The organism is Sphingobium sp. RSMS (assembly GCF_005406185.4).
Classification (GTDB): Bacteria; Pseudomonadota; Alphaproteobacteria; order Sphingomonadales; family Sphingomonadaceae; genus Sphingobium; species Sphingobium fuliginis.
Genome location: NZ_CM191258.1, coordinates 252,141 through 367,483 on the forward strand (window position 1 = coordinate 252,141; position 115,343 = coordinate 367,483).

A 115,343-nucleotide genomic window follows, 5' to 3' on the forward strand; every position below is an offset into this window, starting at 1 on the left:
GGATGCGGATGCCGATCAGGTGCTGGAGCAACTTTCCGCCTTGAGCGCGGAGCTGGCCGGGATCGTGGCGCGCACCCGCTACCGCATGAGCGCAACGCAGGCCTATGCGGAAATCTGCCGCGACCGCCTCCGCCGTCTCGCCGTCGTGCCGGTGCGGGGTTACCGCTCGCTCGACGATTTCACCGAGCGGCGCCTGCTGCCGGCCATGCGCACCTGCGATGCCTTCACCCGCCGGCTGGAGGATCTGGCGCAGCGGACCGCCTGGACCAGCGCCTTGCTGCGCACGCGGGTCGACACCGCCCTTGCCCGCCGCAACCGCGACCTGCTGGCGTCCATGGACCGCCGGACCGCGCTGCAATTGCGGCTCCAGCATACGGTGGAAGGGCTGTCGGTGGTGGCCATCAGCTATTATGCCCTTGGCCTTTGGCACCATCTGAAGGAAGCGCTGGAGCTTCAGGGATGGCATTTGCCCGCCTGGATCGATGTCGCGCTGTTCCCGGTGACGATCATCACGGTCTTCCTGGGGATCGGCCAGATCAGAAAGGTGAAGCGTCCATCCGGCGACGCGCATTAGGACCGATCGACATTCAGGTTCATGGCGGCCTGCAATGGTTGAATCGAGTCACCTGCCCAGCTTCCATTCCGTGCTTCCGGTGCTCGCTTACTTTGAATATGCTGCGCTCCGGGTCACGGAAAACTGCCATTTTCGGCCCACCCTGAACTGAATCGGCCCCAGGAATTTCCGGTTCGGTGGAACCCTGTTTGTGCCATGCCTCCCCTCAGTTCCGGGCATAGAGATAGGCGGCAATGTCGCGTGCCTGACGCTCCGACAGGCCCTGTTCGGGCATGCCGCTTCCGGGCCGCAGCGCCTGCGGATGCATCAGCCATCGCACCATTGTCTCCGGATCGTTGGGGAGCGAACCGGCCAGGCTTGCGCGTTGGCCGACATGGGTCAGGTCCGGCCCCACCATGCCGTTCGCGCCGTCGATGCCGGGAATGACATGGCAGGCGCCGCAGCCATGGCGATAAAGGGCGGCCCGGCCCCTTTCCGAATGTCCGCCGGTCATGGCGTCGGCGCGGGTTTCATCGGCGGACCTGGTTTCCAGATGGATCGCGCCGCCCGCCACAAGCGTGACGCAGACCGCGAGCAGAAGGATCGCTGCCAGCCAGACGAGGCTTGAGGGGACGGGACGGCTAGCCATATGCAGGCCTCGGCACTTTGCGGGTGACGCGCATCGCTGCGTCGGCATGGACGAGACAGCCCGGCGGCGGCGCTGGAAGGATCACGCCTATCCGAGGCATGGCGGCACGATCAGCAATGCGAGGGTCTGGAAGGCGCTCGCCAGCGCGAATATGCCCGCGACGGCGAGGGCGAGCCTGGCCAGCCAGGGATGGGAAAGGGGGCCATGCGACCCTGTCAGGGGCCAGGCGATGCGCGCCGCCAAGGCGCAAAGGGCGATGCTGACCACCCCCCAAGCAAGGCCGATCCGCCATCGCCCGCAATCGGCATGGAGCAGTGCGGAAAGGCCCTGTTCGAACAGGAACCAGGTCATCGGCGGCAGCAGCAGGCCGATCCAGGCCCGCGCCCGGATGCTGAGGCGGCTGGGCGTCATAGCGCCCTCGGCGCCCAGTAGATGAGGGCATAGACGGGCAGCCAGCATAGGATCACGAAGGTCCAATAATTGGAATTGTCCTCCACATCCGCGAACTGATCGTCTCCGACCTCATGGGTGAAAAGCCAGACGCCCAGCACTACCGTGTCGAACCAGTCGGTGACGACATGGGTGGTGTGGAGGATGAGGAGCGTCCAGACGATCGATCCATAGGCGTCCTGATGCCAGGATATGCCGAGATGCGCGAACTCGAACGCGCGGGGTATGAAGAGCAAGGCTGCGATGACCGCCATCGCCAGCGTACCCCAGCGAACGCCGCCCAGATGCTTCTTCCTGGCGCAGCGCAACACCCAGACATTGGGCACCGCGCTCAGCAGCAGGCCGATGGTGAAGATCGCGCTCCACAAAAGTCCGGGCAAGGCGTCGCCCTTGGGCGGCCAGGCAGGAGCCTGGGTCATAAGGTAGAGATAGGCCGCGGCGGCGAGTGCGAAGCCGGTCCCCTCTATGACCATGAAGCCGATATTGCCCCACCAGACCAGATGGCGCGGGCCCGATGCGCTTTCCGGCAGGGGGGAAAGATCGCCGACGATCCGGATGGAGCGGGAAGGACTCATGCATTCACCCCCAATGGTCCCGATCGGGAGCGGGGCCGGCTGGGCCAGAACCATCCCGTCAGGGTGGCGGCGACCGGCGCCGCGCCGACGACAATGGCCCAAGGCGTGAAGATGCTGCCGATGAACATGGCGGAAACGGCGAGCGCCGCCAGCAGCGGCCAGATCGACGGCGCGGCGCTCTTCTGCCTGTAGAGGGGAATGGCGTCGGTCACGGACGTCACCAGCACTTCGCGCCGGTCCGGGCGAAGGCCGTCCATGACGTCGAGCCGCCCGGCATCGTCCCACATCGGGGTCAGGCCGTGCACCACGGGCACATGCGCCATGTTGTACGGCGGCGGTGGGGAGGGGGACGCCCATTCCAGCGTCGATCCGCCCCATGGGTCGTCGCCCGCCGGCTTGCCGCGCCAATAGGCCCATAGCGCATTGCCCACAAAGACGAGCCCGCCCGCCACGGCGATGGCGCTGCCAGCGGTCGCGACCTGGTTCAGCGTTTCCCAGCCCATGCCGGGCGGATAGGTATAGACGCGACGGGGCATTCCCATCAGGCCCAGGAAATGCATCGGCATGAAGCCCAGGTTGAAGCCGCCGACGATCAGGACGAAGGCGACCTTTCCCCAGCGTTCCGACATCAGCCGCCCGGTCGCCTTGGGGTACCAATAGGCAAAGGCCCCCAAAAGCGGGAAGATCGCCCCGCCGATCAGCACATAATGAAGATGCGCCACCACGAAATAGGTGTCGGTGAGTTGCAGGTCGAGAGCGGCCGACGCGGTCATCACGCCTGAAAGGCCGCCGATGATGAAGGTCGCGACGAAGCCCAGAATCCACAGCATCGGCGTCGCAAGACGGATTCTGCCGAGCCAGATCGTCGCGATCCAGCAGAAGATCTGCAATCCGGCGGGCAGCGCGATCGCCATGCTGGCGGCGGTGTAGAAATCATTGCCCAGGCGGGGCAGGCCGACGGCGAACATATGGTGCACCCACAGGCCGAAGGCCAGCGCGCCGATGGAGATCATGGAGAGGACGAGGGCGGCATGGCCGAACAGCGTCCGCCGCGAAAAGGTCTCGACGATGGAGGATATGAACCCGGTGGCGGGCACGAAGATGATATAGACTTCCGGATGCCCGAAGAACCAGAAGAGATGCTGGAACAGAAGCGTGTCGCCGCCCCCGGCGGGCGAGAAGAAATGGGTCGAGACGAGCCGGTCGGCGATCAGCATGGAGGTGACGAGCATGACCGCCGGCATGGACAGGATCGTCATGATCGATGCGATCAGCATGGCCCAGAGGAATACCGGCATGCGGGTCAGCGTCATGCCCGGGGGCCGCATCTTGAGGATGGTCGCCGCGACATTGACCGAGGCGGCAAGCGCGGCAACCTCCGTGAAGGTGATCATCTGCGCCCAGATGTCGGCGCGATGCCCCGGGCTGTAGGATGGACCTGAGAGCGGGGGATATTCGAACCAGCCAAGGTCGGGCGTGATGTCGATCGCATGGGCGATCCACAGGGTCAGGACGCCGCCGAAATAGAGCCAGAAGCTGAAGGCGCCAAGGCGCGGGAAAGCCATGTTGCGCGTGCCAAGCATCAGCGGCACCAGCCAGAAGGCCATGGCCTCCATCAATGGCACGGACACCAGGAACAACATGGTCGAACCGTGCAGCGAAAAGCTTTCATTGTAGAGCTGCGGGCTCATGCGGGTGTTTTCGGCGACCGACAGCTGCCATCGCATGTCGAGCGCGAGCATGCCGGCCAGGAACATGAGGAACAGCGCCGTGACGATGTAGCGCGCGGCGATGCGCTTGTGATCGACCGTGGTCAGGAAACCCCACAGGCCCGGCGGGTCGCGCCACCTTTCGTCCAGCCGTTCGATCAGGGTCGCGTCGGCGGTCATCTGAGCCTCGCCAGATAGGTGGCGAGCGCATCGGCATCCGCAGGCGGCAGCGGCACGGCCGGCATCGACGTACCGGGCTTCAACGCCTGGGGCTGCGCGATCCAGCCTTGCAGCGCGCCCCGCGTCATGGGCAGCGTGCCGGCGGCGATGGACCTTCGCGCGGCGACATGGGTGAGATCGGGTCCCGCCCGGCCTGTTGCCGATGTGCCCCTGATCCTGTGGCAGGCCGCGCATTTCGTCGCGAAGAGCTGGGCTCCGCGCCCTGTGGCGGGCGCGCCGGATGCCGCCGGGGCTGCCTGGGTCTTCAGCCAGAGGTCGAAGTCGGCAGGCGCTTCCACCTTCACATCGAAGGCCATATGGGCATGTTGCGCGCCGCAAAATTCCGTGCAGGCCCCGCGAAACCAGCCCGTTCGACGCGGCGTCAGGTCGAGAAGGTTGCGGCGGCCGGGAATCATGTCGATCTTTCCGGAGACGTTCGGCACCCAGAAACTGTGAATGACATCTCCCGACGCAAGCTCGACCCGTGTCGTGCGGCCCAGCGGCAAATGGAGTTCGTTGGCGGTTTCGATCCAGCGCCCGCTCGCCGGATCGCGATATTCGATCCGCCACCACCATTGATGCCCGGTCACGCGCACGGCCATGGCGTCCTTCCCGCGGGTTGCGAACAGGGCGCGGTCAGCGAAGAAGCTGACGGTGATGAGGATGGTGAGTCCGACGACGATGATCCCCGCCGCGACATGGAGGGCGCGGTCCACCCGCGTTTCAGCGCGTCCTTCATCCTTTTGGCGGCGCGAGCGGGCGCGCATGACGGCCCAGACGAGCCCGCCCATCACCAGCAGATAGACCAGCCCGCAGACCACCGTCATGACGATCAGAAGCATGTGGAGAGCGGACGCCTGATCCCCTGCCGGGGCGAGCGGCGACTGGACGCCGGTGCAGGCGGACAGGATCAGCATGGCGATGACCGATGTCGATCGTCTCATTGCGGGCCGGACCATGCCGATCCCTGCGGCTCGCCCTTCTGGTCGAGCAGGAGCCGCCGCCGCTTTTCGGGATAGTGCAGCGGCAGATCGCGGACATAGGCCGTGATCTGCCAAAGCTGCTCGACCGGCACACGTCGGCCAAAGGCGCCGCCATGGCCCGTGGCGATCGACCGGTAGACGTCCGCGAAGCCCCCGCCCTGAACCCATTGCCCATCGGACAATCGGGCGCCGCCCTTTGCCTGTTCGCTGTGGCAGGGCGAACAGCCATACCAGGCGAAATAGCGGCCGCCCTGCGCGATCTGGTAGAAATTCCCCTGATAGGCGTCGATCCGCGGGTCCGCATTGCCATGCGGCGCCGTCTGCGGCAGGCCGGGGCCCAGGTCGCGCGCTTCCTGGCTGCATCCGCCGAGCAGGATCGCCATCAATGCCGCTGCCCCACGCTTCCGCATCTCAGATGACGATGCGGACGGGAACGCCCTTGGCCGCAGGGGTCTTCGACTGCTCGTCGTGGTACCAGAGCGGAACCAGGGGATTCATTTCCGGATAATATGCGCCCAGACAGCCGCGCGGCAGCAGGAAGGGCGTGACCGCCAGGCCGTCGACCTGACGATGAACGCCATCCCCGGCATCGCTCGCCAGGCTGACGACTTGGCCCGCCCGAAGGCCGGCGGCTCCCATATCCTCAGGGTTCATCAGCACGACGTCACGTGTTCCTTCGATGCCGCGCAGCCGGTCGGAATAGCCGTAGATCGTCGTGTTGAACTGGTCGTTCGACCGCAAGGTCACCAGCCTGTAACGGCCCACCGCCGGTTCGAAGCCGACCGAACTCATCGTCTTGGGAACGGTGAACTGCGCCTTTCCGCTCTCGGTCTTCCAGATCCGCTCCCGCGCCGAATTGCCGCGGTAGAAGCCGCCGGGCGTGAACACCCTGTCGTTGAAGTCGTGGAACTGGTCCGGGTAGCTTTCCTCGATCCTGTCCCTGATCCTGGCATAATCCGCCGTCCATGCGTCCCATTCCAGCTTTGGATTGGGGGGAAGCGTCGCCTTCGCCATTCCGGCCACGATCGCCACTTCCGACTTCAGATGGTCGGAGGCGGGCTTGTTCTTGCCCAGCGAGCCGTGGATGCAGGAGAGAGAATCCTCCATCGTCACCGCCTGCGGGCCGGATGCCTGCATGTCTTCCTCGGACCGTCCAAGGCACGGCAGAAGATAGGCGATTTCGCCGTTTATGAGGTGACTGCGGTTGAGCTTGGTCGCGATCTGGACCGTCAGGCGCAGATGCTGCCAGGCCGCCTCCATCTTCTCGCGTTCCGGGATGGCGCGGACGAAATTGCCCCCCAGGCCGATAAAGGCCTTCACCTCTCCCGACAGGATTTTCTCGCACGCCTTCACCGTGTTCATGCCCTCTTCCCGCGGCGGGTCGAAGCCATATTGCCGGGCGATCCTGTCCAGCGGCACCAGTTCCGGCTTTTCGGAAATGCCGACCGTCCGCTGGCCCTGCACGTTCGAATGGCCGCGGACCGGGGATATGCCGGTGCCGTCGCGGCCAATATTGCCCTTGAGCAGCCACAGATTGGTGAGCGCCGCAAGATTTTCGAAGCCATGGACATGCTGGGTCAGGCCCATGCCGTACATGGCGATGGAGCGGGGAGCGTCGATGTAGATCTGCGCCGCCTGCCGGAGGTCGGCGCGAGCAAGGCCGCTCTCGCGCTCGATCTCCTCCCAGCCTGTCGCCTCGACATGGGCCTTGAGCGCTTCGAATCCGGTGCAGTGCTGCTCGATGAAGTCGATGTCGAGGACGTGGCGCTGTTCCTCGCGCCACTTCCTTTCTTCCTCGGCAAGGACATGCTTGATCAATCCGGTGATGGCGGCAATGTCCCCGCCGGCCTTGACCTGCAGATAGAGCGTCGAGATCTGCGTCGCCTTGGGCGTCAGCATTTCGGTCGGGCTCTGGGGATTTTTGAAGACCTCCAGACCCTTTTCGCGGATCGGGTTGAAGGTCACGATCTTCACCCCGCGTTTCACGGCTTCCTGCAGAGGATGCAGCAGCCGCGGGCTGTTGGAGCCCGTATTCTGTCCGAAGAAGAAGATCGCGTCGCACAGGTCGAAATCGGCCAGCACGCAGGTGCCGACCGGGGAGCCGATGAGCTTCTTGAGCGCGACGGACGTCGTCTCATGGCACATATTGGAACTGTCCGGCAGGTTGTTGTGACCATAGGCCCGGGCGAACAGGGCATAGAGATAGCTTGTTTCCAGGCTGGCCCGCCCCGATGAATAGAAGACGGCGGCGCGGGGATCGATGGCCTTGAGTTCCCTGCCGATCGCCTCGAACGCCTCTTCCCAGGAACAGGGCACATAGCGGTCGCTCGCCCGATCGAATCGCATCGGATGGGTGAGCCGCCCAAGCTGCTCGAGGTCGTGGTCCTTCCATGTCCTGAGCTCGCCGACCTTGTGCCTGGCCAGCACTTCGGGCGTGCAGCGGCGGCTGGTCAGTTCCCATAGCGTGGCCTTGGCCCCGTTCTCGCAAAATTCGGCGGCATGCGGATGGGCGGGCTTGGTCCAGGCGCAGGACACGCACATGAACCCCTTGACCTTGTTTTGCCGGCGCAGCGTGTTGAGGACGGCCGGCGTCGGCTTCTCGCGCCAGGCGATTTCGGCCATGCCCTTGATCGAACCCCAGCCGCCTTCCGCGCCGTCATAATGAACGGTGTCGTCTTCATCGCCCATGGCACGACCCTCCTGTCGCTTCTCTATCGGTTTATTACGCAGCGCGAACTAACCTGGGTTGGACGCCGGTCGGGCGAGGCTGATTTGTTTCTGTTTCATGTCCCGAACGGTTTGAGGGCAGAGACGTTCCAAGGATCGGCGTCGGCCGGTTCAGGCGGACGAGGCGGCCGCCTTGCTCCCGGGCTAACCGCGCGCCAGGCCGGGGCCGACATGTCCGACGGGCGCCGGATCGCCGCGGGAATAGGTGCCGACCAGCACGCCCACCCCCAGCACCTGGCCGTCCATCGCCTTGACGATGTCGGACCGGCCGGGCCCCGGCCCCAGATCAATGGCCTGCGCCAGGGCGAAGAGCTGGAAAATATAATCATGCTCGCCATGGCCCGTCGGCGGGTCCGGCGGAAGCCAGGCCTGGGCAAGATAGCTGTTTCGGCCAACGGAACCGACAGTGGCCTCCTTGCCCTCCGCAATCTCCCCCTCGTCCACCTGGCGGAGATCGCCGGGCAGATCCCAGAGCAGGCCATGGACCAGCGGATTGGGTGTGGGCGCGTCGGGGTCCTCGACGATCAGCGCGATGCTGGCCGTGCCTGCCGGCACCTCACCCCAGACAAGCGGCGGGGATACCCCTTCGCCATCCGCCGTGAAGCGGATCGGCAGCCGGCCGCCGGCAGCGAAAGCCGGGCTGGACAGCGGGATCATGGGCGCCGTTCCCTGCAGCCCGGCCCTGACGATGGCCAGCCTTTCATGGCCGGCGCGGACATTGGTGAAGATCCTGCCTATCCAGGCGGGAATATGTTCGAGCATCGGCTGGCTCCATGGCTCCGGTCATCGACTGAAGGGAAAACTTCAGCCGCGTGCAGGACGTTCCATCGCGATGAGTCGCGCCGCGCTATAATCCATAACCCGAGAGACATGGATTAAAGGATGGCGCCATCCGGAAGGACGGCGCCGGTCCAAATTGTTATCTCTATCCGTCTTAGAGGACTTCGAGAGCCACGGCGGTCGCTTCGCCGCCGCCGATGCAGAGCGCCGCGACGCCTTTCCTGAGGCCGCGGGCCTTCAATGCCGCCACCAGCGTGGCGATGATGCGCGCGCCGCTGGCGCCGATGGGATGACCCAGTGCGGTGGCGCCGCCATTGACGTTGATCCTGTCATGCGGAATGTCGAGGTCGCGCATCGCGATCATGGCGACGGCGGCAAACGCCTCGTTCACTTCGTAGAGATCGACGTCCCCGGCGGACCAGCCCGCCTTCTCCAGCACCTTGCGGATCGCGAAGACCGGGGCAGTCGTGAACAGCGCGGGGGCATGGGCATGGGATGCGGTGGCGACGATGCGCGCCTCCCTGGCAAGGCCAAGCTTCTCAGCGACATCTGCACGGGTCAGCACCAGCGCGGCTGCGCCGTCCGAAATGGAGGCGGAGGACGCCGCCGTGATCGCACCGTCTTTGGCGAAGGCGGGCTTCAGCGAGGGTATCTTCTCCGGCTTCGCATTGCCGGGCTGTTCGTCCTTGTCGACCTGGACCTCGTCGCCGCGCGTCCTGACGGTGACAGGCACCACCTCCGCAGCGAAGGCGCCGCTGTCGATCGCCGCATTGGCGCGGGCGAGGCTTTCGACCGCATAGGCATCCATTTCCGCGCGGGTGAACTGATAATCGCGGGCCGTGTCCTCGGCAAAGGCTCCCATGGGCTTGCCGCGATCATAGGCGTCCTCCAGCCCGTCCATCATCATCGTGTCGATGACCCGATCATGGCCGATGCGCGCGCCGGAACGGTGCTTGGGCAGGGCATAGGGCGCATTGGTCATGCTCTCCATGCCGCCGGCGACGACGATGTCCACGGCCCCGGCGCTCAGCGCTTCGGCCGCCATGATTGCCGCCTGCATGCCCGAACCGCACATCTTGTTGACCGTCGTCGCCTCCACCGACTGGGGCAGGCCCGCGCCAAGCGCCGCCTGCCGCGCGGGCGCCTGGCCGAGGGCGGCGGGCAGGACGCAGCCCATATAGATGCGGTCGATGGCCTCCGGCGCGGCGCCGGAGCGCTCGACCGCCGCCTTCACCGCAACGGCGCCCAGTTCCGGCGCTGAAACGCTGGAAAGTGCGCCCTGAAAGCTGCCCATGGGCGTCCGGGCATAGCCAGCGATGATGATGTCCTTGCTCATATCTCTTTCCTCAAGCGGTTCAGGGACGAACCCAGCACTGGATCATGCCGCGAATCGTGACGAGGGTTTCCGTCCGTATCGCCCGCCTCTTCTCCCATCCCGGCAATGCGTGCAACGGGCGCACCGATATTCCTTCGAGCGCTGTCCACGTTCACGCACGCGATCAGCGGCATATTTTTTGCCCTAAGCCTATGAGCCAGGCAAGAAATTGAGTCCTTGGGTCGACCAGGATCAGGTTCTATGTTGCGGGTTCCACTCGTTTCGCAGGGAAAGGCCATGAATCCGTTTCCTCAGGATATTTTTACCGAGCCAACCGGCGTCGACCCCGACACGCTCGCCAATCTGGGACCGCTGGCGAGGCTGGCCGGTCGCTGGGAGGCCCATAAGGGCGTTGATATCAACCCCAAGGCAGACGCTCCCGAGCGGCGCGTGTTCGTTGAGCGTGTTTCGTTCGATGCCATCGATCCTCAAACCAACGGGCCGCAGCTTTTCTACGGCCTGCGCTATCACACCCATATCACGACCGGGGAAGAGGACATTACCTTCCACGATCAGGTCGGTTACTGGCTATGGGAACCGGCGACCGGGCTGATCCTGCAGACGTTGGCTATTCCACGTGGGCAGGTGGCGCTGGCCGCGGGCCACGCCAAGGTCGGCGACGACAATTTGTCGCTGGTCGCGACACGCGGTCAGACGCAATATGGGATATGCTCGACCGCTTTCCTGGAATATGGTTTTCGAACGGATGCATACCGGATCGACATCCGCTTCGACGGCGACGATAGCTGGAGCTATGATATTCACACCACTCTTGCCGTCCCCGGCAGGCCCGACCCGTTCGACCATCACGATACGAATACCCTTCGGCGTGTGGCGCCGGGGAAACCCAATCCTCTCAAGCAGATTCTGGACCGACGGGCGAGGTCGAACTGATATCGCGGGCATCCCTGTCCGCTTTCGAAAACCGGAATTCGACGCTTGAGTCATTACCGAGGGTTAAGCTGCCCAAACGTCATTTTCGACCTGTATCGGTAAGTCACATGTTGTTGAGAAAGGGCACGCAAACCCGCCCGCCCTTTCCCATTCCCGCTTTGCAAATCAAAGTTTGACAGACACGCCCATATACATGAAGCGGCCGATATTGTCGTAAATGGCGTCGCCATCACCATTGCTGCCATTGCCGAACAATCCGTAGGGCGGTTTACGGTTGGTGAGATTGTCGACCCCGCCATAAAGGGTGAACCGCTTGTCGACATCCAGCGACGCACGGACCGAGTGATAGAAAACGCGCGGATAATAGACGGTGTCGGCATAGTTGGGGTCGAGCGCCGGCACGCCATAGGTGTCGTGCTGGGCTTCCCAGTCCGTGATCGACTGGCGGCCGATATAACGGATTTGATAGCCCAAGGTGAGATTGCGGTGCGTATAGTCGATGGACGCATTGACGTTCCAGATCGGATCGCCCAGCTCTCCCTTCACCCGTTCGGGCTGGCCGGGATTGTCGAGATAGGGATAGTCGGTGCGGGTCCGCACCCAGGTGCCGACGACCCGGACCGCGATCCTGTTGTCGGGGTCGAACCGATGATTATAGGCGACATCCATGTCGATGCCTTTCGCCACCAGGGCGGCGAAGTTCACCGTGCTCTGCAACAGGGCCGGTCTGGCGAACAGTCCATTGGCCTGACGGGGATAGATGAGCTGACAGAACTGGTTGTTCAGATTTGCCCCATCATAGCAGGCGTCGAGGATGGTCTGCGCATCCACGGCACTGATGACCTTGCTGATCTTGATGTCGTAATAGTCGACCGTGATCGACAGGTCCGGGATCATGCGCGGTTGCAGGATGAAGCCATAGGTCCAGCTGCGCGACTTTTCGGCGGTCAGATTGGGATTTCCGCCCGACAGAAACTCCGTGCTTCCGGCCCGCGCCACGCTGTTGACGAAGCCCGCGGGAACGCCGGCGGCGGCGCAATTGGCCGCGCGGGTCGACTTGCCCTTATCGATGAAATTGACGTCGCAGGGATCGTCCAGAAGATCGAAATTCTGTGACGGCGAGGAATAAAGGTCACTCAGAGTCGGCGCTCGCACCGACCGGGAGTAATTGACCCGGAACTTGATGTCGGAAACCGGCGCATAGATCGCACCGCCATTATAGGCCCAGACGGTGCCGGTTGCGCCTTTATAATCGGCCACACGAACCGCGCCATTGACACTGAGTTCCCGCGCGAATGGCATATCCTTCAGAAGGGGAACGTCCAGTTCGCCATAGGCTTCCTTCACGGCAAAGGATGGCGGATTGAAGTCAGGAATGGCGTTCAGGAAAGTATCGCCGCTCTTCACCGTATCGTCATAGGCGTAAAACGCCTTTTCCCGACGATATTCGGCGCCAATCGCAAAGGCGACGGGACCGCCCGGCAGCTCGAACCATTGCGAGCTGTCGCCCACCAGATTGGCGTTGATGTCGAACTGACTGGCGCTGCCCCGGCGATGGGATGTGGTGTTGATATAATCGAGCGCCGCCTGGCTGGGCGCGCCGTCCCCGAAGAGGTTGAGCGGTGCGCAGGCCGGGTCCGTGACGGTCACCTGATTGATGCGGCAGACGATATTGCCCGCAGCGTTGAAAACGGCGTCGGCCGCATTCTGAAAGCGGGATTCGATACGGTTGTTGAAGAACAGGGAGCGGCTCTTGAACTTCCCGTAGTTGACGGAAAAATCATAGCGCCAGTCGTCGTTGAACGTTCCTTCGGCGCCCACGACGATGCGATAGGTGTCGCGGCGGTCATATTCGTCGCGGGTGCCAAGATCGTTATTGTTGCGGTTGAGCCGGAAGAATTCCGCGCCCGCCGGCAGCAGCGAGCGGATGGTGGCGGCCGCGCCCGGCTGCAAATAGGCATTGTCGAAGAAGATCGGAACGCCCGATCCCAGATAGGTGTCGGGCGTCGCGGCCACGCGGATCGGATTGCCGTCCTCATCCTCCGACGCGACCGTTCCCTGATCTCCGCCCTGTCCGAAGGTTGGGCTACCCTGGTTGAAGCTCTTCACCCGGACGAACTTGGCTTCGATAAAGGGACGAAATGCGTCCGACACGTCATAATGGGCAAGGAAATTCGCGACGAAGCGCTTGAGCGAGGGGTCGAGCGTGCCGCGATCGTTCAGGGTCGCGCCGTTGCCATTCTGATTATTCCCGGATCCGGCAGGGCGGAAATCATTGCCATAGGCATATTCGTAAAGCGACCCGTCGGGGTTGAAGCCGAAAACGCGCGGGAAACCATTTGCGCGGCAGGCCCCCGCGGCGCCAGTGCCGCAGGACAGGGGGCTGCCGCCATTATAGGCGATGAAATTGCCGCCATTGTCATAACCGAAGCTGTGCACCCCGGTCAGGAAGCTTCGGTCGGGAATGTCATTGTCCAGAGACGGATTGTCGACCAGCTGGAATTGCCGCCGCCCGGAAAATGCCCCGGTCAGGGCCGGGCGGTCGGTATAGGTCAGCAAATTCGCGCGATTATATTCCAGGCTCAGCGCAACATTGCCCCGTCCGTCGGCGAAATTCCGGCCAAAGGTACCGGACAGCCGATAGGTTCCCCGGTCGCCATAGCTGGAGATACCGGCCTTGCCGTCAAGCGAAAGGCCTTCGAAATCGCGCTTCAGCACGAAATTGACCACGCCCGCCATGGCATCGGAGCCATAAACGGCCGAACTGCCGCCGGTCACGATGTCGACGCGCTCGATGAGGTCGGTGGGAATGGTGTTCGTATCGACGAGAAAATCGCCTTCGGAAGAGGTGACATGGCGACGGCCGTTCACCAGAACCAGCGAGCGCGTAACGCCCAGGCCACGCAAATCGAGCAGGTTGAGGCCGGACGTGCCGATATATTGGGTGGAATTCGCCTGACTATAGGACGACCGCAGCGAGGGCAGATCATTCAGCACATCGCCGATGACGGTCCCGCCGCTCCGGGTGAGGTCCGCAGTCGACAGCGACGTTACGGGGATCGGCGAATCCAGTGTAGGCCGCGCAATGCGGGAACCCGTCACAATGATGACCGGCTCTCCCGTGTCCGATGCCGTGTCGCCGCCCTGCTGCGCCGCTGCGGCAGCGGGGGAGGCCGCGTCCGCATTCGTCTGCGCACAGGCGGCACCGGTCGTGATCAGGAAAGCCGCGCCCCAGCTCGCCGAGCCAAGCAGAATAGCACGAAGCTGCATGTTACACCCCTCATCCCTTGCAGAAGGCATCCCTTACTGCCTTCGGGGATAGAACAAGCATCGGCCGTGTGATTTCCCGCACGACGCATAAATAGCTGCGCTGTCACTATTATATCACATTAAAGGTGGATGAACGGCGATTTGCCAGGGCCGTCTCTGCCAGTGGGCGGCAGATTTGTCCTCGATGTTGCGCATGACATCGGTTCCTGGATCGTCATGTGACATGCACCGAAAGCTTTCGATCAATGCGCCGCATCGGGATCAACTGCGCGCGTGGGTCGCGATGCAAGCCAGATGATCGATGCCGCGCAGGCGAAGAAGAAAGCAGCAAGGACGAAAGTCTGTCCGGTCGCCCGCGCGAAGCTTTCCAACTTGAGGCATATCGATCTTGCGCCAGAATCACAGACTTTGCTCTGATCTTGAAGGCAATCTTATCCGACGCCGCCGGATCATTCCGCGCGGGCGGGTACCGGGACAATGATGAAATGATCGTGGACTTGCCGCTGGTCGGGTGTCTCCAGCGGCTCTCGCAGGCCGGTCTGGAGTTCACCAATGGTTTGCGCCGGCAGGGGGAGGGGATGTTCGTCTGGATGGGTTGACGCTTCATGCCCATAGTCGCGCCCCGGCTCGGACGTCATCTCGATATGAGCTCCCATGACGGCGCAGATCGGATGCTTCGCCGCGAAGGCTGCCAGCCGTTCGATGCTGGCGCGATTGTCGGCCATGAAATTTACCGGCACGTAAAGGCGGCCGGGATAGAGCGTGTCGCCCGACAACAAGATCTTGAGGCGAGGGTCGTAGATCATGATTGCGGCGGCCTGGTGCCCTGGCGTTGCGATGACGCTGAGCGCGCGATCGCCCAGGTCGAAATTGGCAACTCCCTCGGGCCAATGGGAGATGCCGAAAAAGCTGGCCACGTCCGATGGCTTCAGCCCAACGACGGTCGTATTCGGGCGATCACGGAAGGCGGCGTCTCCGGCAACATGGTCGCCATGGCTGTGGCTATGGGCGACCACGAGCGGGATCGAACGGCGTCCGTGAGCGGCCAGCCACTGCGCGACCAGCCGGTCGACCGTCGGCCTGATGCGGCCGCCTTCGGCCCCGCTGTCGATCAGCAAAGCCCGGTCGCGCCCGAAGAGCAGATAAAGGAAGGGCGCTTCGAAATTGGTCTTGACCGACTGGCGGATGACGAAACTGTCCTCGTCGAGTTGCTGGACCTGGGTGGAGGGCTCCTGCGGCAGCGTGCCGTCGATCCACTTTTCCGCGAAGAGCTTCGGCAGCGCTACGCAAGCTGCCTTCAGGTCCGGGGCATATCCCGAGCCGCTCGCCATCAGGAGCGCCGCACTCAATCCAAGGGTTCGTACCCGTCGAACCCTGCGCGCATCAGCGGCCATGGCCCTTTCCCTTTCATGCAAGGCAGCATTGCGATGATCCTGCGCGCTCGCCGGGGCGCCATCCTTTCGAAATGGCGCCCCGGCAGCATCATCAGATCAATATTTGAAGCGTGCTTCGATGCCGAAGGTGCGCGGATTGATCACGGTCTGCTTGTAATAGCGCAGCACCACTCCATCGTTGAGGCCTACGCGCGAGCGGTCATTGGAGACGGAAGCCACCGCATATTTGTCGAAGATATTGTTCGCGAACAGGACGAGGCTGTAACGGTCCGTCTCATAGGCCAGCGAGGCGCGGTGCAGCACATAGCCCGGAAGCTTGTCGCCATAGGCGCGGTCCCAGCCCAGCCGCGTCACGACATTGCCGCGATAGGTCGCTGTCCAGTCCGCCGCCAGGTTCCCGGCCATGAACGGCATGGTGTAGGTCGCGCCCAGGCTGCCGCTGTTCTTTGCAGAGCCTGGAAGGCGATCACCCGATAGCGCGTCCAGCTTGTCCGGCGCGCTGGGATATATTCCAGCCGGGCTATTGACTGGAATATTCTTGGGCACGTCCTCGGTCAGTCTGGCGTTGACGTAGGAATATGTCCCCTGGATCGACAATCCGTCGATCGGCCGGACTTGGAACGAGGTTTCAAGGCCCTCCGACTTTGCCTTGCCACCATTGACCGTGATGCCGACCACGCCATTCAGGGTTGCGGATTGGACCTGGATGCCGTCCCACTTGATCTGGAAGACGTTGAAGTTGAACGTCAGCTTGCGGTCGAAGAACTGCGTGCGGATACCGATCTCTGCATTCTTGGTGGTATCGGGGCCATATTGGACTTCGTTCGGAAGGCCGCAAGGCAGCTGATCGTTGTTGATGCCGTCGCCGTCCGGATCGTTCGGCAGGGGCTTGGGGCACGGCGCCACACTGTTCGGTCCGCCGATGCGGTAGCCTTTGCTATACGTGGCGTAAAGCATGATGTCAGGCGTAAAATTATACGAGCTATTGAACTTCCACACCCAACCGCTCTTTTTCGCAGAACCGCCCGCTGGGTCCAGCTCATAGGGATTGATCGGAAAGCCTGGGATCAGCGGCACGGTCAGGTTGCCTGCGATGTCTGAAGAATAGCCGAAATAGCGCGCGCCTGCTGTGACTTGCCATTCGGGTACGATCCTGAACGTACCTTCGCCGAAGATTGCTTTTTCGGTCACTTTCGACTTGGTGTAGGACGCATATTCGACTTCATCGGGATTGATGGTGAGGTCGACCCACGGATGGCCCGGTACATGTTCGATATAGTCGCGATGCAGCTTCTGCTGATTGTAGAAGCCGCCCAGCACCCAGTTGAACGGACCGCCATGGCGGGAAACGAAGCGGACTTCCTGGTTGAACTGCTTGCGGCGGTCGTGGCTTTCGTTCCAGCTCGAAAAAGCGGGGAAGGATTCATAGCCATAATCGAGATCGAGCAGAAGGTCGGTATTGTCCGTCCGATTGTCGTTCTTGACATCGGTATAGGCAGTTGTCGAAACAAGATCGGCAATGTCCGCGAGGTTGGCGTTGATTTCCATCGCTCCCAGGTGCGCGCGGCGCTTCACCGGCTCGATATAACGCGCCGCACTTTGATATTTGCCCGTTCCGAGCACGCCGTCGCTATTATATTGACCTCCATCGGTCTTGGTCTGCTGGAACGCATAGGTGAAGTTGACCTTCAGATCCTCGCTGACCTGGAACAGCAACTGGTTGCGGGTGGTGAAGGTCTTCTCGAAATTGAGGTCCTTCTCCTTTCTCAGGTTCGCGGCATAGCCGGCGGGCGAGATGCTCGTCGGACCATCCGGCTGGGGCAGCGAAACGCCCGGCGTCTGGAGCAGCAGCGGATAGTCGATGAAGCCGGGATCGTAGAAATAGCCCGTGGCCGACCGGAAGGCGATATGATCCTTGACGATCGGGATGTTGATGACGCCGTCGACCTGATAGCCCAGCTTGCCGCTGTGGCCCTTGCCGTAAAGGCGGCTATGCACCTCGCCCTCAATCTTATCCGTGTCGGGCCGGTTGGGGATATTGCGGATCGCTCCCGCCAGGGTGCCAAGGCCATAGAGTGTCCCCTGCGGCCCGAGCAGCGTTTCGACGCGCGCGATGTCGAGCAATTTGAAGTCGTAATAGAGCGGAACCTCGCCGAGATAGACGCCCAAGGCCGTGTCATAGGAATTGCCGGTGGAACTGGAATCCGAAGCGTTGAGGCCGCGAAGCACGATCGTTCCGGTCGAGCCCGGGCCCGTGTCCGATATGGTCACGCCTGGCGTAAAGTCGGCAATGTCGCGCACGTCGTCGATCCGCTGCCGGGCGAGCTGCTCCTGGCCGACGGCGCTGATGTTGATCGGCACGTCCTGGATCGAAACCGCGCGCCGAGTGGCCGTCACGACGATCTCGTTGCCCTCGCCGCCTGCACCGTCAGCACCGTCCGCGGCGCCTTGAGCGAAAGCCGAAGTGGTCCCAACGCCCATAAGAATGGTCGCGCCAAGCAATGTATTGCGAAACAATTTCATAGTCACTTCGACCCCCTTGCAGTTGAGCCCCAAGTGACATCCTTCTCCCTGGCGCTCTGGCTAGGCCGGCGCCTTGTCGGCCGGTTCCCGGCCAGTCGTCATTGTCATGCCATGATGTGCATGGTCTTTTGCAACCGAAGCGGCTGCAATCGTCATTTGATCTGTTCGAGCGCCGTGCGATGAACCGGCAAGGTCACAATGCCGCGCATTGCTGGCGACCGGCGCCATAGCGCCTGAGAGAGCAGCATTGCGAGCCGTTCTTCGATTCACGAACCCTCACTTCAAGCCGGTGACTGCCCGGCTAATCTACCCTTTTGTTGCGCCGCTTCGACGAGCGGTCGATCAACTATACGGTATGGATATTACGTAATGGGTCAAGCGTAATAATTTCGCACTTGCTCAGTATGACTGCAATCGTTGGGTGCGGCGCACAATGTGGCGGTTTTCTTACGATGAAGACCGATTCCAATATTGGTGGGAGGAATGGCGGCGGGACCGGAGTGGGAATTATGTGGGACCGTTCGGCCCCGAATCGCAAACCCCGACCAACGGATCGACGCTGCCCGCTGTCTATCCGTCGGAATAACGCAATCTGGTCGATTCGGGGGGAGGGGCCGGTCATCGGCGCGGTCGCTCAGCCGGCCCGACGGCGGGTGTCAGGGCGCTGGACCCCGGATTTCCGCCACGATGGAGAGTATTACCTAAAACTTTAAAGGTAATAATTCTTGGTGGACAGACCCGTGCTGCTTTGCAATAGTGTTTGCCGAAAGGGGACGAAAGAATGATCCGAATGTTCCGCAATGCAGGCCGGGCTGCTCTGATGGCTGGAGCGCTTTTGCTTGTATCCTGCTCGCCAGCGCCGGACGCCCCCTCCCAGCCGAAGACAGAGTTCAACATCGGCTGGTCGATATACGCTGGCTGGATGCCATGGCCCTATGCCCAGCAGGCCGGAATCGTGAAAAAGTGGGCGGATAAATACGGCATCAAGATCAACATCGTTCAGGTCAACGACTATGTCGAATCGGTGAATCAATATACCGCCGGCAAATTCGATGGCGTGACGGTGACCAATATGGACGCCCTGACGATTCCGGCCGCCGGCGGGAAAGATACCAGCGCGATCATAGTCGGCGACTATTCGAACGGCAATGATGGCATCTTGCTCAAGGGCGCCGACAATTTTTCAGCGATCAAGGGCAGGCAGGTCTATCTGGTCGAACTTTCGGTCTCCCACTATCTTCTCGCCCGCGCGTTGGAGAAGTCGGGGATGAAGCCCACCGACATCAAGACCGTGAACACCTCCGACGCCGATATCGTCGGGGCCTTTTCCAGTCCGGACGTCACCGCGGCGGTCGCATGGAACCCGCAGCTTTCGGTCATGAAGGGACAGGCCGGGGCGAAGGAGGTCTTCAGCTCGGCCCAGATCCCCGGTGAAATACTGGATCTGCTGGTGGTCGATACGGCAACCCTGAAAGCCAATCCGAATCTGGGCAAGGCGCTGACCGGCATCTGGTTCGATACGATGGCGCTGATGAAAAGGCAGGACGCGCAGGGCAAGGCGGCACGCGAGGCCATGGCGAAGCTGGCGGGCACGACACCCGAAGTGTTCGAGAGCCAGCTGGCGACCACGCATCTCTATGCCGATCCCAAATCCGCCGTGGCGGCCACATCTGCCCCCGCACTCGTTCAAAGCATGGCGCAGGTGCGGGATTTCAGCTTCGCCCATGGCCTGTTCAAGGGCGCGGCCTCCGCCGATGCCGTCGGCATGAGCTTCGCCGGCGGGAAGACGCTGGGCGACGCGCAGCATGTGACGCTGCGGTTCGACGAAAGCTTCATGAAACTGGCGGCCGACGGAAAGCTTTGAGCTGCCCCGATCGATCCACTCTGTAGGACGATGATGATATGCGCTGGGTGAATCGACATGTCAGCCGAGGCGACCGGCTGCTGCTGGGGGCGGTGCCGATCCTGCTGCTGGTCCTGCTCTATCTTTTCCTGGCGGCTCAGCGCCACGCCGCCAATCAGTTCGACAAGATATTGCCGTTGCCCGATGGCATGACGAAGGCGATGTCCGGGCTGCTTTTCCAGCCGGACCAGCTGACGGGACAGCTGCTATTCTGGGCGGATACGCTGGCGAGCCTGGAGCGGCTTGGCATCGGTTTGGGCATCGCGACGCTCGCGGCGCTCCTTGTGGGGCTGGTGCTCGGCATCCTTCCCCCTGTGCGGGCAACCTTCGGACCTTTGGTAACGGGCATCGCCGTGATCCCGCCCATCGCGCTGCTCCCTATCCTCTTCATCGCCCTGGGCCTGGGGGAAACTGCCAAGGTCGCGCTCATCGTCATCGGCATAGCCCCTGTCATGGTGCGGGACATTGCCGCGCACGTCGCTGCCCTGCCGCGCGAACAGATCATCAAGGCGCAGACGCTGGGGGCGAGCAGCTGGCAGATCATGATAAGGGTGGCGCTGCCCCAGGCCATGCCGCGCCTGCTTCACGCCGTACGCCTGTCGCTGGGGCCGGCCTGGGTCTTCCTCATATCGGCCGAGGCGATCGCATCCGACATCGGACTTGGCTACCGCATATTCCTCGTCCGCCGCTATCTCTCGATGGATGTCATCATTCCCTATGTCGCGTGGATCGCGCTGCTGGCCGTGGTGATGGATCTTTCCCTCACCTTCCTCAGCCAGCGCCTGTTCCCCTGGGCCCACGGAGTCAGCCATTGAGCGCGCTTCTCTCTCTTCGTGATGTCTGGATCGAATATGGCGAGAAGATCGTGCTCGAACGCGTGACGATCGATATCGAGGAAGGGTCTTTCGTGTCGATCATCGGCCCTTCGGGCGCCGGCAAAAGCAGCCTGCTGCGTCTCATCCTCGGCCAGGAAGCGGCGACGCGGGGTTCCATCCTTCTCGACGGGATGCCGCTGACGCCTGAATGCGGACCCGATCGGGGCGTCGTGTTTCAGCGCTATTCGGTATTTCCCCACCTGTCGGCCTTGCGGAACACGGTTTTCGGGCTGGAATGCGCCCAATCGCCGCTTCTGGCGCGCCTGTTCGGCAGGGCTCGCAGCGCGGCGGTGGAAGAAGCCACCGAAATGCTGGATGCCGTCGGCCTTGGCGACAGCCTTCACCTCTATCCCGCACAGCTTTCGGGCGGCATGCAGCAGCGTCTGGCCATCGCGCAGGCGCTTATCAAGCGCCCCCGCATCCTGCTGCTCGATGAACCGTTCGGCGCGCTGGATCCGGGTATCCGTTCCGACATGCACCGGCTGATCACCCGGCTTTGGCGCGACTATTCGCTGACGATCATCATGGTGACTCACGACATCCACGAAGCCTTCAACCTGGGGACGCGGGTGCTGGCGCTCGACAAGCGCCGTCACGACCCGCACGCCCCGCACCGCTTCGGCGCGACGGCTGTTTACGACCTCGCCCTGCGCAAACGCGCGAGCGACGCGGCCGGGGAAGAGGCGATAGCCGCGCCGGAAAACGGCGACCGGCATCATGAGGAGAAGATTGGACATGGGTAGCGAATCTGCGGGCCTTGCAAGGCTGAGCATGAGCCTGCCGGCGGACCTGTTCCGGCAGCTCGACATGATGGTGGAGGAACGCGGACTGCCGTCGCGTTCGCAGCTCATCGCCGAACTCATCCGTCATGCGCTTGCCGAACATGAAGCCTTTACCCGGCCCGACGAGATGTTGGCCGGCACCATCACCATCGTCTATCGCGGCGACCGCGGCCGCGTGCGGCATCAGCTTGCCCAGACGCAGGCGGACTATCTGAAGGAGGTCATCTCCTCTCAGCATGTCTTTCTGGAGGATGACCAGTCGCTTGAGGTGCTGCTGGTGCAGGGGCCTGCCTCGCTGCTCAAGGAACTGTGCGATGCGCTTCGGCGGGTGCGCGGCGTCCACCAGCTCCAGCTCGTCACCACAACCGCCCTGCTGCCGCCGCTCTATGAACAGGAATCCAGCAAACAGACCAAGGGAGTGATGGCATGACGGCCCTTACCAACCCCACCGCCGCCCGCGACCATGCCAGAGCCAAGGCCGGGACCGCGGTGGAAGCCATGCCGGTGTTGCCGCCGGTGGCCAGCGACCTGCCGGACGGCGTGCCCGCGGACGATCTTCTGTGGGAAGAGACGATCGCGGCGGGCGGCTATGCAACGCGGCGTTTGCCGCGCGGCGCCCGCCTGCGGCTGATCGACCTCAAGGGCGATGCCTGTGCTTCGCTCCTCATCTTCAACGCCGAACTGCCGACCGAACGGCTCAACGTCGCCGATACGGTGAAAGTGCAATGGAACGCCTATCTCGGCACGGGCAAGCTGCTGCTGTCGGACATGGGCCGTGTCCTCATGAGCTTTGTCGAGGATGGGGCGGGGACGCATGATGCCTTCTGCGGCACCTCCAACGCTGCGACGAATGCGGCCAGATATGGCAATGGGGCCAATAGCGGCCCGACGCCCAGCGGACGCGACCGCTTCCTGCTCGGCGTCGCCAAACACGGCCTCCAGCGGCGCGACGTGCATCCGTGCGTCAACCTGTTCAAGGGCGTGCGGATCGAAGCCGACGGAGCGATCGTGCCGCAGTTGGGCCCCTTTGCCCAGGCGCGAAGCCTGGTGCTGCGCGCCGAGATGAATGTGATCGTGGTGATCGCGAACTGCCCGCATGTCCTGGACCCGCGCGAGGATTGGACCGTGACGCCGCTTCGCGCGACGGCCTGGCGCGGTCCGGTCACTCCCGCCGACGATGCCATCCGCACCGCCACTCCAGAAGGCCTGCGCGCCTTCGAGAATGTCGAAGACTATTTCCGCCGTTAAAAGGAAAACGCCTCAATGAGCGTCGATATTCACTTGTCCGGCCTTCCGGGCACTGTCCTCCATGACGTGATCGTGCCGGCGCGAGCGCCCTGGCTGCATCATGTCGCAGCCGGCCAGACCCTGCGGATCGTCGATCTGGAAGGGAATCAGGCGGTCGATTTCCTCCTCTATTCCGCGCAGGACGATGCGGAGCGTTACAGCGCGCAGGACACCGTCGCCGCGCAAGGCAATCTATTCCTTCGCGAAGGCGCGGTGCTGCGTTCCAACGAGGGGCGGGCGATGATGACGATCACCGCCACGTCCGTCGATTATCACGACACCATCGGCGGCGCCTGTTCCTGCGAATCCAACACGCTTCGCTACGGCCACCACACCAAGGCCGAACATGCCTGCGTCGAAAACTTCCTGGAGGCGAATCTGCGCGAAGGCCGGGGCAAGCGCGACATTGTCTCCAACATCAACTTCTTCATGAACGTGCCGGTGGAGGCCGACGGATCGCTGGGGATCGTCGATGGCATCTCCGCGCCCGGCCTGACCGTGGACCTGCGTGCGGAGATGGATGTCATCGTGGTGGTTTCCAACTGCCCGCAGATCAACAATCCGTGCAACGGTTTCAACCCGACGCCCGTGCGCATGATTGTCGCCGCATGAGGTTCGATACCGTTCTCATCGCGAATCGCGGAGCGATCGCCACCCGCATCATCCGCACGCTGCGCCGGATGGGCCTGCGATCAGTCGCGGTCTATTCCGAAGCCGACGAGGATTCGCTCCACGTCGCACTGGCCGACGAAGCGGTCTGCATTGGCGGCGCGCGCGCCTCGGAAAGCTATCTCAACATAGAGGCCATATTGGATGCGGCCCGCAGGACGGGATCTGGCGCCATTCACCCGGGTTACGGTTTCCTCGCTGAAAATGTCGAGTTCGCACAGGCTTGCGCGAAGGCCGGGATCATCTTCATCGGCCCCACGCCGGATAATATCCGCACCTTCGGCCTGAAGCACAGCGCGCGCGAGCTTGCCGCCGCGCACGATGTTCCGCTCGCGCCCGGCACGGATCTGCTCAGGGACGAGGCGCAGGCCGTACTCGCCGCTCGTGAGATCGGTTTCCCCGTGATCCTCAAGGCGACTGCGGGCGGCGGCGGCATCGGCATGCGCGTCTGCGAGGACGAGGCCGCCGTCCGCGAGAGTTTCGCCGCCGTCGCTCGTCTGGGCGAAAGCAATTTCGGCGACGCGGGCATCTTCCTGGAACGCTACATCCGGCGCGCGCGGCATATCGAGGTGCAGATATTCGGCGATGGCGAGGGGCGCGTCCTGCCGGTGGGCGAACGGGACTGCTCGCTCCAGCGCCGCAACCAGAAAGTGGTCGAGGAAGCGCCTGCGCCCCTGCTGCCCGACGCGGTGCGCAGCGCGCTGATCGCTGCCGCCACGCGGCTGGGCGAGGCCGCGTCCTATCGGTCGGCGGGAACGGTCGAATTTCTCTATGATGCGGAACGGGAAGAATTTTTCTTTCTAGAGATGAACACCCGCCTTCAGGTCGAACATGGCGTCACTGAAGAAGTGATGGGCATCGATCTTGTCGAATGGATGATCCGCGGCGCTGCCGGAGACTTCTCCTTCCTCGACAGGGAGCCGCCGCGTCCCAATGGCCATTCCGTGCAGGTGCGCCTCTACGCCGAAGATCCCGCACTCGACTATCGCCCGACTTCCGGCACGCTGGCGGCGGTCGCGTTTCCGCCCGACATTCGCGTCGAAACCTGGTGCATGGCCGGCAGCACGGTCAGCGCCTGGTACGATCCGATGCTGGCGAAGCTGATCGTGCACGCGCCCACCCGCGCCCAAGCCGTATCCGCCATGCAGGCGGCACTGGACCAAAGCCGTATCGACGGGATCGAGACCAACCTGCGCTGGCTTCGGGAGGTGGTGCGTTCGTCTCCCTTCGTCAGCGGGGAAGTCTCGACCCGCGTCCTCGACGGCATCGCTTTCCATCCGCGCAGCATCCAGGTCGTCAGCGGCGGCACGGCGACGACCGTTCAGGATTGGCCCGGCCGGCAGAAACTGTGGGCCGTGGGTGTTCCGCCATCGGGCCCGATGGACGACCAGTCGTTCCGGCTGGGCAACCGGCTGCTCGGCAATGCCGAAGGCACGGCTGGCCTGGAAGTGCTCCATACCGGCCCGACATTGACCTTCAACGCGCCAGCGCGCATCTGCCTGACCGGCGCTGATTTCGACGCCAAGCTTGACGGAACGCCGGTGCCGCGTGGCGTCGCCTTCGACGTGGGGGAGGGGCGGACGCTTAGCCTTGGCCGGGTGAGGGGCGGCGGCATACGCGGCTACATCCTCATGGCCGGCGGCCTGGACATCGCGCCCTATCTCGGCAGTCGCAGCACCTTCGAGCTTGGCCAGTTCGGCGGACATGCCGCGCGCCGGTTGCTGGCTGGCGATACGCTGCATCTGGCCGGTGACGGGGTCGGGCCTGCCTTGCCGGAAGTCGCGCTGCCGCCCTTGACGAATGAATGGACCTTGCGCGTGCTCTATGGCCCGCACGGGGCGCCCGATTTCTTCACCGACGAGGATATTGAGGAAATCGTGACGGCGGAGTGGCAGGTCCACTATAACAGCAATCGTACCGGCGTCCGGCTGATCGGCCCCAAGCCCCGCTGGGCGCGCACCGACGGCGGGGAAGCGGGTCTGCACCCGTCCAACATTCACGACAATCCCTATGCGATCGGGGCCGTGGACTTCACCGGCGACATGCCGATCATATTGGGTCCGGACGGCCCTTCGCTCGGCGGCTTTGTCTGCCCCTTCGTCGTGATCGCCGCCGATCGCTGGATCATGGGTCAGCTGGCGCCCGGCGACAAGCTGCGCTTCGTGCCGGTCGATGTCGAGGATGCGCGCGCGGCGGATTTGCACCAGCGCGGGCTGATCGCATCGGGTACGGCGCTTGGGGGCGGACCAGCCCGGCCCATCGGCACGCTCACCCCCATCCTTGCGGAAATCCCGGCCACCCCGGATCGCCCGCGCACGGTCTATCGCCAGCAGGGCGACCGCAATATCCTGGTCGAATACGGGCCCATCGTGCTGGATATCGAGCTGCGGATAAGGGCGCATGCGCTGATGGCCGAGCTGGAAAGGCTCGATCCTGCCGGGATTGTCGACATCGTGCCCGGAATCCGCTCCCTCCAGTTGCATTTCGACGGCGAGATCATGGATCAGCGAGCCGCCCTCGACATGCTGATGGCGGCGGAGGAGCGGCTGGGCGATCTGGCGGACTTCGTCGTCCCGTCGCGTATCGTCCACCTGCCGCTCAGCTGGCGCGATCCGGCCACGATCGAGACGATCGAGAAATATATGGGCGCCGTCCGCGCCGATGCGCCCTGGTGCCCCGACAATATCGAGTTCATCCGGCGGATCAACGGCCTTCCCGATGCCGCGGCCGTGGAGAATCTGATCTTCGAGGCCAATTATCTCGTCCTGGGCCTGGGCGACGTTTATCTGGGCGCCCCGGTGGCCACGCCGGTCGATCCTCGGCATCGGCTGGTCACCACCAAATACAACCCCGCGCGCACCTGGACGCCGCCCAATGTCGTTGGCATCGGCGGGGCCTATATGTGCATCTACGGCATGGAAGGGCCGGGCGGCTATCAACTGTTCGGCCGCACCATCCAGATGTGGAATACCCATCGGCAGACCGACGCCTTCACCGAGGGAAAGCCCTGGCTGCTGCGCTTTTTCGACCAGATCCGCTTCTATCCTGTAAGCGCGGACGAACTCGTCGAATGGCGGCGCGATTTTCCGAGCGGCCGACGCTCGATCAGGATTGAGCCGTGCGAATTCCGCCTCTCCGATTATCGCGCTTTCCTTGCCGACAATGCGAAGTCGATCGCGGAATTTGAGGCGCGACGACAGAGCGCCTTCGATGAGGAGCGGGCCGAGTGGCAGCGGAACGGCGAATTCGACCGCGTCGCTCATCTATCCGAAGCTGAGCAGCCCCAGCCGGACGCCGTGGAAATTCCCGATGGCGCCGATCTGGTCGAAGCGCCGTTCGGCGGCAGCCTGTGGAAACTGCTCGTTGGGCCCGGCGACGAGGTCGATGCCGGCGAAACGATCGCGATCATAGAGGCGATGAAGATGGAATGTGCCGTTCACAGCCCGGGCGCGGGCAGGGTCGAGGCGCTCTATGTGCAGGAGCGGCAGTCGCTGCAGCCCGGCGCGCCGATGATGGCGCTGAGGAGGCACGCATGACCGCGCCAGCCGGGAACCGGCTGAACCGCCGCAGCGTGTCGATGATTGCCGATGCGGTCAGGGCGGGGCGCATGAGCGCCGTTGCGGTGGCCGAAGAGACGATCGCGCGTCTGGCCCTTTATGACGCGGTTCAGCCCCAGATCTGGATCAGCCGGGTCGCGCCGGACGCCCTGATCGAGGCCGCCCGCACGGTCGATGCGCGGGTGGCGGCGGGCGAAGCCTTGCCGCTGGCCGGCGTCCCCTTCGCCGTGAAGGACAATATCGATGTCCAGGGGCTCGATACGACCGCGGCCTGCCCCGCCTTCACCTATCGGCCGAAGGCTTCGGCCACGGTCGTTGAGCGGCTGATCGCGGCGGGTGCGATCTGCGTCGGCAAGACCAATCTCGACCAGTTCGCCACGGGACTGAACGGCACGCGAAGCCCCTATGGCAGCCCCAGAAACGCCTACAACCTGTCCTATGTCAGCGGCGGCTCCAGCTCCGGTTCCTCGGTCGCCGTGGCGGCGGGACTGGTTGCCTTCGCGCTCGGCACCGACACCGCAGGATCGGGCCGCGTTCCGGCCGCTTTCCAGCATTTGATCGGGTTCAAGCCCAGCAAAGGCCGGTGGAGCAACAGCGGTCTCGTGCCAGCCTGCCGCACGCTCGACTGCATCACCGCCTTCACGAGCGACACGGCGGACGCCCGGCTGGTCGATTCCGTCGCGGCTGGCTTCGATGCGGCCGATCCCTATTCCAAACCGCTTGCCGACCGGCCGATCGGGCGCAAGAGGATCGGCGTTCCCCGCCGCGACCAGCGCTCCTTCTTCGGCGACGCGCAGTCCGAATATCTTTACGACCGGGCGCTCGACAGGCTCTCCACCGTCGCCGAACTGGTGGAGATCGACTATGCGCCGCTACAGGAAGCGGCGCAGCTCCTCTATGGTGGCCCGTGGGTGGCGGAGCGGACCGCCGCCATCGCGGACCTGCTTGCCGACCATCCCCACGCGATAGACCCGACCGTGCGTGAAGTCGTCGAGCCGGGACTGGAAATAAGCGCCGTCGATCTGTTCAACGGCATCTATCGGCTTGCCGAACTCAAGCGTCACGCCGACACGCTTTGGGAGAGCATCGACCTGCTCGCCTTCCCCACCACCGGCACGACCTATCGGGTGGCGGAACTCAAGGCCGCGCCGATCGCGCTGAACAGCGCCCTGGGCTTCTACACCAATTTCGTGAACCTGCTGGACATGGCCGCCGTCGCCGTGCCCGCCGGCATAAGGTCGAATGCGACCGGGTTCGGCATCACCCTGATCGGTCCCGCCGACAGCGATGTTGCGCTGCTCGACGCCGCCGACGCCTATATTTCGGCCGCGGATATTCCGTCGCCGCCACCGCTCGATCTGGAGGGCAAAATGGAAACCGTAAAACTCGCTGTAGTCGGCGCTCATCTGAAGGACATGCCGCTGCACTGGCAACTCACCTCCCGCGACGCGAAGTTCGTGGGTGCTTTCGAAACGGCACCCAACTACCGCCTCTACGCGATCGCGAACAGCGTGCCGCCCAAGCCTGCACTGGTGCACAGCGAGGATGGCGGATCGATCGCGCTTGAGGTTTACGAGCTTGGCATCGCCGAGTTCGGCAGCTTCGTGGTCGAGGTGCCGGCGCCACTTGCCATAGGCACGGTGACGCTGGCCGACGGCAGCAGCGTCAAGGGCTTCGTCGCTGAGCCGCGCGCGCTGACGGGAGCGGAGGACATCACCGCCCTGGGCGGATGGCGCGCCTATATCGCGCAGCGCGCCTGATCTTCGCAAGGAAAGGGCAAGGCATGAAAAGGCTCAGGAGATTGATCATGACAGTGGCGGCGGGATGTGCGGCTTCCATGGCCCATGCGGAGCAGGTGATCGAGGTGCCGGGCTTTGCGGACTTCCTGGCGGTCGACGGCGACAGCGTCTGGGCGACCAATGCCGGCCGGGTCGAGCGCTGGTCGCGGCAGGGCAGGCTTGCCGCCGTCGCCATGTCGAAACCCTGCGGCGCCATGTCCCTGTCCGACGGAGCGCTCTGGGTGGCCGATTGCCAGGAAAATGCGCTCATAAAGATCGATACGAAGACCGCGCAGAAGACTGCCACCATCCCCACCGGCATCGCCAATCCCAAGGGCGAACTGAATGTGGTCGCCGGTGCCGGATCGATCTGGGTCGCCAGCGATCAGAAGGGCGTCGTATCCCGCGTCGACCCGGCGAAGAACGCGGTGACGGCAACCATCCCCGTCAATCCCGGCACCCATTATCTGGCGTTCGGTTTCGGATCGGTCTGGGCGGTCAGCAGCGAGAGCCGCTCGATCCAGCGCATCGACCCCGCGACCGACAGCGTCGTCAAGACGACGGCACTGGGCAAGGAGCCGGGTTTCCTTGCGGCCGGGGAAGGCGGGGTCTGGGTTCAGGAGCAGGGCGACGGAACGGTCGTCCGCATCGACCCGGAAACTGGCGACGCGGCTGGCCGGGTGAAGGTCGGCGCAGTGCTGAAATGGGGCGACATCGATACGGGCGGCGGGCTGGTGTGGCTGCGCACCACGGAGGATCAGACCTTTGTCGTGATCGATCCCAAGTCGATGACGGTCAGGGCGCGAGTGGGGAAAGCGGAAGGCAGCGGCGCGCTGCGCTTCACGGATTCAGGCATCTGGACGTCCGCGCATGACGTGCACACGCTGACCTGGTGGCCCGATCCGGCGAAGCTGGCGAAATGAGGCGTCCGCGGCGCCATCAAGCGCCGCGGAGCAGATTTTCAGCGGGCGGAAGCCATCTGGACGGGCGACTTATCGCCAGCCTTGGCAAGCCGGGCTTCAATCTGGGCGCGGATGTCGGCCGCAACCGCAGTGCGACAATCCCGCGCCTGGGATTCGAGAGCGAGGTGCACGCCCGCCAAATGATCGCCGCAAACGGCCCGCGCCGCCTGATCCATGCGGATGGCTAGGCTCTGCTGGCCAGAGGCGGTAGAGAGGTCCAACCCCTTGAGGTCGAGGATCGCGGTGTCCTGAGCGAAGGGATTGCCGCCGGCAGTGCCAGCGATTGCCGGGGTCGCGAAGGCGAAAGCCGCCAGGCACATGAGCCCAATCTTCATCATCTTCTCCTGTGCGAAAAACGAGCACCGCTCTTCGGCGGCTGGCGCGTAGATAAGCCCGGGAGAGAAAACTTACAATATCTATTCCGAATATGTTCTTTTATTACTTATAGCCATAAAGGTTATTACTTCGCCCTGACCACCAGCATCGCAAGGTCATCAGCATGACCGAGCAGCCCGATCGGCAGATCGGCTTCATGGCTCAATCCCTCGACCGCGACCGTAACCGTTCGCGCCATGGGAGCGGACCAGGACCGGACGGTGCTGACCGGCAAGCGAACCCGCCAGTTATGGCGGCCTTCGACCGGCACGATGTGGCCATTGACGCTGACCTTTGAAGCGGCATTGTCGCGACTGCCGGAAATCAGCAGGCAGTTTTCCGACCGAAACTCCACCAGACGGGTCCGTGGGGAGGAAGCGGCGGCGGCCGGCTGCACGAACCCCGCAGCCAGGGCCATGCAGAAGGCGAATGTTCCAGATCTGGGCATGGTCGCGCGCTCCCTTTCAGTCGATGGAAATGCCGGATCGTTCGAAGAAGCGTCGAACGGGTTCCAGGACCTGCTCATGCCGTTTCCACCGCGCAACCGCGTCGCGGTAGATCGGCCGGCGGACCTGCGCCGCGCTGGGCGTGGAAACCGGCGCATCATTGGTGTGGAAGGACAGGCACTCATCCGCCCATTCCAGACCGCAATGGGCGAGCAGGCGGCGGCTCTGGCCTTCCTGGTCCGCCACAAGATCCTCGTAGCGCAGTTCGATGACCCGCCCCGGCAGGACTTCGCGCCACAGGGCCATCAGCCGGTCGAAGCGGACGTAGTAAGCGGCGATCTCCAGAAGGTCGTAGCTATAGTCATAATAGCGCGAATTGACGGCAAAGAGATTGCGGAAGTTGCTGAGCACCGTGTCCATCGGGTGGCGACGGAGGCAGACGATGCTGGCTGCCGGGAGGGCCCGCGCAATGAACCCGGCATAGTGGAAATTACCCGGGAACTTGTCGATGAACCTCCGGCCGGGGTCGCGCCGGTGATGGCTGGCGCGTTGCAGGAAGTCGCGGCCGATCGCGCCCATGTCGCTGGCCGCAGCCGTGGCGATCGTCTCCGGGTCCATGACCGTGGGCGTGCGCGTGCCTGCCGCCTTCTTGACGGCGAGCGGCATCGCTTGCAGTTCCCCAGCGCTCTCGACGTCAGGGTGAGACGAGAGAATGCGGTCGACCAGCGTCGTGCCGGTGCGCGGCATCCCTATAATGAAGATCGGCGCATCTCCGGGGGCGTCGCCCACGGGCGCCGTAGCGATGCTCGGCCAACTCGCCTCTATCGCGTCGAAGGTCGCGGCATCGCGCGCAAACTCGTAACGCAACGTGCGGCGATGCTCGGCATTGACCGCGCAGAGCCGTTCCAGTGCTTCTTCCGGGCGGCCGAGATCTTCGAGTTCTTTCGCCAGAGCATAGCCTAGCAGCAGCCTGCCCCGTCCGTCCCCGGTGGTTGAGTGCACCTTCGCGAGGCGCTCGACATGATTATGCCCGGCTGACTGCTTGCGCAGGCTGGAGAGAAGGTGATGGGCACGGGCATCATCCGGCGCCAGGGCGATCAACGCCTCCAGCGCGGCTTCGGCTTCCTCCGTCCGGCCGAGGAAGTTGAGCGTCACGGCCTGGTTGTAGCGGAACTGCCTGTTCCCGGGTTCGAGCCGCACCGCTGCCGAAAAATGACCGAGCGCGGCCGGGTGGTCGCCCAGGCGGGCATAGACGCAGCCCATCGTGTCGCGGCTCAGGGCATCGCCGGGCAGGGCCTGCTCTGCATCCTGCAGCACGGCGGCTGCGTCACCGTCCTGCCGTACCAGAGTGAAGAGCCTGGCAAGCTGCGCGCGATATTCGCCTTGGGGATCGAGTTCGACCGCGCGGCCGAGATGCTGGATGCCCGCATGGACGCGGCCGATGCTCGATTCTGCGACGCCAAGGAGGAAGTGACCTTCGGCATAGCCGGGATTTTCCGACACCAGCGTCGCGGCCAATCGCTGAGTGGCATCGATGTCGCCCCGGGCGAGCGCGCTGCGCGCTGCGATGGCCTGACCGGAGCGGGCCGCCATCATGCCGCGGCCTTTGCTCCCGCAGCGTCCCGGTCCAGATCATCGGCCGGGCTCGCCTCAGCCAGTGCGCCGCGTGGCTGCTCCGCTGTGCGCCAGACCTTGAATTTCTCGATCATCGGCGCGAAGGGGAACATCGTCTGCTCCCGGATGGTCAGCCGCTTGCGGTCGTCCTGCCCGACGAGAATGCCCTCGCCCTCGCGATATGTTCCGAAGATGCGATCCAGCAGGATCAGCGAGTTGCCGTAATTGCAACGCGTGCTCTCATAGTCGGTGGAATGGTGCAGGCTGTGATGCCTGATCGTCGTGAAGAAGAACGAATACCAGATCGGGGGGTCGGAACGCACATTGGCATGGGCGAAGACGGAGATGACGCCCATGGTGTTCAGGGCTGCGAAGATGGCCGTCTTGTCGAAATCGAACAGCGCGACGACGCTCAGGCTGATCAGGAACAGCTCGATCGGGTTGCCGACGGCGCCCTTGGCCGCATTAAGCTGGGTGATATGGTGATGCGGCGCATGGGTGAGCCAGAAAGGCGTCCAATTGTGCATCAGCCGATGCATCCAATATTGGCCGAATTCGATGAGGAAGATCACCATTGCGACCTGCGCCAGCCAAGGCAGATGGCTCGCCCATGCCGTGGTCAGCCCCAGCGAGGCCTTGAGGGCGACCAGCGGTTCCTCGGCCAGTTTCTGCGTCAGCCAGGCGATCACGGTCGCGCTGAGGACCGAATAATAAAGGTCCGTCAGGAACTCCCGCCTGTTCATGCGCCAGCCGGCATGACGTTCGTGCACAGCCTCCAGCAGCAGGATGGCGATCACGATGAGGGGAGAAGTCACGGTGAGAGCCCAGGGATGCTCGACCAGAGACCTTGGTCCGAACGCCCAGAAGCTGAGGACGACCGCGATCATGGCAGGCGGGATCAGGTTGAATAGCCGGTCTTTGAGGCTGGTTTCCATGCCGCAGCTCCTGTCAGTGCCTTCACACTGCGCTGCGCTGCGTCATGAAGGGAGGTCGAAAATCCCGATGAAAGCCATAGACTGGATTTATGCCCGTTGCGCACGCACGCGCCGGATGACCTCATCCCAGAAAAGCTGCGTGGCTGTGTCCCGCGCCGGTTCCGACCGGGCGAGTAGGAAGATGTCGTAAGCGGGCTCGAAATCCGCGAACAGCATGGGCCATAAACGGCCGCTTGCAACGTCACCTGCAGCAGCGGCGGTGGGAAGGAAGCCGATCCCTACGCCCATGTTGATAAGCCGCCGCGCCTCGTTGATGTCCTCCGCAAGGCCGCTCACCACGGTGCCGAGCCGATAGCGCCGGCGCAAATGGGTGATGGCTTCTATTTCATCATCGCCGGTCAGGACGAAACCCTGATCCTTCAGTTCACCCAATCGGCTCACCCGATATCCGAAATAGGGGCTGCTGCGCGAACAATAGAGCTGCTGGCGCTCGATCAGCAGCGGTTCGTACATCAGGCTTCCGCGGACGCTGCTGTCATAGCCCACGCCGATCTCCACCTCCCCCTGCTCTAGCGCATCGAGAAGCTGGCGCCAGGGAGAGACGCGGATTTCGATGTGGATGGCCGGATTGCGCCGGTGAAAGCTGGCAATGGCCTCGTCGAACTCGGCCGACACCAGGCCGGACACGATCTGGATGCGGACGATGCCCTCGACCCGCTTGGTCGCCTGCGCGATCACATGGGGCATCATCCGGGCGGATTCCAGCATGTCCTCGCACAGCGCCATCATCGCCTTGCCGGCCGCGGTCATCTCCACGCCGGTGGCGGTGCGGTGGAGCAGCGCCGTCCCGACATGGTCCTCCAGCCGCTTGAGCGCCGCGCTGATGCTCGGCTGCTGCCGGTTGAGCCGTCGCGCCGCCGCGCCGATGCCGCCGGCGCGAACGATATCCACGAAGGTCCGCATGAGGTTCCAATCGACCCGGCTGGCAAATTTCCTGTCGATCAGCGGCGTTCGATCGTTCATGCGCGTGCTGCTTTCCTGGAAGATATAGCGGCTCTTCATAGGCGGTGGACTGCTCCGCTCATAGATCAAATCGATGGAAATCATAGCATGGGTCCATCTATCGCTATGCCCAAGGGGATTTACGCTCCTCATCCATGACACAGCACCATGTCCTGCCGCTCGTCGATATTTCGAAACTGGACAGCCCCATGCTTGAGGATCGGCTTTCCGTCGCCCGCGAACTCGACCGTGCCTGCGTGGAGGCAGGGTTCCTCTACATAGCGGGCGCACAGATGGACGATGCCTTGTTCCGCAGGATCGTCGCGCGCGCGCAGGCCTATTTCGCGCTCGACGCCGACACCAAGATGAAGAGCTATATCGGCCTTTCGGAAAACCACAGCGGCTATGTGCCGGTGGGGGAGGAGCAATTCGCCGCCGGCCAGCGCGACCTCAAAGAGGCGTTCGACGTCAATTGCGACTATGTGCGCTCCGAGGGCAGGCGACCGCTGCTGGGTCCGAATCTGTGGCCCGAAATGCCGGGCTTCCGCGAAGACGTGCAGGCTTATTACCGCCATGTGACGGGCATCGGAGGCCAGCTTTTCCGCGCCTTCGCCCTGGCGCTCGGGCTCGACGAAGATCATTTCCAGGCGCATCTGCGAAATCCACCCAGCCAGCTTCGGCTGATCCATTATCCCTTCGACGCGACGGCTGAAGACCGCCAGGGCATCGGCGCGCATACCGATTACGAATGTTTCACCCTGCTGTTCGCAACGGCGCCCGGTCTCCAGATCATCGACCGGCAGGGCCAGTGGATCGACGTTCCCCTGGTCGAGGGCACGATGATCATGAACATCGGCGACATGATGGAGATACTCTCCAACGGCCGCTATGCCGCGACACGGCACCGCGTGAAGAAGGTCAGGGAAGAACGCTATTCCTTCGCGCTCTTCCACGCCTGCGACTATGATTATGTCGTTGCCCCGGTCGTGCGCGGGGAGGAGCCCCGTTACGCCCCGCTCAAGGGCGGCGAGCATCTGTTCAACCAGACGGCGCAGACCTTCGCCTATCTGAAGCGCAGGATCGCCAGCGGCGAACTCGTGCTCGACGGCGCCCTGCCGCTCGATTCCTTCGGCCCGGCCAGCAGCGCAGCCGAACCGATGCAGCCATCGTCAACTCAGCAGGCTCTTTCTGAACAGTGATTTGACGAGCCGACCCTCCAGAATGCGTCCCACGACATAGAGCGCGGCGAACAGGCCGGCGAAGACATAGGCCGCAGTGGGCTTTGGCGCCTTGCCATCCTCCTTGTTCTTGTCGTCCTTCTTGGGCTTTTCAGGCGCCGGCGCGCCCAGCGCCTTGTCGATCCAGTGCTGCGGCAGGACCTTGTCCTTCTTGTCGTCCTTTTTCACCGTCTCCTGCGCCGCTGGCTTTGCGAGCTTGCCGGCGACGATCGTCAGCCCGGCGAAGCTCAGGAACAGCAGCGGCGCCAGGAAGCAGAACAGCAATGCCCGGCTGGTCAGGCAATAGCGCAGCACCGGCCCGGCCGGCTCCCTCTCGATCCTGAGAATGCCGCCATCGAAGATGGACATCCTGTCCTGCGCGGCCTGATCCTTCTTGCTGAAGGTCAGCGTGTCGCCAATACGCTCATGGCTGGTGCCGGCCTGACGGAACAGGGGCCCGAGCCTGGCCATGGCTTCATCGGCCGATTGCCCGGAGGCGAGCGCCATGCTGCCCTTTATATGCCAGATCCAGTCCAGGAAACGCGCTGTCACATGATCCCCTTTTTGCAAGAGCAAGTTGCCTTATTCAGCCGGCACCGCCGCTGGGCGGCCGTAGCGTTCCTTGATCGTCTTCCAGCCTTCGGTGAAGGGATAGGTCATCTGCTCGCGGATCGACATCCGGCGTCCGCCCTCCAGTCCCAGCAATTCGGCTTCGCCATCGACGCAGGTTCCGAAGATGCGATCGATGAAGATATAGGTGTTGGAATAATTGCTGCGGGTCGCTTCGAAGTCCTGCGAATGATGCAGGCTGTGATGTTCGGTGGTGTTGAACAGGAAGCGCCACCAACGCGGCGTGTTGAAGCGGACATTGATGTGCTGATAGGTGCCGATCGCCAGACCGAAGCTGCCGGCAAGGAGGGCGGCCCTCGGCAGGAAGTCGAAGAACCCGCCAATGCCCAGCCCGATCAGGAAAAGCTCGACGGGATTTCCGACCGCGCCTTTGTTGATGTTCAACTGGGTGATGTAATGATGCACCGAATGGGGCAGCCAGAGCGGATACCAGTTATGCATCCCCCGGTGCATCCAATATTGCCCGAAGTCGAAAATGAAGGAGATCAGGAAAGCCTGCACCAGCAGCGGCAGGCCCGTGAACCACGCCAGCTTGTCCCAGTCGAAACTGTGCTGGATGGCCTCGATCACCGCACCGCTGCCGATATAATGTTCGACAAGGTCCAGAATGGTGTAGCCCAGCCCGACATAGAAGAGATCGGTGACCAGTTCCTTCCAGGTCAGACGCCAGCTCTCATAGCGCGGGCTGACCCATTCGAGCGCCAGCAGCAGCACCCTGAAACCGATGCCGATCCCGATGGCGGTGGACGCCTTGGCGATGGAATTGGGCGCATAGTACCAGAAGGCGATGAGCGCGAACAGCGCCGTGGGCTGGAACCAGGTGAAGATGAACTGCTTGAGCGGTCCGCCTTCCACCCGGCCTATATTTTCCCACCCGATGATGACGGGCGCCTGTGCGCCTATCACTCTCTTGCCTACGCGAACGCCGTCCATATGCTGACCTCGAGATGCTGCCTCGTCCCTGCGGGCGTGTCCGCCTCGCCAGGCGACGAAAATGATGTTCGCAGTTCATTGAACTTCATGTCGTTTCAGCATCGGGAAGACGCGCCCAACGCGCCAGATGCGATTAAGGTATATGCCCCATAGATGCTGCCTATGCCCTTCCGACCCAATCATGGTTTCGGAATGACGATCCGTTGGAGCGAAGGAGCGACGGACCGTGGGCGGGCGATTTCCGACTGCTCGTTTCAACGCATCTTGCCGGCTTTCAGTTTTCGCGCTCCGGGGCGGACCCGCGCCGGTTGGGCATGGTCATGGAATCGGCGTCCGGATCGTCCGATCCGCTCTCGCGCGGACCGATATGCTTCTCGAATATGAGCAGCAGGGAAAGCAGCAGCAGCGCGATCAGCGACCCTGCCAGCACGAGGACATATTGGCCGGCGCCCGCCGTGATCCCGACGGCAGCGGCCATCCACAGGCTTGCCGCCGTGGTCATGTTGCGCACATCTCCGCCGCGCACGAAGATCAGGCCGCCCGCGATGAAGCCGATCGCCTGGGCAAGGCCCTGAACGACGCGGATCGGATCGCTGTCCTTGTGGACCTCCGCCAGTTCCAGGGCGGACAGGGTCAGCATGGCCGAACTCAGCGATACCAGCCCGTGGGTGCGCAGGCCCGCATCATGGCCGTTGCGTTCGCGCTCGAACCCCAGGGCGAGCCCCAGCAGGGTCGCGAGAAAGAGGCGGACGAGCGTGGTGCCGAGGTCGTTGGCCAACATAGCCATAATACCCGCGAGAGGCGCGCCCGTTCCCGTGAATGCGGCCGAATGGGAAAGCGGCTTCGCGCCTGCCGCTCAGCGTTCGGTGATGTCGGAACGGAGGTGCGCGATCAGGTCGTTGACCCGCATGTCGTTTTCAGCCGTGCATGCGAACAGGCGGCAGAACCAGTCCATCCATCGCGTCAGAATCGCCATGGCCCTCTCCCTATCGCCCGATAATAGCAGTTCACGCAGGTGAAGAGAAGCTTTGCCATTGCCCGGCCGAGGGGAAGTCGCGCGATTGGAGCGGGCTGGGCCGGCTTTGTTTTTCCACCCTTGCGATTGGACGAAGGCGGCTTTATCAGCGCTGGTGCGACAGGTTCCCCGCAAGGGGATGAAAAGGGAAGTCGGGTGGAACGCCCGCGCTGCCCCTGCAACTGTAAGCGGCGAGCCATCCGGCCATCGCGCCATTGGGCCATGAAGGTCCGAGAAGGCGGCCGGAAAGCATCGACCCGCGAGCCAGGAGACCTGCCTGACGCCGTCGTTCTTCGACCGGACAGGGTGTGCCGGCCGAACGGGGGTTCCCTCGCTGAACGACAGCCATCGCCTTGCCGGTTGGACCGTGCGGGGGAAGGCCTGTCGCCTGCCTGGTGCCGGACCGTCCTCCCTTGCCCGGTTCCCGTCGGGGCACATGCCGTCGGGCGGGAGGATGTGGAATGACTGATTTGCGGAGCGATCGCTGATGCTGCGGGCCGTGGGGCCGGGGGCTTCGGTCGTCGTCTGTTCGACCTGCCGCCTTTCGGCGGAACAGCGGGAGGATGCTGCCGGACGGCGGGGCGGCGCCTTGCTGGCAGAGGCGCTGCACAGGGTACGCGACGGCGATCCCGCTTATGCGTCCGTCGCTGTTCAGGACATGCCCTGCCTCTTCGCCTGTCAGCGCCATTGCACGGTACATGTGCGCGGAACGGGCAAGATCGGCTATGTGCTGGGCGACTTCACGCCGGATGAGGAAGCCGCGCGCGCGATCCTGGATTATGCCCTGCGCCATGCCCAAAGCGACGAGGGCGTGGTGCGCTATGCGGACTGGCCCCAGGGGGTGAAGGGGCATTTCATCGTCCGCACGCCGCCCGAAGGCTTCGTCTGTTCATGATCCGGTTCAACGACCGCGCGGCCTTTGCCGCCGCGCTGGCCGACCTTTCCGCCCCGGATGCAGGCGCCACCGAAGCCGCGGCGGCGCGGCAGCGGGTGCTGACGAAGCCGGCCGGTTCGCTTGGGCGGCTGGAGGAGATCGCGCTTTTCATGGCGGGTTGGCAGGGGCGGGAACGCCCCCGGGCGGAGCGCATCCGCGCCGCGATCTTCGCCGGCAATCATGGCGTGGCCGCGCGCGGGGTCAGCGCCTTCCCGGCCGAGGTCACCGCCCAGATGGTGGCGAATTTCCGTCATGGCGGCGCGGCGATCAATGCGCTGGCCCAAGCCTGCGGGGCGGAGCTGGCCGTCATCGCGCTCGATCTGGAAAGGCCGACGGAGGACATCTGCGTCGCGGCGGCCATGAGCGAGGCGGATTGCCTGAGCGCGATCAACGCGGGGGCGGCGGCGGTGGAACCGGGACTGGACCTGCTGCTGCTGGGCGAGATGGGCATTGCCAACAGCACGCCGGCGGCGGCGCTCTGCGCGCAGGCCTTCGGGGGTGCTGCGGCCCATTGGGTGGGACGGGGGACAGGCGTGGATGGCGACGGGCTGGCGCGCAAGGCCGAAGCTGTGGCGCGGGCGCTCGCCCTGCACGGGGCGCATTGCGCCGATGCCTTCGAAACGTTGCGCCGGCTGGGCGGGCGAGAGATCGCAGCGCTGGCCGGCGCGGTGCTGGCGGCGCGGATGCTGCGCGTGCCGGTGATGCTGGACGGGTTCATCGGCTGCGCGGCGGTCGCGCCGCTGGCGAAGGACAATCCGGCGATCGTCGGGCACTGCATGGCCGCCCATATGTCGGCGGAGGCGGGGCATGAACGCCTGCTGGCCGCTCTGGCGCTGGAGCCGTTGCTGCGGCTCGACATGCGGCTGGGCGAAGGAAGCGGCGCGGCGGTCGCGGCGCAGATCGTGCGTTCCGCTCTGGCAGCGCATGGCGGCATGGCGACCTTTGCCGAAGCGGCGGTGGCAGGTGCGCTATGAACGCCTTTCCCCTCCACCTGATGCGCCATGGCGCGCCGCAGCTTGCCGGACGGTTGCTCGGTCATCTGGACGCCCCGCCGGAAGCGGAGGGGATCGCCCTCTGCATCGAGCGGGCGCGGCATCTGGATTTCGCGCGGGTGGTGACATCCGACCTCGCCAGGGCGCGGGCGCCGGGCGCGGTGATCGCGGCGGAGCGGGGTATCGAACTTGACGTCGACCGGCGCTGGCGGGAACTGAATTTCGGGGATTGGGAGGGTGCGGACCCCGCGCTCCTGCCTGCGGAGGATCTGGCGCGCTTCAGGGACGATCCGGACGGATTTCCGCCGCCTGGGGGCGAAAGCTGGACCGACCTCCGCGCCCGGATCGGGGACGGGCTGGACGTGCTTGGCGAGCCGGCATTGGTGGTCTGCCATGCCGGGGCGATACGGGCGGCGCTGGCTGTGCTGTGCGGTTTCGACGTGCGGCAGGGCTGGGCGGTGGACCTGCCCTATGGCGCGGTGCTGAGCCTGCGGGTCTGGCCGGAAGGGCGGTCGGGACAGATTACGGGCCTGATCGCATGAAGCGGCTGGTGCTGGCCCTGCAATTGATGACGCGCCTGCCGTTGCCCGCGCAGGATGTCGATGAGGGGGATTTCGCCGCCGCCATCCGCTGGCTGCCCGCAACGGGCATTGCCGTCGGGCTGGTGGTCGCGGGCGGTGCCGGGCTGGGCATGCGCATCGATCCTTGGGCGGGGGCGCTGTTCGGCCTGGTCGCCTGGGTGGCCGTGACGGGTGCGCTGCACCTGGATGGATTGGGCGACATAGCGGATGCGGCGGGGGCGGCGCATGGCGATCGGAGCCGCCTGTCCGCCGTTCTGGCCGATCCGCATATCGGCAGCTTCGGCGTTGTCGCCATCGGCCTGCAACTGGCGGCCAAGCTGGTGCTGTTGCGACTCTGGCTGGAAAGCTTTCCGCCATGGATGCTGGCGGCCGTGGCGATGGTGGCGCGCATCGGGCCGCTATTCTGGACGCGCTGGCTGCCGCCGCTCCATGAAGGACTGGCCAGCCGTTTCCGGGCCGGGTGGCGGGCGGAGCCGTTTATCCTCTGGTCGATATTGGGGCTGGCGCTGGGTTATCGGGAGCCTGCCCTTTTGGCGGCGATCCCGTTGATCCCGCTCTGGGGTCTTTGGCTGCGCTCGCGGATCGGCGGCATCTCCGGGGATGGGCATGGCGCCGGCATCGAATTGCTGGAGAGCGCCCTGCTGCTGGCGATGGCGGTGGCGCGATGAGCGGCTTCACCTGGCATGGCGGCCGCCTGGCCGAAGCGCGGGGCGCTTATGGCGGGCAGGACTGGATCGACCTCTCGACCGGGATCAACCCCCTAGCTTGGCCGGGGTCCGATCATCTGTCCATCGACTGGCGGCATTTGCCCGATCCGCACGATTTGGCGGCGATGGAGGCGGCGGCGGCGGCCTGTTTCGGGGTCGATCCCGATCATCTTTGCACCGTGCCCGGCAGCGAGGCGGGATTGCGGCTGGTGGGGCGGATGCTGGACATGCCCGCACGATGGCTTGTGCCCAGCTACCGCACCCATGCGGAGATTTTCGCGCATGGCGCCCCGATGTCCGCCGATGAAGAACCGCCTCGCGAAGCGATCGCCCTACTGCTCGCCAACCCCAACAATCCCGACGGCCGCATCCTGCCGCCTGCCCGCCTGCTGCAATGGCTGGCCCGGCTGGAGGAGCGCGGAGGATGGCTGATCGTCGACGAAGCCTATGCCGACGCCGTGCCTTCATGCAGTCTGGCGGGCGAAGTGGGGGATGGGCGGCGGCTGATCCTGTTGCGGTCCTTCGGTAAATTCTTCGGGCTGGCCGGTGTCAGGCTGGGCTTTGTGCTCGGGCCGCGAGAGGTCGTCGCACAGCTGCGGCGGATGCTGGGGGAATGGCCGGTTTCGGCGGCGGCGGTCGCGTTCGGCGGCGCGGCCTATCGCGACCGGAACTGGATCGACGGGACAGTGACGGCGCTGGGCGAGCACGCGGCGCAACTGGATGGTTTGCTGGCGCGGCACGGATTGGGGGCGCGGGGCGAATGCCCGCTATTCCGTCTGGTGGAGGTGGAGGATGGGTGGGCCCTGTTCGACAGGCTGGCGCGGCGTTCGATCCTGACGCGCCCCTTCGAGGAGGACCGGCGCTGGCTGCGGATCGGCCTGCCTGCCGATACGAGGGCTCTCGCCCGTCTTGACCGGGCGTTGGCCGATGGGTGAGCCGGTGGCCCTGGCGGCGCTGATGCTGGATGCGGCGCTTGGCTGGCCGGGCTGGCTGCATGCGCGGATCGGCCACCCGGTGGGCGGTTTCGCCCGGATCATCGGTGCGGCGGAGCGGCGATGGAACCGGGAGGCGTGGAGCGGCCCGGTGCGCCGCTGGACGGGAATCGCCCTGCTGTTGCTGTTGCTGGCCGTGGGCGGGGGTGCCGGTCTGGCTTTGGAATGGGCGATCCGCCGCTGGGGCGGGTCCATGGCCTGGCCATGGCTGGCGCTCGCCGCATGGCCGGCGCTGGCGCAGAACAGCCTCTATGTCCATGTGGCGCCGGTGGTTCGGGCTCTGGCGCGCGGGGATCTGGATGCCGCGCGGCAGGCGGTGGCCCGGATCGTGGGCCGCGACACGGCCGCGCTGGATGAGGCGGGCGTTGCACGGGCCGGCATAGAAAGTCTGGCCGAAAGCTTCTGCGATGGCGTCGTGGCGCCGCTGTTCTGGCTGCTGCTGCTCGGTCTGCCGGGAATATGGGCCTATAAGGCCGTCAACACAGCCGACAGCATGATCGGGCACAAGGAAGCGCCCTATACCGACTTCGGCTGGGCGGCGGCCCGCTTCGACGATTTGTTGAACTGGGTGCCGGCGCGGCTCTCCGGCTTGATCCTGTGCGTTGCGGGCGGCGGCGGATGGGCCGTGTTGCGGCGGGATCGCCGGAAGCATGCCTCGCCCAACGCGGGATGGCCGGAGGCGGCGATGGCCGGCGCGCTCGGCATCCGGCTGGCGGGACCGATCCACTATGACGGCGTGCTGCACGACAAACCATGGATCGGCGCGGGTGGGGAAGCGGACGTCCGCGCGATGCGGGCCGCGCTCCGGATCTATTTGCGCGCCTGCCTGCTGCTGTGGGTCCTGGCCGCCATTTGGGAGAATGTCGGATGACGAGAATGCTGGTGCTGGGCGGATGCCGGTCCGGCAAGAGCCGCTATGCGCAGCAACGCTGCGAGGCTGTCGGGAACGGGAACCTGGCCTATATCGCGACCGCGCAGGCCTTCGACGCGGAGATGGAGGAGCGGATAGCGCGCCACAAGGGTGAGCGTGGAAGCCGCTGGCTGACCATCGACGCGCCCATGGACCTGCCCGCCGCCCTGTCCAAAGCAGCGCGCCGGGCAGATGCCGTCCTGGTCGATTGCCTGACGCTGTGGCTGACCAACCTGATGCTTGCCGAAGAGGATTTGGCCAGCGCCCGGGCAGCGCTGGCGGAGGCGATGATGGCCTGTCCGGTTCCTGTCGTGCTGGTGAGCAATGAAGTGGGCCTCGGCATCGTGCCGGACAATGCCCTGGCCCGGCGGTTCCGGGACGAGGCGGGCTGGCTGAACCAGCAGATGGCGGCCCTGTGCGAGGACGTCATATTGATGGCCGCCGGCTTGCCGCTGCGGTTGAAGGGCTAAGGTCAGGCGGCGTAGGTTCGGCCAGCCATGGCGATCACCCTTCCCGAAAATCGGCCCCGATGACCCGGTAGAGCAGGATGCGGTTCCTGATCAGCGCCAGGTTCGTCGCGATCGCGCTTTGCTGCGCATTGTAGAGGCTTCGCTGGCTGGTCAGGCTGTTGAGGAATGGGTCGATGCCCGCGCGATAGCGTTCCTCGGCCAGCCTGTAACTGCGCTGGCTGGCGAGGACCAGACGCTGCTGGGCGGCCTGCTGCTCGTCAATCGTGCCTTCGCGCGCCAGTGCGTCGGATACTTCCTGAAAGGCGGTCTGGATCGCCTTTTCATATTGGGCAAGGCTGAGGTCGCGCTGCGCCTTGCTATATTCGAGATTGCCGCGAGCCGCGCCGCCGAAGATCGGCATGCCGACGGACGGCGCCGCCGACCAGGCGAAGCCGTCGCCCGTGAAAAGCGACGACAGCGCCGAACTGGCGACGCCGATGGCCGCGGTCAGGCTGATCCTCGGGAACATCGCGGCGCGCGCCGCGCCGATGTCGGCATTGGCGGCCTTCAGCTGATGTTCGGCCTGCAGCACGTCCGGCCGCTGGAGCAGCACGTCGGAGGAAAGGCCCGCCGGCACCTTCGCAATGCTGCCGGTCAGTTGCTGCAACGACCGGGGCAACAGCGCATCCTCGACCGGCGCGCCGGCCAGCAGGTCCAGCGCGTTCCGGTCCTGCGCCACCTGGGTGACGTTCGCGGCAATGTCGCTGCGCGCCTGTTCGACCGTGGTTTCGGCCTGATGGACGTCCAGCTTGCCGATCAGCCCCGCGCCGTTCAGCGACCGGGTGAGGGCAAGCGTCCGTTCGGCGCTCGCCAATGTCTGCCGGGAAAGGTCGAGATATTCCTGATCGGCGGCCAAGGTCGCATAGGCCGTGGCCGTTTCCGCGATCAGGGCGATGCGGGTCGCCCGCGCCCCTTCTTCGGTCGCCAGATAGGATTCCAGCGCCGATCGGGCCAGGTTCTTCACCCGGCCGAACAGGTCGATCTCGAACGCGCTGAAACCGATGTCGGCGCTGTAACTGTCCTGGCGGGCGTCGTTCCGCCGGGAAAAGCTGGCTGCCGCCTCGCCGGTGACGGCGGGCAGCCGTTCGGCGCGCTGCACCCGGTAGAGCGCCCGGGCCGCCTCCACATTGGCGAGCGCGGCGCGCAGGTCGCGATTATTGTCCAGCGCACGCCCGATCACCGTCCTGAGGCTGGGATCGCCGATCAGCGCGGTCCAGGGCAGGCCGGGCCTTTCCGTCGCGGCCGCGGGCGCATAGGCCGGGCCGCCGGGGAAGCCGGCGGGCACCGGGGGCGTGGGCCGCACATAGGTCGGCGCCATGTTGCAGGCCGACAGGGCCGCTCCCCAGGTTAGGATGAGGAAGGCGCGCCTCATGCCGGAACCTCCGTGGCGTTGGCGGCGGGGGAGGGCGGGTTCTTGCGGTTGAAGATGCGCATGATCGTCAGGAAGAAGAGGGGGACGTAGAAGATGGCGAGCACCGTCGCGGTCAGCATGCCGCCGATCACCGCCGTGCCGATGGCGACGCGGCTCTGCGCGCCCGCGCCGCTGGCGATGGCGAGCGGAATGACGCCCGCGATGAATGCCAGCGACGTCATCAGGATCGGGCGGAAGCGCAGGCGCGCGGCCTCCAGCGCGGCGGACATGGCGTCCTTGCCCTGCAGATAGGCGAGTTCCGCGAATTCAACGATCAGGATCGCGTTCTTGGCGGCGAGGCCCATGGTGGTGAGCAGGCCGACCTGGAAATAGATGTTGTTCTCCAGCCCGCGCAGCGTCACCGCCAGCACCGCGCCGATCAGGCCGAGCGGGATCACCAGCAGCACGGCGAGCGGGATTGACCAGCTTTCGTAGAGCGCGGCGAGGCAGAGGAACACGACCAGCACAGACAGGCCGTAGAGCAGCGGCGCCTGCCCGCCGGAAAGCTGCTCCTGATAGGATAGGCCGCTCCAGGCATAGCCGGTGCCGGGGGGAAGCTGTTTTTGCAGCTTCACCATCTCGTCCATCGCCTCGCCCGAACTGGAACCGGGCGCGGCCTGCCCCTGGATTTCATAGGAAGACTGGCCGTTATAGCGCGAAACGGTGGTCGGCCCCATCGTCCAGTGGGTGGTGGCGAAGGCGGAGAAGGGCACCATTTCCCCCGTCGTGGCGGAGCGCACCTGCCAATTGTCGAGATCGGTCGGCAGGGCGCGGAAGGGCGCGTCGGCCTGCATATAGACGCGCTTCACCCGGCCGCGGTCGACGAAATCGTTGATATAGGTGCTGCCCCAGGCGGCGCTCAGCACATTGTCGACGCTGCTCTGGGTGAGGCCGAGGACCGCGAGTTTCTCGGAGTCGATGTCGACCTTGAGCTGCGGCGTGTCCTCCAGCGTGGCGGCGCGCACGCCGGCCAGTTTCGGGCTGCCGGTCGCCGCCTTCATGAGCTGGTTGCGCAGTTCGAGGAAGCGTTCGCGGCTGAGGCCGCCGGTGTTCAGCAGTTCGAAGGTAAAGCCGTTGGACTGGCCCAGCCCGCGAATGGAGGGCGGAGTCATCGCCAGCGCCTTGGCATCGCGGATCGCGGCGAGTTGCTTCGTGGCGCGGTTCGCGATCATGGTCGCGCTGTTGGCGGCTCCCTTGCGCTTGTCCCACGGCACGAGGCTGACGAAGCCCTGGGCGGTATTCTCACCCTGCCCGGCGAAGCTGAAGCCCTGGGTCACGAAGATGAAGTCGACATTGTCCTTCTCGTCATTGACGAAGTAATTCTGGATCTGGTCGATCGCGGCGCTGGTGCGGGAGGATTTGGCGCCGGCGGGCAATGTGACCTGAACCATCACCTGGCCCTGGTCCTCCACCGGCAGGAAGCTGGTGGGCAGGCGGACGAACAGCAGCCAGAGCAGGCCGAGCATCACCGCATAGCCGATCCAGAAGACGGTCCGCCGGCCGATGAAGCCATTCAGCCGCGCCATATAGCCATGGGTGACGCGGCCGAACCAGCGATTGAACTTGCCGGTCCATCCCCGGTCGCGTTTCTCATGCGAAACCGGCTTCAGGATCGTCGCGCAGAGGGCGGGCGAAAGGATCAGCGCAACGACCACCGAAAGCAGCATGGAGGAGACGATGGTGATCGAGAATTGCCGGTAGATGACGCCTGTCGACCCGCCGAAAAAGGCCATGGGCAGCAGCACGGCGGACAGGACCAGCGCGATGCCGATCAGGGCGCTGCCGATCTCCTCCATCGACTTGATGGTGGCCTGCCGCGGGGAAAGTCCTTCCTCTTCCATGATGCGTTCGACATTCTCGACCACGACGATGGCGTCGTCGACCAGCAGGCCGATGGCCAGCACCATGCCGAACAGCGTCAGCGTGTTGATCGAATAGCCGAACAGCGCCAGCACGCCGAATGTGCCGAGCAGCACCACCGGAACGGCGATGGCGGGCACCAGTGTCGCGCGCCAGCTTTGCAGGAAGATGAACATCACCACCACGACCAGAGCGACCGCCTCGATCAGCGTCTGGACCACTTCCTCCACCGACAGCTTGATGAAGGGCGTGGTGTCGCGTGGATAGGTGACGGTGTAGCCATGCGGCAGGTTGGTCGACAGTTCCCGCACCTTCGCCTTGACCAGTTCGGCGGTCTTGAGCGCGTCGGCGCCCGGCGCGAGCTGCAACGCCATGCCGGAGGCGGGATGACCGCTGAGGCGCGCGGAGGAGGTGTAGCTTTCATTGCCCAGTTCGACCCGCGCCACGTCCGACAGGTGGACGACCGATCCGTCGCTCTGCGTCTTGACGATGATGTTGCGGAACTGCTCGGGCGTCTGCAGGCGGGCGCGAGCGGTGACGGTGGCATTGAGCTGTTGCCCCTCCGGCGCGGGGTCGGCGCCGATCTGGCCCGCCGACACCTCGACATTCTGGGCCGCGATGGCGCTTTGCACGTCCGACGGCATCAGCTTGACGGTGGCCAGCCGGTAGGGGTCCAGCCAGATGCGCATCGCATATTGCGATCCGAAGATCTGGGATGAACCGACGCCGTCGACGCGGGCGATGGCGTCCTGGAAATTATTGACCAGATAGTCCGCGATGTCGGCCTGCGACGCCGTGTCGGTCCTGTCGTAAAGGCCGACGACCATCAGGAAATCGGTCTGGGACTTGGTGACGGTCAGGCCCTGCTGCTGCACGGCATTGGGCAGCCGGCTCAGCGCCTGCTGCACCTTGTTCTGCACCTGCACCTGCGCGGTGTCGGGATCGGTGCCCTTCTTGAAGGTAACGGTGATCCGCGCCTGTCCATTGGCCGTGGACGAGGAGGAGAAGTACATGAGACCGTCGATGCCGGTGAGCTGTTGCTCGATCACCTGGGTGACGCTGGTCTCCACGGTTTCGGCCGCCGCGCCGGGATAGTTGGCGCTGATGTTGACCGACGGGGGAGCGATGTCCGGATATTGGGCGATCGGCAGGGTCAGCATCGCGCCCAGGCCTGCCATCATGATGCCGATGGCGATGACCCAGGCGAAGATCGGCCGTTCGATGAAAAAGCGGCTGAGCAAGGTCCCGGCCCCTTATTTCGCGGCCTGGTCGACCGGAACGGCCTTGACCGTGTCGCCGGGCTGCACCTTGTCCGTGCCCTCGACGATCAGCCTGTCGCCTCTCCGCAATCCGTCGGTGATCAGCCATTTGTCGCCCACGGCCTGCGCGGCGGTGACGGTGCGCCGTTCGACCTTGTTCCCCTTGTCCACCACCAGCGCGGTGGCGTTGCCCTTGGGATCGCGGCTGATGCCCTGCTGCGGCACCAGTATCGCATTCGGCACGACCGACTGCGGCGCGACCACGCGCACGAACATGCCGGGCAGCAGCAGGCCGTCCGGATTGGGGAAGCGGGCGCGCAGCGTGACGGTGCCGCTGTCGGGATCGACGATGGGCTCGGCAAATTCGATGCGGCCTTCCAGCGGATAATCGGTGCCGTCGTCCAGTTTCAGCCGGATCGTGGCGCTGGCGGGCAGCGCCTTGCCCGCCGCCAGCGCGCGGCGCAACTGGAGCAGCTTTGCGCTCGATTGCGTCACGTCGACGAAGATCGGGTCGAGCTGCTGGATGATGGCGAGCGGCGTCGCCTGGCTGGCCGTCACCAGCGCGCCGGGCGTCACGGCGGACCGGCCTATGCGCCCGCTGATCGGCGCCCGGACCTGCGTGAAGTTGAGGTTGATGCCCGCCGTCTGAAGCGTGGCGCGGGCCTGTTGCACGGCGGCGGCGGCCTGACGGGCCGTGGCGATGACGTCGTCGCGATCCTGCGCGCTCACCGCCTCGCTCTGGCCTAGCGTACGGTAGCGACTGGCCCTTGCCTGCGCGGCGGCGGCGGTCGCCTGCGCGCTGGCCAAGGTGGCCTGCGCCTCGTCGCGGGAGGCGCGGTAGAGCGAGGGGTCGATCTGGTAGAGGGGCTGGCCCGCCCTGACCGTCGAACCCTCCGCGAACAGCCGCTTCTGGACGACGCCGGCGACCTGCGGCCGGACCTCCGACATCATGGTGGAGGCGGTGCGGCCGGGCAGTTCGGTGGATACGGTCACGTCCTGCGCCGCCAGAGTCACCACCCCGACCTCCACCGGTCCCTTTTTCGGCGCCTCCTTGTGACCGCAGGCGGCGACAAGGACGCAAAGCGCCATGGAGGCGGTCCGAAGGGCGGGGAGGCGGCTGGGCATGGTCGTCGGGCGGGTCCAGAATGAAGATGGGGACTTCGCCCGGCGCAGGGGGAGGGAGGGGCGCGCCGGGCGAAGGTCGGCTCCTCCAAGGGGGCGCCGACCTGCTCCTCATCCCTCTTCATCATGTCGCATGGTAGAGCGACTTTTCATCCGGTTGGATCATTGTGTAGCGGATTGTATCGATATGTAACGGCCGCCGCCGCGAGCGCAGACTTGCCGCGCGAATGCGGTTAGAAGGAGACGATGCCCGATATGCCGCCATCCCGCCCGTTCCGCGTGATCGTCGTCGATGATGATGAGGACATAAGGGGGCTGATCGTCGGACAGCTTGCGCAGGACCATTATGAGGTGGAGGCGGCCGGCAGCCTTGCCGAGTTGCGGGGGCTCATGGCGGCGGGGGCGGTCGACCTCATCGTGCTCGACCTCAACCTGCCAGACGGCGACGGCCTGTCGCTGTGCCGGGAATTGCGGGGGCAGGGCAATGGGGTTCAGATCATCATGGTGACGGCGCGGGGCAGCGCCATAGACCGGGTGCTGGGATTGGAACTGGGCGCGGACGATTATCTGACCAAGCCGTTCGAGCCGCGCGAGCTGCTGGTGCGGGTCCGCAACCTGCTGCGGCGGTCGCGCAGCGAGGAGCCGGCGCGGCAGAAGACGGCGCGGATCGCCCGCTTCGGATCGTGGCGGCTCGACCTGTTCCAGCGGCGGCTGATCGCCAGCGACGAGCGGCTGATCATGCTCTCCTCCGCCGAATTCCGCCTGCTGTCGCGCTTCATCGAGGAACCCAATGTGGTGCTCTCGCGCGAGGCGCTGGTGCCCGAACGCCGGGCCACGGCGGCGTTTGACCGGTCCATAGACCTGCAGGTCAGCCGGTTGCGGCAGAAACTGGCCGACAGCCCGGGCGGCGACGGCCTGATCCTGACGGTGCGGGGCGAAGGCTATGTGCTGGCGAGCACGGTGACCTATGAATGACGGGCGGATGATCGGCGCATGATGATCCCCGTCGTGGCGCGGGCGCGCAATTTCTTCCGGTCGCTGGTGGGGCAGATATTCCTGCTGCTGACCGTCGGCATGACGATCGCCGCCGTGCTGGCGCTGCTGGTCGCGGAGCAGGCCCGGCATCTCGATTTCGAGCGCTGGCGCCTTCAGCGCGTCGTGGCCAGCGCCGTCGACATCGCGCAGCGGCTGAGTCACGATCCGGTCAAGATAGAGGCGATGCTGAAGGACCAGCAGATCATGGGGGCGAGGACCGCGCCGGAGGGCGTGGCGCTGGCGGACCCGGACCCGACGCTGGCGGACGCGCTGGCGGTGCGTTTCGGGCCGCACTCCAACCCCGAAGCGGGGCAGGTGCCGGTCGGGCTGTGCTTTCCGGCCGGCAAGGTCGATCCGAACAATCGGGCGGCGGGTCTGATCGACGCGCCACGGCCCGATTGCTGGGTCGTGCGCTTCACCGACGGCACGGGCGAACGGCGGTCGCTCGCCCTCTATTTGCCGCGGGTCGTCAAGCCGCCCAGCAATCTCGCCAAGCCGATCTACCTGCTGCTGATCCTGCTGTCCTCGGCGGGGCTGGCGATCGTCGTCGCGCGCTTCGTCGCCAAGCCGCTGCGCCGGCTGGAGCGGGCGGCCGAAGCCTTTTCGGTATCGGTCGATCCGGAAGAAATCCCGGAGCGGGGGCCGGAAGAAGTGCGGGCTGCCCTGTCGACCTTCAACCTGATGCAGCGCCGGGTCCGTGCGGGCTTTGCCGAGCGGACGCAGTTGCTGGCGGCGATCAGCCATGATCTTCAGACGCCGCTCACGCGCCTGCGCTTGCGGCTGGAACTGGTGGAGAACGAGGAGTTGCGGGCCCGCCTCTTGCAGGATCACCAGGCGATGATGACGCTGGTCCGCGAAGGGCTGGACCTGGCGGCGAGCACGGAGGCGCAGGAGGACTGGTCGGTGATCGACATCGATTCGCTGCTGACCAGCATGGCCGAAGACGCGCAGGACCTGGGATTGCCCGTGCGTTTCCTGTCAGGCTGCGGCGGCACGGTCCGGGTCAAGCCCAACGCGCTGACCCGCTGCATCAGCAATCTGGTGAACAATGCCGTGAAATATGGCGGCAGCGCCGACGTCAGTTGCATGCGGCAGGGGGCGCGCGTGCTGATCGAGGTGCGCGACCATGGGCCGGGCATCGCGCCCGATCAGTTGGACCAGATGTTCGAACCCTTCACCCGCGGTGTGGCGGGGCAGCCCGGCGGGCGGCCCGGGACCGGCATCGGCCTCACCATCGCGCGATCGCTGGCGCTGAGTTTCGAGGCGTCCGTGCGCCTGGCCAATGCGCCGGACGGCGGGCTGATCGCCACGATCGACATGCGGGCGTAACGGCATTTCCGCAGGCGGGATGGATGCCGAAACAGGTTCAGCATATGCAATGCAGCCTTCGATCGTCGCGATCGCATCGTTCCATGCATGGGAACCAATGCACCCCTGGTGAGATTATCTCCTTTACCCTCTTCCCTCCCGGGGGCTCAGGTGACACTATGCATCATATCGCGGCGGGGGAACGTCGCGCCGATTGGAAGATGCTGCATGACGGCGGCGCGGTAATGATCTTGCCGGTCGCATGAAGATGGTCGTGCGATTGCCGGAAATGCTTCTGCGTGGCCGGATAAGCATCGTGCGTTCTTTTTGCAGAAACATGCAGATCGACGATTGGACAGATTTGAATTTTTTACTCTGAACAGGTTCTATTGCACTGTTTTTACAGACCATAAGGGTCTATATACATTCCATGGCTACTTTAGCGGGAGTCGCCAGTGACAAAGAATGAGCTGTTTTCCAGCTTCACGCGGAAGTTCGATGATCGGCGTCAGGCCGAAATGTCTATCGAAGATTATCTGCTGGGATGTCGCAACGATCCATTGATGCATGCGTCCGCGCCGGAGCGGCTGCTGGCTGCAATCGGTGAGCCGGAGATCATCGACACCTCGCGCGATCAGCGGCTGGGCCGGATCTTCATGAACCGGACCATCCGCCGCTACAAGAGCTTCACCAATTTCTACGGCATGGAAGGGACGATCGAGCATATCGTCAGTTTCCTGCGCCACGCCAGCCAGGGATTGGAGGAGCGCAAGCAGATCCTATACCTGCTGGGTCCGGTGGGCGGCGGCAAGTCGTCCCTGGCCGAACGGCTGAAGGCGCTGATGGAAGTGCATCCCATCTATGTGCTGAAGGCGGGGGATGAGATCAGCCCGATCTTCGAAAGCCCGCTCGCCTTGTTCGACGCCGAAACCCATGGCGACTATATCGAGGAGAATTACGCCATTCCCCGGCGGCGGCTGACCGGCATGATCAGCCCCTGGTGCCGCAAGCGGCTGGATGAATATGGCGGCGACATATCCCAATTCAGGGTCGTGCGCATGATGCCGTCCCGCATGCGGCAGGTCGCCATCGCCAAGACCGAGCCGGGCGACGAGAACAACCAGGACATCAGCTCGCTGGTCGGCAAGGTCGACATCCGCAAGCTGGAAATGCTCTCGCAGAACGATCCGGACGCCTACAGCTATTCGGGCGGGCTCAACCGGGCGAACCAGGGCATGCTGGAATTCGTCGAGATGTTCAAGGCGCCGATCAAGATGCTCCACCCGTTGCTGACCGCGACGCAGGAGGGCAATTATATCGGCACGGAGAATATCGGCGCCATTCCCTATACCGGCATCATCATGGCCCATAGCAATGAATCGGAATGGGCGAATTTCAAGAACAACAAGAATAACGAAGCCTTTATCGACCGTATCTACGTCATCAAGGTTCCCTATAGTTTGCAGGCCACCGAGGAACGGCATGTCTACGAGAAGTTGCTGCGGGAATCGGACCTGAACAAGGCGCCCTGCGCGCCGGGGACTTTGGACATGCTGGCGCGTTTCTCCGTGCTGACGCGGCTGCGGGAGCATGAGAACAGCAATCTCTACTCCAAGATGCGCGTCTATGACGGCGAGATGCTGCGGGAAATCGATCCGAGGGCCAAGAGTCTTCAGGAATATCGCGACGCTGCTGGCGTGGACGAGGGCATGTCGGGCATTTCGACCCGCTTCGCCTTCAAGGCGCTGTCGGCCACCTTCAACCATGACACCAATGAGATCGCGGCCGATCCCGTGCACCTCATGTATGTGCTGGAGGGCATGGTCCGGCAGGAGCAGTTCCCCGCCGAGATCGAATCCCGCTATCTGGAGTTCATCAAGGGCGAACTGGCGCCGCGCTATGCCGAGTTCATCGGCAATGAAATCCAGAAGGCCTATCTCGAATCCTACCATGATTATGGGCAGAACCTGTTCGACCGTTATGTCGCCTATGCCGATGCGTGGATCGAGGATCTGGACTTCAAGGACCCGGACACGGGTCAATTGCTGGACCGGGAGGTCATCAACCAGGAACTGTCCAAGACCGAAAAGCCCGCCGGGATCGCCAATCCCAAGGATTTCCGCAACGAGGTGGTGAAGTTCGCGCTGCGCATGCGGGCCAGCAATGACGGGCGCAACCCGTCATGGACCAGTTACGAGAAAATCCGCGAGGTGATCGAGAAGCGGATGTTCAGCCAGGTCGAGGACCTGCTGCCGGTCATCAGCTTCGGATCGAAGAAGGACGGCGAGACTGCGACCAAGCATGACGAATTCGTCGCGCGGATGATCGAAAGAGGCTATACTGAGCGGCAGGTTCGGCGGCTTGTCGAATGGTATATACGCGTCAAGCAGGCCGGATGATGGAGGCGCCAAGCCCGCCATGCACATAGTCGACAGACGGTTGAATCCAGGAGGCAAGAGCCTGGTCAACAGGCAGCGCTTCCTGCGGAGGGCAAGGGCATATGTGCAGCAGGCGGTGCGCGACAGCCTGAAGGACCGCAGCATCAAGGATCTGGACAAGGAAGGCCAGATTTCGATCCAGCGCGACGTCATCCACGAACCGACGCTGCACCGCGCCGCGCAGGGGGGCAGCCGTGAACGGGTCTTCCCCGGCAATCACGACTATATGGAAGGCGACCGGATCAAGCGGCCCGATGGCGGCGCGGGCGCGGGGTCGAAGGCCGGGCAGGGCGAGGGGAATGACGATTTCCAGTTCGCGCTCAGCCGGGAAGAGTTTCTGGATCTGTTCCTCGACGATCTGGAGCTGCCGGACCTCGCCAAAAGGCGGCTGATCGGCGGGGCCGTCGACGGCATAAGGCGGGCAGGCTATTCGACGGTCGGCAACCCGTCCAACCTGTCCGTGCCGCGCACCATGCAGAAGGCGATGTCGCGTCGGTTGGCGCTGCGCCGTCCCAAGGGCGCCGATCTTGCCCGGATCGAGGAGGAGATCGCGCTGATCGAGGCGCGCGATCCGGCCCTGCCCGACGATGCCGTACGGCTGGAGGCATTGCGCGAGGAACGCTCGACCGTCATCCGCCGCCGCAACCTGATCGCCTATATCGACCCTGTGGACCTGCGCTATCGCCGGTTTGAGACGGTGCCCAAGCCCGTGGCCCAGGCAGTGATGTTCTGCCTGATGGACGTCTCCGGCTCCATGACGGAGCATATGAAGGATCTGGCGAAGCGTTTCTTCGCGCTGCTGCACCTGTTCCTGTCGCGCTGCTACGAGCATGTGGAGGTGGTGTTCATCCACCATACCGACCGGGCGGCGGAGGTGGACGAGCAGACCTTCTTCTACAGCACGGTGACGGGCGGAACTTTGGTGTCGAGCGCGCTGGAGAAACTGATCGAGGTGGTGCAGGAACGCTTCCGTCCGGATGACTGGAACATCTATGTGGCGCAGGCGTCGGACGGCGACACCATGCAGTCCGACAATGGCCGGGTGGTCAGCCTGATGCAGCAGGAAATCCTGCCCTTCAGCCAATATTTCGCCTATCTGGAAGTCGGGCGAGAGGAATTCGCCGACATAGAGACCATCGGCACGACGACCGGACTGTGGCAGGCCTATGCCCCGGTCAGCGAGGCAAACCGCAATTTCGTAATGCGCAAGGTGCATCATCGGCGGGAAATCTATCCGGTTTTCCGGGAGTTGTTCCAGCGCAAGGGCGTGGCGGAGCGGAGTTCATGAAGGTGGAACCGGCATGACGGTCGAACTGGCGTCCGCCCCGCTGTTCACGGGAAGCGATTGGGACTTCGCGCTCATCAACCGCATTTACGAAATGATCGAGCCCATCGCGCTCCAGGAAATGAAGCTCGACATCTATCCCAACCAGATAGAGGTCATCAGCGCGGAGCAGATGCTGGACGCCTATTCCTCCATCGGCATGCCGCTCTTCTACAAACACTGGTCCTTCGGCAAGCAGTTCGTGACCAATGAGATGATGTACCGCAAGGGGCTGCGCGGCCTGGCCTATGAGCTGGTCATCAACAGCGATCCCTGCATCAACTATCTGATGCAGGAAAATAGCGCGACGATGCAGACGCTGGTCATCGCCCATGCGGCCTTCGGGCATAATCATTTCTTCAAGAATAATTATGTCTTCAAGCAATGGACCGATGCCGAGGGAATTCTGGATTATCTGGAATTCGCCAAGCGCTACATCGCGCAATGCGAGGAACGCTACGGCCAATTGCCGGTCGAGCGGGTGCTGGACGCCGCCCATGCGTTGATGAACCAGGGCGTGCATCGCTATCCGCGCGTCCGCCCAAGGGACTTGAAGGCGGAGGCGGCGCGGGAGGCGGAACGGCAGGCTTATCGCGACCGCATCTATGACGATCTGTGGCGCACCGTGCCCACTGGAGCGAAGGCGGACGCGATCCCCAGCGACGCCAGACGGGCGGCGCTGGGACTGCCGCAGGAAAATATCCTCTATTTCCTGGAAAAGTCCGGCCCCCGGCTGGAAAGCTGGCAACGGGAGATTTTGCGGATCGTGCGGTTGATCGCGCAATATTTCTACCCGCAGCGCCAGACCAAGGCGATGAACGAAGGCGCTGCGACCTACACCCATTATCGCATCATGACGACGCTGCACGAACGGGGATGGCTGACCGACGGCGCCTTCATGGAATTCCTCTCATCCCATACCAATGTTGTCTATCAACCCACCTATGATTCAGGACAATTTGGCGGTTTCAACCCCTATGCCCTGGGCTTCGGCATCATGTCGGACATCGAAAGGGTCTGCCGGGCGCCGACGGAGGAGGATCGCGAATGGTTCGGGGATATTGCCGGATCGGGCGACCCGATGGAGGTGCTGAAGGACATATGGGCCAATTATCGCGATGAAAGCTTCGTTTCGCAATTTCTGAGCCCACATCTGATCCGGCAATGGCGGCTGTTCAAGATCCTCGACAAGCAGGGCGAATCGGAACTGCGGGTCGACGCCATTCACGATGAGCGCGGCTATCGCCGGATTCGGCGCTCCCTGGCGCGGGAATATGAAATCGGGCGGCAGGAACCCGACATACAGGTGGTCGATGTCGACCTGGCCGGCGACCGCAAGCTGATCGTTGAGCATTCGGTGCTGGACGGCGTCCAACTGGAGGCCCGCGATGCCGCTATGGTCTTGCAAAATCTGGCGAATCTCTGGGGTTATGAAGTGCTGTTGAAGGAGGTTGATTCCGCAACGCGCAAGGAATTGAAAAGCCATAGCGCGCAGCCCAATGCGGCCTGGCTGCGCTGAACCGGTGCGCGCGGCGGACGGGAAAAGGGCTGCGGCAAGATTCCGTTTTCAATCGATGATGGGAAAGGTTAAGTTGTGCGCCGGTTTTTCGTGGGCGAAGTCGGATCTGTCGCTCTGAAGGCGGTGGAGAGGACGGGCCCTGCGACAGGCAGGAGTTCGATTCATGACGAATGCTCTTACGCCAGAAGAATGTCTAGACCGGGCAAGAATGCATGATCAACTGGCAGCGACCACCGCGGATGCTTCGGCGCGCATGATGCATCAGGCAATGGCTGCCGAGTTCCGCCGCCGCGCCGAAACGGCATCGAGCGGCCTGCGACAGGCCGCGAGCAGGCCGATCATCGAATTGATGCCGAACGTCGCCTGACGGCTTCAGGGTCGTCGGACCGTCTTGCGCCTTCGTAAAAGATAGATGTCCATGATCCAGCCGTGTTCCTGGCGGAGCGCGGCGCGGCATGAGGCGATTTCGGCCCCCCTCATGGCCAGCGGACCCTGGGCGAGTCTTTCCTGGGGCAATCCCAGATAGGCGCCCCACCATATGTCGAGACCCTCGGGCGGCAGGGTCTGGAAGGCGCAATGGCCATCCAGCATGACGACCAGGCTGTCGGCGCAGTCCGGCCAGCCGCGTTCGCTGAGGCGCCGGCCGGTGGTGATCAGCACGGGATCGGCAAGGTCGTTGAGGCAGATGCCGTGGGCGGCGGTCAGCGCCTGTACGCTGGTGATGCCGGGGATCACGCGGACCTTCACGTCCGGCAGGCGCCCGGCGATGCGCAGGCTGCTGTCATAAAGCGACGGATCGCCCCAGACCAGCAGGGCGAGCCTGCCGCCTTCGGGAAGGTGCCGGGCGACCTGCTCCATCCAGAGCGCGGCGATGGCATCGTGCCAGTCGAGGACGGCGCCGACATAATCGGTCCGGTCCGGTCGCCGGGGCATGTCGAATTCCACGATTTTCACCGCCTGCGTCAGCAGTTCGGCGCAAATGGCGCGGCGCAGGTCGATGAGGTCGGACTTGGCGTCGCCCTTGCGGGGCAGCAGGATGAGGTCGGCGTCGTTCATCGCCTTCACCGCGGCGCGGGTGAGGTGATCGGGATTGCCCGTGCCGATGCCGATAAGGTCGATGCTGATCATGAGGAGGCTTTCGAGGCGGGAGCGATGAGGTGGAAGAAACTGCCGGTGACGCGGCCGCGATGCGATCCCGTCGACGGAACGGCCTGACCTTCCGCGTCGGTCACATGAGCGAGCGGGCTGTCCGGTTGCTCGACGATGGTGGAATAATGGAATTCATGGCCGTTCAGCATCGCTCCCGCAGGCATGCCGCCCATCGGCGCCAGCAAGCGCGCCTGTCGGTAGCCAAGATGAAGGCGCCGTTCCGCGAAGCTGGTGACGAGGCCGAGCAGGCCGGCCATGGCATGTGCCCGCCCGTCGGCATCGATCAGCGCCTGTCCCAGCACCATATAGCCGCCGCATTCGCCATGGATCGGACGGTCCAGTGCGTGGCGGCGCAGGCCGGAAAGGAAATGGGCCGCCTGCGCGATCCGGCCCGCATGGAGTTCGGGATAGCCGCCGGGGAGCCAGACCGCATCGGCATCGGCTGCCGGGGCTTCGTCGGCCAGGGGGGAGAAGGGCAGGATTTCCGCGCCTGCATCCCGCCAGCCGGACAGGAGATGCGCATAGGTGAAGGAGAAGGCTTCGTCCCGGGCGATGGCAATGCGCTGGCCGGGTGGCGGCAGGGTCGGCATTGAAGCGCGATCCTGCGCCGGGGCGGACCGGGCCGCGCGCCGGACAGCGTTGAGGTCCACATGGGTCGCCACGATGTCCGCCATCCGGTCGATGATCCGGTCGAGATCGGCCTGTTCGGCCGCCTGGACCAGACCCAGATGACGCTCCGGCAGGTGGAGCGCGGCGGAGCGCGGAATGGCGCCCAGGACGGGGATGTCCGCCCCCTCCATCGCCGCGCGGATCAGCCGTTCGTGGCGCTGGCTGGCGACTTGGTTGAGGACGACGCCTGCCATGGAAATATCGGAACGAAGGCCACGGAAACCGCTGGCGATGGCGGCGGCGGACTGGCTCTGGCCCGACACGTCCATGACGAGAAGGACGGGCCAGCCGAACAGCGCCGCGATGTCCGCGCTCGCGCCGGTGCCGGCTTCCCCGACGGCGGGGGCGCCGTCGAACAGGCCCATCACGCCTTCCGCGACGATCAGTTCTGCGTCGGCCCGGCCTGCAACGGTCGCCATCTGCGATGCGGACATCGCCCAACTGTCGAGGTTGAAGGAGGGGCGGCGGCTGGCCGCCTGCTGAAATGCCGGGTCGATATAGTCGGGGCCGGACTTGAACGGCTGTACCCTGATGCCCATTCGGGAAAAGGCCCGCAGCAGGCCCAGCGTGACGGTCGTCTTGCCCGATCCTGATCGGGGCGCCGCGATCAGAAGGCCCGGCGTCATGGCTTGTCGATGAAGGCGGAGTCGGCGCTGGCCGGTCGGAAACGGCGGTCATAGCCGGGCGCGTAGAGGCTGCTTTCCGCGAAATCCTCGCTGCCCAGCACCGGGCCGACAAGAATGATGGCGGTCCGTTCGGGCCCGTCCGCAGCAGCTTCCCCGATGGTGCCCAGCGTCGCCCGCACGATCCGCTGATCCGGCCAGCTTGCGCGCCACACCACGGCCGCGGGGCAATGGGCGCCATGATGCGGGATCAGGTCGCGCACCACCTGCGCCAGATTATGGATCGACAGATGGATGGCGAGCGTCGCGCCGGTCGCGCCGAATGCAGAGAGGCTTTCACCGGACGGCATGGCGCTGGCGCGCCCCGGCGTCCGCGTGAGGATCACCGACTGGCCGAGTTCGGGCAGCGTCAGTTCGGCGCCGATGGCGGCAGCGGCGGCGGCGAAGGAGGGGACGCCGGGCGTGATGCTGAAAGGAATGCCGATCGCTTTCAGCCGCCGAAGCTGCTCGCCCATGGCCGACCAGACGGACAGGTCGCCGGAATGAAGGCGCGCGACGTCATGCCCCGCTTGATGGGCATCGACGATGATGGCGACGATCTCGTCCAGCGTCAGCGGCGCCGTGTTGACGATCCGCGCGCCCGCCGGACAATGATCGAGCAGGGCGGCGGGCACCAGCGATCCGGCATAGAGACAGACCGGAGAACGTGCGATCAGGTCGCGCCCGCGCAGGGTGATGAGGTCGGGCGCGCCGGGACCGGCGCCGATGAAATGAACGGTCATGGGGCAGGGCTTTCGGCTAGGGCGCAACTTGCGAGGCGGTCGGAGGAGAAGGCGCGGGGCGCTAGCAGGCGGCCCTCTGGCCCTGAAGCGGCGAGGGCCGTGGCTTCGGCGACGCTGCCGGTGCCATGGGCGGCCATGCTGGCGGGAGATCGGGTGGCCACGGGCTGTTCCGCCAGCCTTTCCACGCCGACGGCCATCAGGGGCAGGGCGAGCTTGCGCGCCAATGGCGCAAGCTGCCCGGCCTTGCCATCGAGGGTTGCCAGCGCGTCGACCGCGATCATGGCGCCCGTCGCCTGCTCCAGCGCCGATTCCAGCGAAGCGAGCGACGCGCTGTGGCGGAAGCCGAAGCCGGCGACGATCATAGCGTCACGCTCCACTGCACCAGCGGATAGGCGGAACGCCAGCCGCGACGGCTGCCCAGGGGCATCGCCTGCGCAAGCTCGATGCGAAGCAGGTCGCCGCCCTTGTCGGCATGCCATTTGGCAAGCAGCGCTTCCGATTCCAGCGTGACGGCATTGGCGACAAGGCGCGTGGGACCGCCGGGCAGGGCGAACAATGTCGCGAGCAGGGACTGGCTCAGCCCTCCGCCGATGAAGACGGCCTCGGGGCGGGTCCGGCCGGTCAGGATGTCGGGCGCTCTGCCCTCCATGACGGTCAGGCGGTCGACGCCCAGATGAAGGGCATTGGCGCGCGCCCGGGCGGCGCGATCCGGATCGGCCTCGAAAGCGATGGCCTGGGTGGAGGAATGGGCGAGCAGCCATTCTATGGCGATGGAGCCGGAACCTGCGCCTATGTCCCATAATGTCTCGCCAGGGCGGGGCGCCAGGGCGGACAGGGTCAGGGCGCGGGCCGGGCGCTTGGTGATCTGGCCGTCATGGTCGAACCAGTCGTCGGGGATGCCGCTGGAGCGGGGGAGCGTCCTGCCTTCGCCCGCCACGGACAGGCCGACCGCAACGGGATGCGCGACATCGGCAAGGTCCGGCGCTTCGGCCGTGCACTGGCGGATATGTTCGCGGGGGCCGCCCAGCGCTTCCAGCACATGCAGGGTCGAACGGCCGAAGCCCTGTTCCGTCAGCCAGGCGGCAAGCTCGACCGCCGCCTGCCCGTCGCGCAGCAGCAATATGGCGCGGCGGCCGGGCACGAGACCGGGGCGCAACCGCGTCAGCGGCGCGGCGTGGAGGCCATGGCATTCCACGTCCTGAAGCGCCCAGCCCAGCCGCGCGGCGGCAAGGGAGAATGTGGAGGGGGCAGGGTGCGCCGTCCATTCATCCGGCCGCAAATGCCGCGTGATGCTGCTCCCCGCGCCGAACCAGAAGGGATCGCCGGAGGCAAGCAGGACGGTTGGGTCTCCACGGCGGGCGAGCAGCATCGGAACGCCGGCCGCGAACGGGACTGGCCAGGGCAGGCTTTCGGCCCTAAGGGCTGGCAGCAGCGCAAGATGGCGCGGCGCTCCGGCGACGAGCGCGGCTTTCTCCAGCGCTTCGCGGGCGGCGGACGACAGGCCATTCGGGCCGTCTTCCCCGATGCCGACGATCGTCAGCCACGGACCGTCAGGAGTATCGGGCATGTCCAACATCCTCATTCTGGGCGGCACCACGGAAGCGAGCGCGCTTGCGGCTGCTCTTGCCGAGCGGGGCGTTCGCGCGGTGTTGAGCTATGCGGGGCGGACGGACAAACCACGGGCGCAGCCGGTGCCGGTGCGCGTCGGCGGCTTCGGGGGCATGGCCGGCCTCGCGCGCTATTTGCGGGAGGAAGGCGTCACCCATCTGGTGGACGCCACTCATCCCTTCGCCGCTGTGATGAGCGGGAATGCCCTTGGCGCGGCGCGGGAGGCGGGGGTGGAGCACATCATGCTGACCCGGCCGCCCTGGACCGCGGCGGAGGGAGACTGCTGGACCCATGTGCCGGACATGGCCGGGGCGGTGGCGGCGCTGGAGGGAGCCAGGCGGAATGTGATGCTGGCCCTGGGGCGCATGCATGTGGACGCCTTCGCCGTGCAGCCTCAGCATCATTATCTGTTGCGCTTCGTCGATATGCCCGCCGTTGCGCCGGGGCTGCCCGATCATGCGCTGGTCATCGACCGCGGTCCCTTCACGGTGGAGGGCGACATGCGGTTGATGCGCGCCCATGGCATCGACTGCGTGGTGTCGAAAAATGCGGGCGGCGGCGGCGCGCGGGCGAAGCTGGTCGCCGCGCGGATGCTGGGACTGCCGGTCGTGATGATCGAGCGTCCGGCCTGTCCAGCGGCGCAGGTGACGCATGAGGTCGCCGGGGTGCTGCAATGGCTGGGTCATGCGGCGGAGCGCGGCGTATAGAGGATCGGTGGGCCGGAGCGTTCGATCAGCCGGGTGCGGCTGGAACCGACGATGACCATGGTGCGCATGTCGGCCATGTCCGCAGTGGCCCGGCTCAACGGCACCACGCTCAGCGTTTCCTCCGGCGTGGAGACGGCCCGGGCGAACAGGATGAACCGGTCCTCGCCGCATTCCTCGCGCAGGATCGCCAGCGCCCGCCCGAAACCCTCCGGCCGGGAACGGGAACGGGGATTGTAGAAGGCCATGGCGAAATCGGCCTGTGCGGCGAGGCGCAGGCGGCGCTCGATCAGCGGCCAGGGCTTGAGATTGTCGGACAGGTTGATGGCGCAGAAATCATGGCCGAGCGGCGCGCCCGCCCTTGCGGCGGCGGCGAGCATGGCGGTGATGCCGGGCAGGACGCGGATGTCGAGGTCGCGCCAGTCCTCCGGCCCCGCCTCCACGGCTTCGAACAGGGCGGAGGCCATGGCGAAGACCCCCGGATCGCCCGAGGAAACCACCGCCACCCGCTTGCCCTGCGCGGCGAGGGCCAGGGCATGGGCGGCGCGGTCGAGTTCGACCCGATTGTCCGAGGCGTGGAGCGTCAGGCCCGGTCTTTGGGCCACCCGGGCGACATAGGGGATGTATCCGATCACGTCGCTCGCCTGCGCCAGCGCATCCGCCACCTCCGGCGTGATGAGCGCGTCCGCTCCCGGACCAAGACCGGCTGCCACGACCCATCCGGTCATGGACGGCGGCCCTGTCCGTGGACCAGCAGGATCGAAAAATAAGCGGTGACGTCGGTCGCTTCCGCCAGCGGGGTGATGCGCTGATCCGCCATGGTCGCATATTCGACCAGCCAGGCGCTGTCCTGCTTGCCGGCGGCTTCGACGGCGCGGCGAAGCCTGGGAAGGTTGCGGCCGATCTTCATGACGACCAGAGCATGGCTGTCGCGGATGCGGCGGGTCAGTTCCTCTTCGGACAGGGTGGCCATCAACACCGTCAGGACATCGTCGCCCCAACTGATCGGCGTGCCGCTGGCGGTCCAGGCGCCGGACATGCCGGTGATGCCGGGGACGATCTTCACCGGCGCGGCAAGGCGGCTGTGCAGGTGCATGAAGCTGCCGTAGAAGAAGGGATCGCCTTCGCAAAGGACGACCACATCCTCGCCGCGTGCCGAAAGCCTGTCCAGATGCGCCGTGCAATCGGCATAGAAGGTCGAGAGCAGATCATTGTAGCGCGGGTCTGACAGCGGGATTTCCGTCGTGACCGGATATTCCATCGGATATTCGACGGCATCGGCGCGCAACATGCCCTCCACGATGCTGCGGGCATGGCCCGACCTTCCCCTCTTGCGGAAATAGGCGATGTGCCGGGCATTGCGGATCAGCCGGTCGGCGCGGACGCTCATCAGGTCCTGCGCCCCCGGTCCCAGGCCGACGCCATGGATGGTCCCGCCGCTCATTCCGCCGGGCTCGCTATCGCATTCACCGCCGCGACCGTGATGGCGCTGCCGCCGGGGCGACCCTCCACGATACAGCAGGGGACGGGCCGGCTGCGCCAGAGCGCTTCCTTCGATTCTGCCGCGCCGACGAAGCCGACGGGGCAGCCGATGATCGCGGCCGGGCGGGGGCAGTCGGGGTCCTCCAGCATGTTGAGCAGATGGAAAAGCGCCGTCGGGGCATTGCCGATCGCGACCAGCGCGCCTTCCAGATGCGGGCGCCAGAGTTCGAGCGCCGCGGCCGAGCGGGTGTTGGACATTTGCGCCGCCAGGGCAGGCACCTGCGGATCGTTCAGGGTGCAGAGGATCGGATTGGCGGCGGGCAGGCGCTTCAGGGTTATGCCCTCCGACACCATGCGCGCGTCGCAGAGGATCGGCGCGCCCGCCTGAAGCGCGGCGATGGCGTCCCGGGCGAAGGACGGCGAAAAGCGGATGTGGGAAGCAAGTCCGACCAGGCCCGCCGCATGGATCATGCGGACGGCGATGCGTTCCTCCTCGGGCGAGAAGCGGGCAAGGTCGGCTTCGGCGCGAATGGTGCGGAAGGACTGCCGATAGATGGCGGCTCCGTCGGTTTCGTAGCTGTGGGGCATCAGGGCCTTCCGAACAGGGCGAGGATTTGTCGGGCGGTCAGGCCGGTTTTTTCCGGCGGCGATCCGGCGCGGGCGTTGCGGGACAGGTCGAAGCGGCCCTGCCGGCCGGTGAGGACCAGCCCTGCGGGCCTTTGGCGGGCGCAGCCCTTGGCGCAGCCGGACACATGCAGCGACCCTTCGACAAGGGGCGCGAGCCGGGTGGCGAGGCCGCGCGTCTCGACGCTTGCCTGCGGGCATGCGGGCGCGCCGGGGCAGGCGTCGACGCGGAGCAGGCCGTCAGGAGAGGCGTGCTCCGCACTGTCTGCGCCGCCCTCCAGGATCAAACCGCGCCATGGGGTGAGGCGCAGGGCCGTGACATGCGGTTTCCCGGCCAGCGCGATAAGGCTGTCGGCGTCAAACTGACCGAAGGGAATGCCGTGGAAAGGCCCCGATGCCTCCGCCAGCAATCGGGACAGCGGGCGGGATGGCGCGGGCGCGATGTCGGCAGCGGTCGGCAGCGGGGCTTCGTGCCGGGCGGCACGGCCCGATGCGCCGCCGCCCGTGGCAAGGAACCAGCGGGCAAGCGCAATCAGGTCGCGCGCCGCCGTTTCAACGCTGGTGGGCGAACCCAGCGGACGCCCCTCCACCCGCAGCAGCAGCCTGCCCGCCTCGCTGCGCTCGAACCGGAAATCGGCGGGGACGGCGGCAAGACAGGGCGCAGGCCCGGCATCTATGGCGATCCCTATCTTGGAAGGAAGCTGGGGCAGCTCATCGATGTGGGCGATCAGGCTGAGCGCGATGCTTTCCGTGTCATCCCCGGGCGATGAATCGGGAGCGAGCAGGAAATTGCGGCGCGCTTCGCGGGCCGGATCGTGATCCGTAAGGCCCAGGGCGACAAGGTGCCGGAGCAGCGGGCCATGGCCTTGTTCCGTCACGCCGCGAAGCTGGAGCGCGGCCCGGTTGGTGAGGTCGACAAGGCCATTGCCGTGAAGACGCGCGGCTTCGGCAAGGCCGATGGCCTGGGGAACGGTCAGGCGGCCCAGCGGTGGACGGACCCGCACCAGCAGCCCGTCGCCCGCCATCATCGGGCGCCATGCCGTCGGGCACCAGCCGCGAATGGCGGCGGACGATGCGCTTTGCGCGTCTGGCAACGGACCTTACCTCCCACGTCGCAACGACGGCCGGAGGGTTCACCCCCAGCCGCATTTCGTCGCCCGTGCGGAGAACCGAGCCGTGACCATCCCCTGGACCATGGCTAGAGCGACCTTTGCGTTCGGCAGGTCTCCTGGCTTGCGGGTCGTCGCTTCGGCACGGGCCTTCCCGGATCGCTCCAGTGGCTGGCCGTTCCCCGGGGGGAACCGCACGTCCTTGCCTTGCTCGCCGCTCACAGTTGCAGGGACAGCCACGGATTAGGGAGTCTCCTCCCGCACCGCGTTCCCATTTAAGCCCCTTCGGGGCACCGACGCGATCGATGGAGCGGGCGGAACCCGCTCCAAAAACGCTCATAGGCCGGGCGGAAAGGAAAGGGAAGAGGCCTTCGGACGGGAATCGTCAGCGCGTGACAATGGTGGAATGCCAGTCTGTGCGATGTTCCCAGCCGCGCCTCTCCAGTTCCGGCGTCGCCTCCTCGCTCACCGGATAGCCCAGGCACAGCAGGCCGAGGCAGCGCCAGTTTTCCGGAATGGCGAGCAGGGCGTCTACGGTCGGGCGGTCGAGGATCGAAACCCAGCCCATGCCGATGCCGCGCGTGCGGGCAGCCAGCCAGAGGGTGTGGATCGCCATCACGCAGCTATAGCGGCGCGCCTCCGGCATGGTGATCGCGCCCAGCCTGTGGCCGGTTTCCGTGCCTTCGTCGCAATAGACCGCGAAAAGCACCGGCGCTTCGCGCAGGCCGTGCAATTTCAGGCTTCGGTACAGCCTGTCTTCCTCCCCCCGATAGATACTGCCCGCCTCGATCACCTGCGCGTCGACATGGGCGGCAAGATCCTCGCGCAAGGCGGGCGTTTCGATCCGGACGAAACGCCAGGGCTGCGAAAGCCCGACAGAGGGCGCGCTATGGGCGAGGGCAAGGAGCCGTTCGACCTCGCTCTCGTCCAGCGGATCGGTGAGGAAATGGCGCACGTCGCGGCGCAGGTGCACCAGTTCCTCGAAGGCGGCGATGTCGAAGGCGGTGTGTGTCAGAATTCGATTCCCGGCTGGGCCTTCACGCCGCTGCGGAAGGGATGTTTGACGAGGGTCATTTCAGTGACGAGATCGGCCGCCTCTATCAGCGCCTCGGGCGCGTTGCGGCCTGTGACGATGACATGCTTCATTTCGCCCCTGGCGGTCACGGCCTCCAGCACCTCTTCGACCGGAAGATAGTCGTAGCGCAGGACGATGTTGAGTTCATCGGCAAGGACCATGTCATAGGCCGGATCGGCGATCATGCGTTTCACCTCATCCCATGCTTCGCGTGCAAGGGCAATGTCCCGCGTCCGGTCCTGCGTGTTCCAGGTGAAGCCTTCGCCCATCGGCTTGAATTCGACATTGTCGGGGAATGCATCGAACACCCGTTTTTCTCCGGTGGTCATCGCGCCCTTCACGAACTGCACGACGCCCACCTTCCTGCCATGGCCGATGGCGCGGACCACCATGCCGAGCGCGGCGGTCGTCTTGCCCTTGCCCTTGCCGGTGTGGACGATCAGCAGGCCCTTTTCCTGCGTCTTGGTCGCCATGATCCTGTCATGGGCGGCCTGTTTCTTCTTCATCTTTTCGGCATGCTGTTCGGGCGTGCGTTCGATCATTGCGGGGCATCCTTGAGTTGGGAGAGAAGCATGGCGGCGCTGTTCGACCGGGGTTTCCAAAGGGCGCGGTCCAGCGCTTCGTGGAGGCGGGCGGCGGTCTCCCGCAGGGCGGCCGGATTGGCTTCCGCCATGAAGGCGCGAACCGCCTCATCCTCGATGAAGGCGGCGTGGACCGCGTCGAAATGATGGTCCTTCACCGCATGGGTGGTCGCGGCGAAGGCGAAGAGATAGTCGACGGAGGCCGCGATCTCGAACGCGCCCTTGTAGCCGTGGCGCATCATGCCCGCGATCCATTTGGGGTTGGCGACGCGGGCGCGGACGATGCGGCCGATCTCGTCCTCCAGCGTGCGGATGACGGGACGTTCGGGACGGCTGTGGTCGTTATGATAGCTGAGCGGCCTCCTGCCGGAGAGATGCTCGACCGCGGCGGCGATGCCGCCCTCGAACTGGTAGTAATCGTCGCTGTCGAGCAGGTCGTGCTCGCGATTGTCCTGATTCTGGATCAGCGCGTCGGCTTCGGTCAGGCGCTGCGCGAAGAGGCCGCGTTCGCTGTCGCCTTCCACCCCGCCGCCATAGGCATAGCTGCCCCAGTCGAGATAGACATTGGCAAGGTCCGACCGGTCGTGCCAGATCTTCTCGTCGATCATCGCCTGGAGGCCGGCGCCATAGGCGCCCGGTTTCGAACCGAAGACGCGGCTTCCCGCGCGGCGCCGCGCGGCCTTTTCCGGCGTGCCCTGCGCGATCAGCGCGGCGGTTTCGATGCGGTGGCGGGCGGCGGCCGGATTGTCCTCGTCCGGCTCGTCCAGCGCCATGACGGCGCGGGCGGCGCTGTCGAGCAGGTCGATCTGTTCCGGGAAGGCGTCGCGGAAGAAGCCGGACACGCGGAAGGTGACGTCGACGCGGGGGCGGTTCAGTTCCGCGATCTTCATGACCTCAAAACCGATGACCCGGCCCGAAGCCCAGTCCCAGCGGGGCCGGACGCCCATCAGGGCCAGCGCCTGCGCTATGTCGTCGCCGCCGGTCCGCATATTGGCGGTGCCCCAGGCGGAAAGGGCGATGGCGCGGGGATAGTCGCCCTCGCGCTGGAGATAGTCCTGCACGATGAGATCGGCGGAGCGCTGCCCGAGATTCCATGCCGCCACCGTGGGCACGGCCCTGGTGTCGACCGAATAGAAATTGCGCCCGGTGGGGAGGACGTCGGGGCGACCCCTGGTGGGCGCTCCGGAAGGGCCCGGGGCGACGAAATCGCCGTTGAGGGCTTTGAGGAGTGCGGCTTTTTCGGCCTCTCCGCAGCCATCGACGCGCGGGGCGAGATCGGTTTCGATAGCCTTGAGAACCGCAGCGCTCCGTGGACCGGGAGCGCCTTTCCGGCAACTGCCGTCATCCCCGCACGCGCGGGAATGACGATGTTCCAACTCATCGAGCAGGCGGATGGCGTGAAGTTCCAGCCGTTCCACCGTGTCGCCCGTGCTGCGCCAAGGTGCTCCTGTCAGGCTTTGCAGCGCTTCCGGCCGGGGTCCGGCCCAGGGCGCGCCCATCGTGCAGTCGAGCGGGTCGAGATCCAGCCCAAGATCATCCGCCAGCGCACGGAGCAGGGACTGCTGGCCGGCATCGTCCATACCCCTTGGGCAGCGGGCAAGGGCCATGAGTAGGTCGCGGCGAAGCGAACCCTTCGGGCTTTGCGTGAAAACGTGCAGCCCGTCGCGTATCTGCATTTCCTTGAGTTCGCACAGATAGTTGTCGATCGCTGCTAAAGCTTCGTCTCCGCTTCCCTGCGCGCCTGAATCCTTGTCCAGCCCTTGCGAGGCGGCGAGGGCCAGAATGTCCTTGCGCAGCGTTTCCAGCCGGCGTGGGTCCATGCCGGCGGCGAGATAATATTCGTCGACCAGAGCCTCCAGTTCCTTGAGCGGGCCGTAGCTCTCGGCGCGGGTCAATGGCGGCGTCAGATGGTCGACGATGCAGGCGCCGATGCGACGCTTGGCCTGGGTGCCTTCGCCGGGATCGTTGACGATGAACGGATAGATTTGCGGGATCGGCCCGGCGCAGATTTCCGGAAAGCAGTTTTCGGACAGCGCGATCGCCTTGCCCGGCAGCCATTCGAGATTGCCGTGCTTGCCGACATGGACGACGGCATGGGCGCCGAAATCGCCGGCCAGCCAGATATGGAAGGCGAGATAGGCATGGGGCGGGGGCAGCGCCGGGTCGTGATAGCTGCTCTTGGGATCGACATGATAACCGCGCGACGGCTGCACGGCGACCGCGATCCGGCCGAAGCGGTGCACCGGCAGATGGAAGGCGCCATCGCGGAAGAAAGGATCGGTTTCGGGCGCGCCCCAGCGGCATTGGACCGCTTCGCGGACCCCTTGGGGCAGCGTGGCGAAGACTGCGTCATAGGCCTGGAGCGAGAGGGTGATTTCACCCGGACGGTCCGGCGCGGCATTGGTGATGCCACCTGTCATGCGCTGCATCAGCGCGGCGCCGTCGGTGGGCGCATCATCCGTTCCGTAGCCTGCTTCCGCCAGGGCCTTCAGAATGGCGGCGGCACTGGCGGGCGTATCGAGGCCGACGCCATTGCCGATGCGGCCATCCCTGTTGGGATAGTTGGCGAGGATGAGCGCGACGCGACGTTCCTCCACTCGCGTTCTACGGAGTTTAGCCCAATTTGCAGTAAGTTGGGATACGAAGCTGACACGATCTTCCAGTATCTGGGGCACGACGATGCTGCATTCCGTGCGGGCATCGAACCGTGCCGCGGCCTTGAAGGCGACCGCGCGGGTGAAGAGGCGGCCGTCCACCTCCGGCAGCGCGACATGCATGGCGAGGTCGCGGGGGCCAAGCCCGCGGGCGCTCGACTCCCAGGCGCTCTGTTCGGCGCTGGCGAAGATCGTCTGGAGGATCGCGCAATCCGCCTGTTCGAGGATGGAGGGCGTGCGCGGCTCGCCCGGCGCGCTGGCGGCAAAGGCGGTGGCGTTGAGGATGACGTCCGGCGGCGCCTCCGCCATCAGCCCTTGCAGGAAGTCCCGGGCGAAAGGTTCGCGCAAGGCGCGCACATGGACGGGAAGGACGTTGAGGCCCGCCGTCTCCAATCCCGCGACCATGCGGTCCACGGCGTCCAGTGTGCCCGCGATCAGCAGCGTGCGGTAGAAGAGGAAGAGGGCTGTCGGCTGCCCTGCCTTCCATCCGCTCCTGACCTGATCCAGCGTGGGTCGATCCACGCCGGGCAAATAGAGGCCCGCGTCGGCCACCGGAACGGGCGCATCGGGAACGCCCGCATCGAAGCCGGCAAGGCGGGCGGCGTTGCGCAGGAAGGCGATGGCGTTGGCAATGCCGCCCTGCCGCAGATAGTCGCGCAGGAGATCGCAGCTCTCCGCCGTGACGGTCGATGCGGCGCGCAAAGCGGGGTCATCTTCTCGCCCATCGGCGATCGCCGCAAAGGCTATGCCCTTTTTCCGGGCGATATTTGCAATCTCATCAATGCCATAGGGCCAATAGCTCTTGCCGCCCAGCAGGATGACGCAGACGAATTTGGCGTGGGCGACGACCTTTTCGACATACAGATCGACGGAATAGGGGTGCTTGAGCTGGAGGAGATTGGCCAGCCGGATTTCGGGCGCCGCCCTGCCCAGTTCCTGCCCCAGAACATGGGCTGCGCTCGCGAAACAGGCAAGTTCGCTGTCCGCCACGGTCAGCAGCACGATGTCGCCCGGCGACTGGCCGAGGTCGATGGCTTCGTCGCCGTTGGAGACGGTGCCGGGCGTGGCGGTCAGCAGATGCATCAGGCAGCGGCCATCTGCGCGCCGAGCGCGGCCTCTATGGCGGCGCGGTCCATGCCGCTCTGGCCGACCACCACCAGGCGGGAGCGGCGCGGTTCGTCGGCCTGCCAGTGCCGGTCATAATGATGCTGGATGCGGGGGCCGACGGCTTGCAGCACGAGGCGGGCGGGGCGCCCTTCTATGGCGAGGAAGCCCTTCACGCGCAGGATGTCATGCACGGCGATGCTCTCCGCCAGCGCCGCCAACAGCGGCTCCGGACCGGAAAGTTCGCCCAGGTCGACGATGAAGCTCTCGAAATCGTCATGGTCGTGATCCTCCCCATCGTCATGGTGCGAGGGACGGGCATCGATCCCGTCCTCCACCCCGGCGCCGAGGCCGAGCAATATGGCCGGTTCGATCTCTCCCCTCGCCGTGCGGAGGATGCGGACGCCGGGGCGGATTTCCTGGGCCAGTTCCTGCTCCAGCACGGCCAGCCGGTCCACGGCGACCAGATCGGTCTTGTTGAGCAGGACAAGGTCGGCGCAGGCAAGCTGGTCCTCGAACAGTTCCTCGATGGGGCTGTCATGATCCAGCGTCGGGTCGGCCGCGCGGGCGGCGGCGAGCGCCGCCTCGTCATGGGCGAAGCGACCCGCCGCCAGCGCGTCGGCGTCGATCAGGGCGATCACTCCGTCGACCGTGGCGCGCGTGCGGATGTCGGGCCATTGGAAGGCCTTCACCAGCGGCTTGGGCAGGGCAAGGCCGCTGGTCTCGATGATGATGTGATCGGGCGGGGTGGGCCGGTCGAGCAGCTTTTGCATGGTCGGCAGGAAATCGTCGGCCACGGTGCAGCAGATGCAGCCATTGGCCAGTTCGATGATGTCCTTGTCGGGGCAGGCTTCGTCGCCGCAGCCCCGCACCAGCGCGCCGTCGACGCCCACGTCCCCGAATTCGTTGATGATGAGGGCGAGGCGGCGGCCGCCCGCATGTTCGATGAGGTGACGGATCAGCGTGGTCTTGCCGGCGCCGAGAAAGCCAGTGATGACGGTGGCGGGAACCTTTTTCATGCGGGATTTCCTTGCGGTTGGTGGCTGGGGATGGGAGCGACTTCGATCTCGTCGAAGCCTTTCCAGCGATAGATGGCCCAGCTCAGCAGCCAGCAGGCGGCGAACAGGCCGATGATGATGAAGCCGAGGCTGTTGAAATGCTCGCCAAGGTCGGCGGCAAGGGTCCAGACGCCGCCGCTGAGGCCGAGCTTGTCGCCCAGCAGGGCCGCTGCCTCGATCCCGCCGATGAGCAGCGCGACCAGCGCCGACACCAGCGTGATGGTGATATTGTAGTAGAGCTTGCGGATCGGCTTCACGAACGCCCACTGATAGGCGCCCATCATCAGGGCACCGTCCGCCGTGTCGATCAGCGCCATGCCCGCCGCGAAGAGCAGGGGAAAGATGAGGACGGTCGCAACCGAAAGGCCGCTGGCGGCCTGACCGGCGGACAGGCCCAGAATGGCGACTTCGGTTGCGGTATCGAAGCCCAGACCGAAGAGGAAGCCGAGCGGAGCCATGTGCCAGCTTCGCGTCACCAGCCGGAAAAGCGGGCGGAAGAGGCGTGCGAGCAAACCCCGATTGCCAAGCAATATGTCCATATCTTCATCGACATAGGCTCCACCCTTTCGAACATGGTTGAACGTCCTGAGAACTGATCGGAGGATGATCAGGTTCATCGCCGCGATGGCGAAGAGGAAGGTCGCCGACACCATTGTCGCGATGGTGCCGCCGATGGCTCCCGCCGCTTCCACCCGGCTCAGCGCACTGGCGGCGACAGCGATGGCGACGGCGGCGATCAGGACGATGCCGCTATGGCCGATGGCGAACCAGAAGCCGACGGTCAGGGGCCGCTGGCCGTCCTGCATCAGCTTGCGGGTCACATTGTCGATGGCGGCGATATGATCGGCGTCCACGGCATGGCGGAGGCCCAGGCTCCAGGCCAGCAACGCCGTGCCCAGCATGACCGGATCGCCCGCGAAGATCGTGAAGGCCGCGATCCAGGCCGTCAGATTGGCGGCGATGAGCCCGGCGAACATGCCGGTCGCGCGGCGGCGAAGACGGCTGGCCGGCGCCCCGGGCGATTCCGGCTCATGGGTCGATATGCTCATAGGGTCGGTACCCCGTCGGCGTCTGCGAAACCGGACGGGAGCCGCCTTCATGCCGGACGGACGCTCTTGCGCCCGGCATGCCGACAGCAGCTCCCGCTGCGTGAAGCGTCGCTCAGACGGAGGACCGTGCCGTGGCCATCCCCTGGACCAAGGCAAGAGCGACCAGACGCAGGCAGGTTTCCTGGCTCGCGGGTCATAGCTTGGCGCATGGCCTTCCCAGGCCTCGCATGATTTAGCGTCCGGCCCAGTGGCTGATCCTCCGGCGCTTCCGGGGGATCGCTATGCGTCTCGCTCGCCGCTTACAGTTGCAGGGACAGCCGCGGATTCATCACCGCATTCCCTATTAAGCCCCTTGGGAGGGCACCGGCGCGATCATGAAGGTCGGTCGAAACCACCCTTCGGCGGCCATGCATAGAGGCTGGAACAGGGAATGGGAAGAGGAGGCTTGAGCAGAAGATGTTTCCTCAATTAACTCCTACAAATGACGTTCTTCCAGCAGGGTCTTCAGAAAGGCCTGGCCGGTCGGTGACAGATCCTCATGATGGATCAGCCAGAGCGCGCTCATGACCGGCACGTCGAAGGGGCGGTTGATCACATTGTCGACGTGCAGCCGCGCCATCGACCCGGCAATCACCGTGGGGCCGAAGCCGGCCGCGACAAGGCCCAGCAGGGTCGCGAGGCTGCGGGCTTCATGCGAGATTTTCGGGACGAACCCTGCTTCCGCGCACAGGGCCTGGAAATGCTCCGTGAACCCTGTCCCATTGGGCGCGCCATAGAGCACCAGCGGCTCGTCGGAAAGGTCAGCGATGCGCGGCGGGGCAGGGCGCAGCGCCAGCGGATGATCGGCGCGCAGGGCCAGCACCATCTCTTCCTTGAGTAGGCATCGGGACAGCATGCCTTCGGGCAGCGCCGGCGCCTCGAAATTACGCACGATGCCAAGGTCGAGCTGACGGCTCGCCACACTCTCCACCTGCTCGTCGCGGCCTTGTTCGCGCAGGATCAGTTCGACATCGGGATAGGTCTGGCGGAAGCGGTAGAGCGCCCGCGCCACCGGAGGCACGAAGGGGCCGGAAGTGGTGAAGCCCAGCCCCAGCCGCCCGATCTCCGCCCTTTGGGCCATGCGCGCGATCTGTGCGGCGCGGTCCGCCTGGGCAAGGGTCCGGCGTGCTTCAGGCTCGAACAGCCGGCCGGCCTCCGTCAATCGCACCCTGCGGCTGGTGCGGTCGAACAGGCGGACGCCCAGTTCCTCCTCCAGAGCACGGATCTGCTGGCTGAGCGGCGGCTGCGATATGCCGAGGCGCAGCGCGGCGCGGCCGAAATGCATCTCCTCAGCGACGCACAGAAAATAGCGGAGATGGCGAAGGTCCATGGATCATGTCGCTCAACATATCGATCATGCCATATTATATATTAGACGCAGAATGTCCAAGGGCGCATGGGCGGCTTCGAATGTGGCGGCGTCTCCCGGCTGGCCGGCGGAGGTGCGCGGGCTATGCCCCCTCATTGCCGCAGCACTCCGCCATGGCCGGGGATGCCGTCGCATTCTAGGATGTGTGGAAATTCGCTTCGCCCCGAACGAAGTCCCCACGCGTCTTGGAGCATTTCCGCGCTGGCCGCCTTTCTGGCGACGGCCGGAAATGCGGCAAACGATATGCGCATTTCCTGGCGCGCTTCGTCTTTGGTATCAGGCGGCGAAAATATCTGGAGAGGTTGTATCGTCATGTGCGGCGGGGATCGTCCGGCGGCGCATCCGTGGAGTCGTGAATGATCGGTATCGTCAAGGTTGCCCTGCATCGTCCGCTCACCTTCATCGTGATGGCGATCCTGATCGCGATCGCGGGGGTGCTGGCGGCAGCGCGAACGCCGGTCGACATCTTTCCCAATATCCGCATTCCCGTGGTGGCGGTCGCCTGGCAATATGCGGGCCTGTCGCCGGAGGACATGGCCAACCGCATCGTCAATCCCTATGAGCGCGTGCTGACCACCACGGTCAACGACATCGAACATATCGAGAGCCAGTCGCTTCAGGGCATCGGCATCATCAAAATCTATTTCCAGCCGGGCGCCGACATCCGCACCGCGACCGCGCAGGTGACGTCGGTGTCGCAGACCGTGTTGCGCCAGATGCCGCCGGGGATCACGCCGCCGCTTGTCCTGAATTACAGCGCGTCGACCGTGCCGATCCTCCAGCTCGCCCTGTCGGGCAAGGGGCTGTCGGAACAGCAGCTGTTCGACATGGGGATGAACCAGGTCCGCCCGCCGCTGATCACGGTGCCCGGCCTTGCCATGCCTTTCCCCTCGGGCGGCAAGCAGCGGCAGGTGCAGATCGACCTCAATCCGCTGGCGCTTCAGTCCAAGGGGCTGTCGGCGCAGGATGTGGGTGCGGCGATCGCGGCGCAGAACCAGATCAATCCGGCCGGTTTCGTCAAGATCGGGGAAACCCAGTACAGCGTGAAGCTGAACAATGCGCCTTCCTCCATAGAGGCCCTGAACGACCTGCCCGTCAAGGTGGTCAACGGCGCGACCATCACGATGCGCGATGTCGCGCATGTCCGCGACGGCAGCGGGCCGCAGCAGAATATCGTGCATGTCGAGGGCAGCCGGTCCGTGCTGCTGACCATCCTCAAGAACGGCGCCACCTCCACCCTGGCGATCGTGGACGGCGTCAAGGAAAAGCTGCCCCAGATCGCGGCGGGCCTGCCGGACAGCCTGAAGATATTGCCCATCGGCGACCAGTCGCTGTTCGTGAAGGCGGCGGTGGAAGGCGTCATTCACGAAGGCGCCATCGCGGCGGCGCTGACATCCCTGATGATCCTGCTGTTCCTGGGCTCCTGGCGCTCGACGGTGATCATCGCGCTGTCGATCCCGCTTGCGATCTTGGCGGCGGTCGCGGCGCTTGCAGCCTTCGGCCAGACGCTGAACGTCATGACGCTGGGCGGGCTGGCGCTGGCGGTCGGCATATTGGTCGACGACGCCACCGTGACCATAGAGAATATCAACTGGCATCTGGAGCAGGGCAAGGGCGTGATCGAGGCGATACTGGACGGCGCGGCGCAGATCGTGACGCCCGCCTTCGTGTCGCTGCTGTGCATCTGCATCGTGTTCGTGCCGATGTTCTTCCTGCCGGGGGTCGCCGGATTCCTGTTCGTGCCGATGGCGCTTTCCGTCGTGTTCGCGATGATCGCATCCTTCATCCTGTCGCGGACGCTGGTGCCGACCATGGCCATGTATCTGCTACGGCCTCATGTCGAACAGGGCGACGCGCATATGGCCGGAGCGCCTGCCTCGCGCAATCCGCTGGTCCGCTTCCAGCGCGGGTTCGAACGGCGCTTCGAAAGGATAAGGCGCGGCTATGTCGGGCTGCTGCACCGGGCGCTGAATGCGCGCAAGCCCTTCCTGCTCGGCTTCATGGCCGTCGTTCTGCTGTCTTTCGGGCTGTTGCCGATGCTGGGCAGCAACTTCTTCCCCTCGGTCGATTCAGGGCAGATCGCGATGCATGTGCGCGTGCCGGTGGGTGCCCGGATCGAAGACAGCGCCGCCCGCTTCGACCGCATCGCGCGGGAAGTCCGCTCACTGATCCCCGCGAAGGAACTCGCCTCCATCACGGACAATATCGGCCTGCCGGTCAGCGGCATCAACGCCATCTACAATAATAGCGGCACCATCGGCCCGCAGGATGGCGACATGCTGATCGCGCTGACCAAAGGTCATCGGCCGACGGACGAGATCGTCGCCACCCTGCGGCGGGAGCTGCCGCGCCGCTTCCCCGGCACCGGCTTCGCCTTCCTGCCGGCCGACATCACCAGCCAGATCCTGAACTTCGGCGCGCCCGCGCCCATCGACGTGCAGATCGCGGGCAAGAACGCCGCCGGCAATCGCGCCTATGCGCAGAAGCTGCTGGCGAAGATGGCCACCATTTCGGGACTGGCCGACGCCCGCATCCAGCAGCCGGCGCGCTCGCCGCAGCTCGATGTCGAGGTCGACCGCTCGCGCGTCGGGCAATATGGCCTGTCGGAGCGGGACGTGACGACCAGCCTGGCAAGCCAGCTTGCAGGCACGTCGCAGACCGCGCCCGTCTTCTTCGTGAACCCGGAAAACGGCGTGCAATATCCGGTCGTGGCGCAGGCGCCGGAATATCTGGTGGGCTCCATGAGCGACCTTAGCAATGTGCCGGTGTCGGGCAGCGCGGCAAGCGCCTCGGTTCAGCCGCTGGGCGGGCTGGCCACGATCAAGCGGTCCAACACCGTGCCCATCGTCAGTCACTATGACATTGCGCCCGTGCTGGACATCTTCGCGACGACGCAGGGGCGTGACCTGGGTGCGGTCGCCCGGGATGTGCAGCGGGCGATCCGGTCGCTGGAGAAGGAACTGCCCAAGGGGACGACCGTCACCATCCGCGGCCAATATGCGACGATGAACACGGCCTTTTCCGGGCTGGGATGGGGGCTAGCCGGGGCCATCGTGCTGATCTACCTGCTGATCGTCGTCAACTTCCAGAGCTGGGTCGATCCCTTCGTGATCATCACGGCCCTGCCGGCGGCGCTGGCGGGAATCGTTTGGATGCTGTTCACCACCGGTACGACGCTGTCCGTGCCCGCGCTGACGGGCGCGATCATGTGCATGGGCGTGGCGACCGCCAACTCCATCCTGGTCGTCAGCTTCGCGCGGGAGAAGCTCGCTGAACTGGGCGACGCCGGCAAGGCCGCGCTGGAGGCGGGGATGGTCCGGTTCCGACCGGTGCTGATGACCGCCCTTGCGATGATCATCGGCATGGGCCCGATGGCGCTGGGCCTGGGCGACGGCGGCGAGCAGAATGCGCCGCTGGGCCGGGCGGTCATCGGCGGCCTGATCTGCGCGACGGTCGCCACCCTGTTCTTCGTTCCCACCATATTCGCCTTCGTCCATCGCAAGCATGGGCAAAAGGCGCCTTCCCTGGAAATGCAGCCGAGCCATGTCTGAGCACAACCCCATCGAAAATCCCGAGGCGCAAGGACCCGATAGCCGCACGTTGAAGCGGGTAGGGATCGGCGCGGCGGTCGTCGCGGTCGCCATCGTCGGCATCGGCGTGGCGTCGCGGATCAGCGCGACCAATGAACTGAGGCAGGTCGCTGCCGACGCATCCATTCCCACCGTCTCGGTGGTGACGCCGTCCGCCGGTGGCGAAGGCGACGCATTGGTGCTGCCGGGCAATGTCCAGGCCTATAACAGCGCGGCGATCTTTGCCCGGACCAATGGCTATGTGCGGCGGTGGCTGGCCGATATAGGCGATCATGTCGGGGCCGGGCAGCCGCTCGCCATATTGGACGCGCCGGAGGTGGACCAGCAGCTCGCACAGGCGCAGGCCGATTATCAGACCGCGCTCGCCAATGAACGGCTGGCCGCCACCACGTCGAAGCGCTGGGCCTCCATGCTCGCGCAGGACGCCGTCTCGCGGCAGGAGGCGGATGAGAAGGCCGGCGATCTTGCCGCGCGCAGGGCCCTGTCCAATGCGGCGCTCGCCAATGTGAAGCGCTTGCAGGCCTTGCAGGGCTTCACCCGTCTGTCCGCGCCGTTCAGCGGTGTCGTGACGAGCCGGTCGGCGCAGATCGGCGCTCTGGTGGTGGCGGGCAATGCGGCGGCCCAGCCCTTGTTCACCGTGTCCGACACGCATCGCATGCGTATCTATGTGCGGGTGCCGCAAGGCTATTCGGCGGCCATCAGGCCGGGAATGGCGGCGACGCTGACCCTGCCGGAATATCCCGGGCGCAGCTTCGACGCGATCCTGACCAGCAGTTCGGGCGCCGTCGATGCCCAGTCGGGCGCGGTGCTGGTGCAATTGCAGGCGGACAATCGCGACGGGGCGCTGAAGCCGGGCGCCTATGCGCAGGTCCGCTTCAAGGTGCCGGCGGGATCGGGCAATGGCGCGACCCTGCCGGGCAGCGCGATCCTCTACGGCAATGACGGGCCGACCGTGGCGGTGGTGGGCCGGGACGACCGCGTGACCGTCAAGCCCGTCACGATCGCGCGGGACGAAGGCAATGTGGTGCTGCTGTCGGGTGGCGTCCTGCCGACCGACCGGGTCATCGACACGCCGCCCGATGCGATCCGCAGCGGCGACAAGGTGCATGTCCAGGCCGCCGCCAAGGGTGCTGCCCATGGGGGTTGATCGCCGGGCGGCGGCCCTGTTGCTGGCAGGGCTGGCGGGATGCTCGATGGCGCCAGCCTACCGGCCGCCTGCAACCGCCGTGCCGCAGGCGTTCAAGGAGGCTGAGGGTTGGACGGCGGCGACGCCGATGGACCAGGCGTCGCGCGGCAAATGGTGGGAGGCCTTTGGCGATCCCGTGCTGAACGATCTGGAGGCGCGGGCGGAGCAGGCCAGTCCGACGCTGGCGGCCGCCCTTGCGCGCTATGACCAGGCGCGGGCGGCGGCGCGGATCGAGAGGGCGGACCTGTTCCCGCAGGTGAATGCAGGGGGCGATGCCAGCCGTCAGAGGCTGTCTGGAAGGCGTTTCGGCGGCAATGGAACGGCGCCGACCTATGATGATTTTTCGGTGGGGGCCACGCTGGACTATGAACTCGACCTCTGGGGCCGCATCCGCAACGGCGTGAGGGCGGCGCGGGCGGATGCGCAGGCCAGCGAGGCCGATCTGGCCTCCGCGCGGCTCAGCCTTCAGGCGGCGGTGGCGGACGCCTATGCGCGGTTGCGCGGGCTGGACGCAGAGGCGGAATTGCTGCGCCAGACGGTGGAGGCATTCGGCAAGGCCTATCGACTGACGGCAACGCGGCATGATGGCGGCATCGCCTCCGGGATCGACGTCAACCGCGCCAAGACCGTGCTGGATAATGCGCGGGCGCAGATTTCCGCCGTCGCCAACGAGCGGGCGGCGACCGAGCATGAGATCGCTGCGCTGGTCGGGGCGGTGGCGTCCGACTTCTCCGTCCCGGTGCGGGTGCAGCCTCTCGGCGCGCCTCCATTGCCGGCGGGCGCGCCTTCGGAGCTGTTGCAGCGGCGGCCGGATATTGCGGCGGCGGAGCGGCGGATGTTTGCGGCCAATGCACGGATCGGCGTGGCGAGGGCGGCGTTTTTCCCGACGCTGACCCTGGGGCTGTCCGGCGGGTATCAAACGACGCATGGCGAGTTGTTCAGCAAGCCCAGCAGTTTCTGGGGGTTGGGACCGGCTTCGGCGGTGCTGGCGCTGTTCGACGGCGGTCGGCGGAGGGCCGGGGTGAAGATGTCCCGCGCGGAATATGAAGAGGTGAGCGCGGGCTATCGGGAGACGGTGCTGGGGGCGTTCCGGCAGGTAGAGGATGCGATCGCCGCGAACCGGCATCTGGCCGATCAGGCGGTGAACCAGCGCAGCGCGGCCGCGGCGGCAGGGCGGACGAGTGAGCTGGCGCTGACCCGCTATCGGGATGGGGCGTCGGACTATCTGGAGGTGGTGACGGCGCAGACGGACGCGCTGGAGGCGCAGCGCGCGCTGCTGTCGGTGGAGACGCAGCGGATGCGGGCGAGCGTTGCGTTGGTCAAGGCATTGGGCGGCGCGGTCTGAAATCCCGGAAACGCTGGATGCTCCCGCCTGCGCAGGAGCATGGTCCTTGTCAAATCCGGCGCAAATTCAATGCACCTCCGCCTTCATCCGCTCGACCAGCTTTTCGATCTCCCAGGGTTCCAGCACCCAGGTCCGCGTCTTGCGGCCTTCGCGATGGACGGGCTGGGTCAGCAGGATGCGCGCCTGTTCCTTCGCATGGGGTTTGAAGATCGCGAAATGCTGGGCGCAATCACGGATCGTGCCGATGATCGGCGCCTTGCCGTCCAGGTCGATCATGGTGGCGGGCTGGTCCCAGGGCATGTTGAGCATGACGTCTTTTCCGTTCTTGGATAATCAGGGCCGCGGCTCGCGGACGATGCAGCGAAAGCCGATATGGCTGGTGGAACTGTCCACCGCCTGAGGGTGTCGGGCGGCGGGGCGATAGCGCTGGCAATAGCTGGGCGCGCAGAGATGGGAACCGCCCTTCAGCACTTTTCGCGGGATCGGCACATGCGGATTGGCGGGGTCCAGGCTTTCCCGCTTCGCGCCGCCGCGCGGGTTCGCCGGAACGCAACAACTTCCCTTCGCCTTGCGCTCGACCCTGGGTGGGGCATACCAGTCGGCGGTCCATTCCCAGACATTGCCGATCATGTCGTAGAGCCCATAGCCATTGGGCGCATAGGTCCGGACCGGGGAGGTCCGTTCATAGCCGTCCTCCAGCAGATTGCTGTAGGGGAACATGCCCTGCCAGTAATTGGCCAGCATCGCTCCGCCCGGCGCAAGCTCGTCGCCCCAGCCATAGTCCGCGCCGTCCAGCCCGCCGCGCGCCGCGAATTCCCATTCCGCCTCGGTCGGCAGCGCCTTGCCTGCCCAGCGGGCATAGGCCTCCGCATCCTGGAAGACGATGTGGACGACCGGATGATCCCAAAGCTCGTCCAGATTGCTGTCAGGGCCATGGGGGTGACGCCAGTCGGTGCCGAAGCTGAACTGCCACCATTGGCTGAAGTCGCCCAGGTCCACCGGCGTCGCCGTGCGCTGGAACAGCAGCGATCCGGCACGCGCCATTTCAGGCGCCATGCCGGGATAATCCTTGGGGTCCGGCGCGGTCTCCGCGGCGGTGCGATAGCCGGTGGCTTCCACGAACTGCGCGAACTGCCGGTTGGTGACGGGCGTCTCGTCCATCCAGAAGCCGTCCACGCGGACCTGCCGGACCGGCGCTTCCTCCGGATAGAAACGGTCCGAGCCCATGGCGAAGGCGCCGCCCTCGATAAAGCGCATTCCCTGCGCAACGACAGTCCCGGTCTCGATCACCCGGCGACCATAGCGGCGGATCGGCCGGCTGTATCGCCCAAAAACAAGGACGCCGGAAGCGGCTTCGCTTCCGGCGTCCCGGGTGGAGGCGGTTCTAGAAGTCCTTGCGGACAGTCACGCCGATCTTGCGCGGGGTGCCGATATTATAGCCCAGCCGTCCCCGGCCGCCGCGCTCCCGGTCCAGCGAGTAAAGCGCATTCTCGTCGAACAGATTGTTGACGTAGAGCGTGACCGACAGGCCGCTGTTCCAGCTAATGCCGGTCGACAGGTTGACCAGATTATAGGCGCCGAGCTTGTAGGAGCCGAAGTCGAAGGCGCCGGTGCCATAGGCGCCCGTGGCCGGATCATAATAGATGGAATTGGGGAAGCTGCCCGCGCCCGGTTCCTGATCGGCAAGCTGGGTATAGCGGTCGCCCACATGCTGGAAGCTGGCGGTGAAGGACCAGTCGGTTTCCGGCGCGACTTCCGCCGTATAGGTTGCCGCCGCCGCCATCTGGAACTTCGGCACGGTGGGCAGGCGGTTGCCCTTGCGGATGCCGGCGATGATCGCGCCGCCCGCGTCGGTGACGTTGCTGTCGATTTCCGAGTCGATGTAGCTGCCGCTCAGCGACAGGTCGAGATTGGGGGAGACGCGGGCGCTCAGTTCCGCTTCCAGGCCCGCCGTATGCGCCTTCGGCACGTTGAAGAGGATGCGCGAGGAGCAGCTTCCCGCATCCGCCGTGACCTGAAGATTCTTGATGTCGTTGTAGAACACCGCCGCGTTGAAGGTGACGCCGCCGCCCGACGCCTTCACCCCGGCTTCATAGTTCCACAGCGTTTCGTCGTCGAAGGTCGGCCGGTTGCCGTAGGTGGCCGCATCCGGCCCGGTCGCGCCGCCGCTGCAAAGTGGCAGGTTCAATGGGTCGTTGACGCCGCCCAGACGGAAGCCCTTCGACGCCTGGACGTTGAAGGTCAGGTCGCGATTGGCCTCATAGCTGGCGATGAAGCGCGGCGAGAAACCGGTCGATCCGGTCTTGTCGTCTATGCGGTTGTCGCCATTGGAGAACAGGCCGCCGGTCTTGAAGTCACGCGTTTCCTTGAAGTCGTAATAGCGGCCGCCTGCCGTCAGCTTGAACTGGCCGATCTTGTAGCTCGCCTCGCCAAAGGCGGCATATTGCTTGATGATGTATGGAATGTCGGCGTTATAGGGAGAATTGAGCGGGAAACCGTTCGCGGCTCCAGCCGAAGTTCCCGCGCCCAGAGTGGCATCGACGATGGCGTCATAGCCGGGCGTCGGCAGGCGTTGCTCATATGTCCGGTCCACATGGCTGTAGAAGCCGCCCAATACCCATTGGAACGGACTGTCGCCCGTTGAGGCAAGGCGCAGTTCCTGCGTCCATTGCTTGAGTTTGGTCGTGTCGCGCAGATTGGAGGGCAGATTGGCGAGAACGGGCGCGACTCCCAGCGACTGAACGAAGGGCGTGACGGACACCGATCCGGTCAGCGCCGACGCATCGCGGCTGACGAGGATGTCGCGATGGATATAGGTGGTGATCGAGGTCAGCGCGATGTCCGATCCCACATCGATGTTCGCCGTCAGGTCCGCCAGCGTGGTCTTGTCGCGGAACTCCTCGCGCAGCTTCAGATATTGGGTGCGCTCGGGCAGGATGTCGAGCGGACTGATCAGCTCGTTATAATAGAGATGATAGCTGTCCTCCCGGTTGAAGCCGTTGGTCTTGATGTCCTGATAGATGATGCGCGGCGTCAGCTTGATGCCCGGCGCGGGTTCCCAGAGCAGGCTGAGGCGCCCGCCATAACGGCGCCCGTCATTGACGTTCTTGCCCGCGGCCGGGCCGATCGCGTCGATGAAGCCCGCATAATGTTCCGCATAGCCGACCGCGCGAATCGCCGCCGTCTCCCCCAGGGGCAGATTGATCGCGCCCTTGCCCGAATAGCCGACATCGCCGCCCTTCAGGACATTGACGCCGCCCTCCACCGTCCCTTCGGTCTGGCCGAGCTTCGGCTGCTTGGTGATGTAGCGGACGGTGCCGCCCTCCGAGCCCGATCCGAACAGCGTGCCCTGCGGTCCGCGCAGCGTTTCCACGCGATCGAGGTCGAACAGGTCGAAATCAGGCGTGAACAGCGACATGGAGATCACGGATTCGTCCAGATAGACGCCGACCTGTTCCTTGACGCCCGGCTGGTCGCGGACCACCTGGCCCGCCGATACGCCACGCACCGACACCTGGCTTTGGCCGGGCCCGAGATTCTGGACGGTCAGCCCCGCGACGCTCCGCGACACATCCTCGATCGAGGTGGCGCCCATGCGCTGCATGGCTTCGGCGGTCTGCGCGTTGATGGAAAAGGGAACATTCTGGATCGATTCATTGCGTTTGGTCGCAGTGACGATGATCTCATTGCCTGACCAGTCGGACGAACTGTCGGTCGCTTGCGCAAGCGCAGCAGTAGAAAGGCCTGACAGGGCCAGAACAAGGCATGATGCGGACAAACGCAATACGGATTCATGGCGGGGAAATCTTGTCATATCATCCTCCCTGTAGTGAACATGCAATTATGGTTATTGTGGACGCCGGCTGTTCAACTTCGATCATCCATGAATATTGGGTTGAGACAATCTAGATCAGGCCTTTCCCATGATGCAATGAAAATTGCGCTGGAAAGATTGATTCTTGCTCAACTGTCACATCCCTGCCTCACTCCTTGGAACGAGGCGGCGAACAGGGCCTTGCCCGGTGCCTTTCGCCTTGCGGCGCACCATCGGGCGGCGTTATGACGGCCCGATCATGCTAAGGGGGGCCTTGCACGGACATATCCGGCGGGGTTTGGGGGACAAGCCTTTGAGCGATTTGGGGAAGTTGGTTCGCGGGCCTGCCATGTGGGCCGCCTTGAGTCTGTCTGTGGCGGCACATGCCCAGGCAGCGGGCGACCGTCCGCTGTTGAGAGACAGCTTCCGCATCGGCAGCGAGGGCGGCGCGCTGTGCCAGGCGCAGAGCGCCACCGGCGATCCCGCGGCGCGAACCATGTTCGATCGCGCATGGACGCTGGTGTGCCGGGATGCTGCGCGCCCGGTGGGACAGATATATGCGCTGCGGCGCGGTTCGGGCGATGGGGACGCAAGCTTGCTGGACCGGCTGGCGTCGTCGCGCAAGATGGCGGTCGAGTGCAATGCCCCCGGCGGCGTCAGCCTGCCCGGCATGGGGGCGGCGCTCATGCGCAACTGCACGGGCGCAGTCGGTGCCTATCGCATATTGACTGTCGAGCGCAGCAAGACGGTCTATGTCGCCCAGGGCTATGCAGCCTATACAAGCGCCCTGGATCTGGGGCTGCGCTCCGTCATGGCAGGGCGGATCGTGCCGGGCAAGGTCGACATTGCGACGGTGGGGACGAACGATGCGGGTTACGCCCGCTTGCAGGCCGCGACGCTGGACCCGCAGACCGTGCTGGCCGAGGGCTACCGGCGCAATGCGTCGGGCAATTATGCCGAAGCGGCGGAGTTTTTCGACAGCCTGACCGACCGGCTGGCGCGCGATCCCGATGCGGCGAAGCTGACGCCGGCGGAGCGGGCGAACCGGGCGCATGAATATCTGGTCAATCGCGGCCTGCAATTGTCCAATCTGGGGCTGTTCGATCAGGCCGACGCGGCCTTCGCGGAAGCCCGCGGGATCACGACCGCCGATGCGGTGCAAATCCGCCTGCGCCGCAATTTCGAGGCCATGCACCATATCAACCGGCAGGATACGGCCGGCGCGTTGGCGATACTGGACCGTCCCCTGGCTGGCAGCGTTGCGACCGTGGCGGCAGACGGAAACGGCGGGGTTTCCGTGCCGCCCGAGGTGGCCGCCGAAATGAGCAGCGGGGCGATGCAGGCCCGCGCGCTCGGCGTGCGGCAGGACAATAGGCTGACGCCGGTCGAGCGGGCGGCGATCATCGACGCGCAGGCGCAGCAGTTGCGCGGAACGATCCTGCGCCTGTCGGGCCAGCCGGGACCGGCTCGGGACGTGCTGTCGAAGGCGATGGCGCGCGCGGTTGCGATCCGCGACGGGCGGGTCACGTCGATCACGCGCCTGCGCGCCCAGCTTCTGGGCGAGATCGCACTGACCTACGAAGCGCAGGGGGATTATGGGCAGGCTGAGCGTCAGCTGAATCAGGCGCTGACCCTGCTGGGCGCGCAATATCCCGAAACGGTGGCGCTGAACGGCGCAAGGGCGCGGCTGGGGGCGTTCCTCATCCGGCGTGGCCGCAATGAGGATGCGCTGACAATCTATCGCGGCATCGTCGCCTCCACCATGGAGAATCGCGCCACGCTGACCGGCATGGCGAACCAGCTCCAGCCTTATTTCAACCTGTTGACGCGGGAAATTCCCACGCGACCGGAACTGACCGCCGATCTGTTCGCGGCGTCGCAGATGCTGCTGCGGCCCGGCGCTGCCGATACGCTGGAGCAATTGAGCCGCGAGCTGTCCGCCGGGGATGGAGAGGCGGCGCGGCTGTTCCGGCAGTCGGTCTCCCTCTCGCGCGACATAGAGCGCGGACGGATCGCGCTTGCGCAATTGCAGCAGGCGGCGGAGCGGCAGGAGGCGCTGTTGCCCGACATGGCGCGGGCGCAGGCCGACATCGACCAACTCGCGGCCGATCAGGCCAATACGCTGTCCTCGCTGGCGGCTTATCCCCAATATCGCGCCCTCAGCCCGCAGGGGCTGACGCTGGCCGAAATGCAGGCGACGCTGAAGCCTGGGGAGGGCTATTACAAGCTGGCGCAACTGGGCGACGCGCTGTACGCGCTGTGGATCGACGGCGCGGGGGCAACCGGATACCGGCTCACGGCAAGCGCGACGGACGTGGCTCGCAAGGTGGCGGCGCTGCGCGAGACGATCTCCATCGACGTGAACGGCGCACAGACCACCTATGCGCTGGACCTGCCGGTGGCGCGCAGCCTCTATCTCGACCTGTTCGGGCCGGTGGAGCAGCGGCTGACGGCGGCGCGGCACCTGATCTTCGAACCGGACGGAGCGATGCTGCAACTGCCGGTCAATCTGCTGGTCGCGGGGCAGGCGGGCGTTAATGCCTATGAAGCGCGGGTGGCCCGCGGGGGCGACGAGTTCGACTTTCGCGGCGTCGAATGGCTGGGGCGCGACCATGCGGTGAGCACGGCCCTGTCGGCCCGCGCCTTTCGCGATGCGCGGGCGGCTGCGCCCTCCGGCGCGGCGCAGAACTATATCGGCTTTGGCGACAATGCGCCGCTGGCAGGGGCGGTGCTGGCCGCCTCCAGCCGCGGGAGCCTGTCCAACGGGACGGGGGACGATTGCGGTTGGTCGCCACAGCAGTGGAACCGGCCGATTCCGGCCACCGAGCTGCGGGAAGCGGCGCAGGCCATTGGCGGGCAGGGCAGCGAACTGATCACCGGCGCGGCCTTCACTGACGAAGCGGTGATGGCGCGCGGCGATCTCGACCGCTTTCGCATCCTGCACTTCGCGACCCATGGGCTGGTGACGCCGCCCCATCCGGGATGCCCGGCCCGGCCCGCCCTGCTCACCAGTTTCGCGCCGGACGGCAAATCGGACGGGCTGTTGCAGTTCAGCGAGATTTTCGACCTGCGGCTGAATGCCGATCTGGTCGTGCTGTCGGCTTGCGACACTGCAGGCGCGGCGGGGGTGGAAACGACGCGGGCGGCCGGGCTTTCCGGCGGCGGCGGGGCGCTGGACGGGCTGGTGCGCGCCTTCATCGGCGCGGGGAGCCGCGCCGTCATCGCCAGCCACTGGCCGGCGCCGGAGGATTATCGCGCGACCGAAAGGCTGATGGGCGGCCTGTTCGCGGCCGGGGCGGACCAGCCTGTGGCCGACGCGCTGCGGGCGGCGCAGATCAGGCTGATGGACGATCCGGAGACGTCGCATCCTTTCTACTGGTCCGGCTTTGCCATCATCGGTGACGGCGCGCGTCCGCTGATCGCGCGCCGCTGATCGCCATGCCGACGCGGGGCCTGCTGCGCCGCGGTGCGCGACTGGTGCGGGACACGGGCCGCTGGCGGTTGGTGGCGACCGGCGCGCTGCTGCTGCTGGCGCTGTTCCTGGCCGGTTGGGACTGGAACAGGCCGCTCGGCAGCGGCGCGGCGCGGGAAATACCGACCGCCGACGCGGAAAGGGGCCTTTACGACTGGCGAGCCGCCACCTTCGCACCGCGGGTCGCGCAGGACCAGCGCATCCTGATGGTGGTCTATGACGACCAGACGCTGATCGCCACGCGCAAGCGGTCGCCGCTGGACCGGGGTCTGCTGGCGCGGGCGCTCCGCAACATGGATGCCATGGGGGCCAAATCGATCGGCATCGACATCCTGTTCGACCAGCCGCAGGACGAGGATGGCGAACTGCTTTCCGTCCTGCGGTCTATGCACACGCCTGTCTGGCTGGGCTACGCCAATCTGGGCGACAATCAGGAACAGATCATCTTCGAGCAACAGCAATTTCTGGATCGCTTCGTGCGGGCGGCGCGGACGGCGAAAGTCCGCCCGGCCAGCATCCGGCTGGAGACCGATGCCGACAATGTGGCGCGAAGCTGGCCCGTTCCCACGCCGGGCCAACCGCCCCTGCTGACGCTGGCGATGCAGCCCTCGCCATCCTTTCGCGACTATCGCGGCGCGATCCGATTCCGTTTGCCGGTCAGGCAGGCGGACGGATCGGAGGAGCCGGTGATCCCCAGCCTCCAGATCGACACCCTGGCCGATCCCGCCATGGCCCCGGCGCTCGCCGCCATGGTGCGTGGACGGCATGTGCTGATCGGCGGCGACATCGTCGACATCGACCAGTTCGAGACGCCATTGTCGGGGCGGCAAGCCCGGTCGACCATGATCGGGCTGGAAGTGCATGCGACGATGTTGGCGCAATTGCTGGATGGCGCGCGCTTGGTCGCGGTGCCGGAGGGGTGGCGCTGGGCGGCCGCGCTGCTGGTGATCTGTGCGGCGGGGCTCACCAGCCTGGCGGAATTGCGCTGGTTCGCGCTGGTTCCCGCGCTGGGGGTGCAGGCGGGAGCGATTGCGGGTGTGCCGCTCTGGTTGCAGGCGCGGGGGTGGGACACCAAGGGACTGCCGGCCGTCGGCTGGGTGCTGGGATGGGTGCTGGCCTTCACCGCCATCGGAGTGGCGGCGCGGGCCGTCACCTCGCAACAGCGGCGCTTCGCCCAGGCTGCGCTCGGCAAATATCTGCCCCGCGACATCGCCGCGCAGATATTGGCGGAGCCGGAGAAGCTGGCGCTGCATGGTGAAAAGCGGCAGATTTTCACCCTGTTCACCGATCTGGAGGGCTTCACCAAGCTTAGCCACGCCATCGCGCCGGAAATGGTCGCCCAATTGCTGAACCGCTATCTCGACATGCTGAGCGACGTGGTGCTGGCCCATGGCGGGACCATAGACAAATTCGTCGGCGACGCGGTGGTGGCCTTTTGGGGGGCGCCCATCGCGCGGCCCGACGACGGGCGCAACGCCGCGCTCGCCGCCTATGCGATGTGGCAGGCGGGGGAGGCTTTTCGCCGCGACCTGCCGCCGGGCGTGCCGCCGATCGGGCGAACCCGCGTCGGGCTGCACCATGGCGAAGCGATCGTCGGCAATTTCGGGGGTGAGGGGCGCATCCAATATACTGCGCTGGGGGACAGCATGAACACGGCGTCCCGGCTGGAAGCGGCGAACAAGGCACTGGAAACCACTGTGCTGGTAAGCCGGGACGCGATGCTGCTGTCGGGGCTGGACTGGTGGCGGCCGATGGGACGGGTGCGGCTGCGCGGACGCTCGACCCCCGTCGACCTGTTCGAGCCCGCGCCTGAATTTCCGGTGGAGGACCGGGCGGCGTTGGCCGAGATACTGGCGGCGTTCGACGGCGAGGATGCCGTAGCGCAAAGCGCCGCGCGAGAACGTCTCAAAGCGATGGTTAACCATCATCCCGATGATGCGGCCATCGCCAATCTGCTATATCGTTATGAATATGTCGGGGAAGGAGGAAGCTATGGTCTGGGGTAAGCTTGCCGCGCAATGCGCATTGGCCGGATGTGTCGCCGCCGGGCTGGGTGCGCAGGCCGCGGCGGAGACCATGGTGGTCCGCGCTACCGGTCCATCGGCCGCGACCTACAGGCCGGGAAGCAAGCTGGCCGATGGCGGGTCGCTGGTGCTGAAGGCGGGCGATGTGGTGACGCTGCTGGACGCAAGGGGCACGCGGACGCTGCGCGGGCCGGGAAGCTTCCATGCGGCCGCCGCCGCCAGCGCAGCGCCGGCCAATGGCGTGATGCTCTCCGCCCTGCTGGATACGAAGCGGGTGCGGCGGGCGCGAACCGGGGCGGTGCGCGGCGGCGTCGGTGAAGCGCCGGCCACGCCGCCCCGTCGGCCCAATCTCTGGATGGTGGACATCGCGCAGTCCGGAACGCTCTGCATCGCCGATCCCGCCGCCGTGCGCCTGTGGCGCGTGGACGCGGCAAGGCCCGCGACCGTGCGCATCAGCGGCGGGGGCGTGCAGGCGACGGCGAGTTTCGGGACGGGCGAATCGATCGCCGCCTGGCCGGTCGCCGCGCCGGTGCGGGACGGCGCGGCCTATCGCCTGACCGATGGCTCCCGCGCCGCCGATGTCCGCTTCGCACTGCTCGATCCTGCATCTTCGGGGCTGGACGGCATGGCATCGGGCCTGATCGCGCATCAATGCACGGCGCAGCTCGACCTGCTGGTGGAGACGGCGGCGCTGTCGGACGGCGCTGCGCGGAATTGATTGTCGCGGGGCGCGGCCGCTGTTAACCGGCGGCTGGAGCGCAGTCCGGTCCGGTGGCATCGGTTCGGCTGCTCCAGATTAGCTTCGCAGCGTTTTCCGGGTCGGCAGGTTTCGCCTGCCTGGGAAACGCGCTGGTCGCGGGAAAGGGGTGACGGGCAAAAAGCCTGCGCCTGAAAACAGGGGTGGGGCAGCCATGAGGGAAAGGGCTGCCTTTGACGCTTTGGGGACGTCTATGGGGAAGAAGGGGCACATGCGGGCTTCCGCTTTGGGAGGTTCGGCGGCCATGGCGCTGGCGATGCTGCTGCCCGTGGCGGCGACGGCGCAGGTCGCGCCGCGCGCACCGACGCGCGAGGAATTGACGCGCGGGCAACTGACAGGGGAGGCGTCCGCGCAGGGCAGCCGCCTGACGGTCGTGGGCGGCGTCGAGCGCGCACCCTGTCCGCTCGCCGATCCGCGCTACGCCGGCGTGGCGGTCGATTTTACCGATGTGCGTTTCGAAGGGCTGCGTGTCGTCGATCCGGCGGCGCTGGAGGATAGCTGGCGCGAATATGCGGGGCGCGAGGTGCCCATCGCCACCCTTTGCGAAGTGCGCGACCGGGCCGCGACCATGCTGCGGCAAATGGGCTATCTGGCGGCGGTGCAGGTTCCGCCCCAGCGTATCGAGAAGGGCGGCACGGTCCGCTTCGACATCTTCATGGCGCGGCTGGTGGCGATCGAGGTGCGGGGCGACGCCGGCAATGGCGAAAGGCTGATCGCCGCGCATATGGAGGCGCTGAAGGGCCAGCCGGTGTTCAACGTGCGCGATGCGGAACGGCATCTGCTGCTGGCGCGCGACCTGCCGGGCTATGACGTGCGGCTGGCGCTGCGCCCGGCGGGAACGGCGCCCGGCGAAGTGGTGGGCGAGGTGCAGGTGGTGCGCCAGCGCGTCGAACTGGACGTCAACATCCAGAATTACGGCAGCAACGCGGTCGGCCGCTTCGGCGGGCTGGCGCGCGTGCGGTTCAACGACATGACCGGCCTGGGCGACAGCACGCTGTTCAGCATCTTCAACACCGCCCAGCCGAGCGAGCAGACGGTGCTTCAGGTCGGCCACAGCATGGCGCTGGGCAACGACGGGCTGCGCCTGTCGGGCGACCTCACCTATGCCTGGAGCAAGCCGGGGATCGACGGCATACCGCTATCGTCCGAAACGATGATCGCGACGGCGGCGCTCGCCTATCCGCTGGCGCGGCGGCAGGTGCATACGCTGCTGGCGACGGGCGGGCTGGACATCGTCAACCAGGACCTGCGCTTCGGCACCGCCACGCCCAAGGTGCCGCTGTCGCGCGACCGGCTGCGCGTGCTGTTCCTGCGGCTGGAAGGCGAGCTGATCGATCCCGACAGCATCGTCAGCACCCTCGGCTATTCGGGAATAGAGCCGAAATGGCGGCTGGGCGGCATGATGGAGGCGCGCCAGGGCCTGAAAGGGCTGGGCGCGAGCGATGCGTGCGGCGCGGCTCTCGTCAACTGCGCTTTCCCAAGGACGCCGATCAGCCAGTTGGACGGCGATCCTTCCGCATTCGTGCTGCGGGCGAGTGTGCAGGCGGAATATCGGCCGACCCCGAAACTGAGCTTCACCCTGTCGCCAAGGGCGCAATATAGCCCGGACGTGCTCCTTTCCTACGAGCAGATGAGCGCGGGCAACTACACTGTCGGACGCGGCTACGATCCCGGCATCATCACCGGCGACAGCGGCGTCGGCATAGGGGCGGAGCTGCGTTACGGACGGATCACGCCGCGGGCGCCGGGCGCCATCGCGTTCCAGCCCTTCATCTTCTTCGACGCGGCCTGGATGTGGCATCACAGCGCCAATTTCGCCGGGCTCGACCCGCAGAAGCTCTATTCGGCGGGCGGCGGCCTACGCACCACGTGGGACAATCATGCCCGGCTCGACCTGACACTGGCGACCCCCCTGCGCAAGGCCGGTTTCCAGACCGAAAAGGGCGACACGCGGCTGCTCCTTTCCCTGACCACGCAAATCTTGCCGTGGAGGCGTTGATGACCAGGAAGCATGGCACATTCTCGCTCTGGACCCTGCTGGGCCGCACAAGCGCCGTGGCGCTGGCGGTCGGGCTCGGGGCCGGCGCCGCCATTGGCCAGAAGGCGTTCCAGGGCACGCCATCCATAGTTTCGGGCGACGCCTATATCCCGCCGAGCACGAACAGCGTCTCGCTGAACTCGACCCAGGCGGTGATCGACTGGACGCCCGACGATCGCGGGCCGGCCAGTGCCGGCACGATCGACTTCCTGCCCCAGGGCAACACGGTCACGTTCAGCTCGTTCAGCGACTTCACGGTGCTGAATCGCATCCTTCCGCTGGACGGCAACGGACTGCCCGTATCGCGTGCGATCGCGTTCAACGGCACGGTGCAGAGCCAGGTCAGCGGCAGCCCGCCAAGCACCGGCGGAGCGGTGTGGTTCTATTCGCCCGGCGGCATCATCGCGGGCGCGAACAGCGTCTTCAATGTCGGATCGCTGGTGCTGACCGCCAACGCCATCGACATCAGCAACGGCCTTGACCGGAACAATATCCGCTTCGCAGGCCCGGCGGGCAGCACATCGTCCGTCGAACTGCTTCCGGGCGCGCAGATCAACGCGCTTTCGGCCGGCAGCTATGTCGCTCTGGTCGCGCCGCGCGTGGTGCAGGGCGGCACGGTCACGGTCAACGGATCGACCGCCTATGTGGGGGCCGAAGCGGCCGACATCCGGATCAACAACGGCCTGTTCGACATCGCCATCACGGCCGGCACCACGGACGCCAATGGCGTGGTGCACAGCGGCACGACGAACGGCCCTGAATCGGCGGGCAGCACCGACCCGCAGCGCATCTTCATGGTCGCGGTGCCGAAGAACAACGCACTCACCATGCTGCTGTCGGGCAATGTCGGCTACACGCCAGCGACGGCGGTCACCCCGGACGGGAGCGCCCTTGTGCTCTCGGCGGGTTCCGACATCGCCCATGACGCCGACGGGAACCTCATCACCACGCGCAACGCCACGGCGACGGTAGAGGCGGGTTTCAGCATCGGATCGGGCGACTGGCAGAACGACCTGACCGGCACGGCGACCGGCGACATCGTCATACGTCCCGCCGCGACAACGCATTTCCTGGGAAATGTCACGCTGTCCGCCGAACGCGGCATCACCCTGCGGGCCGATCAGTCAGGCGCGATCGCCGCGGACAGGGACATGATCCTCACCGCCGGAAGCGGCGCCACGGGCGGCCGCATCGACCTGCTCGCCTTCGGCGGCAGCGGCGCGGCCCTGACCAACGGACAGATCGACGTCACCGGCAGCCTGACGCTGAACGCCAGCGGCGATGGCGAGGCGGGCGTCAGCGCGCCGCCGCTGATCGGCGGGGACGCGATTGGCGGGACGATCGACCTGATCGCCACGGGCGGATCGATCGCGGCGGCCAGCCTGATCGCCAATGCCGTGGGCTATGCCGGCTATGGCAGCGACAGGTCCGGCAATGCCACGGGCGGGGCGATCACCCTCTCTGCGCTGACCGCCGCCGGACCCTCCGGCACCGAGGGAGGGAGCCTGCGCTTCGGCAGCACGGCGCTTGACGCCTCTGCGGGCACGGCTTTCCAGGTTTCGGTGCCGCCGGTCGATGGCGGCAGCGCCATGGGCGGCAGCGTTGCGCTCAACGGCACGTCCGGCAGCTTCATAACAGGCGGCCTCGACCTCGGGACCGTCAGCGCCAGGGCGCAGGCGACCGGCGGCATCGCCAGCACGGGCGCGGCGGGCAACGCGACCGGCGGCGACATCCGTGTCGCCATTTCCAGCGGCACGCATGAATGGACCAGCCTGAACGCCGACACCAGCACCGCGCCGGGCTATGCGACGGAGGGCGGCAGCTATGGCGCGGCCATCCCCGGCACCACCGGGATCGACATCGACGTCGGCGGCACGGGCAACCTCAATATCCTGACATCCGTTTCGCTCTATGCGGATGCGCGGGCCTTTGGCGGGGGTGCGTCTGGCGGCACGCTGCGGGCCGGGCGGATCAACATCTCCGCGCATGACGGGGGCAGCTTCGCGATTGCGGAGGATCTGTTCGCCACCGCCAATGCGTCCGGCTTCCCCGCTTTTCCGGGATCGACCTTCCTGACGCCCCGAACGGCCGACGCCTTTGGCGGGACCATCAGCATCGGCGCGGCGGGCGGCAGCTTCGGTGCGGCGGGGCTTTATGCCAGCGCCGGAGGCTTTGCAGGCGACGCGCCGGGCGTGGCGGGGAGCGGCACCGGCGGCGGCGTGACCCTGTTCGCCAGCGCTTCCGGCGGGCAGCGCGGCAGTTTTTCGCTCAGCGACTGCGCCAGCTATTTTTGCCGCGTCTCTGCCGATGGCTGGGGCGCGGCGGGCGCCGACGGATCGAACGGAACGGGCGGTTCCATCCTGCTCCATGCCAGCGATGCCGATTTCTCGGTGCCTGGCGAACTGACGCTGCAAGCCCAAGGCGTGGGCGGCGGCGCGGCGTCCGACGGCGTTGCCGGTCGCGGGGGCGATGGGCTGGGCGGCAGCATCCTCGTGGAAAGCCGCCTCGGTCTTGCCGGCACCGGCGACCTCAGCTTCGGCAGTCTGTTCCTGTCGGCGGAGGGTGCCTCGGCGCCCTCCAGCGACGGCATGTCCTTCAATGGCGGCGATGCCGGCAACGGCACGGGCGGAACGGTCAATATCAACATATCGGGCGGCAGCCTGACCGCCGATCTCCTGGATGCGCAGGCGAGCGGCTTCGGCGGCGCGGCGGGCGAGAACTGCCTTAGCTGCGAAGGCGGGGGCACTACGGCGTTCCTTGCGGGCAGCGGGCAGGGCGGCTCGGCCGGCTTCCTGATCTCCGGCGGCGCGGCGGCCATCGGCACGCTGGCGCTGGGCGCTCACGGCACCGGCGGCGAAGCGGACGGCGCGAACGGCCCATCGTCAGCGGCAGCCATTGCCGGTGCCGGCCTGGGCGGCCATGCACTGCTCGAATCGCGGGGCGGCACGCTGGAACTGGCGACGCTCGGCATCGATGCCAGCGGCACGGGCGGTCTGGGCTATCCGGTCTTTCAGGCCGACGGCGCGGATGGCGGAACCGGCATGGGCGGTACTGCGGGTCTGCTGATGACCGCCGGGAGCGGCGGGCAGGTCACGATCAGCGGCGCGGCCGTCGTCCGCGCATCGGGTCAGGGCGGCGATGGAGCGGAGACGGGCTCCGACGGTCCCGGCAATTATGCCGCCGGTTCCGGCGGCAGTGGAACGGGCGGCGTCGCGGATGTCACGCTGGCAGGCGGCATGCTGACCGCGCCTTCGCTTCTGATCTCGGCGGAGGGCCTTGGCGGGGCGGGCGGCAATAACGGCAGCGACGGGCCGGGCGCGGCAGCGGGCGATGGCTTGGGCGGCACCGCGCGCTTCTCCTATCTGAACGAAGGCCATGCGATCGGCACGGTCACGGTGAAGGCCGACGGGCAGGGTGGGGGGGCCGGCAATAGCGGCTTCTTCAGTTTCGACAATAGCGGCAATCCGACATTTTTCTATGGCGTCGCGGCGGGCGGAGCCGGCGGCCGGGGAACGGGCGGCGTCGCCGCCATGCTGGTCGACGTCGATCCGCTTTTCGCCAGCCTGACCGTCAGCGCCGACGGCATCGGCAGCATGGGCGGCGGCGGGGGGACCGGCGGCGCTGGCGGTGCGGGGACGGGCGGCGTTGCGACGCTCGATCTGGCGTTCGGCACGACGACGGTGAGCGGCGCGCTGCGCGTCACCGCTGCCGGCCTGGGCGGTGCTGGCGGCATGGGCCATGACGGCAGCGGCGGGCGCGGCGGCGATGCCTTTGGCGGTAGCGCGACGTTCGGCCTGACTGGATCATCCACCCTGCTGGATGCCAGCGACATCGGCGTGCTGGCCGAGGCGCTAGGCGGGGTGGGCGGCCAGAGCGGCGTGCGCAGCGGCGCTGGCCTTGCCGGGGCGGATGGCGGCGACGCGACCGGCGGCACGGCGCTGCTCGATCTCAATGCTGGAGCGGCGGCGATAACGGGTCTCGCGCTGCGTATCAGCGGCAATGCAACGGGTGGCGATGGAGCTATCGGCACGGCCGGGCCGGTTGGCGGCAATGGCGGTGCGGGCGGCAATGGTTTCGCTGGCTCCGCCACCTTGCATATTGCGGATGCGCGCATGGCGGCTGGCAGCGCTTTGCCCCAGATGCCGGCCTACAGCATCACGGCGGTCGGCCTGGGTGGCAACGGAGCAGATGGCAGCGCGGGCAGCAATGCGGGCCTCACCGGCGGCCTGGGTGGTAGCGGCGGGAACGGCATCGGCGGCCTTGCGGCGTTCGACGCGGGTAATGGCGATTATGTGCTGGGCGGCCTCACCCTGCGCGCGGATGGATTGGGCGGGCCTGGCGGAATCGGCGGCGCCGGGCCGGCGGGCGCATCGGCCGGGGGCGCGGCGGGTCTGGGCAGCGGCGGCACCGCCAGTCTGGCCAATGGCGATGGCGGCCTGCTGTCACCGGGCGCGCAGCGGCTGATCGACGCATTGTTCATGGGCGCGAACGGCGACATGAGCGGGCTGGTCCGCTTCACCGACAGCAGCACAGCCGCCAACGCTGGGCTGCGCGTCAACGGATCGCTCGCGCTTTCCAGCCTAGGTGTTCCGGTCGCCGGATTTTCCCGGATCTCCTTTGCGGCGAGCAATGCCGTGCAGGTGGGTGGGAATGCCGGCTTCACGAGCGATGGACCGCTTTCCTTCGCCTTCACAGGGTCGGGGGGGCTGGCCGCGACCGGCGCGCTCACCGGAACTTCAGGCACGCGCATCGACCTGAGCCATGCCGCGCGGCCGCTGGGCAGCGACAGCCTGTTTGCGAACAGCATCCTGTTCACGACTCCCGGCGATGTCACCCTGTTGACGGCGGGCAGCCTGCGCGCGGTGGCAGGTCTGACGATCCTCGCCACGGGGGGCAATATCGGCCTCGCCAGCGGCAGCGCCCTGACGGCGGGCGGCGACCTGCGGCTGTTCGCGCAGGGCAGCGTCAACGGCACGGGCGCTGCCGCCAGGGCGGGCGGCACGGCAGCCATCGGCCTGGGCGGGGCGGGCGACATAGTGCTGGGTGATCTGGCGTCAGGCACATTGCTCGATCAGGTCGATTCCGCCGGCAATCTGTTGGGGACGGGCGGCATTGCGATCGGGGGCGACTTCGCCGTCTCCGGCCGGCTTGACATTGGCGCGGGCACCGGCACCCTGTCCGCCGCCAATATCGACATCGGGACGCTGTCCGCCGATACCCAGCGATTGGCGGCGTCCGGCGCTCCGGTCCGCATCGGCAATGCGCTGATGAGCGGCGATCTGATCGTCAATTCCAGCCTGCTGCTGGGCAATGCCGATATTGCAGGACTCCTCCAGGTGCGCGCGCCGGGGCCGTCGGGCCTTGCGCAGCTTGGCGGCGCGGTGGCGGCGGGCGCGATCGACATCGCTGCGGGCGCCATCGTCAGCAGCGGCCTGACGGCGCGCAATGGCGACCTGTTGCTGCAATCCTCAACCGACCTGAATGTGACGGATGCCCGTGCATCAGGCGCGATCGTCATGGCCGCCGCCAATCGCCTGACCATCGGCAACGCAGCATCAGGCAGCAGTCTGGCCCTGTCCGGGCAGGGGATCGACGCCGCCAGCCTAAGCGCGGGCGGCCAGAGCCTGCTGAACGCGGGCGCCGGCAGCCTGATGGTGGGCGACATCGCATCGGCTGGAGCGATAACGGCCAGCGGAGACGTGGTGAGTCTCGGCGCGACCGGCAACATGGCCGTAGCGCAGGCCACGGCATCGGCAGGCGCGTTGCTGTTGAACGCTGGCGGCGCTCTTTCCATTGTCGATGCGAGTGCGGGGGGCAATATGACGCTCACCGGCGGATCGATCGATGCGACCGCGCTCGACGCCACGGGATCGCTGACGGCCACCGCCTCGGGCGTGGCGAGTTTCGGCAATGTGACGTCGCAAACGGGCGGCATCCTGTTGAATGCGGGAGGGTTGCTGAGCCTGACGGCTTCCGTCGGCGCACGGACGATCACGATGGCGTCCGGCGACATCGTCCTTGGCGGGGCAGCGCGGATCGGCAGCCTGAGCGGAACGAGCCGCATCGTCTTCAACGCGGTGAACCTGCAACAGCCCGCTTATGTCGGCGGCAGCGACGTCGCCGGAACCTACAGCCTGTCGGCGGCGGAACTGGCGCGGGTAGCGGCGGCGGACATCGCCATCGGCGCGCCCGGGCGGGGCGTTGCGGGATCGCCCGACATCGTCGTGCGGGATCTGACCCTTGGCACCGCCAATCTGCCGGGTGGCGGCCTGCTAACGATCGGCGCCGGCGGGCATCTGCGCGTCGAGGGGGCGGTACGGCTGACCGGACGCTCGGGGCAGGGCGGGCTGATCCTGTCGGCGGGGCAGATGTTGGACATCGTCGCCGGTCCCGGCTCCATCGACATCAGCGACGGCAATGGCGGATTGGGCGGCGTCTTGACACTGGACAGCCCGAACATCATCGCCGCGTCCCTGTCGGCCATGGCGGACGTCGCTTCGACAGGCTCGCTCATCGCCAGGGAATTGCGGCTGGCGCAGAATGTAGGGCTGGTGAACGATACGGGCATCCTGCGCGCGGGGACGATCCTGGCGAATGCGAGCCAGACCTTCTTCATCCAGAATAGCGGCCTCTCCAGCACGATCCCGGACCGGCGCGGCTTCACGGCCAATGCGCTGCTGATCGGCTCGGGCGGCTCCGCGTTGCAGATCGCCATCAACGGGCGGCTTGCCCTGCCCATGGGCGGTTTCGCGCAGGGGCTGGAGACGGTTCCGCTGGTCGCCGTCAATGGTTCCTATGCCCTGGGGTCGAAGGTCAACGGCTGTCTCATCGGCAATCCCGCCGCCTGTACCGGCACCGGCTTCGACAGCCGGGATACCTGGAACGGCGTGCTCGATCCTTCGGTGTCGGTCAGCCGCATCTTCACCCTCTCCCTCATCGAATTGCGCGACATCGTGGCGCAGGGCTATCCGCCGCTGATCGACGAGCCGGTGACGGGCGCTGGCAATGAGGATCTGTGGGAACGCTCCTGCGGCGGACCGGATGAACCGAACTGCGCGGAAGGCGGCGCGCGATGATCGGCGGACAAAGGTAAAACGGGATTGAAACAACGGGTTGAACCCGTAGAGAGAAATGCACGGCGGACGCAGGGGAAAGCGTCCGAATCAGCCGGCACGGGGGCGTGACGAATGGGGGGCGGTAAGCGCAGGGTGATAGGCAGGTCCTTGGGCGGCATGGCGCTGTGCGTCATGCTGCTGGGATGGCTGCTGCTGTCCGGCCTGCCCGGTGGCGAATGGGGCGTGGCGGATGCCGCGCCGGCGGCGCGCGCCTATACCGGCGTAGCCTCCTGCGCGGGGTCCACCTGCCATGGCCGGATGGAGGGGGACGGCAAGGTCGTGCGTCAGGACGAACTGATGCGGTGGCAGGAGCCGTCGACGCCGGGCGGTGCCCATAGCCGCGCCCATGCCGTGCTGAACGGCACGCGCGGCCAGCAGATCGCGGCGACATTGGGGCTGGGCGACGCCGCCTCCGCGCCGGCCTGTCTTGGCTGCCATTCCACCCCGGCGGCGGCGCGCGGCGCGCGCTTCCTGACGCAGGATGGCGTCGGCTGCGAGGCCTGCCATGGCCCGGCGAGCGGCTGGATCGCCTCCCACTATGCCGTGGGCGCGAGCCATGCCGCCAATGTCGCGGCGGGCATGACGCCGCTCGACCGGCCGCAGGCACGGGCATCGGTCTGCCTCGATTGCCATTTCGGCAGCGCGCGGGACGGTCAGTTCGTCACGCACCGCATCATGGCGGCGGGTCATCCGCGCATCTCCTTCGAACTCGACCTCTTCTCCTCCATGCAGGCGCATCATGACGAGGATGGCGACTATGCGCAGCGCAAGGGGCGGACAGACAGCCTGAAGCTCTGGGCCGTGGGGCAGGCGATGGCGGTGGAACGGGCGCTGACCCTCTATGCCGGGGAAAAGGGGACGGAGGGGGCCTTCCCCGAATTCTATTTCTTCGATTGCCAGAGCTGCCACCGCCGCATCTACGACCAGGCGGAGCGCAGCAAGACCTGGGAAGCCAATCCGGGCCGGCCCATTCCAGCGGGCATGCCGCCCTTCAATGACGAGAACATGATCCTGCTGTCCGCGGCGGCGCGTGTGGCTGCGCCGGGACTGGCCGGGCGCTTCGATGCGGACAGCCGCGCCTTCCATGCTGCGATTGCGCGGGATCGGGCCGGGGCGGTCGCGGCGGCGGGCAGGCTGGCGGGCAGCGCGCGAGCGCTGGCGGATGCCTTTGCGGCTGGCGGGATGCAGGGCGACATGGCCTTCGCCATCGTGCGCGAGATTGCGGGCAGCGCCATTTCGCCGCGCTTCACCGATTATGAAGGGTCGGTGCAGGCGGTGATGGCGGTCGACACGCTGCTCAACGGTCTGGTGAAATCCGGGCGCGTCACCATCGGCGCGGCGGCGGGCATCCGGGCGGACGTCAACCGCGCCTATGCAGCCGTCAGGGAACCGAACGGCTATCGCCCCGGCGATTTCCGCGCCGCACTGGGCAGCGCGGCGCGCAGCATCGGGGCGCTGCAATGAGGGCGCAGCATCATCGGCTGAGCGCACTCGCCGCGAGCGCAGCGTTGATCCTCTCCTCCTGCGGCGGGGGAGGCGGCGACAGCAGCGGCACGCCGACGCCAGCGCCCACCCCGACGCCAACGCCGGCCAGCCTCTATGGGACGCCCGCGCAGGAATCGCTGACGGTCGCGGATGTCGAAACCGTGGTGGCGCATGCCGTGGCGGAGGCAAAGGCGCGCAACCTGCCCGCCGTGATCGCCGTGACCGACCGGGTGGGCAATGTGCTCACGGTCTTCCGCATGACCGGCGCGCGGGCAGGCGCCACCACCAGCGCCGCACCCAATGGCGACAATATCGACGCGCAGAACCTGACCGTTCCCGCAGAGGCCGGCGCCATCGCCAAGGCGATCACCGGCGCCTATCTGTCGAGCGGCGGCAACGCCTTTTCGACCCGCACGGCGAGCATGATCGTGCAGCAGCATTTTCCGCCCGCGCCGACCACGGCCGGGCTGGAAAGCGGGCCGCTGTTCGGCGTGCAGTTCAGCCAATTGCCCTGTTCCGACCTTTCGGCGCGCTTCGTCTCCTCGGGCGCGCAGGCGATGATCGGGCCGAAGCGGTCGCCCTTGGGGCTGGCGGCCGATCCGGGGGGCTTCCCGCTCTACAAGAATGGCGTGGTGGTCGGCGGCATCGGCGTCATGGCGGACGGCGTCTATGGTTCCGACGGCAATGTGCTGGACGATGACAATGATCCGGAAGAATATATCGCGCTGGCGGGGACCCTGGGGTTCGAGGCGCCCGAGACTGTCCGCGCTGATCGCATCACGGTGGACGGCACCTCGCTGCGCTATTCCGATGCGGCCTATTCCGGGCTGATCGCGACGGGTGCGGTGAGCTTCGCCGCGATCAACGGAAGCGAAGGCGCGCTGGTCGCGGTGCGCGGCTATTATGGCGATCCCGCACCGATGATCCTGGCGGGTGTCGCTTATGGTACAGAGGCGTCTGGCGTCCGGCGGGCCCGGTCCGCAGAATTTTCCAAGACCGACGCCTTCGTCCTGACCGACGGGTCGGGCAATGACCGCTTCCCCATCCGCGCCGGAACCGACGCGGGCGATGTGGCGCAGCCGCTCACGACGGCGGAAGTGACCGCGATCCTCGAAGAAGCCTTCACCGTCATGAGCCGGGCGCGGGCGCAGATCCGCCAGCCGCTGGACAGCCGGGCGCAGGTGACGATCAGCCTGGTCGATACGCGCGGGCAGGCGCTGGGCATCGTCCGGTCGCCCGACGCGCCGATATTCGGCACCGACGTCAGCCTGCAAAAGGCCCGGACGGCGGCCTTCTTCTCCGGTTCCCACGCGGCGGCGGACCTGCTGGGCAGCAGCAGCGCCGATGTGGCGGCCTTCGTGGGGAAGGCGCGGACCTTCCTTAACGATCCGTCCGCGTTGACCGGGCGATATGCCTTCACCGATCGCGCCAATGGCAATCTTTCCCGCCCCTATTTTCCCGATGGCGAGGTTGGGCGGCCCAACGGGCCCTTTTCGCGTCCCATAGCGCAGTTCAACCCCTTCTCCACCGGCTTGCAATCGGCGCTGGTGGTGGGCGATCTCGCCGCCCATCTCGCCTTCGTGACGGGGGCCAGCGCGACGGACGCGCCGCAGCGCTGCTCGGCCGTGCCGACCGTCTCCGACCGGAACCGGGTGCAGAACGGCATCCAGATCTTTCCCGGTTCCGTGCCCATCTATCGCGGCAATGTGCTGGTCGGCGCCATCGGCGTGTCGGGCGACGGCATCGATCAGGATGACATGATCAGCTTCCTTGGCCTGCACAATGCCGGCCTGCGCATGGGCGGCGTCGGCAATGCGCCCGCCGCGATCCGCTCCGACCGGATCGTGGTGGACCTTGGCAATGCGACGGTGCGGCTGCGCTATGTGGGCTGTCCCTTCGCGCCGTTCCTGGACAGCGCATCGCAAAATGTCTGCACGGGGCTGTAGGGGATGGGCCTTGTCTCGCTCATGCCCCTGTTCGCGCTGGCCCAGCCGGGCGAGCCTGTGCCGCCCCCTCCGCCGGAAAACTGGCAGGAGCTTTTGGATGCCGACCGTCAATCCATAGAGGGCCGCCGTCGCCCCGGCTATGAAGCGCCGCTGCCCCAAGCCGTGACGCAGGACAATAAGGGTGCGGTTCGAGCGCCGCCGCCGGAGGCCTTTCCGACCGATCAGGTGCCGATCCCGGATCGCTGGCGCCTGATCGAAAGCCTGGGGGTGGTGAAGGAACGCTGGTTCGATCCCTATAACCAGAATATGCTGAAGGGCGACCGGCCGATCGACCGGGAAAAGGCGAAGTGGCTGCCGATCAAGGGCGACGACTGGTTCTTCGTCGCCAATGCAGTGAGCGATACCGTGCTGGAACCACGGACCTTCCCGATTCCGGTGGGCGTGCAGACGACGGAGCGGCCGGGCAGCATCGATGTCTTCGGCAAGGATGCGAGCTATGTGTTCAGCCAGACCTTCATCGGCGGCGTGGCGCTCATCAAGGGCGCGACCGCCTTCAAGCCGCCGGAGATCGAATATCGCCTGACGCTGGCGCTCAACGTCAATCATGTGAACGTGCCCGAACGCCGCGTGCTGTTCGTGCAACCCTCCCGGCCGTCGCGCCGCACCGACCATTTTCTGGGCGTGCAGGAAGCCTTTGTCGACTATCACCTCGCCAACACGTCGGACCGCTATGACTTCCGCTCGCTGCGCGTCGGTATCCAGCCCTTCCAGTCGGATTTCCGCGGCTTTCTGTTCAATGATCAGCAATTGGGCATCCGGCTGTTCGGCAATCGCGACAATAACCGCTTCCAGTTCAATCTGGCGGCTTTCTGGCGGTTGGAAAAGGACACCAATAGCGGCCTCAATTCGGTCGTGCAGTCGCCGCGCAGGGACTGGACATTCCTTGCCAATCTCTACCGGCAGGATTTCCTGATCCCCGGTCTCACCAGCCAGATCACCGCCGTCTACAACATGAACCGCGAGAAGCGGGACATAGAGATCGACGATAACGGCTTTCCGGTGCGTCCGGCGCTGCTGGGCGACCTGCGCGGGCGGGAATATGATGTCGTCTATCTCGGCTATAATGCCGACGGGCGGATCGGACGGCTGAATCTGACGGCGTCGCTTTACGGCGCGCTGGGGGAGGATCGGAACAGCATCTTCACTTCGCGGCCCGCGCAGATCAGGGCTTTTTTCGCCGCCGCCGAAGCGAGCGTCGATAAGGACTGGATGCGGTTCCGTATTTCCGGCCTCTATGCCAGCGGCGACGGCGATCCCCATGACAATCGCGAAAACGGGTTCGATGCGATTTTCGAGAATCCCGTCTTTGCCGGCGCGGACACCAGCTATTGGATCAGGCAGTCCATTCCCTTTGCCGGCGGTGGGCGCGTGATCGGGATCAACGGACGCAACGGCATATTGAACTCCCTGCGTTCCTCGAAGGAACAGGGGCAGTCGAACTTCAACAATCCCGGCACGATGCTGCTGGGCGCGGGGGCCGATTTCGACCTGATGCCGGAACTGCGGCTGTCGGCCAACGCCAATCACCTCTGGTTCCAGAACACGGCCACGCTTCGGGCGCTGCGCAACGAGGGCAGCATTCCCAGGGCCATCGGCTGGGATTTGTCGACCGCGGCGATCTGGCGGCCGTATGCGACGCAGAACATCGTCTTCCGCCTGTCGGGCGCGACGCTGTTGCCGGGGGCGGGATTTCGCGACCTCTTCACCAATAGCGAGCGCAACCGGAATTATTATTCGGTGCTCGCCAATTTGATCTTGAGTTACTGATGCGTTGGCCTTTTTCCCCTCTGTCATTCCCGCGAAGGCGGGAATCCATCTCCGGCGCTGCGTCCAGACGACGGGTTGGGAGGTGGATTCCCGCCTTCGCGGGAATGACGGTGGTGGTGGTGCTCGCGGCGTTGCTCCTTCCCGTGGCTATCCTCTACGCTTCCGACGCCGAAAAGCCGGTCGAGCGCCACTATGCCCCCGCGCCGCCAGCGCCGATGAGCCAGACCGCTGAACAGGTCGCGGCGAAATCGGACGGCTGCTATAGCTGCCACAGCAAGACCGACGAGCCGTCCATGCACGCGACCCCTGCGGTGATGCTGGGCTGCACCGACTGCCATGGGGGCAATGCGGCGGTGCGGGGCGATCCCGCATTGGGCTTCGAAGACCCCGCCTATGTCGCAGCGCGGGAGAGGGCGCATGTGCTGCCGCGCTATCCCAAGAGCTGGCACTATCCCTCCTCCGCCAATCCGCAGCGGACTTACACGTTGCTGAACCGGGAGGCGCCGGAGTTTGTGCGCTTCGTCAATCCCAGCGACTATCGCGTGGCGCGGGACGCCTGCGGGTCATGCCATATGCAGGTTATCGAGGCGGCGGAGCGTTCGCTGATGGCGTCGGGCGCGATGCTGTGGGGCGGGGCGGCCTATAATAATGGGATCGTGCCGTTCAAGAACTACATCTTCGGCGAGGCCTATACCAAGGATGGGAAACCCGCGAAGATCGTCTCGCCCGGCAGCCCGCCCGGCACGCTGACCGCCGAACAGAAGGCGCGCGGCGCGCTGGCGGAACTCTATCCGCTGCCGACATGGCAGGTGATCCCGCCCGGCGACGTCTTCCGCGTATTCGAACGCGGCGGCCGCAATATCGGCACGCAATTTCCCGAAATCGGCCTGCCCAATCCCACCGGATCGATCCAGCGGCTGGAAGAACCCGGACGGCCCGACCTCAAGCAGTCCAATCGCGGCCCCGGAACGGGTTTGCGCGTGGCGATTCCGGCGCTCAACATCCACAAGACCCGCCTCAACGATCCCTATATGTGGTTCATGGGGACCAACGACCAGCCGGGCGATTATCGCCATTCGGGCTGTTCGGGGTGCCATGTCGTCTACGCCAACGACCGCGAGCCGCGCCACAGCCTGATCTACGCCCAATATGGCCGCGACGGGCAGACCGCCACGGTCGATCCCACCATCGCGGCCAAGACGAGCCATGGCGGGTTGAAAGGCCCGCATGGCGAGACCGTCAAGCCGGATCATCCTATCGGCGCCGTCAAGGAAAGCGGCCATCCGATCCGCCACGCCTTCACCCGCGCCATCCCGACTGCCCAGTGCATGAACTGCCACATGCACCAGCCCAATATCTTCCTGAACAGCTATCTGGGCTATACGATGTGGGACTATGAGTCCGACGCGCCGCTGATGTGGCCGGAAAAGCAGAAATATCCGACCGCCGCGCAAGTGCATGAGACTCTGGAGCGCAATCCGGAAGGGGCTTCCCCACGCGGCAAATGGGCGGACCTGGAATTTCTGCGCAACGTCTACGACCTGAACGACAGGGCGAAGGACACGCAGTTCGCGGACTATCACGGCCATGGCTGGAACTTCCGCGGCGTGTTCAAGCGCGACCGGGAAGGCAATCTGCTCGACGCGGACGGCCGGATCGTTTCGCCCGACGATCCGGAAAAATGGCGGAAGAAGGGGGAGGAGAAGTTCGTTCCCGTCGGCACCAATCCCGGCAAGTCCGTGCACCTGATGGACATTCATGCCGAAAAGGGCCTGCAATGCGCCGACTGCCATTTCGCGCAGGACAGCCACGGCAACGGCTTCATCTATGGCGAAGTGGCCAATGCCATAGAGATCGGATGCAAGGACTGCCACGGTACGGCGGATGCCTATCCGACGTTGCTGACCTCCGGCCCGGCCGCGCCGCCCAAGGGCACCAATCTCGCCCTGCTGCGCAATCCGGACGGCAAGCGGCGCTTCGAATGGTATTATGACGCCAGCGGGCGGCAACGGCTGATCCAGCGGTCGATCGTCGATCCGAAACTGGAGTGGGAAGTGAGCCTGGTGAAGGATTCGGTCGACCCCGCCAATCCGCACTTCAACGCCAAGGCCGCCCGCGCCAAGCTGGTGAGCCGTTCGGGCGCGGAGGATGGCAGCTTCGCCTTCGGTCCCGGCGTGGCGAAGGCGGACCGGGCGCATGGCGACGACAACATGGCATGCTTCACCTGCCACCTGAGTTGGACGACCAGTTGCGGCGGTTGCCATTTGCCCATCGAGGCGAACTGGAAGACGTCGCTCCACCATTATGACGGGGAGGAGACGCGCAACTTCGCCACCTATAACCCGCAGGTGGCGCGGGACGAGATGTTCCAGCTTGGCAAGCATATGACCACCAAAGGCAATGAAACCGCCCCGGTTCGCTCGACTTCGGCGCTGGTCCTGTCGTCCACCAACATCAACCGTGAACGCATCTACATCCAGCAGCCGCCCATATCCGGCATCGGCTTCTCGTCCCAGGCCTTCGCGCCGCATTTCCCGCATACGGTGCGCAGGACCGAGACGAAGACTTGCTCCGACTGCCATTTGTCGGCCAAGGACGACAACAACGCCATCATGTCGCAATTGCTGCTGCTCGGCACCAATTTCGTGAACTTCGTGGGGTTGAATGCCTGGACCGGGCTGGAGGGTGGGTTCGAGGCGATCCGCGTTACCGAATGGGATGAGCCGCAGGCGGTGATCGGCAGCTATCTCCAGAAATATGCCTATCCCGACTATTGGAAGCTGCATGTCGAGCAGAACAAGCGGGAACTCAAGGATTGGGTGCGCGGCAAATATTTCGACAAGAAGGCGTCGGGCGAGACCCATGCCGTAGAAGAGTTCCGCAATGTCGTGAAGGGCACGGCGGGGCGCGTCGGATGCCTGCAACTGCGCGGCGAATATATGTATGTGGCCGAAGGGAAGGGCGGTTTCCGCGTCTATGACGTGGCGTCCATCGCGAACAAGGGCTTTTCCGAGCCGATCCTGAGCGCGCCTTTCTCGAAGCTGGGTCACAATAGCGGCGTGCCGTCGAAGAACGCGACATGCATGGCGCTGGCCACCAACCAGCCGGTCAACCCGCTGCGCAACACGCCGGAACTGCGCCGGATCAATCAGGAGCAGGCGTTCCTGCCGATCTACAGCTATGCGGCGGTGACGGACAGCGTCGAGGGGCTGATCATGGTCAATATCGAGACCATGGCCGATGGCGAATTCCGCAACAATTTCCTAAAGCGGGCCGTGACCTGGAACCCCGATGGCGTGCTGAACGGCGCGCGGCACATCCAGCTGGCGGGGCAGATCGCCTATATCACGGCGGATGTCGGGCTGGTGGTGGTGGACCTCAGCGATCCGCTCCACCCCCGTCTCGCCGCCGTCCGCCCGATGAAGGATGCGCGGGCAAGCGCGATCCAGTTCCGCTATCTGTGGGTCACGGATGCGGAAGGATTGAAGCTCTTCGACGTGACGAAGCTCACCGATCCGGTGGTGGTGCCGTCCGCCACCGTGCCGCTGGCCGATGCGCGCCGCATCTATCTCGCCCGGACCTATGCCTATGTCGCGGCCAAGTCCGAAGGGCTGGCGATCGTCAACATCACCAACCCGTTGCGGCCGCTCGTCTACGCGAAGGAGACGTTCGGCGGGCAGATGACCGATGTGGAGGATGTGATCGTCGGCACCACCAATGCGTCGCTGTTCGCCTATGTCGCGGACGGCCGGAACGGGCTCAAGGTCATCCAGCTCACCAGTCCGGCGAGCCAGCCGAATTTCTATGGCTTTTCACCCGCGCCCAAGCCGGAACTGATTGCCTGGGCAAGGACGCCTTCGGCGGCTTTGGCGCTGTCCAAGGGGCTGGACCGCGACCGGGCGGTCGATGAAACGGGCGGGCAGATCGCGGTGTTCGGACGCCTCGGCTCGCGGCCCTTCACCCGCCCGGAAATGGAGCGACTGTTCCTGAACTCCAGGGGGATTCCCTATAAGGTCAGCGACGAGGTGGATATGAAGGGCTGGCGGCCGCCTCTGCTGCGCTGAGCCGGGTTTCAGACGCCCGGCACGCCCAATATCCGTGCCTCATCCCTGATCCGTCCCGCCTGCGCCGGATTGGCCGACCGCGCCTGCGCATAGGCCGCCGTCGCCTTGCCCGTCTCGCCCAGCGTCATGCGGCTGCGCATCAGCATGATCCAGCCGTCGACATTGCCCGGATTGGCCTTCAGCCTGGCCTCCAGGCTGGCCACCATGCCCTCGACCATCGCATCCTGCTGCCCCTTGGGAAGCTGCGCCGCGGCCTGCATCTGCTCGCGGCTTGGACCCGGTATCGCCGCTGCCGCCACGGACATGCCGGCGCCCATGGGAGGATGCGGTGCGGTCGGCTTCACCGCCGCCAGCCGCTCCGCGACATTGATGCCGTTGATCTTTCCCACCTGCTCTATCGTCCGGCGCAGATCGGCTTCCCATGGCGCGCCCGGCGGCGTGTCGCCCAGCAGGGCCAGCCAGTCGCGGATCGCGCCGTCATGATCCTTCGCCAGATCCTTGCGCACCGCCAGGAAATAACGTGCCCTGGGGTCCTTGGGGTCGAGCGAGATCGCCTTGTCGAAGGCGTCGGCCGCCTCCTTCGGCATGGGATCGCGCTCGCTCGCCATCACTGCCGCTTCGCCAAGCGAGGACCAGAAGGTGGCGTTCCCCGGCGCCAGCTTCGTCGCATGGCGATAGGCGCGCACCGCATCGGCATGGCGGCCGCTCTCGAAATAGGCCCAGCCCAGCCTCTGCCAGCCCTCCGCATCGTTGGGATTTGCCCCGACCCGGTCCTGTAGCGCGCGGATCGCCGCTTCCGGGTCGCTCGGCCCTTCGTTCGTCAGCGGCGAGGGCAGGACGGGCGCTTTCGTCTCCTCCGGCGCGTGCGTCAGATTATAGCCGATCGATAGGGCGGCGATGCCGACCGCGCCCATCAGGACCACGCGCCTCCAGTTCCAACCCATTATTCTTCCACTCCCCGGCTGTTCCCCGCGATCTTCTCTAGCGTGACGCTGCGGAAATGATAGAGTGCCGCCCGGGACAGGCATCCGGTAACAGCCGGAACGCAGGGGCATATTGGGGGATAATCATTGACTGACCGCGTGCGTATCGCGATCGTCGGATCGGGGCCGGCGGGGCTGAGTGCGGCCGCGCGCGCCGCTGCACTGGGGCTTTCGCACCTGCTGATCGAGAAGACGGACCATCTGTCCGACACCATCTTCAAATATCAGAAGGGCAAGCATGTGATGGCGACGCCCAGCCAACTCGTGCTGCGGTCCGACTGCGATTTCGAGGCAGGCAAGCGCGAAGCGATTCTCGACCGCTGGAACGCGCAGGCGGCGGACCAAGGCGTCAATGTCGCCTATAATGCGGAGGTGAAGGCGATTGTCGGCATCGGCGATCCCATCCCCGGCAGCATCCAGAAGATCGTCGAGCGCAGGCGCGACGGCACGACCGAAACGAAGGAAATCCAGCGGCTCGCTCCGCCCTATCGACTGACCCTGAGCGACGGGCGGGATGTGATTGCCGATGCGGTCGTCATGGCCATCGGCACGCAGGGCAATCCCAATCTGATGCGTGTGCCCGGCGCCGACCTGCCCCATGTCCAATATCAGCTGGACGATCCGGGGGAATATAATGACGAGCATATCTTCGTCGTCGGCACGGGCGATGCGGGCATAGAAAACGCCCTGGGCCTGGCCGCCGACGTGGCGCAGGGCAATGCCGTCACGATCCTCAACCGCTCGACCGAGTTCGCCAGCGCCAAGGCCGCGAACGTCAAGGCGCTGATGGCCGCCGCCGAAGCGGGACGCCTTGCCATCATGACCGAAACCACCACGGCGAAGGTCGAACCCGGTTTCATCACGCTCGACAGCCGCGACGGCGAGGTGAAGCTGAAATGCGACCGCATCATCGCCCGCATGGGTTCCGCCCCGCCGCGCGCCTTTGTGGAGAGTTGCGGCATTGAGTTCACCAGCGGCGACCGCCTGGCCTTCCCCAAATTGTCGCCGGTATTCGAAAGCACCGCCCCCGGCATTTTCGTAATCGGCGCGCTGGCGGGCTATCCGCTGATCAAGCATTGCATGAACCAGGGTTATGACGTCGTCGAATATATCAACGGCAATCGCGACCTGAAGCCCGCCGACGAACCCATACTCGCCGCCAAATTCGCGGGTTTGCCGGAAAAGAAGAGCGTCGCGGACTGGCTGGAGCATCTGCGCGCCAACGTCGCCATCCTGGAGGGCCTTTCTCCGCTCCAGATGCGCGAATTCATGCTGGACAGCGAAGTGCGCGCCTATCGCAGGGACGATGTGATCTTCGAGAAGTTCGATCCCGGCTCCTCCCTCTTCGGCATCGCGCGGGGGCAGGCGCTGGTGGAGGTCGCGCCGGGCGTCGACATACCCATCGACCAGGGATCGATCTTCGGAGAAGTCGGCCTCATTTCCGGCCGCCGCCGCGGCGCGACCGTGCGGGCGGGCGCGGACTCGATCATGGTGGAGGTGTCGCGCACGGCGGCGCTCAAGCTCATGTCCTCCAACCCGCCGGCCAAGCGCGCCATCACCCGCATCTCGACCGAACGGCAACTGCTCCAGATGTTCGGCGCCGGCCTGACCCCGGCGGATCTTGCCGACATTCTCGACACGGCGGAAATCCGGACCGTGAAGGCGGGGGAAGCGATCCTCAGCGAAGGCGACCTTGGCAATGACATCTATGTGATCCGGGTCGGCTCCATGATCGTGGAGAAGAAGATCGGCGGGAAAAACGTCTTCCTCTCCTATCTTCCCGCCGGCAGCTATGTGGGGGAAATGGCGCTGATCGCGGGCGGGCCGCGCACGGCCACGGTCAAGGCGACCGTCAAGTCGGAGGTCATCAGGCTGAATGGCGACGCCTTCGCCCGGCTGATGGCCGCCAAGCCCGCCCTACTGGAACGCGCCCGCCGCGACATGGCGGCGCGGCAGGACGTCAACGCCTTCATCGAAAGCCGCAAGGACAGCTTCTCCACCGTTGTCGACATGTATTCGGAAACGGCGAAGTTCCTGGTCGACAACGGCATCGGCGAAGCGACGGACGTGCTGCTGATCGACGAACATCTCTGCGTCGGCTGCGACAATTGCGAAAAGGCCTGCGCGGACAGTCACGATGGCCTCTCCCGCCTCGATCGGGAGGCGGGCCGGACCTATGCCCACCTGCATGTGCCGACGAGCTGCCGCCATTGCGAGCATCCGCACTGCATGGCCGACTGCCCGCCCAACGCCATCCATCGCGGCCCCGATGGAGAGGTCTTCATCGACGAGACCTGCATCGGCTGCGGCAATTGCCAGCGCAACTGCCCCTATGGCGTGATCCGCATGGACAGCGTGCCGCCCAGTAAGCCGGGCCTGCTGAACTGGATGTTCTTCGGCGCAGGCCCCGGCCCCGGCGAACCATCGAAGAAATGGCGCGCCAAAAATGCGGAGCCCGGCGTCGAAAAGCCGAAGAAGGCCATCAAATGCGACATGTGCTCCGGCATTGAGGGCGGCCCGGCCTGCGTCCGCGCCTGCCCCACCGGCGCGGCCATCCGTGTCGCACCGGAGGATTTCCTGACGGTCGCCCGGCTGGGCGGGGAGGCGCGCTGATGGCTGCCGGAGCCGCCAGCCCCATTCGCCGCGCCAAGGGAGAAGTGCTGCATGACGGCTTTCTTCGTCACGCCGGTTTCCGCTGGCTGAAGATCGCGACGCTGATCTGCGTCCTGTCGATCGCCAGCTACATGCTGGTCGACGTCACGCCGCATCATAATGGCGGGAGCTGGTACGGCTATGCCATGGGCACGATCGGCGTGCTGCTGATCCTTTGGCTGACCCTGCTCGGCCTGCGCAAGCGGGCGATGACGCGGGGACGCTGGTCGCTCAAGGCCTGGACCTCCGCCCATGTCTATCTCGGCCTCAGCCTGATCGTCATCGCCACGCTGCACACCGGCTTCCAGCTCGGATGGAATGTCCATACCCTCGCCTATGCGCTGATGATGCTGGTGATCCTGTCGGGCCTGTTCGGCATCGCCGTCTATGCGACCCTGCCCGCCGCGCTCAGCAACAACCGCGCCGAAATGACGCAGGTGCAGATGCTCGACGCGGTGCGCGCCATCGACCGGCAACTGCATGATGCCGCGCAGCCATTGACCCATGAACAGGCCGCGCTGGTGCGCCAGTCGCTGGAGGATGATCCCTTCGGCGGCGGCCTGATCGCCCGCCTGTCGGGCCGCTATCCCCGCTGCGCCACGGCGAGGGCGCAGGCTGCGCTGCGCCGCTGGACGGGCGAGACGCCCGATACCGGCAACGACCCGCTGGAGAGGATCGACGCCCTGCTGGAGCGCAAGCAGGCCATGCTGGCCCGTCTGCGCCGCCACCTGAAGCTGAAGGCGCTGCTGGAAATCTGGCTCTACGTCCATGTGCCCGCCACCTTTGCCCTGCTGGCAGCGCTGACCGCACATGTCGTCAGCGTCTTCTTCTACTGGTGAGCCTGAGATGAGCTTTCTAGTCCGCCAGATCAGCCTCACCGCCGATGGCCGTGAGATCGTTCGCGCCGCCACCATCGCCCAGGCGCAACTCTCCCTCGGCCGCGCGGCTGAAAGCGACATCCACTTGCCCGACCTGGCGCTGGAGCCCGACCATGCCCGGATCGAGCAGGTCGACGAACGCACCATCCGCGTGCGCGCCACCGGCACCTTGGGCTTCGAGCTGGAGGGCCGCACGGTGCTGCGTGCGGAGATCGACCCAGCCAAGGGCGCGGAACTGCGCTTCGGTGGTCATCGCGTCACCCTGTCGCGGGGCGACGACGGCGCGACCATTCTCTCCATCCGCCGCGTCGACGCCGTGTCCGAAGCCTCGGAGGAAAAGGAGGAGACGAAGGTCTTCTCCCTGCGCGGCCTGCTGCCCGGCAAGCGGCTGATGGCCTGGGCGCTGGCGCTGGCGATCCTGATCGGCTTCCTCGCCATTCCGATCTGGAGCTATGCCGGTCGTACCGCGGACGACACGCGCAACATCTACAAGATGGTAGGCGACAAGGCCTGGTCATCCGGTCCGCTCAGCCAGGCCCACCACGCCCTCGAAGGCCGCTGCGAAACCTGCCATCAAAAGGCGTTCGTCTCGGTCCGCGACAGCGCCTGCCAGACCTGCCACAGGGATGCGCACGACCATGCACCGGCCGCCCGCATCGCCATGGCACGGGCTGAAGGGGGACTGGGCGACAAGCTGCTGGCGGGAGTGGCCGCCGCCTTCGGCAAGCCGCCTGAGGGCGCCTGCGTCGACTGCCACCGCGAACATGAAGGCGCAGGTCCGATGCAGCCGACGGCGCAGGCCTTCTGCACCGACTGCCACGGTACGCTGAAGGACCGGCTGAAGGACACGAAACTGGGCAATGCCGCCGATTTCGGCACCAGCCATCCGCAATTTTCCGCGCTGGTGCAGGCGCGGCCGGGCCAGCATCCCCGTTTCTCCCGCGCATCGCTCGACAGCAGGCCGATGGACGATAGCGGCCTCAAATTCCCGCACGACATCCACCTGTCCGCGAGCGGCGGCGTCGCGAAAATGGCGCGGACGATGAAGGCGCAATATGGCTTTGGCGACGCGCTTGCCTGCAAGGATTGCCACAAGCCGACCGCCGACGGCGTGCGCTTCCTGCCGGTGGACATGGAGCGCGACTGCCAGATGTGCCACAGCCTCGCCTTCGAGACGATCGGCGGCACCGTCCGCACGCTGCGCCACGGCCAGCCGGATCAGGTGGTTGCGGACCTGCGGGCCTATTTCCGTTCGACCGGTCCGGCCCAGCCGGCGGCCTTGGGCGGAACGGCGCGGCGGCGGCCCGGCGATTATGCGCAGGGGCGGCTCTACCATGCCTATTTCGGGGCGGCGGCGGCACGTCCGTCGCGCGCGGACGACGCCGTCACGGCGGTCTTCTCCAGGGGCGGCGCCTGCTACGACTGCCATATCGTCACGCCGCCGGGCACGAACGGCAATGCGGGTTGGCAGGTGCTGCCGGTGCATCAGCCGATGCGCTATATGAT

The 115,343-nt window shown here is 65.7% G+C and carries 83 protein-coding genes and 3 riboswitches (2 of these 86 cut by a window edge); of the genes, 41 read left to right on the plus strand and 42 right to left on the minus strand.

Annotated features, from left to right (window positions below):
• Positions 1-574, plus strand: partial view of a DUF3422 domain-containing protein gene (locus EGM87_RS19350; protein WP_137709061.1) — the final stretch only. Its footprint begins 722 nt before the window's first position; only the last 574 of its 1,296 coding nucleotides appear in the window; the start codon falls outside the window, past its left edge; its stop codon occupies positions 572-574.
• 205 nt (positions 575-779) lie between these two features.
• Here EGM87_RS19350 and EGM87_RS19355 read toward each other — a convergent pair whose 3' ends face one another.
• The 9 genes from EGM87_RS19355 to EGM87_RS19395 all read right to left on the minus strand — a co-directional run bounded on the left by EGM87_RS19355 (position 780) and on the right by EGM87_RS19395 (position 9,981).
• Complete coding sequence (locus EGM87_RS19355) at positions 780-1,202, minus strand: c-type cytochrome (RefSeq protein WP_137709060.1); 423 nt, start codon at positions 1,200-1,202, stop codon at positions 780-782.
• A gap of 87 nt (positions 1,203-1,289) precedes the next feature.
• Positions 1,290-1,613: a hypothetical protein gene (locus EGM87_RS19360; protein WP_099186742.1), complete on the minus strand. Its 324-nt coding sequence runs from the start codon at positions 1,611-1,613 to the stop codon at positions 1,290-1,292.
• Positions 1,610-2,227, minus strand: a complete 618-nt coding sequence (locus EGM87_RS19365; RefSeq protein WP_137709059.1) for a cytochrome c oxidase subunit 3 family protein — start codon at positions 2,225-2,227, stop codon at positions 1,610-1,612. Before EGM87_RS19365 ends, EGM87_RS19360 begins: the two co-directional genes overlap by 4 nt.
• Positions 2,224-4,116 carry a cbb3-type cytochrome c oxidase subunit I gene (locus tag EGM87_RS19370; RefSeq protein WP_099186743.1) on the minus strand — a complete coding sequence of 631 codons (1,893 nt, stop codon included), beginning with the start codon at positions 4,114-4,116 and terminating at the stop codon, positions 2,224-2,226. The genes EGM87_RS19365 and EGM87_RS19370 overlap by 4 nt, the downstream gene beginning before the upstream one ends.
• Positions 4,113-5,114, minus strand: a complete 1,002-nt coding sequence (gene coxB / locus EGM87_RS19375) for a cytochrome c oxidase subunit II (RefSeq protein WP_171407209.1) — start codon at positions 5,112-5,114, stop codon at positions 4,113-4,115. Before coxB ends, EGM87_RS19370 begins: the two co-directional genes overlap by 4 nt.
• Positions 5,096-5,521, minus strand: a complete 426-nt coding sequence (locus EGM87_RS19380; RefSeq protein WP_171407210.1) for a cytochrome c family protein — start codon at positions 5,519-5,521, stop codon at positions 5,096-5,098. The genes coxB and EGM87_RS19380 overlap by 19 nt, the downstream gene beginning before the upstream one ends.
• 28 nt (positions 5,522-5,549) lie before the next feature.
• The gene (locus EGM87_RS19385) at positions 5,550-7,826 is read right to left on the minus strand and encodes an FdhF/YdeP family oxidoreductase (protein WP_137709057.1); all 2,277 of its coding nucleotides are present in this window, start codon (positions 7,824-7,826) and stop codon (positions 5,550-5,552) included.
• A 183-nt stretch (positions 7,827-8,009) separates the two neighbouring features.
• Positions 8,010-8,627, minus strand: coding sequence for a YbhB/YbcL family Raf kinase inhibitor-like protein (locus EGM87_RS19390; protein WP_137709056.1), 618 nt, complete (start codon positions 8,625-8,627; stop codon positions 8,010-8,012).
• A 172-nt stretch (positions 8,628-8,799) separates the two neighbouring features.
• Entirely contained in the window at positions 8,800-9,981 is a 1,182-nt protein-coding gene (locus EGM87_RS19395; RefSeq protein WP_137709055.1) for an acetyl-CoA C-acyltransferase, read from the minus strand.
• Between the two features lie 276 nt (positions 9,982-10,257).
• On the opposite strand from EGM87_RS19395, the gene EGM87_RS19400 reads away from it, so the two are divergent.
• Positions 10,258-10,914, plus strand: a complete 657-nt coding sequence (locus EGM87_RS19400; protein ID WP_137709054.1) for an FABP family protein — start codon at positions 10,258-10,260, stop codon at positions 10,912-10,914.
• Between the two features lie 165 nt (positions 10,915-11,079).
• Here the strand turns inward: EGM87_RS19400 and EGM87_RS19405 are convergent, their stop codons facing one another.
• Entirely contained in the window at positions 11,080-14,184 is a 3,105-nt protein-coding gene (locus EGM87_RS19405) for a TonB-dependent receptor domain-containing protein (RefSeq protein ID WP_137709053.1), read from the minus strand.
• Between the two features lie 294 nt (positions 14,185-14,478).
• Between EGM87_RS19405 and EGM87_RS19410 the strand changes: the two genes are divergently transcribed.
• Positions 14,479-14,601: a hypothetical protein gene (locus EGM87_RS19410; protein ID WP_503345430.1), complete on the plus strand. Its 123-nt coding sequence runs from the start codon at positions 14,479-14,481 to the stop codon at positions 14,599-14,601.
• 32 nt (positions 14,602-14,633) lie between these two features.
• On the opposite strand, the gene EGM87_RS19415 is transcribed toward EGM87_RS19410, so the two are convergent.
• Together EGM87_RS19415 and EGM87_RS19420 are read right to left on the minus strand one after the other, a co-directional pair.
• Positions 14,634-15,515 (minus strand): MBL fold metallo-hydrolase, encoded by an 882-nt coding sequence (locus EGM87_RS19415; RefSeq protein ID WP_137709052.1) that lies wholly within the window; start codon positions 15,513-15,515, stop codon positions 14,634-14,636.
• Between the two features lie 159 nt (positions 15,516-15,674).
• Complete coding sequence (locus EGM87_RS19420) at positions 15,675-18,101, minus strand: TonB-dependent receptor (RefSeq protein WP_137709118.1); 2,427 nt, start codon at positions 18,099-18,101, stop codon at positions 15,675-15,677.
• A 781-nt stretch (positions 18,102-18,882) separates the two neighbouring features.
• Here EGM87_RS19420 and EGM87_RS19425 point away from each other — a divergent pair.
• Genes EGM87_RS19425 through EGM87_RS19465 form a run of 9 tightly spaced genes read left to right on the plus strand, consistent with a single transcriptional unit; the run spans position 18,883 to position 29,875 of the window.
• Positions 18,883-19,965, plus strand: a complete 1,083-nt coding sequence (locus tag EGM87_RS19425; protein ID WP_099186751.1) for a putative urea ABC transporter substrate-binding protein — start codon at positions 18,883-18,885, stop codon at positions 19,963-19,965.
• A gap of 38 nt (positions 19,966-20,003) precedes the next feature.
• Positions 20,004-20,819, plus strand: a complete 816-nt coding sequence (locus EGM87_RS19430; RefSeq protein WP_044660832.1) for an ABC transporter permease — start codon at positions 20,004-20,006, stop codon at positions 20,817-20,819.
• Positions 20,816-21,622, plus strand: a complete 807-nt coding sequence (locus tag EGM87_RS19435; RefSeq protein WP_044660831.1) for an ABC transporter ATP-binding protein — start codon at positions 20,816-20,818, stop codon at positions 21,620-21,622. Before EGM87_RS19430 ends, EGM87_RS19435 begins: the two co-directional genes overlap by 4 nt.
• Complete coding sequence (locus EGM87_RS19440; RefSeq protein ID WP_025546584.1) at positions 21,615-22,091, plus strand: CopG family ribbon-helix-helix protein; 477 nt, start codon at positions 21,615-21,617, stop codon at positions 22,089-22,091. The genes EGM87_RS19435 and EGM87_RS19440 overlap by 8 nt, the downstream gene beginning before the upstream one ends.
• Positions 22,088-22,909, plus strand: coding sequence for an urea amidolyase associated protein UAAP1 (locus EGM87_RS19445; RefSeq protein WP_099186752.1), 822 nt, complete (start codon positions 22,088-22,090; stop codon positions 22,907-22,909). The genes EGM87_RS19440 and EGM87_RS19445 overlap by 4 nt, the downstream gene beginning before the upstream one ends.
• 15 nt (positions 22,910-22,924) lie before the next feature.
• Entirely contained in the window at positions 22,925-23,560 is a 636-nt protein-coding gene (locus EGM87_RS19450) for an urea amidolyase associated protein UAAP2 (RefSeq protein ID WP_025546586.1), read from the plus strand.
• The gene (uca, locus tag EGM87_RS19455; protein ID WP_137709051.1) at positions 23,557-27,153 is read left to right on the plus strand and encodes an urea carboxylase; all 3,597 of its coding nucleotides are present in this window, start codon (positions 23,557-23,559) and stop codon (positions 27,151-27,153) included. Before EGM87_RS19450 ends, uca begins: the two co-directional genes overlap by 4 nt.
• Positions 27,150-28,934: an allophanate hydrolase gene (gene atzF, locus EGM87_RS19460; RefSeq protein ID WP_137709050.1), complete on the plus strand. Its 1,785-nt coding sequence runs from the start codon at positions 27,150-27,152 to the stop codon at positions 28,932-28,934. The genes uca and atzF overlap by 4 nt, the downstream gene beginning before the upstream one ends.
• A gap of 23 nt (positions 28,935-28,957) precedes the next feature.
• A complete protein-coding gene (locus EGM87_RS19465; RefSeq protein ID WP_137709049.1) occupies positions 28,958-29,875 on the plus strand; it encodes a Vgb family protein in 918 nt (305 codons plus the stop codon).
• Between the two features lie 38 nt (positions 29,876-29,913).
• On the opposite strand, the gene EGM87_RS19470 is transcribed toward EGM87_RS19465, so the two are convergent.
• From EGM87_RS19470 to EGM87_RS19490, 5 genes are all read right to left on the minus strand, one after another.
• Complete coding sequence (locus EGM87_RS19470; protein WP_137709048.1) at positions 29,914-30,249, minus strand: UrcA family protein; 336 nt, start codon at positions 30,247-30,249, stop codon at positions 29,914-29,916.
• Between the two features lie 125 nt (positions 30,250-30,374).
• Entirely contained in the window at positions 30,375-30,737 is a 363-nt protein-coding gene (locus EGM87_RS19475) for a hypothetical protein (protein WP_044660827.1), read from the minus strand.
• A gap of 16 nt (positions 30,738-30,753) precedes the next feature.
• Complete coding sequence (locus EGM87_RS19480; protein ID WP_137709047.1) at positions 30,754-32,331, minus strand: tetratricopeptide repeat-containing sulfotransferase family protein; 1,578 nt, start codon at positions 32,329-32,331, stop codon at positions 30,754-30,756.
• Positions 32,328-33,284 carry a sterol desaturase family protein gene (locus EGM87_RS19485; RefSeq protein WP_137709046.1) on the minus strand — a complete coding sequence of 319 codons (957 nt, stop codon included), beginning with the start codon at positions 33,282-33,284 and terminating at the stop codon, positions 32,328-32,330. The genes EGM87_RS19480 and EGM87_RS19485 overlap by 4 nt, the downstream gene beginning before the upstream one ends.
• 87 nt (positions 33,285-33,371) lie before the next feature.
• Complete coding sequence (locus tag EGM87_RS19490) at positions 33,372-34,307, minus strand: LysR family transcriptional regulator (protein ID WP_099187071.1); 936 nt, start codon at positions 34,305-34,307, stop codon at positions 33,372-33,374.
• Between the two features lie 134 nt (positions 34,308-34,441).
• Here EGM87_RS19490 and EGM87_RS19495 point away from each other — a divergent pair, with 134 nt between their 5' ends.
• Positions 34,442-35,485, plus strand: coding sequence for an isopenicillin N synthase family dioxygenase (locus EGM87_RS19495; RefSeq protein WP_137709045.1), 1,044 nt, complete (start codon positions 34,442-34,444; stop codon positions 35,483-35,485).
• Here the strand turns inward: EGM87_RS19495 and EGM87_RS19500 are convergent.
• The 3 genes from EGM87_RS19500 to EGM87_RS19510 form a co-directional block, all read right to left on the minus strand.
• A complete protein-coding gene (locus EGM87_RS19500; RefSeq protein ID WP_137709044.1) occupies positions 35,456-36,055 on the minus strand; it encodes a hypothetical protein in 600 nt (199 codons plus the stop codon). The two genes, EGM87_RS19495 and EGM87_RS19500, sit on opposite strands and share 30 nt — an antisense overlap.
• A gap of 30 nt (positions 36,056-36,085) precedes the next feature.
• Positions 36,086-37,066 (minus strand): sterol desaturase family protein, encoded by a 981-nt coding sequence (locus tag EGM87_RS19505; RefSeq protein ID WP_025546605.1) that lies wholly within the window; start codon positions 37,064-37,066, stop codon positions 36,086-36,088.
• 274 nt (positions 37,067-37,340) lie between these two features.
• On the minus strand, positions 37,341-37,847 hold the full coding sequence (locus EGM87_RS19510; protein WP_025546607.1) for an MgtC/SapB family protein: 507 nt from the start codon (positions 37,845-37,847) through the stop codon (positions 37,341-37,343).
• A gap of 339 nt (positions 37,848-38,186) precedes the next feature.
• Positions 38,187-38,376, plus strand: a riboswitch (cobalamin riboswitch).
• A gap of 192 nt (positions 38,377-38,568) precedes the next feature.
• On the opposite strand from EGM87_RS19510, the gene EGM87_RS19515 reads away from it, so the two are divergent.
• Genes EGM87_RS19515 through cobU form a run of 7 tightly spaced genes read left to right on the plus strand, consistent with a single transcriptional unit; the run spans position 38,569 to position 43,667 of the window.
• Positions 38,569-38,976, plus strand: coding sequence for a DUF1636 domain-containing protein (locus EGM87_RS19515; protein WP_025546609.1), 408 nt, complete (start codon positions 38,569-38,571; stop codon positions 38,974-38,976).
• Positions 38,973-39,989, plus strand: a complete 1,017-nt coding sequence (gene cobT / locus EGM87_RS19520; protein WP_137709043.1) for a nicotinate-nucleotide--dimethylbenzimidazole phosphoribosyltransferase — start codon at positions 38,973-38,975, stop codon at positions 39,987-39,989. The genes EGM87_RS19515 and cobT overlap by 4 nt, the downstream gene beginning before the upstream one ends.
• Positions 39,986-40,549 (plus strand): histidine phosphatase family protein, encoded by a 564-nt coding sequence (locus EGM87_RS19525; protein WP_137709042.1) that lies wholly within the window; start codon positions 39,986-39,988, stop codon positions 40,547-40,549. The genes cobT and EGM87_RS19525 overlap by 4 nt, the downstream gene beginning before the upstream one ends.
• Positions 40,546-41,256: an adenosylcobinamide-GDP ribazoletransferase gene (locus tag EGM87_RS19530; protein WP_025546613.1), complete on the plus strand. Its 711-nt coding sequence runs from the start codon at positions 40,546-40,548 to the stop codon at positions 41,254-41,256. The genes EGM87_RS19525 and EGM87_RS19530 overlap by 4 nt, the downstream gene beginning before the upstream one ends.
• Positions 41,253-42,230, plus strand: coding sequence for a threonine-phosphate decarboxylase (locus EGM87_RS19535; protein ID WP_137709041.1), 978 nt, complete (start codon positions 41,253-41,255; stop codon positions 42,228-42,230). The genes EGM87_RS19530 and EGM87_RS19535 overlap by 4 nt, the downstream gene beginning before the upstream one ends.
• Entirely contained in the window at positions 42,223-43,158 is a 936-nt protein-coding gene (cbiB, locus tag EGM87_RS19540; RefSeq protein WP_137709117.1) for an adenosylcobinamide-phosphate synthase CbiB, read from the plus strand. Before EGM87_RS19535 ends, cbiB begins: the two co-directional genes overlap by 8 nt.
• 5 nt (positions 43,159-43,163) lie before the next feature.
• The gene (gene cobU, locus EGM87_RS19545) at positions 43,164-43,667 is read left to right on the plus strand and encodes a bifunctional adenosylcobinamide kinase/adenosylcobinamide-phosphate guanylyltransferase (protein WP_137709116.1); all 504 of its coding nucleotides are present in this window, start codon (positions 43,164-43,166) and stop codon (positions 43,665-43,667) included.
• Positions 43,668-43,701: 34 nt separating this feature from the next.
• Here cobU and EGM87_RS19550 read toward each other — a convergent pair whose 3' ends face one another.
• The 3 genes from EGM87_RS19550 to EGM87_RS19560 are packed head-to-tail and all read right to left on the minus strand — an operon-like array spanning position 43,702 to position 49,361.
• Entirely contained in the window at positions 43,702-45,078 is a 1,377-nt protein-coding gene (locus EGM87_RS19550) for an efflux transporter outer membrane subunit (protein ID WP_137709040.1), read from the minus strand.
• A complete protein-coding gene (locus EGM87_RS19555; RefSeq protein WP_044660813.1) occupies positions 45,075-48,218 on the minus strand; it encodes an efflux RND transporter permease subunit in 3,144 nt (1,047 codons plus the stop codon). Before EGM87_RS19555 ends, EGM87_RS19550 begins: the two co-directional genes overlap by 4 nt.
• Positions 48,219-48,230: 12 nt before the next feature.
• Positions 48,231-49,361, minus strand: coding sequence for an efflux RND transporter periplasmic adaptor subunit (locus EGM87_RS19560; protein WP_171009960.1), 1,131 nt, complete (start codon positions 49,359-49,361; stop codon positions 48,231-48,233).
• Positions 49,362-49,604: 243 nt separating this feature from the next.
• Here EGM87_RS19560 and EGM87_RS19565 point away from each other — a divergent pair, with 243 nt between their 5' ends.
• From EGM87_RS19565 to EGM87_RS19585, 5 genes are all read left to right on the plus strand, one after another.
• Complete coding sequence (locus EGM87_RS19565; RefSeq protein ID WP_044660811.1) at positions 49,605-50,333, plus strand: response regulator; 729 nt, start codon at positions 49,605-49,607, stop codon at positions 50,331-50,333.
• Between the two features lie 18 nt (positions 50,334-50,351).
• Positions 50,352-51,722, plus strand: coding sequence for an ATP-binding protein (locus EGM87_RS19570; RefSeq protein WP_044660810.1), 1,371 nt, complete (start codon positions 50,352-50,354; stop codon positions 51,720-51,722).
• 434 nt (positions 51,723-52,156) lie between these two features.
• Positions 52,157-54,100 (plus strand): PrkA family serine protein kinase, encoded by a 1,944-nt coding sequence (locus EGM87_RS19575; protein ID WP_025546627.1) that lies wholly within the window; start codon positions 52,157-52,159, stop codon positions 54,098-54,100.
• Between the two features lie 19 nt (positions 54,101-54,119).
• Positions 54,120-55,427 (plus strand): YeaH/YhbH family protein, encoded by a 1,308-nt coding sequence (locus EGM87_RS19580; protein ID WP_044660808.1) that lies wholly within the window; start codon positions 54,120-54,122, stop codon positions 55,425-55,427.
• Between the two features lie 13 nt (positions 55,428-55,440).
• Positions 55,441-56,982 (plus strand): SpoVR family protein, encoded by a 1,542-nt coding sequence (locus EGM87_RS19585; protein WP_137709039.1) that lies wholly within the window; start codon positions 55,441-55,443, stop codon positions 56,980-56,982.
• A gap of 372 nt (positions 56,983-57,354) precedes the next feature.
• On the opposite strand, the gene cobF is transcribed toward EGM87_RS19585, so the two are convergent.
• Genes cobF through cbiE form a run of 5 tightly spaced genes read right to left on the minus strand, consistent with a single transcriptional unit; the run spans position 57,355 to position 61,772 of the window.
• Positions 57,355-58,110: a precorrin-6A synthase (deacetylating) gene (gene cobF / locus EGM87_RS19590; RefSeq protein WP_137709037.1), complete on the minus strand. Its 756-nt coding sequence runs from the start codon at positions 58,108-58,110 to the stop codon at positions 57,355-57,357.
• Complete coding sequence (locus EGM87_RS19595; RefSeq protein WP_137709036.1) at positions 58,107-59,426, minus strand: cobyrinic acid a,c-diamide synthase CobB; 1,320 nt, start codon at positions 59,424-59,426, stop codon at positions 58,107-58,109. The genes cobF and EGM87_RS19595 overlap by 4 nt, the downstream gene beginning before the upstream one ends.
• Positions 59,423-60,205 carry a precorrin-4 C(11)-methyltransferase gene (gene cobM, locus EGM87_RS19600; RefSeq protein WP_025546638.1) on the minus strand — a complete coding sequence of 261 codons (783 nt, stop codon included), beginning with the start codon at positions 60,203-60,205 and terminating at the stop codon, positions 59,423-59,425. Before cobM ends, EGM87_RS19595 begins: the two co-directional genes overlap by 4 nt.
• Positions 60,202-60,567 carry a cobalamin biosynthesis protein gene (locus EGM87_RS19605; RefSeq protein WP_025546640.1) on the minus strand — a complete coding sequence of 122 codons (366 nt, stop codon included), beginning with the start codon at positions 60,565-60,567 and terminating at the stop codon, positions 60,202-60,204. Before EGM87_RS19605 ends, cobM begins: the two co-directional genes overlap by 4 nt.
• Positions 60,564-61,772, minus strand: coding sequence for a precorrin-6y C5,15-methyltransferase (decarboxylating) subunit CbiE (gene cbiE / locus EGM87_RS19610; RefSeq protein WP_137709035.1), 1,209 nt, complete (start codon positions 61,770-61,772; stop codon positions 60,564-60,566). The genes EGM87_RS19605 and cbiE overlap by 4 nt, the downstream gene beginning before the upstream one ends.
• On the opposite strand from cbiE, the gene EGM87_RS19615 reads away from it, so the two are divergent.
• Entirely contained in the window at positions 61,771-62,520 is a 750-nt protein-coding gene (locus EGM87_RS19615; RefSeq protein WP_137709034.1) for a cobalt-precorrin-6A reductase, read from the plus strand. The two genes, cbiE and EGM87_RS19615, sit on opposite strands and share 2 nt — an antisense overlap.
• Here the strand turns inward: EGM87_RS19615 and cobJ are convergent.
• The 10 genes from cobJ to EGM87_RS19665 all read right to left on the minus strand — a co-directional run bounded on the left by cobJ (position 62,496) and on the right by EGM87_RS19665 (position 74,622).
• A complete protein-coding gene (gene cobJ, locus EGM87_RS19620; RefSeq protein WP_137709033.1) occupies positions 62,496-63,245 on the minus strand; it encodes a precorrin-3B C(17)-methyltransferase in 750 nt (249 codons plus the stop codon). The two genes, EGM87_RS19615 and cobJ, sit on opposite strands and share 25 nt — an antisense overlap.
• Entirely contained in the window at positions 63,242-63,961 is a 720-nt protein-coding gene (gene cobI / locus EGM87_RS19625; RefSeq protein WP_137709032.1) for a precorrin-2 C(20)-methyltransferase, read from the minus strand. Before cobI ends, cobJ begins: the two co-directional genes overlap by 4 nt.
• On the minus strand, positions 63,958-64,587 hold the full coding sequence (locus EGM87_RS19630) for a precorrin-8X methylmutase (RefSeq protein ID WP_044660799.1): 630 nt from the start codon (positions 64,585-64,587) through the stop codon (positions 63,958-63,960). The genes cobI and EGM87_RS19630 overlap by 4 nt, the downstream gene beginning before the upstream one ends.
• Positions 64,587-65,651, minus strand: a complete 1,065-nt coding sequence (locus tag EGM87_RS19635; RefSeq protein WP_025546645.1) for a ferredoxin-like domain-containing protein — start codon at positions 65,649-65,651, stop codon at positions 64,587-64,589. The genes EGM87_RS19630 and EGM87_RS19635 overlap by 1 nt, the downstream gene beginning before the upstream one ends.
• Positions 65,652-65,823: 172 nt before the next feature.
• Positions 65,824-66,045: riboswitch (cobalamin riboswitch) on the minus strand.
• A 72-nt stretch (positions 66,046-66,117) separates the two neighbouring features.
• Positions 66,118-66,687 carry a 5,6-dimethylbenzimidazole synthase gene (gene bluB, locus EGM87_RS19640; protein ID WP_025546649.1) on the minus strand — a complete coding sequence of 190 codons (570 nt, stop codon included), beginning with the start codon at positions 66,685-66,687 and terminating at the stop codon, positions 66,118-66,120.
• 56 nt (positions 66,688-66,743) lie between these two features.
• The gene (cobO, locus tag EGM87_RS19645) at positions 66,744-67,349 is read right to left on the minus strand and encodes a cob(I)yrinic acid a,c-diamide adenosyltransferase (RefSeq protein ID WP_025546651.1); all 606 of its coding nucleotides are present in this window, start codon (positions 67,347-67,349) and stop codon (positions 66,744-66,746) included.
• The gene (cobN, locus tag EGM87_RS19650) at positions 67,346-71,125 is read right to left on the minus strand and encodes a cobaltochelatase subunit CobN (protein ID WP_137709031.1); all 3,780 of its coding nucleotides are present in this window, start codon (positions 71,123-71,125) and stop codon (positions 67,346-67,348) included. The genes cobO and cobN overlap by 4 nt, the downstream gene beginning before the upstream one ends.
• Positions 71,125-72,165, minus strand: coding sequence for a cobalamin biosynthesis protein CobW (gene cobW, locus EGM87_RS19655; RefSeq protein ID WP_137709030.1), 1,041 nt, complete (start codon positions 72,163-72,165; stop codon positions 71,125-71,127). Before cobW ends, cobN begins: the two co-directional genes overlap by 1 nt.
• A complete protein-coding gene (locus tag EGM87_RS19660) occupies positions 72,162-73,253 on the minus strand; it encodes a HoxN/HupN/NixA family nickel/cobalt transporter (RefSeq protein ID WP_025546657.1) in 1,092 nt (363 codons plus the stop codon). The genes cobW and EGM87_RS19660 overlap by 4 nt, the downstream gene beginning before the upstream one ends.
• A 154-nt stretch (positions 73,254-73,407) precedes the next feature.
• Positions 73,408-73,636: riboswitch (cobalamin riboswitch) on the minus strand.
• 92 nt (positions 73,637-73,728) lie between these two features.
• Positions 73,729-74,622 (minus strand): LysR substrate-binding domain-containing protein, encoded by an 894-nt coding sequence (locus EGM87_RS19665; protein ID WP_044660793.1) that lies wholly within the window; start codon positions 74,620-74,622, stop codon positions 73,729-73,731.
• Between the two features lie 395 nt (positions 74,623-75,017).
• Here EGM87_RS19665 and EGM87_RS19670 point away from each other — a divergent pair, with 395 nt between their 5' ends.
• From EGM87_RS19670 to EGM87_RS19680, 3 genes are read left to right on the plus strand one after another with little or no spacing between them, the layout of a single operon-like run.
• Positions 75,018-78,212: an efflux RND transporter permease subunit gene (locus tag EGM87_RS19670; protein ID WP_025546661.1), complete on the plus strand. Its 3,195-nt coding sequence runs from the start codon at positions 75,018-75,020 to the stop codon at positions 78,210-78,212.
• Positions 78,205-79,398, plus strand: a complete 1,194-nt coding sequence (locus EGM87_RS19675) for an efflux RND transporter periplasmic adaptor subunit (RefSeq protein ID WP_137709029.1) — start codon at positions 78,205-78,207, stop codon at positions 79,396-79,398. The genes EGM87_RS19670 and EGM87_RS19675 overlap by 8 nt, the downstream gene beginning before the upstream one ends.
• Positions 79,388-80,782: an efflux transporter outer membrane subunit gene (locus EGM87_RS19680; RefSeq protein ID WP_025546663.1), complete on the plus strand. Its 1,395-nt coding sequence runs from the start codon at positions 79,388-79,390 to the stop codon at positions 80,780-80,782. Before EGM87_RS19675 ends, EGM87_RS19680 begins: the two co-directional genes overlap by 11 nt.
• Before the next feature lie 66 nt (positions 80,783-80,848).
• Here EGM87_RS19680 and EGM87_RS19685 read toward each other — a convergent pair whose 3' ends face one another.
• From EGM87_RS19685 to EGM87_RS19695, 3 genes are all read right to left on the minus strand, one after another.
• Entirely contained in the window at positions 80,849-81,091 is a 243-nt protein-coding gene (locus tag EGM87_RS19685) for a hypothetical protein (RefSeq protein ID WP_025546665.1), read from the minus strand.
• A 24-nt stretch (positions 81,092-81,115) separates the two neighbouring features.
• Positions 81,116-82,039, minus strand: coding sequence for a formylglycine-generating enzyme family protein (locus EGM87_RS19690; RefSeq protein ID WP_065846930.1), 924 nt, complete (start codon positions 82,037-82,039; stop codon positions 81,116-81,118).
• Positions 82,040-82,166: 127 nt separating this feature from the next.
• On the minus strand, positions 82,167-84,596 hold the full coding sequence (locus tag EGM87_RS19695) for a TonB-dependent receptor (protein ID WP_137709028.1): 2,430 nt from the start codon (positions 84,594-84,596) through the stop codon (positions 82,167-82,169).
• Positions 84,597-84,957: 361 nt separating this feature from the next.
• Between EGM87_RS19695 and EGM87_RS19700 the strand changes: the two genes are divergently transcribed.
• From EGM87_RS19700 to EGM87_RS19740, 9 genes are all read left to right on the plus strand, one after another.
• Positions 84,958-88,029: a CHAT domain-containing protein gene (locus EGM87_RS19700; protein WP_137709027.1), complete on the plus strand. Its 3,072-nt coding sequence runs from the start codon at positions 84,958-84,960 to the stop codon at positions 88,027-88,029.
• A gap of 5 nt (positions 88,030-88,034) precedes the next feature.
• Positions 88,035-90,074 carry an adenylate/guanylate cyclase domain-containing protein gene (locus tag EGM87_RS19705; RefSeq protein ID WP_137709026.1) on the plus strand — a complete coding sequence of 680 codons (2,040 nt, stop codon included), beginning with the start codon at positions 88,035-88,037 and terminating at the stop codon, positions 90,072-90,074.
• Positions 90,061-90,810 (plus strand): hypothetical protein, encoded by a 750-nt coding sequence (locus EGM87_RS19710; RefSeq protein ID WP_130029996.1) that lies wholly within the window; start codon positions 90,061-90,063, stop codon positions 90,808-90,810. Before EGM87_RS19705 ends, EGM87_RS19710 begins: the two co-directional genes overlap by 14 nt.
• A 250-nt stretch (positions 90,811-91,060) precedes the next feature.
• Entirely contained in the window at positions 91,061-92,848 is a 1,788-nt protein-coding gene (locus tag EGM87_RS19715; RefSeq protein ID WP_226870142.1) for a ShlB/FhaC/HecB family hemolysin secretion/activation protein, read from the plus strand.
• Complete coding sequence (locus EGM87_RS19720) at positions 92,848-99,963, plus strand: histidine kinase (RefSeq protein ID WP_171407212.1); 7,116 nt, start codon at positions 92,848-92,850, stop codon at positions 99,961-99,963. The genes EGM87_RS19715 and EGM87_RS19720 overlap by 1 nt, the downstream gene beginning before the upstream one ends.
• A gap of 111 nt (positions 99,964-100,074) precedes the next feature.
• A complete protein-coding gene (locus tag EGM87_RS19725; RefSeq protein ID WP_103001030.1) occupies positions 100,075-101,466 on the plus strand; it encodes a multiheme c-type cytochrome in 1,392 nt (463 codons plus the stop codon).
• Positions 101,463-103,433: a heme-binding protein gene (locus EGM87_RS19730; protein ID WP_137709023.1), complete on the plus strand. Its 1,971-nt coding sequence runs from the start codon at positions 101,463-101,465 to the stop codon at positions 103,431-103,433. Before EGM87_RS19725 ends, EGM87_RS19730 begins: the two co-directional genes overlap by 4 nt.
• Before the next feature lie 3 nt (positions 103,434-103,436).
• Positions 103,437-105,260 (plus strand): hypothetical protein, encoded by a 1,824-nt coding sequence (locus EGM87_RS19735; RefSeq protein WP_137709022.1) that lies wholly within the window; start codon positions 103,437-103,439, stop codon positions 105,258-105,260.
• Between the two features lie 104 nt (positions 105,261-105,364).
• The gene (locus EGM87_RS19740) at positions 105,365-109,324 is read left to right on the plus strand and encodes an LVIVD repeat-containing protein (protein WP_137709021.1); all 3,960 of its coding nucleotides are present in this window, start codon (positions 105,365-105,367) and stop codon (positions 109,322-109,324) included.
• An 8-nt stretch (positions 109,325-109,332) separates the two neighbouring features.
• Here EGM87_RS19740 and EGM87_RS19745 read toward each other — a convergent pair whose 3' ends face one another.
• A complete protein-coding gene (locus EGM87_RS19745; RefSeq protein ID WP_099187074.1) occupies positions 109,333-110,238 on the minus strand; it encodes a TPR domain-containing protein in 906 nt (301 codons plus the stop codon).
• Positions 110,239-110,406: 168 nt separating this feature from the next.
• Between EGM87_RS19745 and EGM87_RS19750 the strand changes: the two genes are divergently transcribed.
• The 3 genes in view from EGM87_RS19750 to EGM87_RS19760 are tightly spaced (at most 7 nt apart) and all read left to right on the plus strand, a layout consistent with a single transcriptional unit that may run on beyond the window.
• Positions 110,407-112,920 carry a cyclic nucleotide-binding domain-containing protein gene (locus EGM87_RS19750; protein WP_137709020.1) on the plus strand — a complete coding sequence of 838 codons (2,514 nt, stop codon included), beginning with the start codon at positions 110,407-110,409 and terminating at the stop codon, positions 112,918-112,920.
• Positions 112,920-113,798, plus strand: coding sequence for a hypothetical protein (locus EGM87_RS19755; RefSeq protein WP_137709019.1), 879 nt, complete (start codon positions 112,920-112,922; stop codon positions 113,796-113,798). The genes EGM87_RS19750 and EGM87_RS19755 overlap by 1 nt, the downstream gene beginning before the upstream one ends.
• A gap of 7 nt (positions 113,799-113,805) precedes the next feature.
• Positions 113,806-115,343, plus strand: partial view of a cytochrome c3 family protein gene (locus EGM87_RS19760; RefSeq protein WP_137709018.1) — the 5' portion only. The gene runs 307 nt beyond the window's last position; only the first 1,538 of its 1,845 coding nucleotides appear in the window; its start codon is at positions 113,806-113,808; the stop codon falls past the right edge of the window.

Coding starts and splice junctions, on each gene's coding strand:
- EGM87_RS19355 (WP_137709060.1), bottom strand. CDS start 1,202: ATGGCTAGCCGTCCCGTCCCCTCAAGCCTCGTCTGGCTGGCAGCGATC.
- EGM87_RS19360 (WP_099186742.1), bottom strand. CDS start 1,613: ATGACGCCCAGCCGCCTCAGCATCCGGGCGCGGGCCTGGATCGGCCTG.
- EGM87_RS19365 (WP_137709059.1), bottom strand. CDS start 2,227: ATGAGTCCTTCCCGCTCCATCCGGATCGTCGGCGATCTTTCCCCCCTG.
- EGM87_RS19370 (WP_099186743.1), bottom strand. CDS start 4,116: ATGACCGCCGACGCGACCCTGATCGAACGGCTGGACGAAAGGTGGCGC.
- coxB (WP_171407209.1), bottom strand. CDS start 5,114: ATGGTCCGGCCCGCAATGAGACGATCGACATCGGTCATCGCCATGCTG.
- EGM87_RS19380 (WP_171407210.1), bottom strand. CDS start 5,521: ATGGCGATCCTGCTCGGCGGATGCAGCCAGGAAGCGCGCGACCTGGGC.
- EGM87_RS19385 (WP_137709057.1), bottom strand. CDS start 7,826: ATGGGCGATGAAGACGACACCGTTCATTATGACGGCGCGGAAGGCGGC.
- EGM87_RS19390 (WP_137709056.1), bottom strand. CDS start 8,627: ATGCTCGAACATATTCCCGCCTGGATAGGCAGGATCTTCACCAATGTC.
- EGM87_RS19395 (WP_137709055.1), bottom strand. CDS start 9,981: ATGAGCAAGGACATCATCATCGCTGGCTATGCCCGGACGCCCATGGGC.
- EGM87_RS19400 (WP_137709054.1), top strand. CDS start 10,258: ATGAATCCGTTTCCTCAGGATATTTTTACCGAGCCAACCGGCGTCGAC.
- EGM87_RS19405 (WP_137709053.1), bottom strand. CDS start 14,184: ATGCAGCTTCGTGCTATTCTGCTTGGCTCGGCGAGCTGGGGCGCGGCT.
- EGM87_RS19410 (WP_503345430.1), top strand. CDS start 14,479: ATGATCGATGCCGCGCAGGCGAAGAAGAAAGCAGCAAGGACGAAAGTC.
- EGM87_RS19415 (WP_137709052.1), bottom strand. CDS start 15,515: ATGGCGAGCGGCTCGGGATATGCCCCGGACCTGAAGGCAGCTTGCGTA.
- EGM87_RS19420 (WP_137709118.1), bottom strand. CDS start 18,101: ATGAAATTGTTTCGCAATACATTGCTTGGCGCGACCATTCTTATGGGC.
- EGM87_RS19425 (WP_099186751.1), top strand. CDS start 18,883: ATGATCCGAATGTTCCGCAATGCAGGCCGGGCTGCTCTGATGGCTGGA.
- EGM87_RS19430 (WP_044660832.1), top strand. CDS start 20,004: ATGCGCTGGGTGAATCGACATGTCAGCCGAGGCGACCGGCTGCTGCTG.
- EGM87_RS19440 (WP_025546584.1), top strand. CDS start 21,615: ATGGGTAGCGAATCTGCGGGCCTTGCAAGGCTGAGCATGAGCCTGCCG.
- EGM87_RS19445 (WP_099186752.1), top strand. CDS start 22,088: ATGACGGCCCTTACCAACCCCACCGCCGCCCGCGACCATGCCAGAGCC.
- EGM87_RS19450 (WP_025546586.1), top strand. CDS start 22,925: ATGAGCGTCGATATTCACTTGTCCGGCCTTCCGGGCACTGTCCTCCAT.
- uca (WP_137709051.1), top strand. CDS start 23,557: ATGAGGTTCGATACCGTTCTCATCGCGAATCGCGGAGCGATCGCCACC.
- atzF (WP_137709050.1), top strand. CDS start 27,150: ATGACCGCGCCAGCCGGGAACCGGCTGAACCGCCGCAGCGTGTCGATG.
- EGM87_RS19465 (WP_137709049.1), top strand. CDS start 28,958: ATGAAAAGGCTCAGGAGATTGATCATGACAGTGGCGGCGGGATGTGCG.
- EGM87_RS19470 (WP_137709048.1), bottom strand. CDS start 30,249: ATGAAGATTGGGCTCATGTGCCTGGCGGCTTTCGCCTTCGCGACCCCG.
- EGM87_RS19475 (WP_044660827.1), bottom strand. CDS start 30,737: ATGCCCAGATCTGGAACATTCGCCTTCTGCATGGCCCTGGCTGCGGGG.
- EGM87_RS19480 (WP_137709047.1), bottom strand. CDS start 32,331: ATGATGGCGGCCCGCTCCGGTCAGGCCATCGCAGCGCGCAGCGCGCTC.
- EGM87_RS19485 (WP_137709046.1), bottom strand. CDS start 33,284: ATGGAAACCAGCCTCAAAGACCGGCTATTCAACCTGATCCCGCCTGCC.
- EGM87_RS19490 (WP_099187071.1), bottom strand. CDS start 34,307: ATGAACGATCGAACGCCGCTGATCGACAGGAAATTTGCCAGCCGGGTC.
- EGM87_RS19495 (WP_137709045.1), top strand. CDS start 34,442: ATGACACAGCACCATGTCCTGCCGCTCGTCGATATTTCGAAACTGGAC.
- EGM87_RS19505 (WP_025546605.1), bottom strand. CDS start 37,066: ATGGACGGCGTTCGCGTAGGCAAGAGAGTGATAGGCGCACAGGCGCCC.
- EGM87_RS19510 (WP_025546607.1), bottom strand. CDS start 37,847: ATGTTGGCCAACGACCTCGGCACCACGCTCGTCCGCCTCTTTCTCGCG.
- EGM87_RS19515 (WP_025546609.1), top strand. CDS start 38,569: ATGCTGCGGGCCGTGGGGCCGGGGGCTTCGGTCGTCGTCTGTTCGACC.
- cobT (WP_137709043.1), top strand. CDS start 38,973: ATGATCCGGTTCAACGACCGCGCGGCCTTTGCCGCCGCGCTGGCCGAC.
- EGM87_RS19525 (WP_137709042.1), top strand. CDS start 39,986: ATGAACGCCTTTCCCCTCCACCTGATGCGCCATGGCGCGCCGCAGCTT.
- EGM87_RS19530 (WP_025546613.1), top strand. CDS start 40,546: ATGAAGCGGCTGGTGCTGGCCCTGCAATTGATGACGCGCCTGCCGTTG.
- EGM87_RS19535 (WP_137709041.1), top strand. CDS start 41,253: ATGAGCGGCTTCACCTGGCATGGCGGCCGCCTGGCCGAAGCGCGGGGC.
- cbiB (WP_137709117.1), top strand. CDS start 42,223: ATGGGTGAGCCGGTGGCCCTGGCGGCGCTGATGCTGGATGCGGCGCTT.
- cobU (WP_137709116.1), top strand. CDS start 43,164: ATGCTGGTGCTGGGCGGATGCCGGTCCGGCAAGAGCCGCTATGCGCAG.
- EGM87_RS19550 (WP_137709040.1), bottom strand. CDS start 45,078: ATGAGGCGCGCCTTCCTCATCCTAACCTGGGGAGCGGCCCTGTCGGCC.
- EGM87_RS19560 (WP_171009960.1), bottom strand. CDS start 49,361: ATGCCCAGCCGCCTCCCCGCCCTTCGGACCGCCTCCATGGCGCTTTGC.
- EGM87_RS19565 (WP_044660811.1), top strand. CDS start 49,605: ATGCCCGATATGCCGCCATCCCGCCCGTTCCGCGTGATCGTCGTCGAT.
- EGM87_RS19570 (WP_044660810.1), top strand. CDS start 50,352: ATGATGATCCCCGTCGTGGCGCGGGCGCGCAATTTCTTCCGGTCGCTG.
- EGM87_RS19580 (WP_044660808.1), top strand. CDS start 54,120: ATGCACATAGTCGACAGACGGTTGAATCCAGGAGGCAAGAGCCTGGTC.
- EGM87_RS19585 (WP_137709039.1), top strand. CDS start 55,441: ATGACGGTCGAACTGGCGTCCGCCCCGCTGTTCACGGGAAGCGATTGG.
- cobF (WP_137709037.1), bottom strand. CDS start 58,110: ATGATCAGCATCGACCTTATCGGCATCGGCACGGGCAATCCCGATCAC.
- EGM87_RS19595 (WP_137709036.1), bottom strand. CDS start 59,426: ATGACGCCGGGCCTTCTGATCGCGGCGCCCCGATCAGGATCGGGCAAG.
- cobM (WP_025546638.1), bottom strand. CDS start 60,205: ATGACCGTTCATTTCATCGGCGCCGGTCCCGGCGCGCCCGACCTCATC.
- EGM87_RS19605 (WP_025546640.1), bottom strand. CDS start 60,567: ATGATCGTCGCCGGCTTCGGCTTCCGCCACAGCGCGTCGCTCGCTTCG.
- EGM87_RS19615 (WP_137709034.1), top strand. CDS start 61,771: ATGTCCAACATCCTCATTCTGGGCGGCACCACGGAAGCGAGCGCGCTT.
- cbiE (WP_137709035.1), bottom strand. CDS start 61,772: ATGCCCGATACTCCTGACGGTCCGTGGCTGACGATCGTCGGCATCGGG.
- cobJ (WP_137709033.1), bottom strand. CDS start 63,245: ATGACCGGATGGGTCGTGGCAGCCGGTCTTGGTCCGGGAGCGGACGCG.
- cobI (WP_137709032.1), bottom strand. CDS start 63,961: ATGAGCGGCGGGACCATCCATGGCGTCGGCCTGGGACCGGGGGCGCAG.
- EGM87_RS19630 (WP_044660799.1), bottom strand. CDS start 64,587: ATGCCCCACAGCTACGAAACCGACGGAGCCGCCATCTATCGGCAGTCC.
- EGM87_RS19635 (WP_025546645.1), bottom strand. CDS start 65,651: ATGATGGCGGGCGACGGGCTGCTGGTGCGGGTCCGTCCACCGCTGGGC.
- cobO (WP_025546651.1), bottom strand. CDS start 67,349: ATGATCGAACGCACGCCCGAACAGCATGCCGAAAAGATGAAGAAGAAA.
- cobN (WP_137709031.1), bottom strand. CDS start 71,125: ATGCATCTGCTGACCGCCACGCCCGGCACCGTCTCCAACGGCGACGAA.
- cobW (WP_137709030.1), bottom strand. CDS start 72,165: ATGAAAAAGGTTCCCGCCACCGTCATCACTGGCTTTCTCGGCGCCGGC.
- EGM87_RS19660 (WP_025546657.1), bottom strand. CDS start 73,253: ATGAGCATATCGACCCATGAGCCGGAATCGCCCGGGGCGCCGGCCAGC.
- EGM87_RS19665 (WP_044660793.1), bottom strand. CDS start 74,622: ATGGACCTTCGCCATCTCCGCTATTTTCTGTGCGTCGCTGAGGAGATG.
- EGM87_RS19670 (WP_025546661.1), top strand. CDS start 75,018: ATGATCGGTATCGTCAAGGTTGCCCTGCATCGTCCGCTCACCTTCATC.
- EGM87_RS19675 (WP_137709029.1), top strand. CDS start 78,205: ATGTCTGAGCACAACCCCATCGAAAATCCCGAGGCGCAAGGACCCGAT.
- EGM87_RS19680 (WP_025546663.1), top strand. CDS start 79,388: ATGGGGGTTGATCGCCGGGCGGCGGCCCTGTTGCTGGCAGGGCTGGCG.
- EGM87_RS19685 (WP_025546665.1), bottom strand. CDS start 81,091: ATGCTCAACATGCCCTGGGACCAGCCCGCCACCATGATCGACCTGGAC.
- EGM87_RS19690 (WP_065846930.1), bottom strand. CDS start 82,039: ATGCGCTTTATCGAGGGCGGCGCCTTCGCCATGGGCTCGGACCGTTTC.
- EGM87_RS19695 (WP_137709028.1), bottom strand. CDS start 84,596: ATGACAAGATTTCCCCGCCATGAATCCGTATTGCGTTTGTCCGCATCA.
- EGM87_RS19705 (WP_137709026.1), top strand. CDS start 88,035: ATGCCGACGCGGGGCCTGCTGCGCCGCGGTGCGCGACTGGTGCGGGAC.
- EGM87_RS19710 (WP_130029996.1), top strand. CDS start 90,061: ATGGTCTGGGGTAAGCTTGCCGCGCAATGCGCATTGGCCGGATGTGTC.
- EGM87_RS19715 (WP_226870142.1), top strand. CDS start 91,061: ATGCGGGCTTCCGCTTTGGGAGGTTCGGCGGCCATGGCGCTGGCGATG.
- EGM87_RS19720 (WP_171407212.1), top strand. CDS start 92,848: ATGACCAGGAAGCATGGCACATTCTCGCTCTGGACCCTGCTGGGCCGC.
- EGM87_RS19725 (WP_103001030.1), top strand. CDS start 100,075: ATGGGGGGCGGTAAGCGCAGGGTGATAGGCAGGTCCTTGGGCGGCATG.
- EGM87_RS19730 (WP_137709023.1), top strand. CDS start 101,463: ATGAGGGCGCAGCATCATCGGCTGAGCGCACTCGCCGCGAGCGCAGCG.
- EGM87_RS19735 (WP_137709022.1), top strand. CDS start 103,437: ATGGGCCTTGTCTCGCTCATGCCCCTGTTCGCGCTGGCCCAGCCGGGC.
- EGM87_RS19740 (WP_137709021.1), top strand. CDS start 105,365: ATGACGGTGGTGGTGGTGCTCGCGGCGTTGCTCCTTCCCGTGGCTATC.
- EGM87_RS19745 (WP_099187074.1), bottom strand. CDS start 110,238: ATGGGCGCGGTCGGCATCGCCGCCCTATCGATCGGCTATAATCTGACG.
- EGM87_RS19755 (WP_137709019.1), top strand. CDS start 112,920: ATGGCTGCCGGAGCCGCCAGCCCCATTCGCCGCGCCAAGGGAGAAGTG.